At 71.7% G+C, this 112,579-nt stretch carries 108 protein-coding genes and 2 pseudogenes (2 of these 110 cut by a window edge); 37 read left to right on the top strand and 73 right to left on the bottom strand.

Annotated elements, in window-relative coordinates; translation table 11 throughout:
- The 9 genes from ACMCNK_RS35535 to ACMCNK_RS35495 all read right to left on the bottom strand — a co-directional run.
- Window positions 1-260: the 5' portion of a Uma2 family endonuclease gene (locus ACMCNK_RS35535; protein WP_412740714.1), read on the bottom strand. 307 nt of this gene lie to the left of the window's left edge; the window shows 260 of its 567 coding nt (coding positions 1-260); the start codon lies at window positions 258-260; the stop codon falls past the left edge of the window.
- Window positions 261-329: 69 nt separating this feature from the next.
- A complete protein-coding gene (locus tag ACMCNK_RS35530; protein WP_412740713.1) occupies window positions 330-2,072 on the bottom strand; it encodes a glycoside hydrolase family 15 protein in 1,743 nt (580 codons plus the stop codon).
- A 10-nt stretch (window positions 2,073-2,082) separates the two neighbouring features.
- Window positions 2,083-3,879: a complex I subunit 5 family protein gene (locus ACMCNK_RS35525; RefSeq protein ID WP_412740712.1), complete on the bottom strand. Its 1,797-nt coding sequence runs from the start codon at window positions 3,877-3,879 to the stop codon at window positions 2,083-2,085.
- A gap of 1 nt (window position 3,880) precedes the next feature.
- Complete coding sequence (locus ACMCNK_RS35520) at window positions 3,881-4,228, bottom strand: sodium:proton antiporter (RefSeq protein WP_412740711.1); 348 nt, start codon at window positions 4,226-4,228, stop codon at window positions 3,881-3,883.
- Window positions 4,228-4,938, bottom strand: a complete 711-nt coding sequence (locus tag ACMCNK_RS35515; RefSeq protein ID WP_412740710.1) for an MnhB domain-containing protein — start codon at window positions 4,936-4,938, stop codon at window positions 4,228-4,230. Before ACMCNK_RS35515 ends, ACMCNK_RS35520 begins: the two co-directional genes overlap by 1 nt.
- Window positions 4,935-5,174, bottom strand: coding sequence for a Na(+)/H(+) antiporter subunit B (locus ACMCNK_RS35510; RefSeq protein ID WP_412740709.1), 240 nt, complete (start codon window positions 5,172-5,174; stop codon window positions 4,935-4,937). Before ACMCNK_RS35510 ends, ACMCNK_RS35515 begins: the two co-directional genes overlap by 4 nt.
- Complete coding sequence (locus ACMCNK_RS35505; RefSeq protein WP_412740708.1) at window positions 5,171-5,452, bottom strand: monovalent cation/H(+) antiporter subunit G; 282 nt, start codon at window positions 5,450-5,452, stop codon at window positions 5,171-5,173. The genes ACMCNK_RS35510 and ACMCNK_RS35505 overlap by 4 nt, the downstream gene beginning before the upstream one ends.
- A gap of 3 nt (window positions 5,453-5,455) precedes the next feature.
- Entirely contained in the window at window positions 5,456-5,713 is a 258-nt protein-coding gene (locus tag ACMCNK_RS35500) for a monovalent cation/H+ antiporter complex subunit F (protein WP_412740707.1), read from the bottom strand.
- Window positions 5,710-6,189, bottom strand: coding sequence for a hypothetical protein (locus ACMCNK_RS35495; RefSeq protein WP_412740706.1), 480 nt, complete (start codon window positions 6,187-6,189; stop codon window positions 5,710-5,712). Before ACMCNK_RS35495 ends, ACMCNK_RS35500 begins: the two co-directional genes overlap by 4 nt.
- Before the next feature lie 154 nt (window positions 6,190-6,343).
- On the opposite strand from ACMCNK_RS35495, the gene ACMCNK_RS35490 reads away from it, so the two are divergent.
- Window positions 6,344-7,486 carry a glutathione-independent formaldehyde dehydrogenase gene (locus ACMCNK_RS35490; protein ID WP_412740705.1) on the top strand — a complete coding sequence of 381 codons (1,143 nt, stop codon included), beginning with the start codon at window positions 6,344-6,346 and terminating at the stop codon, window positions 7,484-7,486.
- Window positions 7,487-7,619: 133 nt separating this feature from the next.
- Here ACMCNK_RS35490 and ACMCNK_RS35485 read toward each other — a convergent pair whose 3' ends face one another.
- The 17 genes from ACMCNK_RS35485 to ACMCNK_RS35405 all read right to left on the bottom strand — a co-directional run bounded on the left by ACMCNK_RS35485 (window position 7,620) and on the right by ACMCNK_RS35405 (window position 24,089).
- Window positions 7,620-8,900, bottom strand: coding sequence for a hypothetical protein (locus tag ACMCNK_RS35485; protein ID WP_412740704.1), 1,281 nt, complete (start codon window positions 8,898-8,900; stop codon window positions 7,620-7,622).
- Window positions 8,900-9,184, bottom strand: a complete 285-nt coding sequence (locus ACMCNK_RS35480; RefSeq protein ID WP_412740703.1) for a hypothetical protein — start codon at window positions 9,182-9,184, stop codon at window positions 8,900-8,902. Before ACMCNK_RS35480 ends, ACMCNK_RS35485 begins: the two co-directional genes overlap by 1 nt.
- Before the next feature lie 23 nt (window positions 9,185-9,207).
- A complete protein-coding gene (locus ACMCNK_RS35475; protein ID WP_412740702.1) occupies window positions 9,208-9,840 on the bottom strand; it encodes a hypothetical protein in 633 nt (210 codons plus the stop codon).
- The gene (locus ACMCNK_RS35470) at window positions 9,834-10,088 is read right to left on the bottom strand and encodes a hypothetical protein (RefSeq protein ID WP_412740701.1); all 255 of its coding nucleotides are present in this window, start codon (window positions 10,086-10,088) and stop codon (window positions 9,834-9,836) included. Before ACMCNK_RS35470 ends, ACMCNK_RS35475 begins: the two co-directional genes overlap by 7 nt.
- Window positions 10,089-10,224: 136 nt before the next feature.
- A complete protein-coding gene (locus tag ACMCNK_RS35465; RefSeq protein ID WP_412740700.1) occupies window positions 10,225-11,061 on the bottom strand; it encodes a hypothetical protein in 837 nt (278 codons plus the stop codon).
- A 199-nt stretch (window positions 11,062-11,260) separates the two neighbouring features.
- Window positions 11,261-13,444 (bottom strand): discoidin domain-containing protein, encoded by a 2,184-nt coding sequence (locus ACMCNK_RS35460; protein WP_412740699.1) that lies wholly within the window; start codon window positions 13,442-13,444, stop codon window positions 11,261-11,263.
- Window positions 13,445-13,670: 226 nt separating this feature from the next.
- Window positions 13,671-14,684: an NADP-dependent oxidoreductase gene (locus ACMCNK_RS35455; protein WP_412740698.1), complete on the bottom strand. Its 1,014-nt coding sequence runs from the start codon at window positions 14,682-14,684 to the stop codon at window positions 13,671-13,673.
- Window positions 14,681-15,805 (bottom strand): phosphotransferase family protein, encoded by a 1,125-nt coding sequence (locus ACMCNK_RS35450; protein WP_412740697.1) that lies wholly within the window; start codon window positions 15,803-15,805, stop codon window positions 14,681-14,683. The genes ACMCNK_RS35455 and ACMCNK_RS35450 overlap by 4 nt, the downstream gene beginning before the upstream one ends.
- The gene (locus tag ACMCNK_RS35445) at window positions 15,802-16,548 is read right to left on the bottom strand and encodes an SDR family oxidoreductase (protein WP_412740696.1); all 747 of its coding nucleotides are present in this window, start codon (window positions 16,546-16,548) and stop codon (window positions 15,802-15,804) included. The genes ACMCNK_RS35450 and ACMCNK_RS35445 overlap by 4 nt, the downstream gene beginning before the upstream one ends.
- Window positions 16,545-17,357, bottom strand: coding sequence for an SDR family NAD(P)-dependent oxidoreductase (locus ACMCNK_RS35440; protein ID WP_412740695.1), 813 nt, complete (start codon window positions 17,355-17,357; stop codon window positions 16,545-16,547). The genes ACMCNK_RS35445 and ACMCNK_RS35440 overlap by 4 nt, the downstream gene beginning before the upstream one ends.
- The gene (locus ACMCNK_RS35435; protein WP_412740694.1) at window positions 17,354-18,619 is read right to left on the bottom strand and encodes an acyl-CoA dehydrogenase family protein; all 1,266 of its coding nucleotides are present in this window, start codon (window positions 18,617-18,619) and stop codon (window positions 17,354-17,356) included. Before ACMCNK_RS35435 ends, ACMCNK_RS35440 begins: the two co-directional genes overlap by 4 nt.
- A 71-nt stretch (window positions 18,620-18,690) precedes the next feature.
- Entirely contained in the window at window positions 18,691-19,701 is a 1,011-nt protein-coding gene (locus tag ACMCNK_RS35430) for an AraC family transcriptional regulator ligand-binding domain-containing protein (protein WP_412740693.1), read from the bottom strand.
- Between the two features lie 151 nt (window positions 19,702-19,852).
- Window positions 19,853-20,830, bottom strand: coding sequence for an undecaprenyl-diphosphate phosphatase (locus ACMCNK_RS35425; RefSeq protein ID WP_412740692.1), 978 nt, complete (start codon window positions 20,828-20,830; stop codon window positions 19,853-19,855).
- Window positions 20,831-20,980: 150 nt separating this feature from the next.
- Complete coding sequence (locus ACMCNK_RS35420; RefSeq protein ID WP_412740691.1) at window positions 20,981-21,586, bottom strand: dihydrofolate reductase family protein; 606 nt, start codon at window positions 21,584-21,586, stop codon at window positions 20,981-20,983.
- 96 nt (window positions 21,587-21,682) lie between these two features.
- A complete protein-coding gene (locus ACMCNK_RS35415) occupies window positions 21,683-21,910 on the bottom strand; it encodes a hypothetical protein (RefSeq protein WP_412740690.1) in 228 nt (75 codons plus the stop codon).
- Window positions 21,911-21,926: 16 nt separating this feature from the next.
- Entirely contained in the window at window positions 21,927-22,991 is a 1,065-nt protein-coding gene (locus ACMCNK_RS35410; protein WP_412740689.1) for an LLM class F420-dependent oxidoreductase, read from the bottom strand.
- A 6-nt stretch (window positions 22,992-22,997) separates the two neighbouring features.
- Window positions 22,998-24,089, bottom strand: a complete 1,092-nt coding sequence (locus tag ACMCNK_RS35405; RefSeq protein WP_412740688.1) for a Zn-dependent alcohol dehydrogenase — start codon at window positions 24,087-24,089, stop codon at window positions 22,998-23,000.
- A gap of 103 nt (window positions 24,090-24,192) precedes the next feature.
- On the opposite strand from ACMCNK_RS35405, the gene ACMCNK_RS35400 reads away from it, so the two are divergent.
- The 3 genes from ACMCNK_RS35400 to ACMCNK_RS35390 all read left to right on the top strand — a co-directional run bounded on the left by ACMCNK_RS35400 (window position 24,193) and on the right by ACMCNK_RS35390 (window position 26,416).
- Window positions 24,193-24,855: a TetR/AcrR family transcriptional regulator gene (locus tag ACMCNK_RS35400; RefSeq protein ID WP_412740687.1), complete on the top strand. Its 663-nt coding sequence runs from the start codon at window positions 24,193-24,195 to the stop codon at window positions 24,853-24,855.
- A gap of 179 nt (window positions 24,856-25,034) precedes the next feature.
- Window positions 25,035-25,952 carry an SDR family NAD(P)-dependent oxidoreductase gene (locus tag ACMCNK_RS35395; RefSeq protein WP_412740686.1) on the top strand — a complete coding sequence of 306 codons (918 nt, stop codon included), beginning with the start codon at window positions 25,035-25,037 and terminating at the stop codon, window positions 25,950-25,952.
- A complete protein-coding gene (locus tag ACMCNK_RS35390; protein WP_412740685.1) occupies window positions 25,949-26,416 on the top strand; it encodes a pyridoxamine 5'-phosphate oxidase family protein in 468 nt (155 codons plus the stop codon). Before ACMCNK_RS35395 ends, ACMCNK_RS35390 begins: the two co-directional genes overlap by 4 nt.
- Here the strand turns inward: ACMCNK_RS35390 and ACMCNK_RS35385 are convergent.
- Window positions 26,409-27,917 carry an aldehyde dehydrogenase family protein gene (locus ACMCNK_RS35385; protein ID WP_412740684.1) on the bottom strand — a complete coding sequence of 503 codons (1,509 nt, stop codon included), beginning with the start codon at window positions 27,915-27,917 and terminating at the stop codon, window positions 26,409-26,411. The two genes, ACMCNK_RS35390 and ACMCNK_RS35385, sit on opposite strands and share 8 nt — an antisense overlap.
- Before the next feature lie 36 nt (window positions 27,918-27,953).
- Entirely contained in the window at window positions 27,954-28,808 is an 855-nt protein-coding gene (locus tag ACMCNK_RS35380) for an SDR family oxidoreductase (RefSeq protein ID WP_412740683.1), read from the bottom strand.
- A 46-nt stretch (window positions 28,809-28,854) separates the two neighbouring features.
- Here ACMCNK_RS35380 and ACMCNK_RS35375 point away from each other — a divergent pair, with 46 nt between their 5' ends.
- Genes ACMCNK_RS35375 through ACMCNK_RS35360 form a run of 4 tightly spaced genes read left to right on the top strand, consistent with a single transcriptional unit; the run spans window position 28,855 to window position 32,220 of the window.
- Window positions 28,855-29,592, top strand: a complete 738-nt coding sequence (locus tag ACMCNK_RS35375) for an enoyl-CoA hydratase family protein (protein WP_412740682.1) — start codon at window positions 28,855-28,857, stop codon at window positions 29,590-29,592.
- 14 nt (window positions 29,593-29,606) lie between these two features.
- Entirely contained in the window at window positions 29,607-30,440 is an 834-nt protein-coding gene (locus ACMCNK_RS35370; RefSeq protein ID WP_412741085.1) for a CoA transferase subunit A, read from the top strand.
- Window positions 30,437-31,168 (top strand): CoA-transferase subunit beta, encoded by a 732-nt coding sequence (locus ACMCNK_RS35365; RefSeq protein ID WP_412740681.1) that lies wholly within the window; start codon window positions 30,437-30,439, stop codon window positions 31,166-31,168. Before ACMCNK_RS35370 ends, ACMCNK_RS35365 begins: the two co-directional genes overlap by 4 nt.
- The gene (locus ACMCNK_RS35360) at window positions 31,165-32,220 is read left to right on the top strand and encodes an NAD(P)H-dependent flavin oxidoreductase (protein WP_412740680.1); all 1,056 of its coding nucleotides are present in this window, start codon (window positions 31,165-31,167) and stop codon (window positions 32,218-32,220) included. The genes ACMCNK_RS35365 and ACMCNK_RS35360 overlap by 4 nt, the downstream gene beginning before the upstream one ends.
- Here the strand turns inward: ACMCNK_RS35360 and ACMCNK_RS35355 are convergent.
- Entirely contained in the window at window positions 32,198-33,328 is a 1,131-nt protein-coding gene (locus tag ACMCNK_RS35355; RefSeq protein ID WP_412740679.1) for an acetyl-CoA C-acetyltransferase, read from the bottom strand. The genes ACMCNK_RS35360 and ACMCNK_RS35355 overlap by 23 nt on opposite strands.
- A 66-nt stretch (window positions 33,329-33,394) precedes the next feature.
- Between ACMCNK_RS35355 and ACMCNK_RS35350 the strand changes: the two genes are divergently transcribed.
- Both ACMCNK_RS35350 and ACMCNK_RS35345 read left to right on the top strand, forming a co-directional pair.
- Window positions 33,395-34,570 (top strand): acyl-CoA dehydrogenase family protein, encoded by a 1,176-nt coding sequence (locus ACMCNK_RS35350; RefSeq protein ID WP_412740678.1) that lies wholly within the window; start codon window positions 33,395-33,397, stop codon window positions 34,568-34,570.
- Window positions 34,571-34,580: 10 nt separating this feature from the next.
- Window positions 34,581-35,639, top strand: coding sequence for an acyl-CoA dehydrogenase family protein (locus ACMCNK_RS35345; protein WP_412740677.1), 1,059 nt, complete (start codon window positions 34,581-34,583; stop codon window positions 35,637-35,639).
- 54 nt (window positions 35,640-35,693) lie between these two features.
- Here ACMCNK_RS35345 and ACMCNK_RS35340 read toward each other — a convergent pair whose 3' ends face one another.
- On the bottom strand, window positions 35,694-35,900 hold the full coding sequence (locus ACMCNK_RS35340) for a DUF4177 domain-containing protein (protein WP_412740676.1): 207 nt from the start codon (window positions 35,898-35,900) through the stop codon (window positions 35,694-35,696).
- Between the two features lie 237 nt (window positions 35,901-36,137).
- On the opposite strand from ACMCNK_RS35340, the gene ACMCNK_RS35335 reads away from it, so the two are divergent.
- On the top strand, window positions 36,138-36,581 hold the full coding sequence (locus tag ACMCNK_RS35335) for an N-acetyltransferase family protein (protein WP_412740675.1): 444 nt from the start codon (window positions 36,138-36,140) through the stop codon (window positions 36,579-36,581).
- 11 nt (window positions 36,582-36,592) lie between these two features.
- Here the strand turns inward: ACMCNK_RS35335 and ACMCNK_RS35330 are convergent, their stop codons facing one another.
- Together ACMCNK_RS35330 and ACMCNK_RS35325 are read right to left on the bottom strand one after the other, a co-directional pair.
- Entirely contained in the window at window positions 36,593-37,711 is a 1,119-nt protein-coding gene (locus ACMCNK_RS35330; protein ID WP_412740674.1) for an NAD(P)H-dependent flavin oxidoreductase, read from the bottom strand.
- Entirely contained in the window at window positions 37,701-39,314 is a 1,614-nt protein-coding gene (locus tag ACMCNK_RS35325) for an acyl-CoA synthetase (protein WP_412740673.1), read from the bottom strand. The genes ACMCNK_RS35330 and ACMCNK_RS35325 overlap by 11 nt, the downstream gene beginning before the upstream one ends.
- A 64-nt stretch (window positions 39,315-39,378) precedes the next feature.
- Between ACMCNK_RS35325 and ACMCNK_RS35320 the strand changes: the two genes are divergently transcribed.
- A complete protein-coding gene (locus tag ACMCNK_RS35320) occupies window positions 39,379-40,173 on the top strand; it encodes a crotonase/enoyl-CoA hydratase family protein (RefSeq protein WP_412740672.1) in 795 nt (264 codons plus the stop codon).
- A 4-nt stretch (window positions 40,174-40,177) separates the two neighbouring features.
- On the opposite strand, the gene ACMCNK_RS35315 is transcribed toward ACMCNK_RS35320, so the two are convergent.
- On the bottom strand, window positions 40,178-41,719 hold the full coding sequence (locus ACMCNK_RS35315; RefSeq protein WP_412740671.1) for an acyl-CoA synthetase: 1,542 nt from the start codon (window positions 41,717-41,719) through the stop codon (window positions 40,178-40,180).
- Window positions 41,720-41,808: 89 nt separating this feature from the next.
- On the opposite strand from ACMCNK_RS35315, the gene ACMCNK_RS35310 reads away from it, so the two are divergent.
- From ACMCNK_RS35310 to ACMCNK_RS35300, 3 genes are read left to right on the top strand one after another with little or no spacing between them, the layout of a single operon-like run.
- On the top strand, window positions 41,809-42,777 hold the full coding sequence (locus ACMCNK_RS35310; RefSeq protein WP_412740670.1) for an OB-fold domain-containing protein: 969 nt from the start codon (window positions 41,809-41,811) through the stop codon (window positions 42,775-42,777).
- Complete coding sequence (locus ACMCNK_RS35305; RefSeq protein ID WP_412740669.1) at window positions 42,774-43,838, top strand: thiolase domain-containing protein; 1,065 nt, start codon at window positions 42,774-42,776, stop codon at window positions 43,836-43,838. Before ACMCNK_RS35310 ends, ACMCNK_RS35305 begins: the two co-directional genes overlap by 4 nt.
- Window positions 43,835-44,995, top strand: coding sequence for a thiolase domain-containing protein (locus tag ACMCNK_RS35300; RefSeq protein ID WP_412740668.1), 1,161 nt, complete (start codon window positions 43,835-43,837; stop codon window positions 44,993-44,995). Before ACMCNK_RS35305 ends, ACMCNK_RS35300 begins: the two co-directional genes overlap by 4 nt.
- A 6-nt stretch (window positions 44,996-45,001) precedes the next feature.
- Here the strand turns inward: ACMCNK_RS35300 and ACMCNK_RS35295 are convergent, their stop codons facing one another.
- Window positions 45,002-46,240, bottom strand: a complete 1,239-nt coding sequence (locus tag ACMCNK_RS35295) for a cytochrome P450 (RefSeq protein ID WP_412740667.1) — start codon at window positions 46,238-46,240, stop codon at window positions 45,002-45,004.
- A gap of 113 nt (window positions 46,241-46,353) precedes the next feature.
- Here ACMCNK_RS35295 and ACMCNK_RS35290 point away from each other — a divergent pair, with 113 nt between their 5' ends.
- On the top strand, window positions 46,354-47,517 hold the full coding sequence (locus ACMCNK_RS35290; RefSeq protein ID WP_412740666.1) for a steroid 3-ketoacyl-CoA thiolase: 1,164 nt from the start codon (window positions 46,354-46,356) through the stop codon (window positions 47,515-47,517).
- A gap of 3 nt (window positions 47,518-47,520) precedes the next feature.
- On the opposite strand, the gene ACMCNK_RS35285 is transcribed toward ACMCNK_RS35290, so the two are convergent.
- Together ACMCNK_RS35285 and ACMCNK_RS35280 are read right to left on the bottom strand one after the other, a co-directional pair.
- Window positions 47,521-48,303: an SDR family oxidoreductase gene (locus ACMCNK_RS35285; RefSeq protein WP_412740665.1), complete on the bottom strand. Its 783-nt coding sequence runs from the start codon at window positions 48,301-48,303 to the stop codon at window positions 47,521-47,523.
- Complete coding sequence (locus ACMCNK_RS35280; protein WP_412740664.1) at window positions 48,300-49,457, bottom strand: acyl-CoA dehydrogenase family protein; 1,158 nt, start codon at window positions 49,455-49,457, stop codon at window positions 48,300-48,302. Before ACMCNK_RS35280 ends, ACMCNK_RS35285 begins: the two co-directional genes overlap by 4 nt.
- A 96-nt stretch (window positions 49,458-49,553) precedes the next feature.
- Here ACMCNK_RS35280 and ACMCNK_RS35275 point away from each other — a divergent pair, with 96 nt between their 5' ends.
- The 8 genes and pseudogenes from ACMCNK_RS35275 to ACMCNK_RS35240 all read left to right on the top strand — a co-directional run bounded on the left by ACMCNK_RS35275 (window position 49,554) and on the right by ACMCNK_RS35240 (window position 58,219).
- Window positions 49,554-51,107, top strand: coding sequence for a FadD3 family acyl-CoA ligase (locus ACMCNK_RS35275; RefSeq protein ID WP_412740663.1), 1,554 nt, complete (start codon window positions 49,554-49,556; stop codon window positions 51,105-51,107).
- Entirely contained in the window at window positions 51,104-51,940 is an 837-nt protein-coding gene (locus ACMCNK_RS35270; protein ID WP_412740662.1) for an enoyl-CoA hydratase, read from the top strand. Before ACMCNK_RS35275 ends, ACMCNK_RS35270 begins: the two co-directional genes overlap by 4 nt.
- Window positions 51,937-53,067 carry an acyl-CoA dehydrogenase family protein gene (locus tag ACMCNK_RS35265; RefSeq protein ID WP_412740661.1) on the top strand — a complete coding sequence of 377 codons (1,131 nt, stop codon included), beginning with the start codon at window positions 51,937-51,939 and terminating at the stop codon, window positions 53,065-53,067. Before ACMCNK_RS35270 ends, ACMCNK_RS35265 begins: the two co-directional genes overlap by 4 nt.
- A 115-nt stretch (window positions 53,068-53,182) precedes the next feature.
- Entirely contained in the window at window positions 53,183-54,253 is a 1,071-nt protein-coding gene (locus tag ACMCNK_RS35260) for an acyl-CoA dehydrogenase family protein (protein ID WP_412740660.1), read from the top strand.
- 50 nt (window positions 54,254-54,303) lie between these two features.
- Window positions 54,304-55,377 (top strand): acyl-CoA dehydrogenase family protein, encoded by a 1,074-nt coding sequence (locus ACMCNK_RS35255; RefSeq protein WP_412741084.1) that lies wholly within the window; start codon window positions 54,304-54,306, stop codon window positions 55,375-55,377.
- Window positions 55,378-55,578: 201 nt separating this feature from the next.
- The gene (locus ACMCNK_RS35250; RefSeq protein WP_412740659.1) at window positions 55,579-56,427 is read left to right on the top strand and encodes an RCC1 domain-containing protein; all 849 of its coding nucleotides are present in this window, start codon (window positions 55,579-55,581) and stop codon (window positions 56,425-56,427) included.
- Window positions 56,428-56,553: 126 nt separating this feature from the next.
- Window positions 56,554-57,315 carry a class I SAM-dependent methyltransferase gene (locus ACMCNK_RS35245; RefSeq protein WP_412740658.1) on the top strand — a complete coding sequence of 254 codons (762 nt, stop codon included), beginning with the start codon at window positions 56,554-56,556 and terminating at the stop codon, window positions 57,313-57,315.
- A 68-nt stretch (window positions 57,316-57,383) separates the two neighbouring features.
- Window positions 57,384-58,219, top strand: a pseudogene (locus ACMCNK_RS35240) (IS5 family transposase).
- Between the two features lie 59 nt (window positions 58,220-58,278).
- On the opposite strand, the gene hsaB reads toward ACMCNK_RS35240, so the two are convergent.
- The 4 genes from hsaB to hsaA are packed head-to-tail and all read right to left on the bottom strand — an operon-like array spanning window position 58,279 to window position 61,792.
- Window positions 58,279-58,839, bottom strand: coding sequence for a 3-hydroxy-9,10-secoandrosta-1,3,5(10)-triene-9,17-dione monooxygenase reductase subunit (gene hsaB, locus ACMCNK_RS35235; RefSeq protein ID WP_412740657.1), 561 nt, complete (start codon window positions 58,837-58,839; stop codon window positions 58,279-58,281).
- A 7-nt stretch (window positions 58,840-58,846) separates the two neighbouring features.
- Window positions 58,847-59,749 carry an iron-dependent extradiol dioxygenase HsaC gene (hsaC, locus tag ACMCNK_RS35230; RefSeq protein ID WP_412740656.1) on the bottom strand — a complete coding sequence of 301 codons (903 nt, stop codon included), beginning with the start codon at window positions 59,747-59,749 and terminating at the stop codon, window positions 58,847-58,849.
- A complete protein-coding gene (gene hsaD / locus ACMCNK_RS35225) occupies window positions 59,746-60,603 on the bottom strand; it encodes a 4,5:9,10-diseco-3-hydroxy-5,9,17-trioxoandrosta-1(10),2-diene-4-oate hydrolase (protein WP_412740655.1) in 858 nt (285 codons plus the stop codon). Before hsaD ends, hsaC begins: the two co-directional genes overlap by 4 nt.
- Window positions 60,604-60,610: 7 nt before the next feature.
- The gene (gene hsaA / locus ACMCNK_RS35220) at window positions 60,611-61,792 is read right to left on the bottom strand and encodes a 3-hydroxy-9,10-secoandrosta-1,3,5(10)-triene-9,17-dione monooxygenase oxygenase subunit (RefSeq protein WP_412740654.1); all 1,182 of its coding nucleotides are present in this window, start codon (window positions 61,790-61,792) and stop codon (window positions 60,611-60,613) included.
- Window positions 61,793-61,934: 142 nt separating this feature from the next.
- Between hsaA and ACMCNK_RS35215 the strand changes: the two genes are divergently transcribed.
- From ACMCNK_RS35215 to ACMCNK_RS35205, 3 genes are read left to right on the top strand one after another with little or no spacing between them, the layout of a single operon-like run.
- Complete coding sequence (locus ACMCNK_RS35215; protein ID WP_412740653.1) at window positions 61,935-63,074, top strand: Rieske 2Fe-2S domain-containing protein; 1,140 nt, start codon at window positions 61,935-61,937, stop codon at window positions 63,072-63,074.
- Complete coding sequence (locus ACMCNK_RS35210; protein ID WP_412740652.1) at window positions 63,071-63,343, top strand: hypothetical protein; 273 nt, start codon at window positions 63,071-63,073, stop codon at window positions 63,341-63,343. Before ACMCNK_RS35215 ends, ACMCNK_RS35210 begins: the two co-directional genes overlap by 4 nt.
- Window positions 63,343-64,359, top strand: a complete 1,017-nt coding sequence (locus ACMCNK_RS35205) for a 2Fe-2S iron-sulfur cluster-binding protein (RefSeq protein ID WP_412740651.1) — start codon at window positions 63,343-63,345, stop codon at window positions 64,357-64,359. The genes ACMCNK_RS35210 and ACMCNK_RS35205 overlap by 1 nt, the downstream gene beginning before the upstream one ends.
- 27 nt (window positions 64,360-64,386) lie before the next feature.
- Here ACMCNK_RS35205 and ACMCNK_RS35200 read toward each other — a convergent pair whose 3' ends face one another.
- The 5 genes from ACMCNK_RS35200 to ACMCNK_RS35180 are packed head-to-tail and all read right to left on the bottom strand — an operon-like array spanning window position 64,387 to window position 69,713.
- Window positions 64,387-65,292, bottom strand: coding sequence for a GNAT family N-acetyltransferase (locus tag ACMCNK_RS35200; RefSeq protein WP_412740650.1), 906 nt, complete (start codon window positions 65,290-65,292; stop codon window positions 64,387-64,389).
- A gap of 31 nt (window positions 65,293-65,323) precedes the next feature.
- Complete coding sequence (dmpG, locus tag ACMCNK_RS35195) at window positions 65,324-66,367, bottom strand: 4-hydroxy-2-oxovalerate aldolase (protein ID WP_412740649.1); 1,044 nt, start codon at window positions 66,365-66,367, stop codon at window positions 65,324-65,326.
- Between the two features lie 15 nt (window positions 66,368-66,382).
- On the bottom strand, window positions 66,383-67,279 hold the full coding sequence (locus ACMCNK_RS35190; protein ID WP_412740648.1) for an acetaldehyde dehydrogenase (acetylating): 897 nt from the start codon (window positions 67,277-67,279) through the stop codon (window positions 66,383-66,385).
- Complete coding sequence (locus ACMCNK_RS35185) at window positions 67,267-68,082, bottom strand: 2-keto-4-pentenoate hydratase (protein ID WP_412740647.1); 816 nt, start codon at window positions 68,080-68,082, stop codon at window positions 67,267-67,269. Before ACMCNK_RS35185 ends, ACMCNK_RS35190 begins: the two co-directional genes overlap by 13 nt.
- Window positions 68,076-69,713 carry an FAD-binding protein gene (locus ACMCNK_RS35180; protein WP_412740646.1) on the bottom strand — a complete coding sequence of 546 codons (1,638 nt, stop codon included), beginning with the start codon at window positions 69,711-69,713 and terminating at the stop codon, window positions 68,076-68,078. Before ACMCNK_RS35180 ends, ACMCNK_RS35185 begins: the two co-directional genes overlap by 7 nt.
- A gap of 87 nt (window positions 69,714-69,800) precedes the next feature.
- On the opposite strand from ACMCNK_RS35180, the gene kstD (ACMCNK_RS35175) reads away from it, so the two are divergent.
- Both kstD (ACMCNK_RS35175) and ACMCNK_RS35170 read left to right on the top strand, forming a co-directional pair.
- Complete coding sequence (kstD, locus tag ACMCNK_RS35175; RefSeq protein WP_412741083.1) at window positions 69,801-71,468, top strand: 3-oxosteroid 1-dehydrogenase; 1,668 nt, start codon at window positions 69,801-69,803, stop codon at window positions 71,466-71,468.
- Complete coding sequence (locus ACMCNK_RS35170; RefSeq protein ID WP_412740645.1) at window positions 71,468-72,298, top strand: MaoC/PaaZ C-terminal domain-containing protein; 831 nt, start codon at window positions 71,468-71,470, stop codon at window positions 72,296-72,298. Before kstD (ACMCNK_RS35175) ends, ACMCNK_RS35170 begins: the two co-directional genes overlap by 1 nt.
- A gap of 15 nt (window positions 72,299-72,313) precedes the next feature.
- Here ACMCNK_RS35170 and ACMCNK_RS35165 read toward each other — a convergent pair whose 3' ends face one another.
- The 5 genes and pseudogenes from ACMCNK_RS35165 to ACMCNK_RS35145 form a co-directional block, all read right to left on the bottom strand.
- Window positions 72,314-73,492 carry a lipid-transfer protein gene (locus ACMCNK_RS35165; protein WP_412740644.1) on the bottom strand — a complete coding sequence of 393 codons (1,179 nt, stop codon included), beginning with the start codon at window positions 73,490-73,492 and terminating at the stop codon, window positions 72,314-72,316.
- Window positions 73,489-73,887, bottom strand: coding sequence for a MaoC/PaaZ C-terminal domain-containing protein (locus tag ACMCNK_RS35160; protein ID WP_412741082.1), 399 nt, complete (start codon window positions 73,885-73,887; stop codon window positions 73,489-73,491). The genes ACMCNK_RS35165 and ACMCNK_RS35160 overlap by 4 nt, the downstream gene beginning before the upstream one ends.
- A pseudogene (locus ACMCNK_RS35155) lies at window positions 73,873-74,859 on the bottom strand (bifunctional MaoC family dehydratase N-terminal/OB-fold nucleic acid binding domain-containing protein); the annotation flags it as partial. The gene ACMCNK_RS35160 and the pseudogene ACMCNK_RS35155, both read right to left, overlap by 15 nt.
- A 158-nt stretch (window positions 74,860-75,017) precedes the next feature.
- Window positions 75,018-76,166 carry an acyl-CoA dehydrogenase family protein gene (locus tag ACMCNK_RS35150; RefSeq protein WP_412740643.1) on the bottom strand — a complete coding sequence of 383 codons (1,149 nt, stop codon included), beginning with the start codon at window positions 76,164-76,166 and terminating at the stop codon, window positions 75,018-75,020.
- The gene (locus tag ACMCNK_RS35145) at window positions 76,147-77,214 is read right to left on the bottom strand and encodes an acyl-CoA dehydrogenase family protein (protein WP_412740642.1); all 1,068 of its coding nucleotides are present in this window, start codon (window positions 77,212-77,214) and stop codon (window positions 76,147-76,149) included. The genes ACMCNK_RS35150 and ACMCNK_RS35145 overlap by 20 nt, the downstream gene beginning before the upstream one ends.
- 140 nt (window positions 77,215-77,354) lie before the next feature.
- Between ACMCNK_RS35145 and kstR the strand changes: the two genes are divergently transcribed.
- A complete protein-coding gene (gene kstR, locus ACMCNK_RS35140; RefSeq protein WP_412740641.1) occupies window positions 77,355-77,981 on the top strand; it encodes a cholesterol catabolism transcriptional regulator KstR in 627 nt (208 codons plus the stop codon).
- Between the two features lie 51 nt (window positions 77,982-78,032).
- On the opposite strand, the gene ACMCNK_RS35135 is transcribed toward kstR, so the two are convergent.
- The 4 genes from ACMCNK_RS35135 to ACMCNK_RS35120 form a co-directional block, all read right to left on the bottom strand.
- The gene (locus ACMCNK_RS35135) at window positions 78,033-78,464 is read right to left on the bottom strand and encodes an SRPBCC family protein (RefSeq protein WP_412740640.1); all 432 of its coding nucleotides are present in this window, start codon (window positions 78,462-78,464) and stop codon (window positions 78,033-78,035) included.
- 35 nt (window positions 78,465-78,499) lie between these two features.
- The gene (locus ACMCNK_RS35130) at window positions 78,500-80,137 is read right to left on the bottom strand and encodes a GMC oxidoreductase (RefSeq protein ID WP_412740639.1); all 1,638 of its coding nucleotides are present in this window, start codon (window positions 80,135-80,137) and stop codon (window positions 78,500-78,502) included.
- Window positions 80,138-80,170: 33 nt separating this feature from the next.
- Window positions 80,171-81,952, bottom strand: a complete 1,782-nt coding sequence (kstD, locus tag ACMCNK_RS35125) for a 3-oxosteroid 1-dehydrogenase (RefSeq protein ID WP_412740638.1) — start codon at window positions 81,950-81,952, stop codon at window positions 80,171-80,173.
- 140 nt (window positions 81,953-82,092) lie between these two features.
- Window positions 82,093-84,675 carry an AMP-binding protein gene (locus tag ACMCNK_RS35120; protein WP_412740637.1) on the bottom strand — a complete coding sequence of 861 codons (2,583 nt, stop codon included), beginning with the start codon at window positions 84,673-84,675 and terminating at the stop codon, window positions 82,093-82,095.
- Window positions 84,676-84,926: 251 nt separating this feature from the next.
- Here ACMCNK_RS35120 and ACMCNK_RS35115 point away from each other — a divergent pair, with 251 nt between their 5' ends.
- The 3 genes from ACMCNK_RS35115 to ACMCNK_RS35105 all read left to right on the top strand — a co-directional run bounded on the left by ACMCNK_RS35115 (window position 84,927) and on the right by ACMCNK_RS35105 (window position 88,476).
- Window positions 84,927-85,838, top strand: coding sequence for an iron ABC transporter substrate-binding protein (locus ACMCNK_RS35115; RefSeq protein WP_412740636.1), 912 nt, complete (start codon window positions 84,927-84,929; stop codon window positions 85,836-85,838).
- A 107-nt stretch (window positions 85,839-85,945) separates the two neighbouring features.
- Window positions 85,946-87,439: an ABC transporter permease gene (locus tag ACMCNK_RS35110; RefSeq protein ID WP_412740635.1), complete on the top strand. Its 1,494-nt coding sequence runs from the start codon at window positions 85,946-85,948 to the stop codon at window positions 87,437-87,439.
- Window positions 87,436-88,476 carry an ABC transporter ATP-binding protein gene (locus ACMCNK_RS35105; RefSeq protein ID WP_412740634.1) on the top strand — a complete coding sequence of 347 codons (1,041 nt, stop codon included), beginning with the start codon at window positions 87,436-87,438 and terminating at the stop codon, window positions 88,474-88,476. The genes ACMCNK_RS35110 and ACMCNK_RS35105 overlap by 4 nt, the downstream gene beginning before the upstream one ends.
- Before the next feature lie 84 nt (window positions 88,477-88,560).
- Here the strand turns inward: ACMCNK_RS35105 and ACMCNK_RS35100 are convergent, their stop codons facing one another.
- Window positions 88,561-89,400 (bottom strand): thioesterase II family protein, encoded by an 840-nt coding sequence (locus ACMCNK_RS35100; RefSeq protein WP_412740633.1) that lies wholly within the window; start codon window positions 89,398-89,400, stop codon window positions 88,561-88,563.
- Window positions 89,397-90,848, bottom strand: a complete 1,452-nt coding sequence (locus ACMCNK_RS35095; protein ID WP_412740632.1) for a lyase family protein — start codon at window positions 90,846-90,848, stop codon at window positions 89,397-89,399. The genes ACMCNK_RS35100 and ACMCNK_RS35095 overlap by 4 nt, the downstream gene beginning before the upstream one ends.
- Before the next feature lie 65 nt (window positions 90,849-90,913).
- Here ACMCNK_RS35095 and ACMCNK_RS35090 point away from each other — a divergent pair, with 65 nt between their 5' ends.
- Window positions 90,914-91,210, top strand: a complete 297-nt coding sequence (locus tag ACMCNK_RS35090; protein WP_412740631.1) for a chorismate mutase — start codon at window positions 90,914-90,916, stop codon at window positions 91,208-91,210.
- Window positions 91,211-91,214: 4 nt separating this feature from the next.
- Here the strand turns inward: ACMCNK_RS35090 and ACMCNK_RS35085 are convergent, their stop codons facing one another.
- The 12 genes from ACMCNK_RS35085 to ACMCNK_RS35030 all read right to left on the bottom strand — a co-directional run bounded on the left by ACMCNK_RS35085 (window position 91,215) and on the right by ACMCNK_RS35030 (window position 103,812).
- Window positions 91,215-92,393, bottom strand: a complete 1,179-nt coding sequence (locus ACMCNK_RS35085; RefSeq protein WP_412740630.1) for an MFS transporter — start codon at window positions 92,391-92,393, stop codon at window positions 91,215-91,217.
- A gap of 1 nt (window position 92,394) precedes the next feature.
- Window positions 92,395-93,678 carry an amidohydrolase family protein gene (locus ACMCNK_RS35080; RefSeq protein ID WP_412740629.1) on the bottom strand — a complete coding sequence of 428 codons (1,284 nt, stop codon included), beginning with the start codon at window positions 93,676-93,678 and terminating at the stop codon, window positions 92,395-92,397.
- Window positions 93,675-94,310 (bottom strand): prephenate dehydratase, encoded by a 636-nt coding sequence (locus ACMCNK_RS35075; RefSeq protein WP_412740628.1) that lies wholly within the window; start codon window positions 94,308-94,310, stop codon window positions 93,675-93,677. Before ACMCNK_RS35075 ends, ACMCNK_RS35080 begins: the two co-directional genes overlap by 4 nt.
- Window positions 94,307-95,728, bottom strand: coding sequence for a phenylacetate--CoA ligase family protein (locus ACMCNK_RS35070; protein ID WP_412740627.1), 1,422 nt, complete (start codon window positions 95,726-95,728; stop codon window positions 94,307-94,309). Before ACMCNK_RS35070 ends, ACMCNK_RS35075 begins: the two co-directional genes overlap by 4 nt.
- 26 nt (window positions 95,729-95,754) lie before the next feature.
- Window positions 95,755-96,513, bottom strand: a complete 759-nt coding sequence (locus ACMCNK_RS35065; protein WP_412740626.1) for an SDR family NAD(P)-dependent oxidoreductase — start codon at window positions 96,511-96,513, stop codon at window positions 95,755-95,757.
- On the bottom strand, window positions 96,510-97,151 hold the full coding sequence (locus ACMCNK_RS35060) for a flavodoxin family protein (RefSeq protein ID WP_412740625.1): 642 nt from the start codon (window positions 97,149-97,151) through the stop codon (window positions 96,510-96,512). Before ACMCNK_RS35060 ends, ACMCNK_RS35065 begins: the two co-directional genes overlap by 4 nt.
- A complete protein-coding gene (locus ACMCNK_RS35055; protein WP_412740624.1) occupies window positions 97,151-97,756 on the bottom strand; it encodes an anthranilate synthase component II in 606 nt (201 codons plus the stop codon). The genes ACMCNK_RS35060 and ACMCNK_RS35055 overlap by 1 nt, the downstream gene beginning before the upstream one ends.
- Window positions 97,753-99,210: an anthranilate synthase component I family protein gene (locus tag ACMCNK_RS35050; protein ID WP_412740623.1), complete on the bottom strand. Its 1,458-nt coding sequence runs from the start codon at window positions 99,208-99,210 to the stop codon at window positions 97,753-97,755. Before ACMCNK_RS35050 ends, ACMCNK_RS35055 begins: the two co-directional genes overlap by 4 nt.
- A 139-nt stretch (window positions 99,211-99,349) precedes the next feature.
- Entirely contained in the window at window positions 99,350-100,573 is a 1,224-nt protein-coding gene (locus ACMCNK_RS35045) for an MFS transporter (protein WP_412740622.1), read from the bottom strand.
- Complete coding sequence (locus ACMCNK_RS35040) at window positions 100,570-101,808, bottom strand: ATP-grasp domain-containing protein (protein ID WP_412740621.1); 1,239 nt, start codon at window positions 101,806-101,808, stop codon at window positions 100,570-100,572. The genes ACMCNK_RS35045 and ACMCNK_RS35040 overlap by 4 nt, the downstream gene beginning before the upstream one ends.
- Window positions 101,809-101,820: 12 nt before the next feature.
- Window positions 101,821-102,435 (bottom strand): hypothetical protein, encoded by a 615-nt coding sequence (locus ACMCNK_RS35035; protein WP_412740620.1) that lies wholly within the window; start codon window positions 102,433-102,435, stop codon window positions 101,821-101,823.
- Between the two features lie 81 nt (window positions 102,436-102,516).
- A complete protein-coding gene (locus ACMCNK_RS35030; protein ID WP_412740619.1) occupies window positions 102,517-103,812 on the bottom strand; it encodes a hypothetical protein in 1,296 nt (431 codons plus the stop codon).
- A 173-nt stretch (window positions 103,813-103,985) separates the two neighbouring features.
- Here ACMCNK_RS35030 and ACMCNK_RS35025 point away from each other — a divergent pair, with 173 nt between their 5' ends.
- The gene (locus ACMCNK_RS35025) at window positions 103,986-106,718 is read left to right on the top strand and encodes a tetratricopeptide repeat protein (RefSeq protein WP_412740618.1); all 2,733 of its coding nucleotides are present in this window, start codon (window positions 103,986-103,988) and stop codon (window positions 106,716-106,718) included.
- Here the strand turns inward: ACMCNK_RS35025 and ACMCNK_RS35020 are convergent.
- The 3 genes from ACMCNK_RS35020 to ACMCNK_RS35010 all read right to left on the bottom strand — a co-directional run bounded on the left by ACMCNK_RS35020 (window position 106,604) and on the right by ACMCNK_RS35010 (window position 109,350).
- On the bottom strand, window positions 106,604-107,896 hold the full coding sequence (locus ACMCNK_RS35020; RefSeq protein WP_412740617.1) for a hypothetical protein: 1,293 nt from the start codon (window positions 107,894-107,896) through the stop codon (window positions 106,604-106,606). The genes ACMCNK_RS35025 and ACMCNK_RS35020 overlap by 115 nt on opposite strands.
- A gap of 665 nt (window positions 107,897-108,561) precedes the next feature.
- Entirely contained in the window at window positions 108,562-109,062 is a 501-nt protein-coding gene (locus ACMCNK_RS35015) for a hemerythrin domain-containing protein (protein WP_412740616.1), read from the bottom strand.
- Window positions 109,063-109,200: 138 nt separating this feature from the next.
- Entirely contained in the window at window positions 109,201-109,350 is a 150-nt protein-coding gene (locus ACMCNK_RS35010; RefSeq protein WP_412740615.1) for a hypothetical protein, read from the bottom strand.
- A gap of 21 nt (window positions 109,351-109,371) precedes the next feature.
- Here ACMCNK_RS35010 and ACMCNK_RS35005 point away from each other — a divergent pair, with 21 nt between their 5' ends.
- Window positions 109,372-109,611 carry a hypothetical protein gene (locus ACMCNK_RS35005; protein ID WP_412740614.1) on the top strand — a complete coding sequence of 80 codons (240 nt, stop codon included), beginning with the start codon at window positions 109,372-109,374 and terminating at the stop codon, window positions 109,609-109,611.
- A 117-nt stretch (window positions 109,612-109,728) separates the two neighbouring features.
- On the opposite strand, the gene ACMCNK_RS35000 is transcribed toward ACMCNK_RS35005, so the two are convergent.
- Entirely contained in the window at window positions 109,729-109,884 is a 156-nt protein-coding gene (locus tag ACMCNK_RS35000) for a hypothetical protein (protein WP_412740613.1), read from the bottom strand.
- Between the two features lie 371 nt (window positions 109,885-110,255).
- Here ACMCNK_RS35000 and ACMCNK_RS34995 point away from each other — a divergent pair, with 371 nt between their 5' ends.
- On the top strand, window positions 110,256-110,636 hold the full coding sequence (locus tag ACMCNK_RS34995) for a response regulator (RefSeq protein WP_412740612.1): 381 nt from the start codon (window positions 110,256-110,258) through the stop codon (window positions 110,634-110,636).
- Between the two features lie 18 nt (window positions 110,637-110,654).
- Here the strand turns inward: ACMCNK_RS34995 and ACMCNK_RS34990 are convergent, their stop codons facing one another.
- Window positions 110,655-112,579, bottom strand: the 3' portion of a protein-coding gene (locus tag ACMCNK_RS34990; protein ID WP_412740611.1) for a PAS domain S-box protein. It continues 274 nt past the right edge of the window; 1,925 of the gene's 2,199 nt are visible here — the last part of the coding sequence; the start codon falls outside the window, past its right edge; the stop codon is at window positions 110,655-110,657.

Here is a 112,579-nt window from a genome sequence, read left to right as displayed (position 1 = left end):
GGACGACGGTTGTTCAGCGGCACGTCCTGGAGCCGGACATCGAAGTCGGTGTCAGCGTTCCAGTCCGGTCCCGCGGCAACATCCAAGGCGTTCGCCAGGAGCCTGGCCAGGCGGTTGTGCCGCTTGGACGCGCTCGGACTCACGAGGACCATCCCATCCACGATCTCGATGCCCGCACACTGCTCTGCTGTCCACGTCGCGTACTGCTCGGCCGTGACCTGCTCGTGCATCCAGGCCGGCGCGACCATCTCCACGGTCATACACACCTCCCGGACTGCGGATCGGCCAGCAGATTCAAGATACCGTGGCTCCCGCAGACAAACCGACGGCTACCCGGTACGGGGCTCGGCGAGCGCGACGGCGGCGCCGAGCAGCGCGGCGTGGACGAACGCCTGCGGGAGGTTCCCGCGCATCTGCCGCTCACCGACGTCGTACTCCTCGCTGAGGATGCCCGACGGGCCGCACGCGGCGCGGGAGCGTTCGAAGAGCCGGGCCGCGGTCACCGGGTCGCCGGTCAGGTGGGTGGCGTGCGCGGCGAGGAAGCCGCACAGCTGGAAGGCGCCCTCGGCCTCGCCGGGCGGCCGGTCGTCGGCCCGGTAGCGGTAGACGTAGCCGTCCTGCACGAGCTCGGCGTGGACCGCGGCGAGGGTTGCCGTACTGCGCAGGTCGGCGGTCGGCAGTGCGCCGCGGATCGCGGGTAGCAGCAGGGCGGCGTCGACGCGCGGGTCGTCGCGGGAGCGCTGCCAGCGGCCGGACGGGTGCAGGCCGTGCCGGTCGGTGTCGGTGAGGATCGTGTCGGCCAGGCCGTACCAGGCGGCGGCCTGCGCGGCCGGGACATGCCGGGCAGCGGCGCGCAGGCCGGCCACGCAGATCAGCTTGGAGTGGGTCCAGTGCCGGTCGTCCAGCTCCCAGATGCCCGCGTCCGGTTCGGTCCAGCGCGCGGCGGCGGTGTCGGCGGCGATCGTCATGGCCTTGCGGGCGTCCGGTTCGAGGCGGTCGTGGCGGGCTGCCGCCGCGTACAGCAGCAGTGCCTCGCCGAACATGTCCAGCTGGAACTGGCCGTGGACGTTGTTGCCGGTATGGACCGGGCCGCCCCCGGGGTAGCCGGGCAGCCGCGCGAGGCGGTGTTGCGCGGGTATCCGCTCGCCGGTGTCGACCGTGTACGCCGGAGCCAGGTCAGGTCCGTCGGCGAGCAGCCGCGCGGTGACGTACCGGACCGACGCGTCGAGCAGGTCGGACACGCCGGCCGCGGCGCAGGCCTGGCCGGTGAGGCACTGGTCGCGGATCCACGCGTACCGGTAGTCGTAGTCGCGGCCGGACTCGGCGCGCTCGGGCAACGAGGTGGTCGCGGCGGCGACCAGCCCGCCGTCCGGGTGGGTCATGCCGCGCAGCACGGTGACGGCGTGCCGGGCGTCGCGCGGCGCGATGCAGTGCCGTGGCCCGGTGCCGGCCGCGGCCCACGCCTGCCGGGTCGCCTGCCACGCGGCGGCCGGCTCGACCGGCGGCGGGTCCTCGCCCGTACCGATCACGAAGGTCAGGTCGTGATGCCGGCCGGCGGGTACCCGCAGCCTCGCGACCAGCCGCCCGGTGCCGTCCGGCCGGGCGCGGGGGACGCCGGTCCACTGCCAGCGCAGCCGGCCGGCGCGGCCGCTCCAGCCGTCCCGCTCCCGGCGCACAGCCGTTGCGGGGGTACGGCCGAACCCGGCGCGGACGTCGAGCACCACCTCCAGGACGGCGTCGCGGTCGATGGCCCGGACCCGGCGCAGCAGCACGGCGCGGCGGGCGTCGCCGGGGTAGGCCAGCGCCTCGTCGCACTCGATGACGCCGGAGGTGGTGACCCAGTGGCTGGTCCAGATCAGGCTGCCCGGCTCGTACTGGCCGCCCCAGACGAACCGGTCGTTCGCGGGGCGGATCGAATACGATCCGCGGCCCCCGACCAGCTCGGCGAAGACCGCCGAGGAGTGCCAGTCGGGTACGCAGAGGAACGTGATGTCGCCGCTGGGCCCGATCAGCGCACCGCGCCGGCCGTCGGCCAGGAACGCGTATTCGCGCAGCACGTGAGGAGCGAGCACGAGGGCTGTCTTACCCGCTCAGAGCCAGCGGCAAGCCGATCAGCGCGCCGAGTACGGCGACCCCGGCGAACAGCCATGCCACGTAGTCGCCGACGTGGCCGGAATGCAGCCGGCGCAGCCCGGACGGGACCGTCATCGACACCGGGGCACGCAGCTGCACGGCCGCGAACAGGCCGGCGGCGGCCGTGCAGAGCAGGCCGATCAAGACACCCGACCACGTCCACCCGACGGGTGGCACCGCGACGGGCGCCGCCGGGGCCGTCTCGTGCAGTACCTGGCTGAGGTAGCCGGCCCGGTCGAGGAACATGACCGCGCCGGTGCCGGCCCGCGCGGCCAGGGCGGGGACGACGCCGACCGCGGCGCTGCCGGCCAGGAGGAACGTGATCGCGGCGAGCATCGTCACCGGCGTACGCGGAAGGGGTTGCTCGGTCTCCGGCTGCTCGCCGCCGCCGTAGGTCTGATCGGCCCGTGGCGGCGGCAGCCGCCGGCCCGCGCCGAGGAAGATCCGCAGGCCCGCGCGCAGCACCGCGCCCGCGGTCACGACCGAGACGAGCACGAACACGACGGTCAGCCATGGGCCGCCGGCCTCCTCCGACACGGCCTTGCCCAGCCCGGGACCAAACGGGGGCAGCCCGGCCAGCAGCACCGCGGCCGTGAGGAACATCCAGCAGCCCGGTTCGCGCAGGCCGCCGCCGCGGCCGTGCAGCTCGCCCTCGTCGACGCTGCTGTGGCGGTCGAGCAGTAGGCCGGCGACGAGGAACAGCGCGCCCTTCACCCCGGCGTGACCGGCGACGTAGAGGGCGACGCCCGCCAGCGACTGCGGGGTGCCGAGGCCCGCCGCGATCAGGAACAGTCCGGAATGCGCGATGGTCGAGTAGGCCAGCAGCCGCTTGAGATGCCGCTGCCCGGCGCACATCACGCAGCCGACCAGCGCGGTGAGCAGGCCGAGCACTCCGAAGGCGCGGGTGGCCACGACGCTGGGGAGGACGTCGGCGAACACGACGTGGTAGACCCGGATCACCCCGTAGACGCCCATCTCGACCATGACGCCGGAGAGCAGCACGCAGACCGGGGCGGGCGCTACCGCGTGCGCGTCGGCCAGCCAGAAATGCATCGGCGCCACCGCCGCCTTGACCAGCAGCCCGATCGCGACCAGCACGAACGCGGCCACCACCAGGGCGTCCGCCCGATGTGCGAGCGCGGCGCCGGCCTGGGCCATGCCGAGCTCGCCGGTACGCGCGTACAGCAGGGCGATGCCGACCAGCGTGAGGTACGCGCCCAGCGAGTTGACCACCGCGAAGTTGAAGCCGCCCTGCACCGAGTCGGGCTCCTCGACGCGCATCCCGGTCAACGCGTACGCGACCGCGCCCATCAGCTCGAAGAAGACGAACATGTCGAACAGGTCGCCGGTGAGCGCGAACCCGGTCAGCCCGGCCAGGAACAGCAGCATCAGCACCTGGAAGTGGGCGTGCGCGTCCTCCAGGTAGCGGCGGCTGTAGAGCAACGCCCCGCACGTCAGCAGCGCGGCCAGGCAGGCCAGCCCGGCGCCGAGCGGGTCGGCGACCAGCACGATGCCGACCGAGTGGCCACCGTGCGGCCGCCACCCGCCGCCCCAGACGACCAGCCGTCCGCTTCCGGCGGCCGCCGCCAGGGCACCGCTCAGGGCGGCCACCACGACCGCCGTGGCCAGGGCGGCGTGGTCGACGACCGCCCGCGGCACGCGCCTCGCGACCACCAGCAGCACCGCGCCGGCCAGGATCGGCACCACGATGGCGAGCGGTGCGAGATCGCCTGCGCTGCGCGGCATCTCAGCCCTTGAGGCTCTGCAACTCGTCCGGGTCCAGCGTGTGCTGCGTCCGGTGGATCTGGATGGTCAGGGCCAGCAGCAGCGCGGTCACGGTCGCGGAGACCACGATGTCGGTGAACGCGAGCGATTGCACGACCGGGTCGACCACGGGCAGCGAGACCGGCGAGCCCGGCGCGAAGACCGGGGCGGGCGCGGCCCGCTGGTAGCCGATCGCCAGCAGCAGCACGTAGGTGCCGGACTGGGCGACCGACAGGCACACCGCGGTGTGCACCAGGTGGGTGCTGCGCACGATGCCGTACGCCCCGGCCAGCACCAGCCAGCCGGCCACCCCGTACGCGAGAACATGCATCACTGCTCCGCCTGGGTCAGGAACTGGGCGAGCAGCACCACGCAGCCCGCTCCGACGACGACACCGACGATCACGTTGAGCACCGGAACTGTGCCGGCCGAGATCAGCTGCTGCACCCGGCCGTGAGGCAGGAAGTTGGCGAGCACCCCGGTGCCGAACACCATTGCGGCGATCGCCAGGGCGGCGAACGCGGTGGTGGCCAGGCCCTCGGCCCACTCGTACCAGTCGACCGGGCGCAACCGGCGCAGCGCGTCCATGCCACCGGACAGGTAGAGCAGGTGCAGGCCGGTGGCGAGCACCACGCCGCCCTGGAAGCCGCCGCCCGGCGTCAGGTGCCCGTGCACCAGCAGGTCGAGGCCGAGCAGCAGGGTCACCGGCAGGAAGACGTACGAGAGGAACGCGACCGCGTCCAGCGGCTTGGGGGTTGCGGGGCCGCCGCCCGGCTCGTCGACGCGCAGCAGCGCGACCGCGCCGACCACGGAGCCGAGCAGAATCACCTCCTCGCCGAGCGTGTCGAAGCCACGCAGGTCGAACGTCAGTGAGGTGACCACGTTCGCGGTCGACTGCCGCAGTGCGGCGGCCACCGCGAGGTCCCGGTACGGATGCCGGTCCCCGCCGAACGGCGGCACGCCCGCCACGGCGAGGGCGTACAGCAGGGCCGCGCCGGCCGCGCCGACGCCGAACACCCAGGCGCGCAGGCGGGCACTCACCGGCGTCGGCCCGTCGTGCGTACGGTCAGCATCACCATCAGCGGGACCAGCGCGGTACCCACCGCGATCTGTGACAGGGCCACATCCGGCGCCTGCATGACCAGGAAGAACAGAGCGAGCAGTACACCGTAGACCGACAGCGAGACCGCCTGCCGCCGCGGATCCGGGGTGAACACCACCGCGGTACCGGCGAACGCGACCAGGAGCAGGGCGGCCGCGACCAGCGCGGTACTCACGGCGTGTCCCGCCCGGCGATGACCCGGCCGGTCGCCGACGCCAGGACCGGGCCGGCGACGAACACGACCGCCACACACAGCAGCAGCGTCGCCGTCGCCAGGTGCCAGCCGGTCGCGACCCCCAGGCCGGTACCGATCAGCGGGGTACCGGCCGAGGTCACCGGAGTCAGGAAGTGCAGCCGGTCGAGCGGCTCACGGACCACCAGTGCACCCGCCGCGGCCAGCACGCAGGTCAGCACGCCGGCGGCGACCAGGACATCAGCGATGACCGTACGCATCCCTCACCGCACCCTTTCGTCGTGGAGCAGACGCAGGAAGACCAGCGTTCCCGCGAACGTCAGCACCGCCAGCACCAGCGGCACGATCAGGTACGAGCTCTGCCCGTAACCGAACGTGAGCAGCAGCAGGACCGGAACCAGCAGCGCCCCGCACAGCTGCAGCCCGATCAGCCTCCGAAGCGGATCGCCGCGCAGGCCGAGCCAGGTGGCCGGCGCCACCGCCGCCACGATCAACACCAAGGCCGCGCCGAGCCAGATCACCGCATCACCACCCGGCCGAGATCGGGCCAGCCCGAGGCCAGCATGTGTACGCGCACCGGGGCCCCGTCGTCCGGCCAGTCCAGCACCACCGTGCCCGGCGACGCGGACAGCACGAACGTCCCCCAGGCCCGGCGGAACGCCGCCCGCTGCGGCTGCTCGCCGGACGGCTGCGGCAGCGTACGGACGCGCGACTTCGCCGCCGGGAAACGGGTCAGCAGGCGGAACGTGTCCGCGACGACCGCCACGGCGAGGGGTCCGGCCCAGGACAGCCACCGACCGGCCGGCGCCCACGCCAGCCGCGCCGCTCGACGGGCGGCCACCGCCGCCACCGCGCACGCCGCCCCGCAGCCGACGGCCACGAGCAGCTCGGGCAGCGTCGCCACCGACAGCGTCGACGCGTACGCCACCGTCAGCGCCACCCACCAGCAGGCCGCCTCGACGACGGCGGCCGGGCACCCGAAGCCGCGGCCGGTCACGGCCGGCTGTCCCAGGCGGCCGCTTGTACTCGAAATCATTTCTTCCCGCTTCCCACTACAGGGCCGGTGAAACCGCGGACCCGCGGTGTGCGCGGGCCGATTCCGGGTAGCGGTTCAGGGAAGACACATCCCGCAAACGGCAGGAGGTTCGCTCATGAAGGCAGTCGTGTACCGCGGTCCCCGGCGGGTGGCGGTGGAACAGGTGGCCGACCCGACGATCGAGACCGCGACCGACGCGGTCGTACGGATCACCACCACCAACATCTGCGGCTCGGACCTGCACATGTACGAGGGCCGGACGGCGGTCGAGGAAGGCACGGTGCTCGGCCACGAAAACCTCGGCGTCGTCGAGGCGGTCGGGGACGCGGTCGGCCGGATCACGGTCGGCGACCGGGTGTCCGTACCGTTCAACATCACCTGCGGCACCTGCCGCAACTGCGTGGCCGGCTGGACCAGCTACTGCACCCGCACCAACCCGACCGAAGGCGTTGACGGCGCCGCCTACGGGTACGCCAACATGGGTCCCTACCCCGGCGGGCAGGCCGAGTACCTACGCGTCCCGTACGCCGACTTCAACCTGCTCGAACTGCCGCCCGGCGACGCCCACGAGAACGACTTCACGATGCTGTCGGACATCTTCCCGACCGGCTGGCACGGCGTGCAGCTTTCCGGCATGCAGCCCGGCGACCGGGTCGCCGTGTTCGGCGCCGGGCCGGTCGGCCTGCTCGCCGCGCACAGCGCCATGATCCGCGGCGCGTCGCAGGTGTTCGTGGTGGACAAGGAACGCGACCGGCTCGACCTGGCCGTCAAGATCGGCGCGACGCCGGTCGACTTCAGCACCGCCGACCCGGTCGACCAGATCATGGACGCCACCGACGGCATCGGGGTCGACCGCGGTGTCGAGGCGGTCGGATACCAGGCACACGACCCGTCCGGCCAGGAACACCCCGAACTCGTTCTCGACAACCTGGTCAAGACCGTACGTTCGACCGGCGGGATCGGCGTGGTCGGCGTCTACGTTCCCCAGGACCCCGGGGCGGCCACCGACCAGGCCAAGCACGGCCGGATCGCATTCGACTACGGCACCTTCTTCACCAAAGGCCAGACCATGGGTACGGGCCAATGCCCGGTCAAGCGGTACAACCGGCAACTCCGGGATCTGATCATCACCGGTCACGCCACGCCGTCGTTCCTGGTGTCCCACGAGCTGCCCCTGGACGACGCGGCCACCGGATACGAGCGATTCGACAACCGCGACAGCGGCTGGACCAAGGTGCTGCTGCGCCCCGCCGCCTGACGTTTCACCGCCGCCGCCTGGCTGGACAACAGCCCAGTCATTGGGCCGTCGGCCTTCTCCCCCGCCGTCTGTTCGCACGTAAACCTGCACAGTTCGGTGGGGCCGTACCGGGTCGGCGCGTTGGTGCCGCCCGCTACGAGGCGACAGGTCCGGTTGATGGATTCGCGACCCATTGCTTGCCGTTGCCCCATTCGCCCGGCGAGCCTTTCGGGAAGGGCAGAGTGTCGTGGGCCAGGGTGCCAGGATCACCCTGTTCCTTACGGCGCTGCTCGTCGATGCCGATCAGCCCGATGGCCTGATCGTGGCGTTGGGACTGCTCGAGGTACAGCAGATCGAGGAAGCCGGTCAGGGCGCCGGTGAGGGCCTTGACGGGATCGCTCTTGCAGTTTCCGATGCCGCCGAGCTGGTCGGCGCCGTAATGGATGACGGCCTTGGCCAGCTCGATGATCTGTTTGGCCCGTTGGTGACCGAATTCGGCGAACTTGTTGCGCATGCCCTCCAGCAGGTTGGCAGCCTGGATGCCCTGATCGGCGGTCCAGGTCAACTCCGCGTTGATGTCGGTGAGGTACTGGTGGCGGGACATGGCCTGGCGGTACCAGGCCAGGGCAGCGCCAGGGGAGAACCACTGGTCGCGCACCCTGCCGATATCGGACTTCATGGCGTCCGCGCACTCCTTGTACGCCCTGGTGCAGGCGAACAGCAACTCGGCGCGGTTGCGGATGACACCGGGGGCGCAGCGCCACGCCGGCAGGATGAAATCGGTGAAAGGACGGGGCGCACCGGGAGATTTCTGCTCGGCGACGTACTCCGAGCACAGTAGGTCCTCGCCGTACTCGGCCACGAAGGCGTCGAGGTTGTCCCCGGACACGCCGCTGTGCAGATCGACCCCCGTGGGGTTGCTGGTCGTGCACGGGACGAAGTCGCGGCCCGGCAGCCGCTCGCCGACGAGCTTGCGAAACTCTTCGAGGTCCGTGGGCGGGCTGAACTGGATCGGACCGGACGCGAACAGCGGGGCAGAGCCGCCCACGCCGGGCCGGTACACCCCGGTGCTCGCCGGCAGGCCCGCGTAGGCCGACACGTACGGCCGCAGGTAGGGGTTGTCCAGGTCGAAGTTCAGCGCCACCTGAATGTCGGTCTCGGTGTAGTCAGCGGTGGCCTTGAGCATGGCCGCCGCGTGCTCGCCCGTGTGGTCGGCCATCAGGCGGGCCTCACGGATGCGGTGGTCCAGGCCCTTCTCCCACCGTTGCTGCCAGTACGCAGACCACGGCAGCTCGCCCCACGCGCCGGCCGGGATCTGCCCGTTGCGGCCGATGTAAATGGCCGCGGCGTGGTAGGTCGCGGCGTCTTCGTACTGTTCCCGCCCGTAGTTGACCATCGCGTCGGTAGCCACTTGGAGGGTGCCGTGGCCGGTCATCAGCGCTGCCCCCAGGCCACGAGCTCCGCTGGGAGGTCGCCTTGCGTACGGCGCATCTGCTCGCGATGTTGCGTGGTGTAGGCGCGGGACGCAGCCACCAAGGCGGATCTGATCCGTTCGGCCACCTCGTGCTCACTTCGACCGCGCAGCGCTCCCCGGCGGATCCGCACCGTTATCTCGCCGGTCCGCCCGTCCCGCGCAAAGCGCACTGATCCGTCGCTGGACTCGGCGGACACCCCGAACCCGTCCACGCCGTCGCCGGGTTGTCTCTTCCTGTCGGTCATGACCCCGTTCCCCCGTTCGTTCGTCATGCGGCCAGTCCCGCCTCGATCACCTCACGGGCGATGGCGTCCGCCGCGGCGCGGGCCTGCTTGCCGGTCACCGCAGTCTGGTGGGAGACGTCGACCTCCACACCGACCATGCGGCCCGGCTCGCTGACCGTGGCGCGGGAGGCGAACTCCGCCCGCGGTTGCGAGCGCTGGCATCCCACGGTGTAGCGGCTCTCTCCCGGGATCGCCTGGGGCGGGTCGTGGCACAGCCACTCCGCCCATTCGTCCGCTTTGCCCCGCAGAAACTTCCGTTTCACCTCATCGGTGTTCTCGACGGCGACGACGTCCTTCCACGCCACCTGCAGCCGGAACCGCACGTTGATCGTCAACGGGCCTCCGGGCGGCAGACCGGCCATGCAGAGCAGCGAGCTGCCGTCGACGCCGTCCGGCACCGAGTTGGCCTTCAATACCAGGTCAGCGGCTGGTCTGTGCGTCAGCCGACCGAATACGGCGGCGCAGTCGTGGGGCAACGCCACCTGCTGGAACTGCTCCGCCGTCGGGGACGGCGACGGGGTCCGGCTGGGTATCGGCTCCGGCGTGGCCCGGGCTTCGCATCCGGCAAGCAGCACGATGCCGGCCGCCACCGTCAGCAACCTCGGCACCTTCACCACGTGCCCGAATGATCGTCGGCCGCGACCTTGCTCAACGCCCGGTCGTACGCCTGGGCGCGGGCTGCGATGGCCAACCGCACGGTGATGCTCACCTGCCGCTCCAGCGACGCTTCGGTGTGGCGGGCGAGCGCGCGGTCGGCCAACGCGACCTGAATATCCCCGTCGGCGGACACACGCAGTGTGACCGTGCCATCCGGTGAGGTGACCTCGATCCGGGACTGGCGCAGTTCTTCGCTGTAGGCGCCCATCCTGTCGTTGCCCCTCCCCGTATCCGCTGAGCCGCCCACGCTACAAGATCAGATTCGGTGATGCTGTCCCATCGACGATCTCAAGTCCTTGACGCGACGATGGCAGCTGTGGCCGGTTCCCTTCCCGGGTGCTGGGTCAGCCCCGGCGGGGATCACCGAGGAACTCGGTCAGCCACGCCCGTCGGCGATGTGCGCGGCGGGAGCCGTAGCGGTGTCCGAGCAGCCACGCACCCGCGGCCGGACCGGCCGCCACCATCAGGCCCAGGGCGAACTGCAGGTGGTTGAGGCGGCCATCCTGCTCGCCGCGGGCGATCGCCCACCACACCAAGAGACTGGGCAGGGTCACCGCGAATGTCAGCAGTGGCACGAGGCCGTACGGGGCCAGCACGAGCACCATCCACCGCACGAGCATCGGACGCCATCGGCGCCGTTGTGACCACCGGTCCCGCAGGGGCAGAGGATGGTACGGAAACCGGATTCCGAGCCAGGCGGCGAAGCCGAGCGCACCCGCCGGGACGATCATGATCCATAACGCGGTCAGGGCGGCGCCCACCGAATCATGCTCGTGGACGCCGATGGCGGCGGCTGTCGCGACGCACAACGGCGTGACCAACAGCCACAGGACGATGTTCTTGGCGAACCACAGCCGCCGCAGCATGACCGGGTCGGCTAGCGCGGTCACGCTCCGCGCCGCGTCGCCGCCGAGCAGGTTCGTCGCGGGCACGTCGGAATACATCCAGCTGGCCAGGATCATCGCGAACGCCAGCGGCCCGTGAAAGCGGAAGAGCGCATCGACCAGACCGGCCGGGAGCAGCGTCCAGCAGGCCGTCATGAGCAGGCCGTTGCCGATGACCACGCTGGGCGTTTCGTACGGCGGGTGCAGTGCGCGGCGCAGCTCGGCCCGGACCGCCCGCCCCAGATTCACCGGTAGCGACGCGGCCGGCGCCGTCCGTGCCCGGGCCGACCCGTTCACGTCCCCTCCCGCCCGCCCCCGTCCCGCGTACGTCGGTCCTGCCGACGATCCTGGTCGGGAACGCGCCGGATGTCGGAGGGACCCATCGGATGCTAACTGGGCCTGACCCGTTTCGCCGGGACCGGTGATGTGTTGTTCTCATGCGTGGCGGCTGCTGGTGGTGCCGACGAAGCCCGGCGCCACCACCAGCAGCAGCTGCCTAGGGGAACGTGACCACGCTGACCGGTACGGTGTCGGTGCCTTGCGCGGGCCCTCCGGTGTTGTTGACGACGTGGTCGATGACCCCGACGCCACCCAGCGACACCGTGAAGACGTTGTGCAGCTTCACCCCGCTGTTGACGGGGACCTCGAAGCCACGGTCCGAATGCACCTGCGGGTTGACGTTGAAGTAGCAGTAGCTACCCATCGCCCAGGCTTCGTGGCTGGTCACGCCGTCCGCGACCTGGTACGCCGCGTACCCGTTGGCGCCGGAACGCCAGCTCGCGTTGTTCGGCGGGTCGTACGGCTGTTCGTTCTGCAGGAAGTACGTGCGGCCGCCGTTGCCGTTCCAGCGCACTTCGTACTTCTGGTAGTGCTCGACGAACAGGCCGTACGCGGTCACGTTCCGGCCGTTGACGATCAGGCCGGTGTCCGCGGTGTTGATCGTCCAGCCGTACGTGCCGGCGGTGCCGTGGTCGGCGCGCCACGCCCAGATGTGGTCGATGATGGTGTTGTTGCTGTTGACCAGCAGGCTGTTGGTGGCCTTGCCGGGCATCGAGCCGCCGATCCGGAAGAACACGTCCTGCACGGTCGTCGGGTTCGCGGCGTGGTCGGCCGAGGAGCCGTTCGGGCCGATCACGAGCAGGTTCGGCGAAGTGGTGGTGCCCGCGTCGAAGAGCAGGCCGGAGAGCTTCACACCGTCCACGTCGGCCACCTGCATGGCAGTGACACCGCCGTCCGGAATGATCGTGGCGTAGCCGAGGCCGAGCACCAGGGTGTTCGCCCGGGTCACGGTGATCGTCTGGTTGATGTGGTAGATGCCCGGTTGGAAGAGCAGGTTCAGGCCCTGCGCGAGGGCGTCGTTGATCGTCGCGGCACTGTCGCCGGGCTTGGCGACGTAGAACTGCGTCAGCGGGACGGAGGTGCCCGGGGTGTTGCCGTTCGCCCAGGTCACGCCAGCGGCGTTGGTCTGCAGGCCGGGGACGAACACCTGGTACGCGCCGGCGGCCTGGTAGAGGTACGGCTTCTCCCGGATGACCGGCGTGGTGCCGATCGTGGTGTACGGCGGGTTCGGGAAGCTTGACGCCGGCGCGCCCTTGACCCCGACGAACGCTTGGTTCCACACCGCGTTAAGGCTCGAACCGATGATGCTGTTGCGGGTGAGCCACTGCTGCTGCGAGTACTGCTGCTCGGCGCCGCTGATCCGGGAGTCGGCGATGTACCCGCCGGACGCCCAGCCGTAGCCGGCCGGGGCGAGGTTGAGGTCTCCGTGAATGTCCATCCGGCGGAACGGCGCGGCCTGCGCGACGGCCCAGCGGTCGGCGCCGGAGACCGGATAGAGCGAGAGGTTCTCCACCGAACGCCAGAAGTTCTGGGTGGCGTTGCCCTGGAACCATCCGGCGTCGACGGTGATGTCGCCGTTGATCCGGGTGTCCTGCGGGTTCTGGCCGAGACCCAGCACCGAGGTGTAGAAGCCGACCTGGATGTTCAAGCCGTTGTAGGTGCCCGGCTTGAACGCGAGCACGTACCGTTGCGGGCCGAACTGGTTCGACTCCTGCTGCCGGAAGATCGTGTCGGCCTGGCTCTGGATCGAGGCGGACGACATCGACGGGTCGAAGACGATGACGTTCGCGCCGAGGCTGCCGCCGCCCGGCAGCGCCGGCCCGGTGGTCGTGCCGAAGACCTTGAACTCCCAGAGGGAGTAGCCGTATCCGGTGGCGCGCTCGGTGCCGTACATGCGGACGTAGCGGGCCGTGGCCGCAACCGCAAGGCTCTGCACGCCGACGACGCCGGCGGTGGCCGCGGTGGCGTCGGTCCAGCCCACACCGTCCGCAGAGGTCTGAATCGTGAAAGACCTGGCGTACGCGGCCTCCCAGGTCAGTTCCACCCGGGTGATCTCTGCGCTGGCGCCCAGATCGACCTGCAACCATTGCGGGTCGGCGAACGCGGACGACCAGCGGGTGCCGGCGTCCCCGTCGACCGCGGCGGACGCGGCGTAGACTCCGGGGTTCTCCGACGACGAAGCGACCGCCGGTGCGCCCTGCGACAGCAGCGTCTCCGCGGCTGCAGCGCCGGGCGCGCCGATCGCGCCGACGCCGGTGACGACGGCGGCCACCATAACGCCGGCGGCAGCCAGGTGCCATCGGCTACGTGATCTTCTCGGGGGGACGGCGACGATGTTCATGGCGTCTCCTAGACATGGCGGTGCCGACGCGGGGGATGCGCGTGGGCGTGGGAGCCGGGGAATCTCCCATGGCGAATGTCCAGATAGAGCGCTCCATCAATGCCTGAATGTTAAGTTTGTTACGGCATTGTGTCAAAGCCTGACGACGTTCCGCTGTGGGCGAGCTTCGCGACACGCTGTAAAGGCGAGCAGGTAAGAGACACGCCCCGGCGTGGGCTGATCTTGTTCAGTCATCCGCCACCTTGAGCACGAGCTTGCCGGTGTTCTGGCCGTTGAACAGCCGCAGCAGGGCCTCAGGGAACGCCTTCACGCCGCCGTCCACCACGTCCTCGCGCGAACGCAGTTTCCCGGCCGCCAGCCACCCGGACATCTCGGCGGCGGCCTCGGCGTACCGGTCGGCGTAGTCGAAGACCACCATGCCGGTCATGGAGGCCCGGTTGACCAGCAGGGACATGTAGTTGGCCGGACCCTTGACCGGTTCTGTCGCGTTGTACTGGGAGATCGCGCCGCAGATGACGATGCGGGCGCCCCGGGCCAGCCGGGAAAGGACCGCGTCGAGGATGTCGCCGCCCACGTTGTCGAAGTAGACGTCCACCCCGTCGGGTGCCTCCTCACGCAACGCCGTGCGGACGTCGGAGGACTTGTAGTCGATGCAGGCGTCGAAGCCGAACTCCTCCACGACGAGGCGGCACTTGCGTTCGCCGCCGGCGATGCCGATCACCCGGCAACCCTGGAGTTTGGCGATCTGGCCGACCACGCTGCCGACCGCACCGGCCGCGCCGGACACCACGACGGTCTGCCCGGGCTGCGGGCGGCCGATGTCGAGCAGCCCGAAGTAGGCGGTCATGCCCGGCATGCCCAGCACGCCCAGGTACACCGGCAGGGGCGCCAGCGCCGGGTCGACCTTGGTCAGCCCCCGGCCGTCCGACAGGCAGTACTCCTGCACGCCGAGGGTTCCGTACACATGGTCGCCGACCGCGAAGCGGGGGTGGCGGGAGGCGACGACCCGTCCCACACCTCCGGCGCGCATGACCTCGCCGATCCCGACCGGGGGGATGTAGGACTTGCCTTCGTTCATCCAGCCGCGCATGGCCGGGTCCAGCGACAGGTAGATCGACTGGATCAGCAGTTCGCCATCGCCCGGCTCGGTGGCCGGTTCCTCGACGTACTCCCAGTCGGTGGGCTTCGGCAACCCGACGGGGCGGGCTGCCAGCCGGTACTGACTGTTGATGCGGCTCATCTGGAGGGCTCCTTGGTCGTCGAAATAAGGGTGGCAGCGGTTTGCGGGGACATCTTGCGGGCGCGGCGGATGATGCGGCGGCATCGCAGTTCGAGGACCACGACGGCGATCCCGAAGAACCGGAACTGTGTGTTCGTGGTCTGCCTGCGCAGATACCGCTGGTACACCTGCTGGGCGATGACGGCGACCCGGAACAGACCGAAGACCTGGTACCAGGCCCATTCGGCGCGGGTGACCGCGGCGCCGGTGCGCGCGCAGTAGTACGCGACGACCTGCTCGCGCGTCATCATCCCGGGCAGGTGTGTGGGCTGGCGGCGGAAGAGCCGCATCAGTGGTTCGTCGCCCGGCTCGACCCAGTACCCCAGCGAGTTGGCGAGGTCGAGGATCGGGTCACCGACGGTGGCGAGTTCCCAGTCGAGCAGGCCGATCGGGCGGGTCGGATCGGCCGGGTCGAGCACCACGTTGTCGAAGCGGAAGTCGTTGTGGACCAGTGTGTGCGGCCGGTCCTCGGGCTGATGCTCGTCGAGCCAGCGCATCACCGCCTCGAACGTGCCGACGTTGCGGGTCCGCGCCCTGCGGTAGCGCTCGGACCAGCCGGCGACCTGCCGGGCGACGTAACCGTCGCCCTTGCCGAGATCGCCGAGACCGGTGGCGGCGACGTCCACCGAGTGCAGATCGGCCAGCAGGTCGATGACGTTGCGGCACAGTGCGGCGGTCTGCTCGCGATCCAGGTGTACGCCCGCAGGAAGTTCCTTGCGCGGGATGAGTCCGCCGATCCGCTGCATGACGTAGAAGGGCGTACCGATGACCGAGGTGTCCTGGCACAGGGCCACGGTGCGGGGAACGTACGGCAGATGCCGGGCGAGCTGGGACTGGATCCGGTGCTCGCGGACCATGTCGTGCGCGGCGTTGACGTGGTTGCCCCTGGGCGGCCGGCGCAGCACGAGGTCACCGCCGGGGTAGCGCAGCAGGTAGGTCAGGTTCGACACGCCGCCGGAGAACTGCCGTACCTCGGGAACGGTGGTGAGGTCGATGTCGGTTCCGGTGGCGTTCGCGGCCAGCCAGGCGGCAACGGCGCGAGTGTCGAAGGCGTCCTCCGCGCGCACGTCCCGGTCGCTCATGTGAGCCTCCGGACGACGCGCAGTGGCAGCACCTTCATGGCGGCGCCCAAGGGCACCCAGGGCCACTGCGGAACGTACGCTCTGATGCGCCGCTGCTCGATGGCGCGGACCATCGCGCGCACCCCGGTCTCGGTGTCGACCATGAAGCGGGTCTTCTGCTCGACGTGGGCGTTCATCTCCGAGCGGATGTAGCCCGGATAGATCACCGACACGTCGAGGCCCTTGATGCGCTCCGCGCGCAGGCCCTCGGCGATCGCTGCCACGCCCGCCTTCGTCGCGGCGTACGTGGTCATCGAGCGGCGCATGCCGCGCAGCGCGGACATCGAGGAGATGAGCACGAGGTGGCCGCGCCCCTGTTCGCGGAAGATCTCCAGCGCGGCCTCGCATTGCGACAGGGCGCCGACGAAGTTGGTCATCGCGGTGGCGAGGTTCGCGTCGGCCCGGCCGGTGCCCAGCGGGGCGCCCTTGCCGAGGCCGGCGTTGACGATCACGCGATCGAGCCTGCCGTAAGTCACGGCGAAGGTGTGGAAGACCTTGGTGACCGCCCCGGCGTCGGTGACGTCCAGCGCGGCCGTCTCCACCCGCCGCCCGGTGTCGGTGCGGATCCGGTCGGCGAGCACGTCGAGCCGGTCTGTGCGCCGCGCGCACAGCGCCAGGTCGTAGCCGAGCGCGGCGAACTGGCGGGCCATCTCCTCGCCGAGTCCGGCGCTCGCACCGGTGATCAGGACGACGCCGCGCGTCACGGCGTCTCCCGGACGGTGGCGTCCTCGCCCAGTTCGATCTCGCGGATCCGGGCGCCTGCGGCGATCATGCGGCGGTCGTAGAGCGGACGGGCCAGGCGCTTGGTCCAGAACGCTCGCCGGGCGGGCCGGTCAGGCAGGACCAGGAAACGCCTGGCGTCGACGCCCCGCAGGACCCGGGCGGCCATCTCGTCGGCGTCGAGCGGCGCGCGGGCGATCAGCCGGGTGGCGATCCGTTCCATGAGCGGGTCGTCGCCGCCAAGGGAGGCGGCCAGATTGGTACGGAAGAACGACGGGCAGACGACGCTGACGTCGATGCCCCAGGGGCGCAGCTCGTGGCGCAGCCCTTCCGACAGCGCGACGACGGCCGCCTTGCTGGCGTCGTACGAGCTCATCGCGGCCGGGTGGGTGAGCCCGGCGATCGACGCGACGTTGACGATGTGGCCGCGTTGCTGTGCCTTGAACATCGGCGCGAACATGCGGCAGCCGTTGACCGTGCCGAGGACGTTGATCTCGAGGATCCGTCGCCAGTGCGCGTCGTCGAGCCGGTCGACCCGCCCGCCCGCGGCGATGCCCGCGTTGTTGACGAGCAGGTCCAAGCCGTCGAGGTCGCGTTCGACCCGGTCCAGGGCGGCTGCCCAGTCATCGAACGAGGTGATGTCCAGCCGCTGGTACAGGGCGCCGGCCGGTACCTCCAGGTCCGGCGCCAGGTCGGTGACGAGCACCCGTTCCCCGCGGGCCGCGAGCCGCTCGGCGAGGGCCCGGCCCAGGCCGGAGGCACCGCCGGTGATCAGGACGCGACGCCCGCTCACCGCAGCGCTCCGTGCTTGCCGAGTTCCGCACGGGCGACGATGCCCTTGTGTACCTCGTCCGGGCCGTCGGCCAGGCGCACGGCCCGGGCCGCGGTCCACGCGCCGGCCAGGGGGAAGTCGCTGGACAGCCCGGCACCGCCGTGGATCTGCATGGCGAAGTCGATGACCTGCTGGGCCACGTTCGGCGCGGCGACCTTGATGGCGCTGACCTCGCTGACCGCGCCGGTGGGACCGTAGGTGTCGAGTTTCCAGGCGGCGTGCAGGATCAGCAGCCGGGCGGAGTCGATGGCGATGCGGGCCTCCGCGATGCGTTCCCGATTGCCGCCGAGGTTCACCAGCGGCTTGCCGAACGCTTCGCGCGACAGGCCGCGCTCGCACGCCAGGTGCAGCGCCCGCTCGGCCAGGCCGATCATGCGCATCGCGTGGTGCACCCGGCCCGGCCCGAGCCGGCCCTGCGCAAGCTCGAATGCCCGGCCCGGTCCGCCGATGACATTCGCGGCGGGAACCCTGACGTCGGTGAACGACACCTCACCGTGCCCGAACGGTTCGTCGAGGAATCCCATGGTGTCGAGCATCCGCTCGACCTTCACGCCGGGGGTGTCGCGCGGGACGAGCACCATCGAGTGCCGGGAGTGCTTGGGGGCGTCCGGGGCGCTGAGACCCATGACGATCAGGACGTCGCAGTCCGGGTGGCCGATGCCGGTCGTCCACCACTTGCGGCCGTCGAGCACCACGTCGTCACCGTCGACCACCGCGGTCAGCTGCATGTTGGTGGCGTCCGAGGACGCAACGGCAGGTTCGGTCATGGCGAACGCCGACCGGATCCGCCCGTCGAGCAGCGGGTCGAGCCACCGCTCGCACTGCTCCGGCGAGCCGTACCGCAGCAGCAGCTCGGCGTTGCCGGTGTCCGGTGCGTTGCAGTTGAACACGTACGGGGCCAGCGCCGACCAACCCGTCGCCTCGGCGATCGGCGCGTATTCCACATTGGTCAAGCCCGCGCCACCGCGGGTTCCGAACCGCTCGGCGTACGGGCCCTCGTGCCCCGCCGGCAGAAACAGGTTCCACAGGCCCTGGGCGCGGGCCTTGGCCTGCAATTCGCGTACCTCGTCGGGCACGCGCCAGAGGTCGGCTCCGCCGCCGTGCCGGCGTGCCTCGCTCGCCCGGGCATTCAGGTCACGTTCGACCGGGGCGATCTCGGCCGCGACGAAAGCGCGGACGGACTCCGTCAGGTCGGCGGCGCGGGGGGACGGACTGAAATCCATGACCTCAGCGTAGGCGGCAATCCGGCAAAAACTTGATCGTACGCGACAACGACTTGATCGTACGCGACATCTCAGTCCCGGCTCCGGGCCTCGCGCCGCAGCTGCGAGGGCGTGCGCCCCCACCACCGCCTCGCGCACCGGGTCAGCACCGCCTGCTCGGCGAAACCCACCAGGTTGCTGACCTGAACGAAGGGCATCGTCGTGGTGGTGAGATACGAGCGCGCCCGATTCCGGCGCACCGAGTCGAGAACGGCACCGAACGACGTTCCCTCCACGGCGAGCTGCCGCTGCAGTGTCCGCGGATGCACCGTCAGCACGCGCGCGACGTCGGCGAGCTCGGTCGAGGCGGTACCCAGCGACTGCTCGAGCACCGCGCGCACCCGCGACGTCACGGCCTTGCCCACGCCCGGGGACTGCCGCGACAGGAAAGCCAGCGCCAGCCCGCGTACGGTCGCATCGACGCCGTCCAGTGTGCGCGACAGCAGGCTGGACGGCAGCCGCAGCACCGCCTCGGTACGCCCGAAACGCACGCGCGCGCCGAACGCCTCCTCGTACCGCTGCCGGGGTGCGACCGGATCGTGGGGCAGATCGACCGACTTCAGCCCGTATTTCCCGCCGGCCAGGAACATCACCGTCCGGTGCAGGAACAGCACCGTCATGTCGGTCGCCTGCGGCAGCGGCCGTACCCCGGGAAAGGTGTAGCGGAGCGCGACCACACCGCGGTCCCCTTCCGGGTCCTCGACCAACGAAACGCTCTGGTCGCGGGCGTGCACGAACATGTAGCGCGACGTGCATTCCAGAGCATCGGCCACCGACGGCGAATGCTGGATCGCGAGCGCCAACGGTCCCAGCAGGCCAAGCTCCTGGGCCTGACCCACCCGCAGCCCGAGATCGGGACAGCCGAGGTCGGCGGCCGCCACCTCGAGGACCGCCGCCAGCTTCGAGTCCTCGACCAGCAACTCGTCGGTGTCCAACGCCTCCACCGGCAGGCCCACCCGCCGCGCGCAGCCGACGGCGTCACCGCCGAGCGACTCGACGACCTGCCGGAACTTCTGCAAACCGGCGGAACGGACCAGAGACACCCCTACAGGCTATGTGCCGGCCCGGCGCGGGAACCGCCCGGTCAGCGTTGACCGACCAGCAGCCGCACGGCAGCGCCCGTCTGCAGCCGCACGGGCCCCGCTCGTCGGCACTGCCTGACCGGTGCCACGCTGAGGATGCCGGGTTAGGGCATCAGCTCAGGGCGAGCCAGGCGAGGCTGGCCACACCCGCGGCGACGCAATAGATGGCGAACGGCGTGAGGGTGCGGGTCTCGAAGTAGCGGGTCAGGAAGCGCAGCGACACGTAGGCGGCGACGCCGGCAGCCACGCTGCCGACGACGACCTGGCCGAGGATCCCGTGCCCGGCCGGGCCGGCCAGCTCGGGCAGTTTCAGCAGACCTGCCGCGGCAATGACCGGGGTGGCGAGCAGGAACGCGAAACGGGCGGCATCGTCATGGCGCAGACCGCGCACGAGCCCGGCGGTGATGGTGGCGCCGGAACGGGAGATCCCGGGCAGCAGTGCGAGGATCTGCGCCGCACCGACGCCGACCGCCTCACCCCAACCGAGGCGGCCCAGCCGGGCATCGGCCGCGGCGTCGTCCTGGCCGTGCAGGCCACCCTCCGAAGACCCGGCCGTGGTGTAGACCTGGACCCGGGCGGACCCGCGATACTCGACCACACCGACCGGTACGGCCGCGCTCGCGGCCGCGCCGGTGCGGCTGCGCAGCCTCTCCACCGCGAACAGCACACCGCCGTTGAGGATCAGGAACACCGCGGCGGGGACCGGTCGGCCCAGCACCGTACGGATGGTGTGCTCCAGGGCCAGGCCCACCACGCCGACGGGGATCGTGGCGGCGATCAGCAGCCAGGCCAGCCGTTCGTCGGGGCTGTCCACGCGGCGGTGGCGAATCGAGGTGATCAGCCCGCGGATGATGCGCTCCCAGTCACGGCGGTAGAACACCACCAGGGCGACGGCGGTGGCCACGTGCACCGCGACGAGGAACGCCAGGTACGGCGAGTCGGTCCCGGCCATGTCCAGGTTGCGGGCCCAGGTCCCGCCGATCAGCGCGGGAATGAGGATGCTGTGACCGAGGCTCGATACGGGAAACAGCTCGGTGACGCCCTGTAGCAGACCGATGACGATGGCCTGGACGTAGGTCAGGTGCGCCAACGCGACCTCCTTGGCGGCGACGGGACGGAGGCCACCACCATACGGGTCGGTCGGGCGTGCACCACGCCGGCTTCATCTGCCCTTCATGTCGCGCACCGGTCTGCGGACCAGGAGCGCGCGGCTACGTCACGTCGCACAGCGCCTGCGGAGTCAGCGGACGCGGCGATAGCGGATGTGGGTGGTCAGCGGCGAGTGAAGCACCTCGGCGGGTTCGAACCCGAACGACTCGACCCCGTCGAAGATGCGCTCGCCCGAACCGAGCAGCACCGGTGCGATGTCGAGGGTGAGCTCGTCGACCACTCCGGCGATCAATGCCTGCCGCACGGTCGAGGCCCCACCGGCGATGTCCACGCCCTTGTCCCCGGCGGCCTGGCACGCTGCGGCATAGGCCGCGTCGAAACCCTCGGTGACGAAGTGGAAGGTCGTCCCGCCCTCCATCTGGATCGGATCATGTCCGTAATGGGTCAGCACGAACACCGGCGCGTGATACGGCGGCTCGGGGCCCCACCACCCGGTCCATTCCTCATCCCAGTCCCCGCGGACCGGGCCGAACATGTTCCGGCCCATCACATACGCGCCCCGCGGGCGCATGAGCCACCCGTTCGCGATCTTGTCGGCATCGTTGGCTCGAGGGTCGCCGATGTGCCAGCCGTGCAACTCCCGCCCCCGCTTGCCCAAGGGATCGTCGCGGCTCTGGTCCGGCCCGGCGACGAAGCCGTCCAGCGAGATCGACATGTGGCAGGTGGTGTCCGGCACTGGCGAACCTCCTGAGTGATTACGACCCGCAAGCAGTCGGACGGTAGCAGGTGATGGCAGACCGCGGACGCTACACACGGGATGATGACGCGGAGGTCAGACCAAGATCACCCCCCACGGGTGCACGGCGACGGCCGCCTTGCCGGTAGGTGCTGGATCCGCCGACAAGACGGCCGAGGAGAGCCGGCCGGTCCGGCGCCGGCCGTCCCACATCGTCACCTCGACGCGGGTGCGCCACAGGCGGGCCAGGTAGGTCATGGTCAGGTAGCGCCGCTCCAGCAGCGCGCGCACCCGGTCCGAGGTGGTGAACTGGTTCGCCTCCACCCGGTCGGGACGACGCTCAGCGTTGCTCGCCGCACCGCTCGTCGAAGATGCGCCGAAGCTCGGCGACATCCTTGACCCGCTCGGCGCGGGTGGCGGCCAGCGGTGACACCACCATCGTCGTGACTCCGGCCGAGGCGAACTCGTCCAGGCGCCGCCGAATCCCACCCGCCGGGCCTACCATGGCGGTGGCATGCACCAGGTCATCGGGAACGACAGCGGCCGCCTCGGCCCGGCGGCCGTCCAGAAAAAGCTCCTGGATGCGTGCGGCTTCGGTGGGGTAGCCGTAGCGGCGGATCAGGTCATTGGAGAAGTTCCGGCCGCGTGCGCCCATCCCACCGATGTAGAGGGCGAGTTGCGCACGGTGTCGGCCGAGCAGCTCCCGGGTGGATTCGGCGATCGCGAACGGGACCGGCGCCATCACGTCCAACGGGCCCAGCTCCGGATCACGCCGGGCCAGACCCGCGGCGAGCGGCTCGGCGAAGACCCGGGACGCGGCCCGCGGATCCAGGAACAGGGCCTGCCAACCCTCGGCGATCTCGGCCGCGAGCGCGACGTTACGTGGGCCCATCGCGGCCAGCAGGATCGGGATACGCGCCCGCACCGGACGGTTGATGAGCTTGAGTGGTTTGCCGAGGCCCGTCCCCGAGTCCGGCGGCAACGGGATGCGGTACTTCGTTCCGTCGAAGGTCAGGGTTTCCCGGCGCCAGACGCGGCGGCAGATCTCCACGGCCTCGCGGGTGCGGGCGAGCGGCGCGTCGTAGGCGACCCCGTGGAAGCCCTCGATCACCTGCGGACCGGATGCCCCCAGGCCGAGCGAGAAGCGGCCGCCGGACACGTGGTCGAGTCCGGCCGCGGTCATCGCGGTGAGCGTCGGGGTCCGGGTGTAGAGCTGCATGACTCCGGAGGCGAGCTCCAGGCGTGTGGTCCGGGCCGCCAGGTAGCCGAGCTGACTGACCGCGTCGAAGCTGTACGCCTCCGGCACCACGACCAGTTCGGCGCCGGCCGCCTCGTACTCGACGATCTCCTCGGCGGCCTGCGCGAAACCCTCGCCGTCGTATCCGAGCTGAACACCGAGGCGCATGGCGGCTCAGGCACCGGTGTCGTGGACGATGACCTGGCGGATCACGTCGCCACGGCCGAGCGCGGCCAGTGCGTCGTCGAGCTGGTCGAGGCGCAGCCGGTGGCTCACCATGCCCTCGAGGTCGAGCCGGCCGGCCCGCCACAGCGCGACCAGGCGGCCGAAGTCGCGCGGAGGGTCGGCCGAGCCGTAGAGCGACGGGATGATCCGTTTGCCCTCGAAAAGGAGTTCGAACGGGCTGAACTCGACGTGGTGCTCGGCGCGCCCGGCGCCGACCACGACCACGGTGCCACCCCGGCGGACCGCGGTCCACGCCGTACGCAAGGTGGCGGGCACGGCCACGACGTCGAACGCGTAATCGACACCCTCGCCGTCGGTGAGCTCGGCGGTCAGGTCGCTGAGGCCGTTCGGGGTGACCGCGTGCGTCGCGCCGAACCGGCGCGCCACGTCGTGTTTGGCCGCCACGGTGTCCACCGCCACGATGACCGCCGCGCCGGCGAGCCGGGCGCCCTGGATCGCGGCGATGCCCACGCCGCCGCAGCCGATGACCGCCACGGTGTCCCCCGGCCGGACGGCGGCCGTGTTGACGACCGCGCCGACACCGGTCGTGACCCCGCAACCGAGCAGGGCGGCCACCTCGTACGGCACATCCGGGGCGATCTTCACCAGACCGGCGCGGTGGACGACCATCTCCTCGGCGAAGGCACCGCAGCCGACCATGCCGAAGGCGGGGGCGTCGCCGACCATGAAGCGGGGCATGGCGTAGCCCGACATCACGTGCGCCATGCACAGGTACGGCTCGCCGCGCCGGCAGGGCGCACATGCGCCGCAGGCCGGCAGCCAATTCACGGTCACCCGATCGCCGGGGGCAAGGTCCTCGACGCCGTCGCCGACCTCGAGCACGTCACCGGCCGCCTCGTGCCCGAGGACGGCCGGCACGGGCTGCGGCAGACCACCATCGCGGGCGGACAGGTCCGAATGGCAGACACCGGCAGCACGGACCCTGATCCGGACCTCGCCGGGACCCGGCCCGAGCACGGTCACATCGTCGCGGATTTCGAACTTCTGGTCACCGATCGCGTGGAGAACAGCCGCCCGCATTCTGACCACTCCTCGGAATTAGAACGTGTTCTACGTTAACCGGCCACGCCGTACCGAGCAAGCGATTGGTCACCACCACCTGCTTGCCGTCATAATGTGCCTGGTGACGACCGCAAAGAAGGCCGTACGGGCCAGCACAGTCGCGCCGGCCTCGGAGCGCCGCGCGCATCTGGTCCAGCTGGCCGGCGACCTGTTCGCCGAGAAGGGCTTCCGGGCCACCACCGTCCGCGAGATCGCCGACGCGGCGGGAATCCTCTCCGGCAGCCTCTACCACCACTTCGACTCCAAGGAATCGATCGGCGACGAGATCCTCAGCACGTTCCTGGACGACGTGCTCGCCGGCTATCGCGCCGCGGTGCACGACGCCGACGATCCGCGTGCCGCGATCGAACAGATCGTCCGGTCCAGCACCGCGACGCTGAGCCGGCACCGGGCCGCGCTCACGATGCTGCAGAACGATTGGACCTACTTCAGCGGACAGCCGCGCTTCGCGTACCTGCGCACGGCGATGAAGGAGATCGAACGGATCTGGGTGCAACAGCTCGAGCGAGGCAAGCAGTCCGGGCAGTTCCGGGACGACCTCGACGCTCGCCTGACCTACCGGCTGCTGCGCGACATCCTGTGGATCCCGACCTCGTGGCGGCAACGCCCGGCCAGAGCCTGGCGCACAGATCAGATCGTCGACGGCCTGCTCCGGCTGATCTTCGATGGGATCAGCGCGCCTGCTGCACCGGCGCCGCAGCGACGCAACGCGCGCAGCAGGTAGGCAGGCGGCGCGACGCATCGTGGGTCACACGGGTCCGGCAACCTGCTAGTGTCCCCAAGCAAGCGCTTGGTGGAATCCGTGTGACGAATCCGGGGAGGACGCGATGGGGCGGCTGGACTGCAGAACGACGCGCACCACCGGAGGCGCCCACGACGGCCAGCACCGCGGGGCGCGCTGACATGGGCGCGAAGCTGCTCGCCGGACGGGTCGCCGCAGTCACCGGCGCGGGAAACGGTCTCGGCGCGGCCGAAGCCGTCGCCCTCGCCGCCGCGGGCGCCCGGCTGGTGCTCAACGACCTGCCCGGCGCGGCGTTGGAAACGGTGGGCGAGACGATCCGCGCAGCCGGCGGTGAGGCGGTGCTCTGCCCCGGCGACGTCGCGGACTTCTCGACCGGCGAGGCCCTGGTGCGCCGGGCGGTCGAGGCGTTCGGCGGGCTCGACATCCTGGTCAACAACGCCGGCGTGCTGCGCGACCGGATGGTCTTCGCGATGTCCGAGCAGGAATGGGACTCGGTGATCCGGGTGCATCTACGCGGCCACTTCGTCACCACCCGGTTCGCCACGGCGTACTGGCGGGAGCGGAGCAAAACGACCGGCGCACCGGTGTACGCCCGGATCGTGAACACCTCGTCCGAGGCGTTCCTGCTCGGCTCCGCCGGTCAACCCAACTACGCCGCCGCCAAGGGCGGCATCGTCGCGCTGACCCTGACCACCGCGCGCGGCTGCGCCCGCCACGGCGTGCGCGCCAACGCCATCTGCCCGCGCGCTCGCACCGCGATGACCGGGGACCTGATGGGCCCGCCGCCGGACGGGCCGGATCCGCTTTCACCGCAGCGGGTCGCCCCTCTGGTGACCTACCTGGCCGGCCCGGCCGGCGCGCGGATCACCGGCGAGGTCTTCGTGGTGCACAGTGACGTGGTGGCGGTGCTCGGGCCGCCGACGGTGCGGGCGAGCTTCCGTGCCCAGGACGGGCAGTGGTCGGCGACCGAGCTGGACGCCGCTCTGGCGCCGGTGTTCACGGGCGATCCACCGCAGCCGGGCTTCGTCTGCGAGGAGACGCTGCCGCTGGCCGCGGCCACGTTCGGCGAGGATCGGTGAACCAGCGGGCCGCCGTGACGATGCCGGCCGACGAGACCGCCGCGATGCTGGCCGGCGCGCGCAAGATGCAGCTCGCCACCATCAACCCGGACGGCACGCCGCACCTCGTGACGATGTTCTACGGGCTGCAGGACGGCCAGGTGGCGTTCTGGACGTACCGCGCCTCGCGCAAGGCGCGCAATCTGGCCCGCGACCCCCGCGTGACCTGCCTGGTCGAGGACGGCGAGGACTACTTCGAGTTGCGCGGCGTCCAGGTGACCGGGACCGTGCGGCGGATCGACGACCCGGCCGGAGTGGCTGAGATCGGCCGGCTGGTGGCGGCCCGCCTGCCGGGCGCACCGGACAGCGGCTCGCTGCCCGGTGTGCTCGACGAGTACGTGGCGCGTGCCGCGGCGAAGCGTGTCGCCTTCCTGGTCGAGCCACGCCAGGTGGTCACCTGGGACCATCGCCGCCTGGTCACATGAGCTCGTCGGTGGTCGGCACCAGGACCGTCTTCACCTCGGTGTACGCCTCGATCGAGCCGCGCCCGCCCTCGCGCCCGAGCCCGGACCGGCCGAATCCGCCGAACGCCACGTGCGGCTCCAACTGATAGCCGTTCACGCCGATCGTGCCGGCGCGCACCGCGCGGGCCATCCGCATCGCACGTTTGAGGTCCGCGGTCCACACCATCCCGGCCAGCCCGTACGAGGTGTCGTTGGCCAGCCGGACGGCCTCGTCCTCGTCGGTGAACGGCACCACGGCCAGGACCGGCCCGAAGATCTCCTCCTGGGCGATGGCGGCGTCGTTGCGTACGTCGGCGAAGACCGTCGGGGCCACGAAGTTGCCGGCCGCCAGTTCGCCGTCGGCGCGGGTGCCGCCGCAGACCAGCCGGGCGCCGTCCTGCTGCCCGCGTGCGATGTAGTCCAATACGCGGGTGAGTTGCCGTTCGTTGATCAGCGCCGCAGCGGTGGTCTCGGGGTGGAACGGATCACCGTAGTTGACCAGGCCCGCCGTGCCTTCGGCCAGCGCCACGAACTGGTCGTACACGTCGCGGTGGACCAGTGCCCGGGTGTGGGCGACGCATGCCTGGCCGGACAGTCCCAGCGTGACCGTGCCCATCGTGGTGGTCGCTGCGGCGAACACGTCGGCGTCGGGAAACACGACCGACGGGCTCTTGCCGCCGAGTTCGAGGCTGACCCGCTTCACCCCGTCGGCCGCGGCGGCCAGCACCCGCCGGCCCACCGCACGGCTGCCGGTGAAGGAGACCTTGTCGACCAACGGGTGGTTGATCAGCGCGTCGCCGGTCGGCTCGCCGGGGCCGGTGACCACGTTGAGCACGCCGGGCGGCAGGCCCGCCTCCTCGATCAGCCGGGCCAGGCGCAGCACCGCGAACGTCGCGAATTCGGACGGCTTGAGCACCACGGTGCAGCCGGCGGCCAGTGCGGGCGCGAGCTTCTGCGCGGCGAGCAGCAGCGGCGCGTTCCAGGCGATCACCGCGGCCACCACGCCGAGCGGCTCGCGCAGGGTCAGTACGAGGTGTTCGCCGCCCTGGTAGCCCGGCAGGGTCTCGCCACCCAGCTTGTCCACCCAGCCGGCGTGGTGGTCGAAGACGTCGGCGACACACTCCATCGACATCGCGTAGGCCTCGCCGAAACTGATCGGCACACCGTTGTCCAGCGCCTGCAGGGCCAGCAGCTCAGCGCCGTGCGCACGCACCAGCTCGGCGATCCGGCGCAGCACCCGGATCCGTTCCTTGGCCCGGGAGCGGGGCCACGGCCCCTCGTCGAATGCGCGACGGGCGCTGCGGGCGGCCGCGTCGACGTCGACGGCCTCGGCCACCGCGAACTCGCCGACCTCCTCCGCGGTGGCCGGGTGCCGGTGTGTCCAGGTGCGATCGTGCGCGGCGGGCCGCCACCTGCCGTCGATGAGCAGTTCGCCGGTGGTCAGTCCGGCCGCGTCCCGCCTGGGCTTGATCGAGAGAACCATGCGACACCTCCGGCGAGCGACAATCTGGAACAGGTTCTATTTCTGCGGAGGGTACGCCAGAGCCCAGAGGTCCGCCAGATACCCCGGCCATTCGCCGCCGCCGTGCACGGCCAATGCGGCCCCGCTGACGTATCCGGCAAGCGGAGACGCGAGCAGCAGGCAGGCGGCGGCGACCTCGGCGGGCATCGCGGCCCGGCCCAGCGCGACAGTGCGGGCCACCGCCTCGGCGTCCACATTCGAGCCCGGCGCTGCGGTCGTCACGGGCCCGACGACCAGGCTGTTCACCCGGACTTTCGGCGCCCATTCCATGGCCAGGCTGGTCGCCAGGTGGTGCAACCCGGCCTTGGCCGCACCGTACGCGGCGGTGCCGGGCGACGGGCGTACCCCGCTGACGCTGCCCACCATGAGGATGACCCCGCCGCCGGGTTGATCCTGCATGACCGCGTTGGCCGCCTGGGACACGTGCAGCGGGGCGATCAGGTTGAGTTCGATGACCTTCGCGTGGAACCGGGGGGAGGCGGTGTCCGCCGCGGCGAAGGGCGCTCCCCCGGCGTTGTTCACCAGGACGTCGAGGCGTCCGAACCTGTCTACTGCCGCGTCCACCAGCGCGCGGGCCTGCTCGGGATCGCGGACATCGGCCTGGACGAACTCGGGCATCACACCGCCCGGCGGCGATCCGCGCATCGTGCCGCCCGTGGGCGATCCTGGCGTCGCGCCGCCCGCAGGCGGCTCCTGCGTCGCGCCGTCGGAAGACGCCCAGGCTGGCGCGTGCCGTCCGCAGACCAACACCCGGGCTCCGGCAGTGAGGAAGGCGTGGGCGATCGCGGCGCCGATCCCCCGCGTCCCGCCGGTGACCACGACACCGCGGCCGGAGAAGCCGATGGAGTCCATCGGCCAACGGTAGCCTCCCAAGCAAGCGCTAGGTTAGCCTGGCGACGTGGGCGTACACGTGCGTCAGGCTGCCGTCGCCGAAGTCGTCATCGACTTCCCGCCGGTCAATGCGGTGCCCGCGGAGGGCTGGCGGGAGCTGGCCGAGGCCCTGACCGCGGCCGGGTCCGACCGGGGCACGCGCGTGGTGGTGCTGGCGGCCGAGGGCCGCGGCTTCTGCGCCGGTGTGGACATCAAGGAGATGCAGCGCGCCCCCGGCCATGAGGCGCTGCTGGCCGCCAACCGCGGCTGCGCCGAGGCGTTCGCGGCGGTGTACGACTGCCCGGTTCCGGTGATCGCCGCGGTGCACGGCTTCTGCCTGGGCGGCGGAATCGGACTGGCCGGCAACGCCGACCTGGTCGTCGCGGCCGACGACGCCACGTTCGGTCTGCCCGAAGTGGACCGCGGAGCGCTCGGCGCGGCCACCCACCTGGCGCGCCTGGTGCCGCCGCAACTGATGCGCACGATGGTCTACACCTGCCGGACGGTCAGCGCCCCACAGTTGCACCGCTTCGGCACGGTGCTCGAAGTGGTCCCTGCCGCCCGGCTCCGCGCGGCGGCACGTGCGGTGGCCGAGCAGATCGCGGCGAAGGATCCGACGGTGATCCGGCGGGCCAAGGAATCGCTCAACGGGATCGACCCGGTCGACGTCAAACGGTCGTACCGGTTCGAGCAGGGCTTCACGTTCGAACTGAACCTCGATGGCGCGGGCGACTCCGCCCGGCAGCGATTCGTGGAGGGACGTTGACCTCGGACAAGCTGATGACGGTCGCCGAGGTGGTCGGCGAAGTGCGCAGCGGCATGACCATCGGGATCGGCGGTTGGGGGTCGCGGCGCAAACCGATGGCGCTGGTCCGCGCGATCGCCCGCGCCGGTCTGACCGGCCTGACCGTGGTCAGCTTCGGCGGTCCCGACGTCGGGCTGCTGGTCGCGGCGGGCTGCGTGCGGCGGCTGGTCACCGGTTTCGTCTCGTTGGACAGCATCGCGCTGGAGCCGCACTTCCGGCGGGCCCGGCACGAGGCGGCCCTGGAGCTGACCGAGCTGGACGAAGGAATGCTTTACTGGGGGCTTCTGGCGGCGGCGCACCGGCTGCCGTTCCTGCCGACCCGGGCGGGGCTGGGTTCCGACGTGCTGCGGGTCAATCCCGGCCTGCGTACGGTCCGTTCGCCGTATCCCGACCGCGAGGAGCTGGTCGCCGCGCCGGCGTGGCCGCTGGACGCCGCGCTGATCCACCTCAACCGGGCCGACGGCCGGGGCAACGGACGCTACCTTGGCCCCGACCCATACTTCGACGACCTGTTCTGCCTCGCCGCGCGGCGCTGCTTCGTGTCCTGCGAGCGACTGGTCGGCACCGACGACTTGGTGGCCGCCGGCCCCCCGCAGGGACTGCTGGTCAACCGCATGATGGTCGACGGCGTCGTGGTCACCCCGCACGGTGCGCACTTCACGAGCTGCGCCCCCGACTACGAGCGCGACGAGGCGTTCCAGCGCGAGTACGCGGAAGCGGCGGCCAGCCCGGCGGACTGGGACCGGTTCCGCGCCACCTACCTGGACGGGGACGAGGACGACTACCAGGCGGCGGTGCGGCGGCGATGACTGACGCGAGCCGGGCCGAGGTGTGTGTGGTGGCGTGCGCCGAGGCGTGGCGTGGCGACGGCGCGATCCTGGCCGGTCCGATGGCACCGATCCCCCGCCTGGGCGCCCGGCTGGCGCAGCTCACGTTCGCGCCCGATCTGGTGCTCAGCGACGGGGAAGCCACGCTCGTGAACAGCGACGGCGAGGGCGAGGGCTGGTTGCCGTACCGTGCCGTCTTCCAGGTGGTGGCGGCGGGCCGGCGGCACGTGATGATGGGGGCCAGCCAGCTCGACCGGTACGGCAATCAGAACATCTCCTGCATCGGCGACTGGGCCCGGCCCGACTCCCAGCTTCTCGGCGTGCGGGGCGCGCCGGGCAACACCATCAACCACGTCACCAGCTACTGGGTGCCGCGGCACTCGCCGCGGACGTTCGTCGAGCGGGTCGACATGGTGTGCGGTATCGGGTACGACCGGGCCGCGGCGCTCGGGGCGCCGGCCAACCGGTTCCACGAGATCCGGATCGTGGTCACCAACCTCGGGGTGCTGGACTTCGCGACCCCGGACCACTCCCTGCGGCTGCGCTCGGTCCACCCGGGTGTGACCGTGCCCGAGGTGGTGCGCGCCACCGGTTTCCCGCTGGCGATGGCGGACGAGGTGCCGCCGACCCGGTGGCCCACCGACGACGAGCTGGCGCTGATCCGGGACCGCCTGGATCCGCAGGGCCTGCGCGAGCGGGAGATCCGATGAGGACCCGGCTGACCGAGCTGCTCGGCTGCCCGTACCCGATCGTGCAGACCGGCATGGGTTACGTGGCCGGTGCCGCACTGGTCGCGGCCACCTCCGAGGCGGGCGGGTTCGGCATCGTCGCCTCGGCCACGATGAGTCTCGACCGGCTGGCCGCCACGATCCGGGAGGTTCGGCAGCGTACGGGCGCGCCGTTCGGGGTGAACCTGCGCGCGGACGCCCCGGACGCCGTGGACCGCGTCGACCTGCTGGTTCGTGAACGGGTAGGTCTTGCCTCATTCGCGTTGGCGCCCAGCCGCGACCTGGTCCGCCGGTGCGCCGACGGCGGGGTGCTCACGATGCCCTCGATCGGTGCCGTACGGCACGCCGTGAAGGTGGCCGGCTGGGGCGTGGACGCGGTGCTCGTGCAGGGTGGCGAGGGCGGCGGTCACACCGGGCAGGTGCCGACGTCGCTGCTGTTGCCGCAGGTGGCCGACGCGGTCGGCGTTCCGGTCGTGGCGGCCGGCGGATTCTTCGACGGCCGTGGGCTGGTGGCCGCTCTGGCGTACGGCGCGGCCGGGATCGCGATGGGCACCCGGTTCCTGCTCACCTCGGACAGCCCGGTCGGCGCGCAGGTCAAGCAGCGGTACCTGGCCGCCTCGGTAACGGACACGGTGGTCACCACACGGGTCGACGGGGTGCCGCACCGGGTGCTGCGTACCCCGCTGGTCGAGGACCTCGAACGCTCCGGGCGGCTCGCCGCACTGGTGCGGTCGGTGCGGCACGCCGGCGCGTACCGTCGGGAGGCCGGCCTGTCGTGGCCGGCCATGCTGCGGGCGGGCCGCGCCGCGCGGCACGGTCGTGAGCTGTCGTGGGCGCAGACCCTGATGGCGGCCAACACCCCGGCCCTGCTGCGCGTCTCGATGGTGGAGGGTCGCCCCGCCTCCGGCGTGATGCCGGCCGGTCAGGTGGTCGGGCTGATCGACGACCTGCCGTCCTGCGCCGCGCTCATCGAGCGGATCATGCGGGAGGCGGACGACCGCCTGGACGAGCTCAGCACCGTTCGATCACGGTGACGTTGGCCTGGCCGCCGCCCTCGCACATGGTCAGCAGGCCGTACCGGCCGCCGGTGCGTTCCAGTTCGTGCAGCAGCGTGGTGAGCAGCCGGGCCCCGGTGGCGCCGAGCGGGTGGCCGAGCGCGACGGCGCCGCCGTTGACGTTGACCCGCTGCGGGTCGGCGCCGGTGTCGCGCAGCCAGGCCAGCACGACGGCGGCGAACGCTTCGTTGACCTCGAACAGGTCGATGTCGGCGACGGTCAGCCCGGCGCGGGCGAGCGCGTGGGCGGTGGCCGCGATCGGCGCGGTGAGCATCAGTACGGGGTCGTCGCCGCGCGCGGACAGGTGCCGGATCCGGGCGCGGGGCCGCAGCCCGTACGTGAGCAGTGCCCGGCCGGACGCGACGAGCAGGGCGGCGGCGCCGTCGGCGAGCTGGCTGGACGTGGCCGCGGTCGTGGCGCCGCCGGGGCGCAGCGGGCCGAGGACGGCCATGCGTTCGGCGCAGGTGTCGCGGCGCGGGCACTCGTCCGTGTCGCATCCGGCCAGTGGCGCGATCTCGGCCCGGAACCGGCCCGCATCGATCGCGCGGACCGCCCGCCGGTGGCTGGCCAGCGCGTACTCCTCCAGGTCGGCGCGGGTCAGGCCCCACCGGGCGGCGATCTCGTCGGCGCTGCGGAACTGGGAGATCTCCTGCTCGCCGTAGCGGGCGTGCCAGCCGGCCGAGCCGGCGTACGGCCCGTGCGGGGCCATCGCGCTGCCGATCGGTACGTGGCTCATGCTCTGCACCCCGCCGGCCACCACGAGGTCGGCCGTGCCGCTCATGACGGCCTGCGCCGCGAAATGCACCGCCTGCTGGGCGGAGCCGCATTGCCGGTCGACCGTCACGCCCGGCACGTGCTCGGGCAGACCCGCGGCGAGCCAGCAGGTACGCGCGATGTCGCCGGACTGCGGGCCGAGCGTGTCCACGCAGCCGAGGATCACGTCGTCGATCGCGGCCGGGTCGGCGCCGGTGCGGGCCAGCAGTGTGGTGATCGCGTGCGCCCCGAGGTCCGCCGGATGCATCGTGGACAGGGCGCCTCCGCGGCGCCCGACCGGCGTACGGACCGCACCCACCAGATACGCCTCCACGGTTGACGCCTCCCACCCGGTGCCGTCTACTAGAACTTGTTCTAATTTACCGGGGCGGGGTGACCTATGCACGTGGGATACACACCGGAGCAGGAGCAGTTGCGTCACGAGTTGCGGGCGTACTTCGGTGATCTGATGACCCCCGCGCTGCGCGCCTCGCTCACCGGCAACGAAGGTGAGTACGGCGACGGCAGCGCGTACCGTGCAGTGGTCCGGCGGCTGGGCCGCGACGGCTGGCTCGCGCTGGGCTGGCCCACCGAGTTCGGCGGCGCCGGCCGCTCCCCCATGGACCAGCTCATCTTCGCCGACGAGGCGGCGATGGCCGGGGTGCCGGTGCCGTTCCTGACACTCTCCACGGTGGGCCCGGCCATCATGCGGCACGGTACGCCGCAGCAGCGCGCCGAGCTGCTGCCGCGGATCGCGTCCGGGCAGCTGCACTTCTCCATCGGCTACTCCGAGCCGGACGCCGGCACCGACCTCGCGGCACTGCGCACCAGGGCGGTCCGCGACGGCGACGAGTACGTCATCACCGGGCAGAAGATGTGGACCAGCCTCATCCAGTACGCCGACTACGTCTGGCTGGCCTGCCGCACGAGCGACGCGCCCCGGCACAAGGGCCTGTCCATCATCCTCGTGCCCACCGACGCGCCCGGCTTCTCCTGGACACCGGTCCGCACCGTCGCCGGGGTGACGACCAGCGCGACCTACTACGCCGAGGTGCGGGTGCCGACGTCTGCCCTGGTCGGCGTGGAGAACCAGGGCTGGGCGCTGATCACCGACCAGCTCAACCACGAGCGGGTGGCGCTGACCCCGACCGCCCCGCTGCGCCGGGCACTGCGCGAGGTCACCGGCTGGGCCGCGGAAACCCTGCTGCCGGACGGCCGGCCGGTGATCGATCAGGAGTGGGTTCGCCTGCATCTGGCCCGCGTGCACGCCCGGACCGAGGCGTTGAAGCTGTTCAACTGGCGGGTGGCGGCCGGCGCCGACGACTCGCCCGCCGCGGTGCGGGCCTCAGCCGGGAAGGTGTACGGCACCGAACTGTCGGTCGAGGCGTACCGGCTGCTCATGGAGGTGCTGGGACCTGCCGCAACGGTGCGGGACGGCTCGCCCGGCGCACTGCTGCACGGCCGGATCGAACGACTGCACCGGGCCTCGCTGATCCTCACGTTCGGCGGCGGCACCAACGAGGTGCAGCGCGACATCATCGCGGCCGGCACGCTCGGCCTGCCGGTCCACCGATAGGGAGTACGACGTGGACTTCTCGTTGAGCGCCGAGGCGCACGACCTGACCACTCTGACCCGGGACCTGACCGGCTCCGGCCGGCCGCTGTGGCGAGCCCTGGCGGAGGCCGGCGTGCTCGGTGCCGCGCTGCCCAAGCGGGCCGGCGGCGACGGATACGGCCTGCTGGAGCAGTGCGCGATCCTGACCGAGCTGGGCCGGGCCGCGGCCACCGTGCCGTACCTGCCGTCCATCGTGGTGGCTGCGGGCGCGCTGGCCCGCTTCGGCACCGAGCAGCAGGTGAGCGAGTGGGCCGTGCCCGCGAGCCGGGGCGAGGTGGTACTCACCGCCGCGGGCGCTCCCGCCCGCGCGCGCCGGGATCCCGGTGGCGGCTGGCGGCTGGACGGCACGATCCCGGCCGTCCCGGCGGCCCCCGACGCCGCCCTCATCCTCGTGCCGGCCGACGGGGCCGGGGTGTTTCTCATCGAGCCCGGCGACCCCGGCGTGCACGTCGAGGCGCAACATGTGGCGGGCGGGCCCGGCGCCGGCCTGGTGCGGCTCGCCGAGGTCGCCGTGCCCGACGAGCGGCGGCTCGGCGACGCTGCGGCCGGCGCGTGGCTGACCGCGTACACGACCGTCGGGGCCGCCGCGGCGCAGCTCGGCGTGGTCGAGCGTGCGTTGGAGATGACCGCGCAGTACGCCCGCTCCCGGGTCCAGTTCGGCCGGCCGATCGGCGCGTTCCAGGCCGTCGCCCAGCGGCTGGCCGACGCGTACATCGACGTCGAGGCGCTGCGGCTCACGCTGTGGCAGGCGGTGTGGCGGCTGACCGGGCAACACCCGGCAGCGGATCCGGCGGTCGCCACCGCCGGCTTCTGGGCCGCCGAGGCAGGCCACCGGGTGGTGCACACGGCCGTACACGTGCACGGCGGCGTCGGCATCGACCTGGAGTACCCGCTGCACCGCTACTTTCTCGCCGCCAAGTACCACGAGTTCCTGCTCGGGGGCGCGACCGCGCAGCTGCGAGCCTTGGCCGCGCACGGTCAGCCCGACGCGCACCCGGATGGGTCACCACCTGGTTGGTGGTCTCCCTGATCATGGAATACGTGATGCTCGTGCGGCGGCAGAACCGGGCGGCCCCGGGGGAAGCTAGGCGACGGGGCGCTCGAATGTCACGAGGAGTCCCTCGACGCCGCCGGGACCTATGCGGCCCTTGACCTCCGCCGACGTGATCGTCTTGAGACGCCAGCCTTGCGTGGCGTGCTCGTTCAGGGTCTCTTCGAGCTTCGCCCCGGACATCTTTCCGCCGATCATCTTTTCGCGAAGCTCGACGACCTTGTACGTGTAACGTTCCATACCGACATGATCACCCCACGTCGCCGTGGGAACGGGCCGAACCACGTCACCCTCGGAAAATCTCGACCTGCGCATCCGCCATCGCGATGTGTTCGCGGTCCCGCGGCGACTGTTCAGCCAAGTCCGACGCGCGTGGGTTCCGGCGGACGGGTGCGCCCGGTCATCGTCCCGCCTGGTTCACGGGCGCGGAGCACCACCCCAGGTCCAGGAAGTCTGCCGGACGGTAGGTTGTCGAGCATGGCGGACTGGAGGATCCGACCGGCGTCACCAGCCGACGTCGAGCCGGCGGCGGATTTGCGGGCGGTGGTGCTGCGGGCGGATCTGCAGCGGCTCGGACGCTATGACGAGCAGCGGGTACGGCAACGGCTGCGGGACGGGTTCGCGCCGGAACACACGTCGGTGATCGAGGTGGACGGCGCTTTCGCCGGCTGCGTGGCGCTTCGACCAGCCGCGAACGCCCATTGGTTGGAACATTTCTATCTGGCCCCGCACCTGCAGGGCAGCGGCATCGGCACGGCAGTGCTGCGTGGCCTGCTGGAGCAGTGCGATCGCGAGGGCACGCCGGTCCGGCTGAACGTGCTTCAGGGCAGCGCGGCGCGGCGGCTCTACGAGCGGCACGCGTTCACGGTCGAGACGGAGGATCCGGTGGACGTGTACATGGTGCGCACGCCCGCCCGATAGACGTCTCCCGTTCAATCCTGCCCGCCAGTCGCCGGCCGACCCAGGCTGCCCAGGCGGGACAGTGTGACGTCCGCCTCGGCGACGAGGTCGGCCAGCACGTCGGCGACCGGCCGGACCGCGTTCATCCGGCCCACGATCTGCCCGACCGGCATCGGCACCACGCTCGGATCGCCGGACTCCATCAGCCGGGTGTGCGCCTGCGCCACCAGCAGATTCTGCAACGGCATCGGCAGCGGCACCGGTGCGCCCGGCGCGTTCCAGGCATCGGTCCAGCGGTTGCGCAGCAGGCGGGCCGGTTTGCCGCTGTAGATCCGGCTGCGCACCGTGTCCCCGGAACCGGCCCGTAGCAGCGCTTCCCGTAACGCGGGAGTGCTGCGGTACTCCTCGGTGCCGAGCCAGATCGAGCCCAGCCACACGCCGCGCGCACCGAGCGCCAGCGCCGCCGCGATCTGCCGGCCGCTGCCGATCCCGCCGGCGGCCAGGACCGGCACCTGCGCGCCGACCGCATCGACGATCTCCGGGATCAGCACCATGCTGCCGATCTCACCGGTGTGGCCGCCGGCCTCGTAGCCCTGCGCCACGACCAGATCGACGCCGCCGGCCACGTGGCTGCGGGCGTGGTCCGCACGCCCCGCAAGGGCGGCCACCGGCACCCCGTGCGCGTGCGCCCGGTCGGTCACGTCGGGCGGTGGGGGGCCGAGCGCGTTGGCGATCAGCCGGATCGGGTGGGTGAGCGCCACCTCCACGTGCGAGCGCGCCACGGAATGGAGCCAGCCCAGCACTCCCGCCCGATCCGACTCGCCGTCGAGGGCCGGGGGCACGCCCAGGCGCAGCAGGGTGTGCTCGACGAAATCCCGGTGCCCGGCCGGGATCAGGACATCCAGGTCGGACGGGGCGCCGTCGGCCGGGGCGTGACTGGGCATCACGACGTCCACCCCGTACGGGCGGCCACCGGTCGCGTCGTCCAGCCAGGACAGCACCGCGTCGAGTTCGTCGGGGTCGTTGAAGCGTACGCAGCCCAGCACACCGAGCCCACCCGCCCGGCTGATCGCGGCCACCACGTGCTCCGACGGGCTGAAGCCGACCATCGGGTGGTCGATGCCGAGCCGGTCGCACAGGTCAGTCCGCACGGCACACCGCCTCGGCCGGGTGTTCCTGCGCGTACGCGTGGGCCCAGCCGTAGTCCGCCTTGCCGCTGAGCGTACGGGCGATCAGGTCCACCACCCACAGCGTGCGCGGCACCTTGTAGCCCGCGATCCGCCCGCGCAGGTGAGCGTCCAGGTCCGCCGGGTCGAGCGCAGCGTCGGGCCGGGGCTGGATCAGCGCCGCCACCCGCTGCCCGAGCCGTTCGTCGGGCACGCCGATGACCAGCGCGTCGAAGACGCCCGGGTGGGCCTTGAGCGCGGCCTCGACCTCCTCGGGGAAGACCTTCTCTCCGCCGGTGTTCACGCACGTGTTGCCGCGGCCGAGCAGCGTGATCGTGCCGTCCGATTCGAGGCGGGCCAGGTCACCGGGTACGGCGTAGAGCACGCCGTCCACCTCGGCCAGCAGCGCGGCGGTCCGCTGCGGATCCTTGTAGTAGCCGACCGGCACGTGCCCGCCACGGGCCAGGCGGCCGATCACGCCGGGCGGCGCCGGCCGGCCGCGCTCGTCGAGCACGATCGTGTGCGGGCCGGGCATGACCCGCGGCCCGTCGACAGCGCCGCCCTCGGTGACCACGCCGAGGCCCGCGAAGCCGGTCTCCGACGAGCCGATCGCGTCGGTGACCAGCACGTTCGGCAGCGCTTCGAGGAATTGGCGCTTGACCACGGGCGAGAACAGGGCGGCGCTGGAGGAGATGGCGACCAGTGATGATCCGTCGTGGCCGCCGGCCAGATACGCCTCGACGATCGGACGGGCCATCGCGTCGCCGATGAGCACGACCACGTTCACCCGGTGCCGGTCGATCGCCCGCCACACCTCGTCGGCGTCGAAGTGCGGCAGGACCACCACGGTGTCGCCGGCGAACAGGGCCGCCAGCGCCGCCCACTGGGCGTTGCCGTGGATCAGCGGGGCGAGGCAGAGGCGCACCATCCCGCCCGTCTCGGCGCCGCGCCGGCATTGCGCCCACTCGTCGTCGAGGGGGATCCCGGACATGAAGTCGATGCCGCCGCCGAGCACCCGCCACACGTCCTCGTGGCGCCAGATGACGCCCTTCGGGTAGCCGGTGGTGCCGCCGGTGTACAGCAGGTAGCGGTCGTCGCCGGAACGCGGCGCGAAGTCCCGGCGCGGATCGCCGGCGGCCTGGGCGGCGGCGTACGCGACGCCGCCGTACCGGCCGATGTCGGCGTCTGTGCCGTCCGGCAGGGCCACGACGGTACGCAGGTCCGGCACGGACGGCAGCACGGCGGCGACCCGGGACGCGTACCCGCGGTCGTGGATCAGCGCGGTCAGGTCGGCGTCCGCGAAGAGGAACTGCAACTCGTTCTCGACGTACCGGTAGTTGACGTTCACGACCGCGGCGCGCAGCTTGTACACCGCGAGCATGGCCGCCACGGCCTCGATCGAGTTGCCCGCGTAGAGACCGACGTGGTCGCCCGCCCCGACGCCGCGGTCCCGCAGGAAGTGGGCGAGCCGGTTCGCGCACTCCTCCAGCTCGGCGTACCGCACCGTGCGCGCGCCGCACGCCACCGCGACGCGGCCACCGAAGGCATCAACCGCATGCTCGAACAGGTCCGCAATATTGGCCGCCATCAACAGAAAGTAGAACGTGTTACCGTACGCAGGCAAGCCCCAACCAGGCGCCGGAGGTGGCCGCGTGGAAGCCCAGGAGCAGCACGCGCTCGTCGAGCAGCGTGGACCCGTCCTCATCGTGACGATGAACCGGCCGCACGTGCGCAACGCGCTGTCCCCCGAGATGCTCGCCATCATGCGCAGCGCCTGGGACCGGGTCGACGGCGATCCGGAGATCCGGGTGTGCGTGCTCACCGGGGCCGGTGGCGCGTTCTGCGCCGGCGCCGACCTGAAGGCGATGACCCGGGCTCATCCCGGCGACGGCTTCCGCGCCGGCGGCACCGACCTGTCGCGGATCGACGCGTTGCTCAAGGGACGGCGACTGACCAAGCCGCTGGTGGCCGCGGTGGAGGGTCCGGCGGTGGCGGGCGGCACCGAGATCCTTCAGGCCACCGACGTACGGGTGGCAGGCAGCAGCGCCCGGTTCGGTGTCTCCGAGGCCCGCTGGGGGCTGTTCCCGCTGGGCGGGTCGGCGGTCCGGCTGCCGCGGCAGATCCCGTACACCGTCGCGGCCGATCTGCTGCTCACCGGCCGACACCTGTCCGCGGCCGAGGCCCGCGAGATCGGCCTGATCGGGCACGTCGTCCCGGACGGTCAGGCTCTCGGAAAAGCGCTGGAACTGGCCGGGGCGATCGCGGCGAACGGCCCGCTCGCGGTCCAGGCCATTCTGCGCACCATGCGGGAGACCGAGGCCATGGCCGAGAACGACGCATTCACACTGGAGTCCCGTCTCGGGATGGCGGTCTTCATGAGCGCGGACGCGCAGGAGGGTCCGCGCGCGTTCGCCGAGAAGCGGACCCCGGACTTCCGGGGACGCTGACGCCTCAGATCAGCCGCTCCCGCCCCGCCCAGGAGGGATCTCGCAGAAGTCGCTTGTAGAGCTTGCCGTTCGGATCGCGCGGGAGCTCGTCGACGTACTCGATGATGCGCGGCAGCTTGAACCGGGCGACCCGGCCGGTCAGGAACTCCAGCAGCTGCGCGGTCAGCTCGGGCCCGCCGCGCACGCCCGGCTCCAGTTGCACGACCGCCTTGACCTGTTCGCCCCAGTCATCGTGGGGGACGCCGAAGACCGCGACGTCCGCGACGCCGGGGTGGGCAGCCAGCTCGCCCTCGATCTCGGCGGGGTACACGTTCACACCGCCCGAGATGATCACGTCACTGGCCCGGTCGCACAGGAACAGGTAACCGTCGTCGTCCAGGTAACCGACGTCACCGACCGTGAACATCCGGCCGCGCCGGGCGTTTCTGGTCTTCTCGGCGTCGCCGAGGTATTCGAAGCTCGCCTCCCCCATCTGGAGGTAGACCTGCCCCAGGCCGCCGGCCGGCGCGTCGTTGCCGTCGGGGTCCAGCACCCGCACCCGGGTGCCGGGCCACGCGCGCCCCACCGAGCCGGGCCGCCGCAACCACTCGTCCGCCGTGATCAGGGTGCCGCCGCCCTCGGAGGCCGCGTAATACTCCACCACCACCGGGCCCCACCAGTCGAGCATCTGCCGTTTGACGTGCCGCGGGCACGGCGCGGCGCCATGGATCATCACGCGCATCGAGGACAGGTCGTATCCGGTGCGGACCGGCTCGGGCAGGGCGAGCAGGCGGCGGAACTGCGTCGGCACCATGTGACTATGGGTAACCCGGTGACGCTCGACGAGGCGCAGCATCTCCTCCGGATCCCACCGGTCCATCACCACCACGGCATGCCCGAGCTGGAGCGAGATGGTGGCGAAGTTCAGCACGGCCGTGTGGTAGAGCGGCGAACAGCACAGGTGCACGTGACCGTCGAACGGCTCGAGCCCGAACAGGCCGAAGAACCACGTCGAGACCGACGGCACATCATCGGGATCGGTGCCGGTGAGCGGGCGGTGCACGCCCTTGGGCCGCCCCGACGTGCCCGAGGTATAGGCCATCAGCGCGCCCAGAGTACGGGCAACGGGGCGCCCGGACCCACCGGCGCCGAGCGTGTCGAGTGCGGCGAACCCGGGCACCTCGCCGACCGCGAAGCGACCCGGCGTTCCCGCCTGCTGCGCCGCCGCCGACGCCGCGTCGGCGAAACGCTCGTGCGCCACGAACGCCCGCGCGTCGCAGTCGCGCAGAATGTACGCGATCTCGGGAGCGGTCAGGTGCCAGTTGAGTGGTACGACGTGCAGCCCGGTCTGCAGTGCGGCGAAGTGGACGGTGAGCAGGTCCGCGCCGTTGGGCAGCAGCAACGCGATCCGGTCGCCGGCGGACAACCCTAGACCCTGTAGCCCGCGCCCGATCCGGTCGGCGCGAGCGGCCAGCTCCCCGTACGTGAGGGTGTGACCGCCGGGGTCCATCACTGCGGCACTGTGCGGAGACCGAGCCGCGATGGCCCACAGCCCGATGGCATCCATGTCGTCACTCTATAACGTGTTCTATCGGCGAAACAGTCGGTGGGGGAAGCTCTTGCCCGCATGAACGAGGACGTGTTTCACTCAGAATCGTGGACATCGCTTCGGCGCCCCCGCTCTCCGCGCCGATGGTCATCGGCTTCGACTACACCCGCTCGCTCGGCCCGGTCCTGGGACCGTTCATGACCGGCCTGCGCGAGCGCCGCGTGCTCGGCAGCCGGACCTCGGACGGACGGATCCACGTCCCCCCGCTGGAGTACGACCCGGTCACCCACGCGCCGGTGACCGATCTGGTGGGCGTGCTCCCGACCGGCACCGTGGTCACCTGGACCTGGACGCGCCGGCCACTGGAGGGGCAGCCGCTGGCGCACCCGTTCGGGTGGGCACTGATCCGGCTCGACGGGGCGGACACCGCCCTGCTGCACGCCGTGGACGCGGGCGAGCCCGGCCGGATGCGGACCGGGATGCGGGTGCGGGTGCGCTGGGCCGCGGACCCGGTCGGCCACATCCGCGACATCGAGTGCTTCGAGCCGATCGACGCCCCACCCGCCCCGCCCCGCGAGACCTCACCCGCCCAGGACGCGCCGGTGACGACCATCGTCACCCCGATCGTGCTGCGCTACCGGCACACCGCCTCGGAACAGGAGAGCCGGTACCTGCGGGCACTGGCCGAGGGTCGGCTGCTCGGCGGGCGGTGCCCCGCCTGCCGCAAGGTCTATCTGCCGCCGCGGGTCTGCCCCGCCGACGGGGTACCGACCGAGGAGGAGGTGGTCGTGGCCGACCGGGGCACGGTCACCACGTTCTGCGTGGTCAACGTCCCGTTCGCGGGGCAACGGCTCGACCCGCCGTACGTCGTCGCGCAGGTGCTGCTGGACGGCGCGGACATCCCGCTGTCCCATCTGATCCTCGGCTGCCCCGCCGATGAGGTGCGGATGGGCATGCGGGTGGCCGCGGTCTGGCGCGAGCGCGCGCAGTGGACGGTCACCCCGGAGAACATCGCGCACTTCGCGCCGACGGGTGAGCCGGACGCACCCTACGAGTCGTTCGCGGATCACCTGTGAACGCGCAGCGCGCGGTCGCGGTCGTCGGGTTCGCCCAGTCCCCGTGCCGGCCCGAGGCCGGCACGACCAGCGGGGTCGAGACCCTGGTGCCGGTCTTCCGACAGGCACTGGCCGATGCCGGGCTGACGCGGCGCGAGGTGGACTTCTGGTGCTCCGGCTCCTGCGACTACCTGGCCGGGCGGGCGTTCTCGTTCGTCAACGCGGTCGATGCCACCGGGGCGTACCCGCCGATCTGCGAGTCCCACGTAGAGATGGACGCGGCCTGGGCGTGCTACGAGGCGTACGTGAAGATCCTCGCCGGCGAGGCGGACACCGCGCTGGTGTACGGGTTCGGCAAGTCCTCGGCCGGTCAGCTGCGCCGGGTGCTGGCGCTGCAGCTCGACCCGTACGTGACGGCGCCGCTGTGGCCCGACTCGGTGAGCATCGCCGCACTGCAGGCCCGGCTCGCGTGCGACCGGGGCCTCCTCACCGAGCGGGACATGGCCGAGGTGGCGGTACGCAGCCGGGCGGACGCCGCCGCCAACCCGTGCGCCCAGGTGTCCGGAGCGGCCACGGTCGAGTCGCTGCTCGCCGGGCCGTACGTCGCCGACCCGCTACGGGCGCACGACTGCGCGCCGGTGTCCGACGGTGCCGCCGCGCTGGTTCTGGCCTCCGGCGATCGTGCCCGCGAGCTGTGTGACCGGCCCGCCTGGATCACCGGCATGGCCCATCGCATCGACCCGCAGGGCCTCGGTGAGCGGGATCTGACCGCGGTGCCGTCGGCGAGCGCCGCGGCCGAGGCCGCCGGTGTGACCGGTGACCTCGACGTGGCCGAGCTGCATGCACCGTTCACGCATCAGGAGCTGTTGCTGCGCGCGGCGTTGGGGCTCGGCGAGGCGGTGCGGATCAACCCGTCCGGCGGCGCGCTGTGCGGCAACCCCATGTTCTCCGCGGGTCTGGCCCGGATCGGGGCCGCGGCCGAGCAGGTCATGTCCGGGCGGGCGCGGCGGGCGGTCGGGCACGCCACCAGCGGCCCGGCACTGCAACAGAATCTGGTCTGTGTGCTGGAGGCGGAACAGTGAGACGGGCGGCCGTGCTCGGTACCGGGCAGACACACCATCGGACCCGGCGTACCGATGTGTCGATGGCGGGGTTGTGCCGCGAGGCGATCGACCGGGCGCTGGCCGATGCCGGCACCGACTGGTCGCAGATCGACGCGGTCGTGCTGGGCAAGGCGCCGGACCTGTTCGAGGGCGTGATGATGCCCGAGCTGTTCCTGGCGGACGCCATCGGCGCGGCCGGCCGGCCGCTGCTGCGGGTGCACACCGCCGGGTCGGTCGGCGGGGCTACCGCGGTCATGGCGACCAGCCTGGTGCGTGCCGGGGTGCACCGGCGAGTGCTGGCGGTCGCGTTCGAGAAGCAATCGGAGTCGAACGCGATGTGGGCACTGTCGATCCAGCCGCCGTTCACCGCGCCGATCGGTGCGGGCGCGGGCGGCTACTTCGCCCCCCATATCCGGGCGTACATCCGGCGTTTCGACGCACCGGAGCACATCGGCGCGATGGTCGCGGCCAAGGACCGCCGCAACGGCGCCCGCAATCCGTACGCCCATCTGCGGCAGCCCGACATCACGGTGGAGTCCGTGCAGGCGTCACGGATGTTGTGGGACCCGATCCGGTACGACGAGACCTGCCCCTCCTCCGACGGTGCGTGCGCGATCGTCATCGGCGATCAGGCCGCGGCCGAGGGCAGCGACCGGCAGGTGGCATGGATCCGCGCCACCGCCATGCGCACCGAGCCCACGTTCTTCGCGGGCAAGGACCATGTGAGCCCGCAGGCCGGTGCCGAGGCCGCCCAGGCGCTGTGGCATGCGGCCGGCATCAAGGAGCCGCTGGCCGAGGTGGACGTCGCCGAGTTGTATGTGCCGTTCTCCTGGTTCGAGCCGATGTGGCTGGAGAACCTCGGCTTCGTTGCGCCGGGGCACGGCTGGAAACTGACCGAGTCCGGCGAGACGCGGATCGGCGGCCGGCTGCCGGTCAACCCGTCCGGCGGGGTGTTGTGTTCCAACCCGATCGGCGCCTCCGGTCTGTTGCGTTTCGCGGAGGCGGCGATGCAGGTGATGGGCCGGGCCGGGCAGCATCAGGTGGCGGGTGCGCGCACGGCGGTCGGGCACGCGTACGGCGGGGGGTCGCAGTTCTTCTCCCTGTGGCTGGTCGCCACCCAGCCGGACGGCCGGTAGCCGGCGTCAGGGCCGCTGGTACCGGACGGGCAGGTGCTTGACACTGTTGAGCCAGCCGGAGCGCAGCCGCCGCACCGGGCCGGCCAGGTCGATGTCGGGCATGTGGTCGGCGATCGCGTTGAAGATGAGGTCGATCTCCAGCCGGGCCAGGTTGGCGCCGAGGCAGAAGTGCGCGCCGCTGCCACCGAAGCCGAGATGCGGGTTCGGGCTGCGGGTGATGTCGAAGCGCTGCGGGTCGTCGAAGACTTCCTCGTCGAAGTTGGCGGACCCGTAGAACAGCGCCACTCGCTGGCCGGCTGCGATGTGCTGGCCGCCGAGGACGGTGTCGCGCAGCGCGGTGCGCTGGAAGACGTTCACCGGGGTGCCCCATCGGACGATCTCGTCCACCGCGGTCCGCGGGCGCTGCGCCTTGAACAGCTTCCACTGGTCGGGGTGCTCCAGCATGGCCAGCATGCCGTGCGAGATCGCGTTGCGGGTCGTTTCGTTGCCGGCGACCGCGAGCATCAGCACGAAGAAGCCGAACTCGTCGGTGGACAGGTGCTCCCCGCCGATCTGCGCCTGGACCAGGGTGGTGACGATGTCGTCGCGAGGGCAGGCCTGCCGCTGCTCGGCCATCGTCATGGCGTAGGCGAGCAGTTCCGTGGCGGGCACCAACGGGTCGGCGCCGCCACCGTACTCCGCGTCGTCGTAGCCGATCATCGCGTTCGACCAGTCGAAGACGTTGCGCCGGTCGTCCTGCGGGACGCCGAGCAGCTCGGCTATCGCCTGCAGGGGCAGCTCGCACGCCACCTCGGTGACGAAGTCGCCGGTGTCCGACGCAGCCGCCGTACGGGCGATCTGCTCGGCGCGGGTGGCCAGCGCCGCGCGCAGGCTGGTGATCGCTCGCGGGGTGAAGCCGCGTGACACGATGGATCGCTGCTTGGTGTGCTGCGGCGGGTCCATGTTGATCAGTGCGCACCGTTGCATCTCGATGCGCTCGCGCGGCAGATCCGCCTGGAACCGGACGATCGCGGTGTTCTCCCAGCTGGAGAACGTGTCGGTGTCGCGCGACACGGTCATCACGTCAGCGTGCCGGGTGACCGCCCAGTACCCCTCGTCGTCGAAACCTGCGCTGCCCCGGGCCTGCGGGATCCACCACACCGGGGCGCTGCGCCGCATCTCGGCGAACTCGGCGTGCGGTATGCCGTGCAGGTAGATCTCCGGGTCGGTGAAGTCGAAACCCTCGGGGATGCATGGTGCGGACACGGCTCCTCCTTTGGCAACCCGTTCTATCAATTCAAGCATGTAAACGTGCCCACGGATACCGCTTCCGTGCTTCCATATAGGAACACGTTCTACTTTGCTTGCAGGAGGCGCTGGTGGGTGTTCCGACGATCGTCGACGCGGTCCGCACGCCGATCGGCCGGCGCCGCGGACGACTGGCCGGGCTGCACGCCGCCGAGTTGCTGGGCGCGGCGCAACGTGCGCTGCTCACGCGTGCCCGCCTCGACCCGGAACTGGTCGAGCAGGCCGTCGGCGGCTGCGTCACGCAGGGCGGCGAGCAGTCCAACAACATCACCCGTACGGCGTGGCTGCACGCCGGGCTGCCGTACCGGACCGGGTGCCTGACCATCGACGCACAGTGCGGTTCGGCGCAGCACGCCGTCCACCTGATGGCCGGGCTCATCGCCGCGGACGCGGTCGAGGTCGGCGTCGCCTGCGGCGTGGAGTCGATGAGCCGTGTCCCGTTGCGGGCCAACCTGGGCACGGACGCCGGCATGCCGCGGCCCGAGTCGTGGAGCATCGACCTGCCGAACCAGTTCGTCGCCGCCGAACGCATCGCGACCAGGCGCGGCCTCACCCGTGCCGAACTGGACCGGTTCGGTGCCCGTTCGCAGGCCAACGCGGCGCGGGCCTGGGCGCAGGACCGCTTCACCCGCGAGGTGGTGCCGGTCGACGCGCCGGTCGTGGACGAGACCGGCCGGCCCACGGGCAAGGTCTGTCCGGTCGAGCGCGACGAAGGCCTGCGGGAGACCACTGTGGAGGGCCTGGCCCGGCTCCGCCCGGTCCTGGACGGCGGCGTGCACACCGCGGGCACGTCGTCGCAGATCTCCGACGGGGCCGCCGCGGTGCTGCTGATGGACGCCCAGCGGGCGCGGACGCTGGGCCTGCGCCCGCGTGCGCGGATCCTCGCCCAGTGCCTGGTCGGCGCGGAACCGTACTACCACCTGGACGGGCCGATCGCGGCCACCCACCGGGTGCTGTCCCGGGCCGGGATGACGATTGACGACGTCGACCTGTTCGAGGTGAACGAGGCGTTCGCCAGTGTGGTGCTGTCCTGGCTGGGCGCGCACCGCGCGGATCCCGACCGGGTCAATGTGAACGGCGGAGCGATCGCGCTCGGGCATCCGGTCGGCAGCACCGGCTCCCGCCTCATCACGACCGCCCTGCACGAGCTGGAACGCGGTGACCGCAGCACCGCCCTGATCACGATGTGTGCGGGCGGCGCGATGTCCACGGCGACCATCATCGAGCGGATGTGATCGTCAGGGATGCTGGCTGCTCACCGAGATCACCTCACCGGTGAGGTACGAGGCGTAGTCGCTGGCCAGGAACGCCACGACGGTCGCCACCTCCCACGGCTGCGCGGCCCGCCCGAACGCTTCCCGCAGCGCGAGCCCGGCCAGCTCCCGCTCGTCGATCACCTTGGCCAGGAACGGGTGGCTCGCCAGGCTCGGCGCCACGGCGTTGACCCGGATGCCGTGTGCGGCCACGTCCAGTGCGGCGCACCGGGTGAACGCCATCACGCCGGCCTTGGCCGCCGCGTAGTGGGCCTGCCCGGGCTGGGCGCGCCAGCCCAGCACCGAGGCGTTGTTGACGACCGCCCCGCCGCCGCCCTGCGCGATCATCTGCCGCAGCGCCGCCCGGGTGCCGCGGAACGTCCCGGTCAGCGTGACGTCCAGGACGTGCCGCCACTCGTCGTCGGTCAGCTCGACCACCGGCCGGGTGCCGCCCAGGCCGGCGTTGTTCACCATCACGTCGATCCGCCCGCAGTGCCCGACCGCGCCGGCCACGAGCGCCTGGACGTCGGCCTCGTCGGTGACGTCGCACGGCACGGACCACACCCGGCCCGGGTACGTCATCGCCAATCGCTCCCAGGCCTCGGCGAGACGACGCCGGTGATGGTCGCTGAGCACGACCTCGGCGCCCTCGGCCAGGCACCGCGTGGCGATGGCGGAGCCGATCCCGGTGCCGGCAGCCGCGGTGACGACCACGACCTTGCCCGCGAGCAGCCCGTGCCCGGCGGGCGGCGGCCGGTCCTCGCTCACCCGCGGTCCTGCCGGGGCAGCCCGAGCACCCGCTCGGCCACGACGGTGCGCTGGATCTCGTCGGAGCCGCCGTAGATGGTGTCGGCCCGGCTGAACAGGAACAGCCGCCGCCACCGCTGGACCTCCTCATCGCCGGGATCCGCCGCGGCGCCGGCCGGGCCGAGCACCACCATGGCTAGCTCACCGAGGCCCCGCCGCCAACGCGACCAGAGCAGTTTGATCTCCGACGCGGTCCCCGCGGTGGGTGGCCCGGCGAGGGCGCGCAGGGTGTGCGCGCGCAGCACGGACAACTCGACCCAGGCGCGCGCGATCCGCTCGCGCAGCACCGGGTCGGTGAGGGCTCCGGTACGCCGGGCCAGCGCCGCCAGGTCGTCCAGGTCCCGCTGGAAACCGATCTGCTGGCCCACCGTGGCCGCGCCGCGCTCGAAGCCGAGCGTGGCCATCGCAACCCGCCAGCCCTGCCCCGGTTCGCCGACCACGAGGTGGTCTTCGGTGCGGGCGTCGTCGAAGAAGACCTCGTTGAACTCGCTGTCGCCGGTGAGCTGCCGGATCGGGCGTACGGTGACGCCGCGCTGGTGCATCGGCACCAGCAGATACGACAGGCCGGCGTGGCGGGGGGCGCCGTCCGGGACCGCCTCGGTGCGGGCCAGCACGAAACACCAGTCGGCCACATGGGCCAGCGACGTCCACACCTTCTGACCGCTGATCACCCAGTGGTCGCCGTCGCGCCGCGCGCGGGTGGTGACACCGGCCAGGTCGGAACCGGCGCCCGGCTCGGAGTAGCCCTGGCACCACAGCTCGTCGACCGCGGCGATGCGGGGCAGGAACCGGCGGCGCTGACGCTCGGTGCCGAGCGCGATCAGGGTCGGCCCGACCATCGTGGTGCCGATGTGGTCGACCCGGGAAGGTGCGCCGGATCGGGCGTACTCCTCGTGGAAGATGACCTGCCGCGCGAGTGAGGCACCGCGCCCGCCGTACGCGACGGGCCAGGCCAGACAGGTCCATCCCGCGGCCGCCAGCCGGCGGGTGAACGCCAGGCGCTGCGGATACGCCTCGTTCTCCCGGCCCGGGCCGCCGATGCCGCGCAGCCCGTCCGTCACGTTCGCGGCGAGCCAGTCCCGGACCTCGTGCCGGAACTGTTCGTCACCGTCCACTGGCGCCACCTCCCGCACTCCGGGTACCGTCACCCTACCAAGCACTTGCTTGGTCGGCTATCTGCCCGCCTGGCCCGGCCCGACTGGGAGGTCACCGTGGAATCCACCCTCCCGGCGGCCGTGGCCGACGCGGCCCGCACCTTCGGGGCGGCTCCGGCTCTGGTGGAGCCCGGCGGGCGGCAGTGGAGCTTCACGGACCTGCTGGAGCAGGTGCGCCTGGTCGCCCGCGCGTCGATCGCCGCCGGGCTGCGGCCGGGCGACCGGCTCGCCGTGTGGGCGCCGAACACGTCGCACTGGGTCCTGGCCGCGCTCGGCGCGAGCTACGCCGGTGCCACGCTGGTGCCGGTGAACACCCGTTTCACCGGCGTCGAGGCCCTCGAGGTGATCCATCGCAGCGGCGCCCGCGGCCTCGTCGTCGCGGGCCCGTTCCTGGGCGTGGACCGGCTCGCCACGTTGCGTGCCGCCGCAGCCCAGCGCGGCATCGCGCTTCCCGGTTTCCTCGTGCAGGTGCCGGCCGGTCCGTCCCCGCCGCAATCAGGAGCCCTCGACTGGGACGCCTTCCTGCGCCGCGCCGCGGACGTGCCGGTGTCCGAGGCGGACGCCCGCGCCCGGGCCGTCACCCCGGACGACGTGAGCGACATCCTGTTCACCTCAGGCACCACCGGGCGCAGCAAGGGCGCGATGAGCGCGCACCGGCAGGCACTCGGCGTGGCCGCCGCCTGGGCCGAGATCGGTGAGCTGGGCCCACACGACCGGTATCTGGTGGTCAACCCGTTCTTCCACAGCTTCGGGCTCAAGGCCGGCCTGCTGGCGTGCCTGCTCAGCGGCGCCACGGTGGTGCCGATGCCGGTCTTCGACCCGGCCCGGGCGCTTGCGCTGATCGCCGCGCATCGCATCACCGTCCTGCCCGGACCGCCCACGCTCTACCTCAGCCTGCTCGACCACCCCGAGCGGCCCCGGCACGACCTGTCCACACTGCGCCTCGCGGTGACCGGCGCGGCCACCGTGGCGCCCGCACTCGTCGAGCGGATCCAGGCCGATCTGGGCGTGCGCACCGTGCTCACCGCATACGGGCTGACCGAGGCGGTGGTGGCCACCATGTGCCGGCCCGGCGACGACCCGCAGACCGTGGCACACACCTGCGGGCGGCCCGCCGCGGGATTCGAGGTCCGGATCGGCCCGCCCACCGGTGAAGTGCTCCTGCGCGGCCCCCACGTGATGCTCGGCTACCTCGACGACCCGTCCGCCACCGCCGCCGCCATCGACGCCGACGGCTGGCTGCACACCGGCGACATCGGCCGCCTGGACGAACGGGGATACCTGCACCTCACCGACCGACTCAAGGACATGTACATCTGCGGCGGCTTCAACGTCTATCCGGCCGAGGTCGAACGGACGCTGGCCGGGCTGCCCGGGGTGGCCGAGTCGGCGGTGGTCGGGGTGAGCGATCCGCGCCTCGGCGAGGTGGGCAAGGCGTACGTCGTCGCACGGCCGGGGCACGACCTGTCCAGCGCGGACGTGATCGCGTACTGCCGGGAACGGCTGGCCGGCTACAAGGTTCCCCGTACGGTCGAGTGGCGCACCGAGTTGCCCCACAACGCCTCCGGCAAGGTCCTCAAGTACCTGCTCCGGAAGGAAGGCATCCCGTGACCGACCCGGTCCGCTACGAACGGCGCGGCCGCCTCGCCCTGGTGACCATGAACCGTCCGCGGTACCGCAACGCGCAGAACTCCGCGATGACCTACGCCCTGGACGCGGCGTTCACCCGCGCCGTGGACGACGACGAGGTCGCCGTGATCGTGCTGGCCGGGGCCGGCGACCACTTCTCGGCCGGACACGACATCGGCACCCCGGAACGGGACGCGGACACCCCGTTCCCCCGGCGCGCCCTCCTGTGGTGGGACCACACCGGCCGCGCCGGGGCGGACCGGCGCTACTCCCGGGAGGCGGAGGTCTACCTGGGGATGTGCCGGCGGTGGCGGGACATCCCCAAACCGGCGGTCGCGATGGTGCAGGGTGCGTGCATCGCGGGCGGGCTCATGCTGGCCTGGGTGTGTGACCTGATCGTGGCCGCCGACGACGCGTTCTTCGCCGATCCGGTGCTGCGGATGGGTGTCCCCGGCGTCGAGTACTTCGCCCACCCGTGGATGCTCGGTCCCCGCTTCGCCCGTGAGGTGCTGTTCACCGGTGACCGGTTCGACGCACAGCGGGCGTACCAGGTCGGCATGGTGAACCGGGTGGTGCCCCGCGCCGAACTGGAAACCGCGACCTTCGCCCTGGCCGAGCGGATCGCCGCGATGCCGGGGTTCGGCCTGAGCCTGGCCAAGCGTGCGATGAACCAGTGCGAGGACCTGATGGGCATGCGCGCCGGGATGGACGCTGCCTTCGGCCTGCACCACCTGGCCCACGCGTACAACGCCGAGGTCACCGGGAACCCGCTCGGCGGCCTGGACGCGGCCGCCATGAAACGGTCCGCGTCGTGAATCTCGACCTCGACCCGTCCGCGCGGTCGTTCCGGGACGAGGTCCGCGGCTGGCTCGCGGACAACGTCCCGGCCTCCGCGCTGCCGAGCGTGCACACCCCCGCCGGTGCTGCCGCACACCGGGCCTGGGAGCGCCGTCTCGCCGACGCGCGCCTCGCCGTCGTGCCCTGGCCGGAGAAGTACGGCGGGCGCGCCGCCCCGCCGCTGCACACGCTGCTGTTCGAGGAGGAGTACCACGCCGCCGCCGCGCCCGCCCGCATCGGCCAGAACGGCCTGTTCCTGCTCGCCCCGACGCTGTTCACGCACGGGACGCCGGAGCAGCGCGACCGGATCCTGCCCCGGATGGCCCGGGCCGACGACGTGTGGGCGCAGGCCTGGTCCGAGCCGGACGCGGGCAGCGACCTGGCCGCGATCCGCTCCCGCGCCCGGCGCACCGACGGCGGGTGGCTGCTGTCCGGGCAGAAAACCTGGAGCTCCCGGGCGGTCGTGGCAGACCGGGCGTTCGGGTTGTTCCGCACGGACCCACAGGCGCGGCGGCACCGCGGCCTCACCTGTGTGATGTTCGACCTGCGGGCGCCCGGGGTGACCGTACGCGGAATCCATCAGCTCGACGGCGAACCCGGCTTCGCGGAGATCTTCCTGGACGACGTGTTCGTCCCGGACGCGGACGTCATCGGCGCGCCGGGGGACGGGTGGCGGGTGGCGATGAGCACGGCCGGACACGAGCGTGGGCTGACGCTGCGCAGCCCGGGCCGGTTCGTGGCGGCCGCCGCGCGGCTGGTCGCGCTCTGGCGGGAGGCGGGCGACCCCGGCAACACCGGGCTGCGGGACCGGGTGGTGGACGCGTGGATCGGCGCGCAGGCGTACCGGATGCACGCGTTCGCCGCGTTGGACGTGCCACCCGGGCCGTTCGCGGCGAGCGTCACCAAGCTGTTCTGGTCCGAGCTGGACATCGCCCTGCACTCCACAGCGCTCGACGTGCTCGGCGCCCGCGCCGAGACCGACACCGGCTGGACCGGCGGATACCTGTTCGCGCTGGCCGGTCCGATCTACGCCGGCACCAACGAGATCCAGCGCGGCATCGTAGCCGAGCGGGTGCTCGGTCTGCCCCGCGAGCCGACGTCATGACCCGGGAGTACCGCGATGAGCGGGCGGCGGCGCGACACGAGCGCGTGCCGGAGTCCGTCGCGGCCCGCGACCCCGCCGCCGCTGATCGGCGGCATGCGGTGAGACGGGCAGCGCGATGAGACTGGCGCCCTCACCGGAGCAGGAAAGGTTCGCGGCTGTCCTGCACAAGCTGCTCTGCGGTGTGGACGTGGGCTCGCTCGCAGACCGCTGGGCGCTGGGCGACCTTGCCCCGGGCCGGGCGGTCTGGTCGCGGCTGGCCGAAGCCGGCGTCTGCGGGCTGGCCGTGCCGGCGCGCTGGGGCGGCCTGGACGGTGCACCGAGCGACCTGGTGCTCGCGGCCGAAGAGCTGGGCCACCACGCGCTGCCCGGGCCGGTTGCCGAGTCCATGGCCGCGGTACCCACGCTGCTCACGGCGGTCGGCGACGACCGGCTGCGCCGCACGTGGCTGCCCGAGCTGGCCGCCGGGCGGGCGGTTGCCACGCTGGCCGCGCCGCCGTGGCTTCCGTACGCCACCGACGCGCATGCCGCCGACCTCGTGTTGTTCGCCGAGCGCGACGCCGTGCGGCTGGCCCGCGTCGGTCCGGCGCGCACCTCGATGGACCCCGCCCGGCGACTGTTCGAGGTGTTCCCCGGCGAGACGCTCGCCGCCGGGCCGGAGTCCGCCGCAGCGGTGGCCCGTGCCCTAAACATGGGCGTGCTGTTCTGCGCCGCCCAGCTCCTCGGCGCCGGCCGTGCGCTGCTGGAGGCCGCGGCGACCTACGCGCAGACCCGACACCAGTTCGGCCGCGCGATCGGGCAGTTCCAGGCGGTCCAGCATCGGCTCGCCGACGTGGCGGTGGCCCTGGAGTTCGCCCGGCCGCTGCTGTACGCGGCCGCGGTCGCCCTCGCCGGCGACGAGCCGCACAACCCGCACGACCCGGACGCGGGCGTCTCCGCTGGCGACGACCCGCAAGACGCAGCCCGGGACGTCTCGGCTGCGAAGGTCGCCTGCGCGGACGCCGCCGACCGTGCCGCCCGCGCCGCGCTGCAGGTGCACGGAGCCATCGGCTACACCCGGGAGTACGGACTGGGCCGATGGCTCACCAAGGTCCGGGTGCTGACCCTGGCGTGGGGGACCCCGGCCGAGCACCGGGCCCGGGTGGCGGCGGCCCTGCGAACGACGCCGGTGCTGAGGAGGCCGCAATGACGACCGACGTTGGCGATCAGGAACAGCACACCGCCGGGCAGGCGGAAGACCTGACCGGGGAGCGTCAGGCGCTGCGCGACGCCGTACGCGGCCTGCTGTCCGGATACTCCACCCGCGACGCGACGGACACGCCGGCCGGCTTCGACCCGGCCCTGTGGACGCGGCTGTGCCGGGAGATCGGCGTCGCCGGCCTGGCCGTGCCGCCGGAGTACGGCGGGTCCGGCGCCACCCTCCGGGAGTCGTGCGTGGTGCTGGAGGAGCTGGGACGCACGCTGACCCCCGGCCCGATGCTCGGCTGTGCCGTGCTGGCCACGCAGACGCTGTTGCGCTCGGGCGACTCCGACGCCTGCGCGCGACTGCTGCCGGACCTGTGCGGCGGGGCGCGGATCGCCACGCTGGCCTGGGCGGGAGATCCGGATGATGTGCCCTGCACCGCCTCGGCCGCGGGTCGGCTCACCGGCGAGGTCTCCCACATCCTCGACCTCGCGTCCGCCGACATCCTGCTGGTCCCCGCCCGCACCGGCGACACGACGATCCTGTACGAAGTGGCGGGCGACGCGCCCGGAGTAGCCCGGCACGAGGCGAGCCTCTTGGATCCGACCCGGCGGCTCGGTGTGCTGCGCCTGACCGATGCGCCCGCGCGCCGGATCGGCGGCAGCGCCGACCTCGCCGGTATGCGCGACCTGGCCTGCGTCGCGCTCAGCGCCGACCAGATCGGCGCGGCGTCGCACGCACTGGCGGCCACGATCCGGTACGTGCAGATCCGGGTCCAGTTCGGCCGCCCGATCGGCAGCTTCCAGGCCTTGCAACACCGGCTGGCCGGGGCACACGTACGGATGGAGGCCGCCCGTTCGGCGTCGTACGCTGCCGCCGACGCCCTGGTTGCCGGTGCCCCCGACGCGCCAGCGCTGGCCGCCGTGGCCAAGATCTACTGCTCCGAGGCGTTGCAGGCGATCGCCGGCGAGATGGTCCAGATGCACGGCGGGATCGCGATCACCTGGGAACACGACGCCCACCTCTACCTGCGCCGCGCCTACGCCTCGGCACAGCTGTTCGGCTCCCCCGCCCACCACCTCGAACGCCTGGCGCGGTCGCTGTACGCAGTGACCGGTGAGTTGCCATGATCGCGTCCGCGGTTTGTCCCTCCGCTCGTGGGACACCCCAGCCCGTCATGCCTCCGTCGGTGCCGGCATCGACCCGGGCAAGCCTCAAGCAGGCCGATAAGCGAGTACTGGAGCTCCGTCGCGCGCGCCGCTCCGCAGTCCGGAGGGAGGTCCACCGGGGCCGAATCCGTCCGGCGTCGTGGAGCACGTAATGCTGTGCAGATGATTGCTTCCGTCATCGCCGCCGGACGGCGACACTCGGTGGGGGTGTGTGCCGACGGCACCGTGGTCGCGGCCGGTGGGGACGCATCCGGTGAGTGTCGAGTCGAGGACTGGGCCCAGGTGGTCGCCGTGGCGGCGGGCAACGTGCATACGGCGTCGAACACCGGGCGATCCCACAGCGTCGGACTGCGCGCTGACGGCACGGTGATGGCAACAGGCTGGAACGGTGACGGGCAGTGCGATGTCACGTCCTGGCGTGACGTGACCCTTGTCGCCGCGGGCTGGCGCCGCACCCTCGGGCTGACCGGTGACGGCACGGTGCTGGCGGCCGGACGCCTTCGCGAGGGCGCATGCGACGTGGGCCAGTGGCGTGAGGTGGTGGGGTTGGCTTGTGGCGACTGGCATTCGGTGGGGCTGCGAGCCGATGGGACCGCCGTTGCGGTGGGCAACGATCGCCGTGGGCAGTGCGCGGTTGCGGCGTGGCGCGACATCGCCAGCGTTGCCGCCGGCTACCTTCACACGGTCGGCGCCACCAACGACGGACGCGTACTCGCGGTGGGTGATCGATCAACGGGCGCCTGCAACGTCCATGCCTGGCGGGACGTCGTGGCAGTGGCGGCGGGGAGCTACCACACCGTCGGCGTCACCTCGGCCGGCCGAGTGGTGGCGGTGGGAAGCACGACGTTCGGCCAGTGCGAGGTGGCCGACTGGCGCGAGGTCGTTGCGGTGGCTGCCGGGTCCACCCACACTCTCGGACTACGCGCGGACGGAACAGTTCTCGCGGCCGGCAACAACCAGCACGGTCAATGCGACATCAGTGGCTGGGACTCGATCCGCTCGCCTGACTGAGATTGCCCGCAGGCACCCGCATCTGCCGCGCCGGGCACCGCGTCTGATGGAGGCAGATCGAGCGCCATCGGCTGCTGTGTGTGGAGCCGGACCCCGTGGAACGCGGCCGGCTGCGAGACTGATCCGATGGGTACAGGGCGGCCGATGTCGGCGGAGTATTTCGATGAGTGGTACACGGACATGGTGGCGTCGGCCGTCAAGGACGAGATCGTGCGACGTCATCTCGGTCTTCCCGCACACCTGTTGTCCACGAGTCTGCTGTCCTGGGAAGCGGTCGGCGAGGTCGCCGCGGCGTTGCGGTTGTCGCCAGGGCAGGTGCTGGTGGATCTCGCGTGTGGCCGTGGTGGCTACGGTCTGGAGGTGGCGTACCGGGGCGGGGCAGACCTGGTGGGCGTCGACTTCTCCGCCGAGGCGGTCCGGCAGGCGCATGAGTATGCCGAACGGCTGGGTCGGGTGGCGCGGTTCCACGTCGGTGAGCTGACCGCGACCGGGCTGGCCGACGCGTCGGTCGACGCCGTGATGTGTATCGACGCCGTGCAGTTCGCCGAGCCGGTGGACGCGGTCTACCGGGAGATTCGCCGTGTCCTGGCCCCGGCCGGGCGGGTGGTGCTGACCGGCTGGGAACCGGTCGACCGCCGCGACGAACGGGTGCCGGACCGGCTGCGGTCCGTCGACCTGCGCGCCGGGTTGACCGGGGCCGGGTTCGTCGATGTCGCCGTCGAGGAGCGGCCGCGCTGGCAGGCGGTCGAAGATGCCTTGTGGCAGGAGGCCGTGGCGCTGGACCCCGGCGCTGATCCCGCGCTGCGCGCCCTGCACGACGAGGGCGTGCGAGTGCTCGGGTTCGGCCACCGGATCCGGCGGGTCATCGCCTGCGCCACCGCGAACTAGGGTGCGTCTCTCGGATCAGGATCGTTCGTTGACCGTACGTGCCGGTTCGTCGATGGATCTCTGATGACATGTGGGCTCGGGTGGAGCCGTATCTGCCGGACCGGTCGCCGCAGCGCGGCGGCCGGTGGTCCGATCACCGTGAGGTGATCGAGGCGATCGCGTGGAAGTACCGCACCGGCTCGCCCTGGCGTGATCTGCCCGATGAGCTGGGTTCGTGGAAGGGCGCATACTCCAGGTTTCGCCGCTGGACCCTCGATGGCACCTGGCAGAAGGTGTTGACCGCGGTGCAGGCCGACGCCGACGCGGCCGGTGAGCTCGACTGGCTGGCGGTGGCGGTGGACTCGACCGTGGTGCGGGCGCATCAGCACGCTGCCGGGCTGCGACCGGGAAAAGACCACGACGGTACGAGCCGGCCGACCATTGCCTCGGCCGGTCCCGTGGCGGCCTGAGCACCAAGGTTCACCTCGCGGCGGAGTCGCGTTGCCGGCCGATGAGCCTGCTCGTCACCGCCGGGCAGGTCGGTGACGCACCCCAGTTCACCGCGGTCATGGACGCGATTGCGGTGCCCCGCCGCGGACCTGGCCGGCCTCGGCGACGCCCGGAGCGGGTACTCGCGGATAAGGCGTACTCGTCTCGGGCGATCCGCGCATGGCTGCGCCGGCGCGGGATTCGGGCCACGATCCCGCAGCCGTGCGATCAGAAGGCCCACCGCCTGCGGCGCGGCAGCCGTGGTGGCCGCCCACCCGCGTTCGACAAGCAGGGCTACCGGCAGCGCAACGTCGCGGAACGCTGCATCAACCGGCTCAAACAATGGCGTGGCCTGGCCATGCGCACCGACAAACTCGCCGTGCATTACCAGGCCGCGCTCACCCTTGCCGGGATCCTGCTCTGGACCAAACCATGATCCGAGAGACGCTTCCTAGCCGCGACACACGGATCCGCTGACAGGCGCTCGCTACGTCCTCAGATCCAGTCCGTGTGGCGCGGCCAGGCCAGCAGCGTGTCGACCACCTCGGGTGACTCGTGCGGCGAGGGCGGGGCCGTCGTGGTGTATCGGCCCTTGTAGAACAGCAGCGGTCCCTCGGCCCGGCATTCGCCGAGGGCGGTCACCCGGCCGACCACGATGGCGTGGTCGCCGCCCGGGTGCACCGCCTCCACCCGGCACTCGGCCCAGGTGAGTGCACCAGTCAGGATGGGCGCCCCGGCCGGCGACGGCGACCAGTCGGCGTCGGTGAACCGGTCCGGGCCCCGGGCGCCGAAGCGCCGGGAAACCTCCCGTTGCGCACCGGCCAGAACGTTGACACAGAACGTGCCGGAGTGGCGGATGCGCCGCCACGTGTCCGAGCCGGTCTGCGGGCAGAACAGCACCAGCGGCGGGTCCAGTGACAGCGGGGCGAACGCCTGGCACGCGAATCCGGCGGGGCCGTCCGCGTCAAGGGTGGTGATGACCGTGACGCCGGTACAGAAGTGGCCGAACACCCGGCGGAAATGCCGGGTGTCCGAGCCGGTACGGGCGGACGTCACCGCAGCCTCAGTGCGCGGCGCGCACGAAGCGGTGGCCCCACACGCTGTGCGCGGTGGTCTGCCGGGCCACCCAGGTACGGTCGTCGACGGTGCAGCCGCCGGTGCCGTACTCGATGTCGAAGCCGGCCGGGGTCCGCACGTAGAAGGAGATCATCTGGTCGTTGGCGTGCCGCCCCAGCGTCGAGATCGTCGGCACGGCGTGCCGGGCGCAGCGGTCCATGGCCCGGCCCACGTCGTCGATCGACTCGGTCTCGACCATGAGGTGGATGAGGCCGCTGGGCGCGGGTATCGGTGCCAGGGCGACGCTGTGGTGGCGCGGTCCGCAGCCGAGGAACCGCATCCACAGCGGGCGGTCGCCGGGCGGCAGGCCGACCGTTTCGGGAATGAGCCGCATCGTGTCGCGCAGCCGGAAGCCGAGCACATCGGTGTAGAAGTGCAGTGCCGCGGCGTCGTCGCCGGCGGGCAGCACCACGTGTCCCATGCCCTGCTCGGCGGTGACGAACCTGGTCCCGTAGCGGCCCTGGGCGGGGCGGGTGTCCAGCGCCGCGCCGCAGAAGAACTCGAGGCGGTTGCCGAACGGATCGTCCAAGCTGATCATCTGCGCCACCCGCCGCTCGGCGAGCTCATCGGCGCCGGCGCCCTTGACCGCGACGCCGGCCTCCTCGAGGGCGCGGGTGAGCCGGCCGAGGGCGGCCGGGTCGGCGACCTCCCAGCCGGTGGCGGCCAGCCGGTCCCGTTCCCCTGCCACCACCACGATCCGCGCGGGCAGGTCGTCCATCCGCAGGTAGACCGCCTCGGGGTCGGGCCCGCGCCCCAGCGCCATGTCGAGGACGGTGACGCCGAACTCGCGCCACGCCGCGACGTCGGTGGATTCGACGCGCAGGTAGCCGAGGGATCGGATGAGGCTCACGGTCGGTCCCCTCCCAGGAAGTCGAATGCCAGCCGGTTGAACTCGTCGAACTTCTCCAGGTGCGCCCAGTGTCCGCAGCCACCGAAGACGTGCAGCCGGGCGCGGCGGATCAGCTTGAGTGCGACCAGGGCGCCGTCGAGCGGGTTGACCCGGTCCTCCCGGCCCCACACGAGCAGCACCTCGTGGCGCAGCCGGTGCGCGTCGCGCCAGAGCAGGCCCTGCTCGTAGTGCTCCGGGTCGGTGAACGAGGCACCCATGTCGCGCATCGCACGCTGCGCCGCCGGGTCGGCGGCCGCCCGGAACCGCTCGTCGATCAGCTCCTCGGTGATCAGCGACTGGTCGAACACGAGCGTACGCAGGAAAGCGGCGACCTTGTCCCGGCTCGGTCCGGGCGGCGCGCCGACCGCGGCCAGCCGTTTGATCCCTTCGGTCGGATCCGCGGCGAAGACGTTGAGGCTCAGGCCGCCCGGGCCCATGAGCAGCAGCCGCCCCGCCCGCTGGGGGTGCAGCAGCGCGAACCGGACCGCGGTGCCGCCGCCCAGCGAGTTGCCGACCAGGTCGACCCGTTCGATGCCGAGTTCGTCGAGCAGCCTGATCAGCGCGTCGGCGGAATGGATGAAGTACTGCCCGGTGATCTTCCCGGTGGCGGAGCCGCCGTAGCCGGGCTGGTCGACGGCGATCGTGTCGAAGGCCCGCGCGAAAACCGGCACGGTACGCCCGAAGTTGCTCCACGCGGAGGCACCGGGACCGCCGCCGTGCAGGAGCACCACCGGGTGCCCTCCGGCCGGCCCGGCACGGTGGTAGTGCAGGCCGGCGGCGTACGAGCCCGTGGTGGGAATGCTGGTCGTGGTCATCTGATCCTCACACCATCGCGTCGCTGATCGGCAGGCCGAACTCGCCCCGGCCGAACATGGACAGTGCCCGCTCGGGGTCGTTGATCGCGTGTACGCGGCCCGCGTGCGCGTCGCGCCAGAACCGCTGGATGGGGGTCCCGGTGCGCAGCGCCCGGCCGCCGGAGTTCTCGAACAGCCGGTCGACCGCGCCGATTGCCAGCTCGGTGCCGCGCACCTGGTCGCGGCGGACCCGTAGGCGCAGCCGCATCGGCAGCCGCTGGCCCGCGGTGACCAGCTCCATCAGCTCGCCCATGTCGGATTCCAGGGCCAGCCACGCCGCGTCCAGGTCACCGGCCGCGGTGGCGGCCCGCACCTGGGAGTGCGGATCCTCGGCCGCGCGCACCCCGACGTAGGAGGCGCGCACCCGTTCCTTCAGGTAGCTCACGTGCGCGTCGTAGGCGCCGGTGGCCATGCCGATGATCGGCGTGGTGATCGCCCACGAGAAGATCGACGCGTACGGGATCCGGTAGAGCGGCGCGGTGTTGAACTCCTGCCCGGGGCAGACGCAGCGGGCGGTGTCGTTGAAGCTCAGTGACCGGTGCACCGGGACGAACGCGTCGGACACGACGATGTCGTTGCTGCCGGTGCCGCGCAGCCCGACGGTGTGCCACACGTCATCGATGGTGTAGTCGGTGGCGGGCAGCAGGAACGTACGGAAGTCGGCCGGGGTGCCGTCGTCGCCGGGCGGGACGATCCCGCCGAGCAGCACCCAGCCGGCGTGGTCGCAGCCGGACGAGAAGCTCCACCTGCCGTCGACCCGGTATCCCCCGTCGACGGCCCGGATAGTGCCGGTGGGTGCGTAGGACGACGACATCCGGGTGCCCGGGTCGTCGGCCCACACGTCCTGCTGCGCCTGGTCGGGGAAGAGGGCGAGCTGCCAGTTGTGCACCCCGATCACCGAGGCCACCCATCCGGTGGAGCCACATGCGCCGGCCAGCTCGCGTACGCCGCGCAGGAAGGTCAGCGGGTGGGCCTCGATTCCGCCGAACCGGGCGGGCTGCAACAGCCGGAAGAAACCCGTCTTGGCCAGCGACTTGACGGTCTCGACGGACAGTGCCCGGCGGTCCTCGGTCTCCTGCGCACGCTCCCGCAGGACCGGTAGCAGTTCGCGCACGCCGGTCAGGACCGCGACGCCACCGCTTGCCTCCATGAGATCCCCCCAACCAGGTTGGCCGGTGAACTCGACGGACCCTATACTAGAACACGTTCTACTCTGTGGGCCACACAGGATCGGGCCGCGCCTTTCTCGCGGGAGCGGCGGCGTGGAACGCGTTCCATGGACTGGGGGCGACATGAGCAACGGCGAGGCGGCACGGACGATCGACACCGGCGGTCCGCCCGCGCGGTTCGCCCGGGGATGGCACTGCCTGGGACTGGCCGAAGGGTTCCGGGACGGCCGCCCGCATGCCGTCGAGGCGTTCGGGACCAAGCTGGTGGTGTTCGCCGACACCGGCGGCGCGTTGCATGTGCTCGACGGATACTGCCGGCACATGGGCGGAGACCTCACCATGGGTACGGTCAAGGGCGACACCGTCGCCTGCCCGTTCCACGACTGGCGCTGGCGTGGCGACGGCCGATGCGTCTCCGTGCCGTACGCGCACCGGGTGCCGATGCGTGCCCGCACCCGCTCTTGGATCACGTGTGAACAGAACCGCCAGCTCTTCGTCTGGCACGACCCGCAGGGCGCCCCACCCCCGCCGGAGATCACCATTCCGCGCATCGAGGGTGCCTTCTCCTCCGAGTGGAGCTCCTGGACCTGGGACTCGATCCGGATCGACGGCGCGAACTGCCGCGAGGTGATCGACAACGTGGTCGACATGGCCCACTTCTTCTACATCCACTTCGCCTTCCCCACGTTCTTCAAGAACGTGCTCGAAGGTCACGTGGCCGCGCAGTTCCTGCACACCCGGCCACGGCCCGACGTGCCGTTGGCCGCGAGCCAGTCGGGCGACGCCACGCTGCGCTCCGAGGCCGCGTACTACGGACCCGCGTACATGATCGACTACCTGCACAACGACTATCGCGGCACCGATGTCGAGTCCGTGCTGATCAACTGCCACTACCCGGTCACCCCCGACTCGTTCGTGCTCCAATGGGGCGTGATCGTCAAACGCCTGCCCGGCCTCACCACCGCGCAGGCGGACAAGGCGGCGGCCCGGTTCGCCCGCAGCATCGGCGTGGGTTTCCAGCAGGACGTGGAGATCTGGAAACACAAGAGCCGCATCGACAACCCGCTACTGTGCGCCGAGGACGGCCCGGTCTACCAGCTCCGCCGCTGGTACGAGCAGTTCTATGTGGACGTCGACGACATCACCGAGGACATGGTGGCGCGATACGAGTTCGAGGTCGACACCAGCCGTGCCACGCAGACCTGGGAGGCCGAGGTCGCCGAGAACCTCCAGCGCCAGGCGTCTGCGACGCCGCCGTCATGACCCGGGCGGACACGCTGGCCGAGCGGCGGGCGTACCTGGAGGGCGGGCTCGCCGAGGTCCGCTGTGGCCGCTGCGGCGCCGCCGTCCGGGCGCGGAAACTCAGCCCGGGACAGACCAGCGTGCAGTGGAGCACCCAGGCCGAGCGCGCCTGTGCCGTGCTCGCCGCGGCAGCCGCCGCCGGTGGCGTCACCGCGCTGGTGCCGACCTGCCCGGACCTGCGAGACAGCATCGATCGCGCGGCGGCCGAGGGCCGCCTCGGGGCGGCCTGATGGCCGGCACCCGGGTCACCGGCGCCGTCGCCTGCTTTCACCGGCTCCGCGTCGCCGACGTCATCACCGAGACGGCCGACGCGCACTCGCTGGTGCTTCCGGTGCCACCGGCGCTGACCGCCGCGTTCACCTACCGGCCCGGGCAGTACCTGACGGTCCGGATGCCGGACGGCACGCTGGCCCGGTGCTATTCGCTGTCCAGTTCGCCGCACACCGACGCGGACCTGAAGATCACGGTGAAGCGGGTGCCCGGCGGGCGGGCGTCGAACTGGATCTGCGATCACGTCCGGGCCGGCACCACACTGGAGTTCACGCCACCGGCCGGGTCGTTCACCCCCGCGTCGCTCGACGACGACCTGCTGCTGCTCGCGGGCGGCAGCGGCATCACACCGGTGATCGCCATCATCAAGTCCGTGCTCGCCCGCGGGTCCGGACGGCTCGCCGTGGTGTACGCGAACCGGGACGCCCGGTCGGTCATCTTCGCCGCGGAGCTGGCCGCGCTCGGCGAGCGCCACGGCGGGCGGCTCGCGGTGACGCACTGGCTGGACAGCGAGCGCGGGGCGCCCACCGGGGACGCCCTGGCACCGCTGCTGCGCGCGTACGCACAGCGCGAAGCGTTCGTCTGCGGGCCGGACCCGTTCGTCGCGGTCGCCCGGCAGGCATTGCACCGCGCCGGCGTCCCGGCGGACCGGGTGCGCGTGGAGAGCTTCGACTCCGACACGACAGTCCCCGCAGCGGCGCGGGACGCGACCGCAGAGGTCACCCTGGACGGGCAGACCCATCACCTGCCGTGGCCCGCCGGCGCACGCCTGCTCGACGTGATCATCTCGGCGGGGCTGAACCCGCCGTTCTCCTGCCGGCAGGGCAACTGCGGCACGTGCGCGTGCCGGCTGCTCCACGGCCAGGTCGAGCTGGTGCACAACGAGGTGCTCGAGGACGAGGACTTCGCCGAGGGCTACATCCTCGCCTGCCAGGCAATCGCCCGCAGTGACACAGTCGCGGTCACCTACGAATGAGACCGGAGGGCCAGCGGCGGGTAGCCGTCACTGGTGGAGCAGGTATCGGGCGCGGCGGCCGGCGTCGCGGAAGCCGAGGCGCCGGTACAGAGCGGCCGCCGGGTTGTTGTCGTTGACGCAGAGCCAGGTCTCGTGGGCGCCGTCGGCGGACAGTGACCGCAGTGCCGCAGCCACCAGGGACGCCCCGATCCGGCGCCCACGCCAGCCGGGCACGACACCGACCTGGTCGATCCAGTTGTCGATGATGTTGACGAAGCCGACGGGGGTGCCGTCCGCCGCGTGGGCAATCAAGGACAGCTCCGGCCGATATCCCTCGTCGTCCCGTAACTCGGCCAGCCACTGCTCGGCCGTCGATGCCACGAAGCCGGGCCGGTCCGCAAACGACGCTCGGTACGTGGCGAAAAGCTCGGGACCATCTGCCCAGGTCACCGGTTCTGTGTGGATCTCGTCCGGTGGCGTCACATCGGGAAGCTCGTCAAGGTCGTGCCGCAGCACCCATTCGAGGAACGTCCGCGCGAAGCCACGCGCGGTGATGAGGTTCTCGCCGTCCAGGCTCCAGGACTCCGTCGTCATCAGCAGGCCGCCGGTGCTGGCCTGCTCGCTCGCCCAGTCCAGGAGCCGGCTGCCGAGACCTCGCCCCCGCCAGTCCGGATGCACCACCCCGGTGCCGGTGGCCGGCACGTGACCGGCGTCGACCCCTACAGCCGCGACCAGACTGCCCGCGTGCCAGGCGCCCAGCGTGTGCGCTTGGAGCAGCCGTGCCTGCAGCAGCGGCGGCCGCGCGAACAACGGCAGCCCACCATCGACGGCGAGGCACGCCCCCGCCAGTTCCGCCAGAGCGGTGAGGTGCTCCTCACCGAAAGCACTCCAGGTCAGGGACTCCACCGTCATGCCCTTCTCCTCCGCAGCCGCACCGACAGTACCGTCGGCCATGTCGGCCGAACCCTCGGCGGCCGGGTGATCCTCAGACCGGCTCGAGACCGGCGGCTTCCTGGCGGAGTTGCACCGCGATGTCGATGAGCTGATCCTCCTGACCGCCGACCAGGCGCCGCTGCCCGGCCCGGACCAGGATCTCCGCGCCGGACACGTCGTATCGGCGGGCCAGCGCGTACGCGTGGGTGAGGAAGCTGGAGTACACCCCGGCGTACCCCATGATCAGGGCGAGCCGGTCCAGCCGGCAGTCGTCCGGCATGGCCGGGCGGACCACGTCCTCGGCGGCGTCCACGATCGCGAAGAAGTCGACACCGGTACGGATGCCGAGCTTGTCGCAGACCCCCACGAACGCCTCGACCGGCGTGTTCCCGGCGCCCGCCCCGAAACGCCGGGTGCTGCCGTCGATCTGGGTGGCGCCCGCCCGCACGGCCAGCACGGAGTTCGCCACGCCCAGGGCCAGGTTCTCGTGCCCGTGGAAGCCCACCTGTGCGTCGTCGCCCAGCTCCGCCACGAGCGCGGCGACCCGTTCACCGGTCTGGTCGAGGACCAGCGCCCCGGCCGAATCCACCACGTACACGCATTGGCAGCCCGCGTCGGCCATGATGCGGGCCTGCCGGGCCAGCACCTCGGGCGGCTGGGAGTGGGCCATCATCAGGAAGCCGACCGTCTCCAGCCCGCGTTCGCGGGCCAGCCCGAAATGCTGCACCGCGATGTCCGCCTCGGTGCAGTGGGTGGCGATCCGGCAGACGCTCGCACCGTTGTCCGCCGCGGCGCGGATGTCGTCGATCACGCCGACGCCGGGCAGCATCAGGAACGCGATCCGCGCCCGGGTCGCGGTGCGCACCGCCACCGTGATGAGCTCCTGTTCCGGCGTACGGCTCAGCCCGTACGTGAAAGACGAGCCACCCAGGCCGTCGCCGTGCGTCACCTCGATCACCGGGACGCCCGCCGCGTCCAGCGCGGCGACGACCGCCGCCACCTCGGCCGCGGTGAACTGATGGCGCTTGGCGTGCGAGCCGTCCCGCAGCGACGAGTCGGTGATCCGCACGTCGAGGTCAGCGGAGAAGCTTTGCATGCGGCCCTCCCACGGCTACGCGGGCACCGTGGAGCGGGCGAGTTCCTCGCCCACCCGGGTCGCCGCGGCGGTCATGATGTCGAGGTTTCCGGCGTACCGCGGCAGGAAGTCACCGGCACCGGCGATCTCCACGAAGATCGCGACGCGGGTGCGCCCGCCGGTGGCCGCGGACGGCGGGTCGAACTGTGGCGCGTTGAGCAGCCGGTAGCCGGGCACGTACCGGGCCACCTCCGCGGCCATCGCCACGATGGACTCGGTGACGTCCGCGGTGTCCGCCGAGGGGTCGATCGCGCAGAACACCGTGTCCCGCATGACCAGCGGCGGCTCGGCCGGGTTGAGCACGATGATCGCCTTGCCCCGGTCCGCTCCCCCGACCAGTTCGAGCGCCCGGCTGGTCGTACGGGTGAACTCGTCGATGTTGGCCCGGGTGCCCGGCCCGGCCGAGCGGGACGCCACGGTCGCCACGATCTCGGCGTAGCTCACCGGGGTCACGCGGGTCACCGCGTACACCATCGGGATGGTGGCCTGCCCGCCGCAGGTGATCAGGTTGAGGTTCGGCGCGTCCAGGTGGGCGCGCAGGTTGACCTCCGGCACCACGAGCGGCCCGACCGCCGCCGGGGTGAGGTCGACCGCGCGGATGCCGGCCTGCGCGTAGCGCGGCGCGTTGGCCCGGTGCACTGCCGCCGACGTGGCCTCGAAGACCAGGTCGGGCAGCGGGTCCTGGGCCAGCAGCCAGTCGGCGCCGCCCGCGCTGACGGCCATGCCTGCCTCGGCGGCACGGCGCAGGCCCGGGCTGTCCGGGTCGACGCCGGCCATCCAGCGCGGCTCGATCAGCGGCGAACGCAGCAGCTTGCACAGCAGATCCGTGCCGATGTTGCCGGACCCGACGATCGCGGCGGTCAGCTTCGCCATGGACGGCGCTCCCCCGTGTCTGGTGCGGTCTGGAAGGACAGGCCGACCTCGCCGAGGCCGGTGAAGACCGCCCGGAACGTCTCGCCCGGGTGGACGTCGACCGCCCGGGCGCACGCGCCCGGCAGCACCACGTGCCCCGCGCGCAGCCGCACCCCGAAGCCGGCGACCGTACGGGCCAGCCAGGCCACCGCGGTCACCGGGTTGCCGAGTACCGCATCGGAGCGGCCCCGGGCCACCGGTTCGCCGCCCCGGTAGAGCACGGCGTCGATGGCGCGCAGGTCCACCTCGTCCGGCGCCACCCGGGCCGCACCGACCACGAAACCCGCCGAGGACGCGTTGTCGGCGATCGTGTCGGCGAGGCTGATCCGCCAGTCCACGACGCGGCTGTCGATGAGTTCGATGGCCGGGGCCAGCGCCTCGGTGGCCGCCAGGACGTCGGCCTCGGTGCAGCGGTGGCCGGGCAGGTCCGCGCCGAGCAGGAACGCGACCTCGATCTCGACGCGCGGGAAGCAGTAGCGTGCGGCGTCCGCCGGTGCCGTCTCGGACAGGCGCATGTCGGCCAGCAGGTGACCGTAGTCCGGCTCGTCGACGCCCATCATCTGCTGCATCGCGGCCGACGACAGCCCGACCTTGTGGCCCACCACCGCCTGCTGGCGGCGGCGCACATTGTGGAGCTGGATAGCGTACGCGTCGGCCGCGGTCAGGTCCGGGTGCTGCAGCACCAGGGGTGGGATCGGGGCGCGGTCGCGTTCCGCGACGTACAGCCGGTCGGCCAGTGTCCGGCGGTCAGTCTCGGTCAGCATGGGTCCCTCCCCGCTCGGGGCTCCGACGCGCCGGGGAACGCCGACCCGGTCCGGTTCGCCGCGCTGCGGCCCGCCCGGCGGCCGGAGAAAACGCAGTCGGCCAGCGACAGCCCGCTCACGTAGCTGTGCGAGCAGATGCCGACCGCGGTGCGGCCCGCCGCGTACAGGCCCGGCACCTCGCGTCCGTCCACGCGAAGCACCTGCCCGGTCTGTTCGTCGACCCGCAGGCCGCCGAGCGTCAGCACCGGTGCCGGCGCGGCGGGCCGCGCCCGCACCGAAAAGTCGATCAACGAGTACGGCGGCCGGGTCAGCGGCCGGACCAGCCCGGCGGGCTTTCCCGCGGGATCGGACCGGCCGCCCGCAGCGGCGTCGTGGTACGCCGCCACGGTGGCGGCCAGGCCCGCGGGATCCACCCCGGCGCGCCGCGCGACCCGTTCCACCGTCGGCGCACCGACCCGGTCGACGTGGAGCAACCACCGCGCCTGCACCCGCTGGAACCACAGTGTCTGCTCGCGGAGTTGCTGGTGTGCCTCGGCGAGGAGGGCCGCGTCGACGAGCAGCCACGCCCGCCGCTGCGGACAGCGCACGACGGCGTCGCCGATCGCGGCGCCGTACCGGGACTCGTCGCAGACGCGCCGCCCGTCGCGGTCCACCAGCAGCCCGCCGACGAGTGCGGACGGCGGGGCGAGGAAGCGCCACACGCTGACCCGGTCCAAGTTTCCGGTTGCGGCGCCGACCTCGGTGCCCATCCGGATGCCCGAGCCGTCGTCGCCCGCCGTGCCCAGCGGCAGCGTGCCCCGGCAGTCCGGGGCGTGGTGGCGCAGCATCTCGGCGTCGTGGACGAACCCGCCGGCGGCGAGGACGACGCCCGTACGGGCGCCGATCCGCACCGGGCGGGAGTAGCGACGTTCCAGCCAGGCCACGGGCCGGTGCAGTGCGCGACCGAGCGCGGGCACGTACATGCCGGGTTTGACCGACCACCGGTGCAGGACGCGGTGGCCGAACCGGACCCAGGCGGGTGCGCCGCGCAGGGTCCGGCAGGCGACGCCGGTCACCCGGCCGTCATCGCCGGTGATGAGCCGGTGGGCGCGGGTCTGGAGCAGGACGTCGGCCCCGGCCGCGCGAGCGGCCTCGGCAAGCGGGGCGTACAGCGCCCGGCCGGATGTCCCCCGGGCGTACGCCCGGTGGCCGCGCGGCGCGGGCGCGGCGACGTGGGCGAAGCTGTGCTCGCTGCCGGAGCGGTACAGGTAGTGCCGGTTCGTGGGGTAGCTCGTCTCGTACGGGCACAGCCGCGCGTCGAACGGCACCCCGCGCTCCTCCAGCCAGGTCAGCATGTCGGCGCTCTGCGTGCAGAAGCGGCGCAGGGTCTGCGGGGCGACGGCATCGCCCACCTCCTGGCTCAGGTAGTCGGCCATCGCCTGTGCGCTGTCCTCGATACCGGCCTCGCGTTGCTGGCGGGTGCCGCCGCCGGCGTAGACGACCCCGCCCGAGACGGCGGTGGCGCCGCCGCCGGCGAAGCGGTCCAGCACCAGCACGCGGGCGCCCGCGGCCGCCTCGATCGCCGCGCAGGCACCGGCCGCGCCGAAACCCACCACGACAACGTCGGCCGACTCGTCCCACGGCTCGGTCACGACACCTCCGAATCTGCAACACGTAGCAGAACGGTTTTCCGGCCCGCGATGGCGCCGGAACGGCAATAACTATAACCTGTTCTAGTGATGGTGGACGATGGCGAGTTCGACGTCGTCGTGGTCGGCAGCGGCGCCGCCGGGATGACCGCGGCGCTCACCGCGGCGCACCACGGCCTGCGCGTGGCGCTGGTGGAGAAGGCAGCCGTGTACGGCGGCTCCACCGCCCGTTCCGGCGGAGGTCTGTGGCTGCCCGGCAACGACGTGCTCCGGCGGGCCGGGGTCACCGGCGACGCCGCGTCCGCCCGCACCTACCTGGCCCATGTCGCCGGGTCCGAGGTGCCGGCGGCACGCCGGGAGGCGTTCCTGGCCGCCGGTCCGGCCATGCTCGCGTTCGTCCGGGCGCACACGCCGCTCGACTTCGCGTGGGTGCCCGGCTATCCGGACTATCACCCCGAGGCGCCCGGCGGGCTGCCCGGCGGCCGTAGCGTCGAGCCGCGGCCGCTGGACGCCCGCCTGATCGGGCCGGACCTGGGCACGCTCGCCCCGCCGTACCGGGCCGCGCCGGACGGCGTCGCGGTGACCGCGGCGGACTACCGGTGGCTGTCGTTGGGCATCCGCCACCCGCGGGCGCTGACCACCGCGGCCCGGCTCGCCGCGGGCGGCGTGACCGCTCGGCTGCGGCACCGGCGGCGGCTCACCATGGGACAGGCGCTCGCCGCCGGGCTGCGCGCCGGGCTGCGCGCGGCCGGGGTCGAGGTCCGGCTGGACACACCCATGACCGGTCTGCTCGTCGAGGGCGACCGGGTCACCGGGATCGATGCCGAGACCGGCGGGCGGCCGGTGCGGCTGCGCGCGCACCAGGGCGTACTGCTGGCCAGCGGTGGATTCGAGCACAACGAGCAGATGCGGCGCCGGTACCAGCAGGTCGGTGCCGCGTGGACGGTCGGCGCGCCGGGCAACACCGGCGACGGCATCGAGGCGGGCCGGCGTCTGGGCGCCGCGCTGGACCTGATGGACGAGGCGTGGTGGGGCCCGGTGCTGCCGCTCACCGGCGGGCCGTACTTCTGCCTCGCCGAACGCAACCTGCCCGGCTGCCTGATCGTGGACGCCACGGGCCGGCGTTTCGTCAACGAGTCGGCGCCGTACGTCGACGCCATGCACGCCATGCTCGCCGCGCCGGAGCGGGTGCCGGCCTGGCTGGTGACCGACCAGCGGTACCGGAACCGCTACCTGTTCGCCGGGTACGCCCCGCGCGCACGGCTGCCGCGCCGCTGGTTCGACGCCGGGGTGGCGTGCCGCGCGGACACCCTGGACGCGCTGGCCGGGCAGATCGGCGTCGCCGCCGAACAGTTGCGGGCGACCGTGGAACGGTTCAACGCGTTCGCCGCCCGCGGCCACGACGACGACCTGAAGCGCGGCGACTCCGTCTACGACCGCTACTACGGCGACCCCCGCAACCGGCCGAACCCTTGCCTGGGCCCGGTCACCAAGCCTCCGTTCTCCGCGTTCCGGGTGGTCCCCGGCGACCTGGGCACCAAGGGCGGGTTGCGCACCGACGAACGGGCCCGGGTGCTGCGCGGCGACGGCACACCGATCCCCGGCCTGTACGCGGCGGGCAACGTGAGCGCCTCGGTGATGGGACGCGGCTACGCCGGGGCGGGCGCGACATTGGGCCCCGCCATGGCGTTCGGCCATCTCGCCGCGCTGGACCTGGCCGGGGTCACACCCGCCACCGCACCCGCTCAGGAGGACTGATGCCCATCGACCCCGCGATCGCCGTCGGCGCCGCCCTGCCGGCCCGGGAACTGCAATGGGAGAGCACCGACGTGCTGCTCTACCACCTCGCCGTGGGCGCCGGCCCGGACGAGCTGTCGTACGTGTACGAGGGCGCCCTGCGCGGCGTGCTGCCCACGTTCGCCACGGTCGCCACCACGCTGGGCACCACCGAGCCGCCCGCGCTGAGAATGCCGGGAGTCGACGTCGACCTGGCCCGGGTCGTGCACGGCCGCCAGGAGCTGGTCCTGCACCAGCCCATCCCGCGGGCCGGGCGGGCGCACGCGACCTCGCGCGTCGCCGCCGTCCACGACAAGGGCAACGCCGCGGTCATCGTCATCGAGACCACCACCGCGCTGTTCACGATCCGGATGAGTGTCTTCGCCCGCGACGAAGGCGGCTTCGGCGGCGACCGCGGACCGTCCACCCGCATACCCGTACCCGACCGCAAGCCCGACGTCGAAACGCTCTGCCCCACCGATCCCCGGCAGGCGCTGTGGTACAGGCTGTGCGGCGACCGCAACCCGCTGCACGTCGACCCCGCGTTCGCCGCTGCGGCGGGCTTCCCGCGACCGATCCTGCACGGCCTCTGCACGTACGGGATCGTGGCGAAGGCGGCCGTGGACACCGTGCTGGACGGTGAGCCGGACCGGGTGGCCGGCTACGACGCCAGGTTCGCCGGCGTGGTGTTCCCCGGCGAGACGCTGCGCACCCGGATCTGGCGGGAGGACGGCCGCCTGCTGGTCAGCGCCACGGTCGCCGACCGCGACGACGCCCCCGCACTGTCCGACGCGGCCATCACGCTCCGCTGAATCGCGGGCCCGGGATCAACCCGGTGGGCTGAGGTCCGGGCCGAGGATCAACCCGCTGGTCGGTACGCCGGTGCCCGCGGTGACCAGCACGGGGCCGTCGCCGGGCACCTGGTTGACCGCGGTGCCGCGTACCTGACGGACCGCCTCGGCGATGCCGTTCATGCCGTGGATGTACGCCTCCCCGAGCTGCCCGCCGTGCGGGTTGACCGGCAGCCGCCCGCCCAGTTCGATGCCGCCGTCGGCGATCAGGTGCCGCGCCTCCCCCCGGCCGCAGAAGCCCAGTTCTTCGAGCTGCATCAACACGTACGGGGTGAAGTGGTCGTAGAGCACCGCGGTTCGCACGTCCGACGGCGTGTACCCGGACTGCCGCCAGAGCTGGCGGGCCACCACGCCCATCTCCGGCAGCGCACCCACCTCCGGGCGGTAGTAGCTGGTCATCACGTACTGGTCGGGGCCGCTGCCCTGGGCGGCCGCGCACACCACCGCGGGTGGTTGCCGCAGGTCACGGGCTCGGCGCGCCGACGTCACCACCAGCGCGACCGCCCCGTCGCTCTCCTGGCAGCAGTCCAGCAGCCGCAACGGCTCCGCGATCGGCTTCGACGTCCGGTGGTCGTCCAGGGTGATCGGGCGGCCGTGGAACCAGGCGTGCGGGTTCGTGGCGGCGTGCCGGCGCGCCGCCACCGCGACCCGGCCGAAGTCGTCCGTGGTGGCGCCGGTGTCGTGCAGGTAGCGCCGGGCCACCATGGCGACCATCGCGGCCGGAGTGGCCAGCCCCATCGGGTGGTGCCAGCTCGCGTCGACGCCCGCGGAGGTGGGCGCCAGCAGTTCGGCCGACACCTGCCCGAAGCGGCGGCCGGAGCGTTCGTTGAGCGCCCGGTAGCAGACCACCACGTCGGCCAGCCCGGCCGCGACGGCGAGCACGGCCTGCTGCACGACCGCGCACGCCGCTCCCCCGCCGTACGCGATCCGGCTGAGGAACGTCAGCTCGCCGATCCCCAGTTCCCGGGCGAGGGCGACCTCGGCGGTGTTGTCCATCGTGAACGTCGCCAGGCCCTGGACGTCGCCGGGGGCCAGGCCGGCGTCGTCGAGCGCCGCGCGGACCGCCTCGACCGCGAGCCGCAGTTCGCTGCGGCCGGAGTCCTTGGAGAACTCGGTGGCCCCGATCCCAGCGACGGCCGCGGTCCCCGCGATCATGACGACACCCGGACCGTGGCGGCGACGTGCTCGCCCCGCGCGGTGCGGCCGCTCACGGTGACCACCCGTTCGCCGCGGGCGTCCGGCGCCGCCCGCCCGGTGAAGGTGAGCGTGTCGTTGGCGTAGCACGGTGTGCCGAGGCGGACCGCGACGCCGCGTACGCGCGCCTCGGGACCGGCCCAGTCGGTGACGTAGCGCTGCACCAGGCCCGTGGTGGCGAGGATGTTGAGGAAGATGTCCCGGCCGCCACGCCGTACGGCCGCGTCGCGGTCGTGGTGGACGTCCTGGAAGTCGCGGGTGGCGAGGGCGGTGCTGATCACGACCGTGGGGGTCACCGCCAGCTCCCATGTCGGCAGGATGCCCCCGGGCTGGTCGGCGGGGCGCCACGCCGGCAGCGTCAGCTCGTCGTCGACGCGGACGAACTCGACTCGCACCGGCATGCCGATGTGTACGTCGTCCGGGTCCACGTCGCGCAGCTCGCCGGTCATGCGTACCCCTTCGTCCAGGTCGATGAGCGCCACGACGACGGGCAGCCGGCGGCCGGGCAGCGGCGGGTGGCGGTGCACGACGTAACTGTGGATGCGGCCGGTGCCGGCGGCCGGCACGTACCCGGGTTTGGTGGCGCCGCAGCACGGGCAGGCCGGGCCGGGCGGGTGGCGCAGCGCGCCACACTCGCCGCAGCGCTGGATCCGCAACTCACCCACGGCAGTCCCGGCCCAGAAGTACGCGGTGTCCGCGCTGATCACCGGCCGCAACGCGGCACCCGCCCCGAAAGCAGCACCGGTCCGGGAAGCGGGCCCCGCCTCGAAGGCAGCACCGGTCCCGGAAGCGGCACCGGCCTGGGAAGTAGCGCCGTGGGCGGGATCCGTCGACGTGACGCCGCTTCCCGGGTCCGGGCGCGCGGTGCCGGGCCGGAACTTCAAGACCCGGAACTGCATCGCCGCGACCGGTTCGGCGCCCGCGCGCCAGGTGCTCTCGGTCGTGATGAACCAGCCCTCCCCCAGCGTGGTCCGTTTGGGCCCGGTCACCTCGGTGAGCCGGCTACGCACGGACACCTGCTCGCCGACGTGCAGGTACCGGTGGTACGTCTGCGTGCTGTCCGTCGCTACCACGGAGGTGAACCCGGCCTGGTCGAGCACCGCCGACATGGCCCGCAGCGGGTCGGCCGGGTCCGGTGCGTCCGGGCGCAGCCCTGGCATGGTCCACACCTGCGCCATCGCGGGCGGGGCCAGCCCGTCGCTCTCGTAGACCGGACTGGTGTCGCCGATCGCCCCGAGCCAGTCGCGGATCGCCGGGAGGTTGACCGGGTCCCGGGCCGGCCGGGCCGGCGACTCGCCCGCCGCGCGGATACGCCGCGCGGCCGCCATGATCGTCTCACCCGCCGCAGTGGCGCCGTCCCCAACCGCCGGCGTCGCGGTACTCCGGGCGGTGGCGGCCTCGGCGGCCTCCGTGCTCGGCTTGTCCATTCGGCACGCTCCTGTCCTGCCGTCGCGCGGCACGGTCGGCCCTGCCGGGCGGGCCGCTGCTATCTGGGCACGCGGGGCAGGCCCACGCCCGCGGACGCGATCAGTTCCCGCTGAATCTCGTTGACGCCGCCGCCGAACGTCAGCACCAGGTTGCGTTTGGCCTGCAGGTCCAGCCAGGACAGCAGGTCGGCGGTCGCGGGGTCGGTGGGGTCGCCGTACCGGCCGACGAGCTCCTCGAGGTCCTGGCCGAGCCGCAGCAGCCGTTCCGAGGCGAAGACCTTGGTCGCCGACGCGTCCGCCACCGAGGGCGGGTCGGTGCCGGCCACCTGCCAGTTGAGCAGCTCGTTGACGCGCAGGCAGGCGTGAGTGCGTGCGAGTGTGCGGCGTACGTCGGGGTGGTCCGGCAGCGGCGGGTTCGCGGACACCCACGTCCGCACGCGGTCGTACAGGGCGCCAAGACGCCCGGCCGGTCCCAGCATCACCCGCTCGTGGTTGAGCTGGGTGGTCAGCAGCCGCCAGCCACCGTTCTCCTCACCGACCCGCATCGACACCGGCACGCGTACGTCGGTGAGGTAGACCGCGTTGACGTGGTGTGCGCCGTCGGAGGTGATGATCGGGGTCCACGCGTACCCGGGGTCGCGGGTGTCCACGATGAGAATGGACAGGCCGTGGTGGCGCGGCGCGTCCGGATCGGTGCGGGCGGCGAGCCACAGGTAGTCGGCGTCGTGCGCGCCGGTGGTGAACGTCTTCTGGCCGTTGACCACGTACGCGTCGCCGTCGCGCACCGCGCGGGTGCGCAGCGCGGCGAGGTCCGTGCCGGCCTCGGGTTCGGTGTACCCGATGGCGAAGTGGAGAACGCCTGCCAGGATGCGCGGGAGGAAGAAGTCGCGCTGTTCCGGCGTACCGTGCGCGAGCAGGGTCGGCGCCACGGTCTGCAGGGTGACCGACGGCAGCGGCACGTCGGCGCGGGCCGCCTCGTTCACGAAGATCTGCTGCTCCACCGGGCCGAGCCCGCCGCCGCCGTAGCTGGTGGGGAACCCGAGGCCGAGCCAGCCGTCACGGCCCAGCCGCGAGACCACCTCGCGGTGGGCCGGGCCGTGCCGATCGTGGCGCAGCGCGGCCCGCTGCCGCGGTGAGACCAGATCGGTCAGGTACGCCCGCAGCCGCTGCCGCAGCGCATGCTGCTCGTCAGTCAGGTCGATGAGCAAGACACCCTCCCAGCCGGTGCAGGCAGTACTCGCTGCCGCCGAGGTGGCGGACCAGGTCGCGCAGCTGCGCGCTGTAGGAGTGCAGTGGATAGTCGGCGGCCAGGCCGAGCCCGCCGTGCAGGTGGTGGCAGAGGCGCAGGGCCGGTGGTGTCTCGCTGGTCAGCCAGTACGCGGCCACCCACAGGTCGTCGTCCGCCGGCCGGTCCGCGTCCAGCCGCCAGGAGGCGGCGAGCGCGGCCAGGCGCAGGGTGCGCGCGGTGACGTAGACGTCGGCGATCTGCTGGGCGACGGCCTGGAACGCGGCGAGCGGGCGGCCGAACTGGTGCCGGGTACGGACGTGGTCGGCGGTCAGCCGCAGCGCCCCGGCAAGCAGCCCGTCGGCGACCGCGCAGGCACCGGCGACCGCGAACCGGTGCAGGTCGGCGACGCTGCGGCCGTCGGTGTCGTCGCCGAGCGGCTGTGCGGCCACCCCGTCCAGCGTGAGGGTGTACTCCGGGGTGCCCGCCGAGGTGGGCGTGCGCCGCAGTGCGACGCCGGGAGCCGCCGGGTCGACGACGGCGACCGCGACTCCGCCGGCCGCCAGGCTCACCGGGACGAGGATCCGGTACGCCTGCTCGGCGTCGCGCACGCCGGTCTTCGTACCGTGGAGCCTCCAGCCGGTGGTGGCCGTGGTACGCGGCCGGTCCGGGAACGGTTCGCCCGGCTCGGCCGGCGCTGCGGTGAGGACCTGTCCCTGGCGCACCGCATCCAGCAGGTCGCGTTGCTGGCCCGGGCCGCCCCACCGGGTCACCGGCAGCACGCCGAGGGCCAGGGTGGACAGCGCCGGGACTCCGGCCGCCCGGCGCCCGATCTCGGTGAGAACCAGCGCGGTTTCCAGTACGCCCAGGCCCGCGCCGCCGAGCCGGGCCGGAACCGAAAGGGTGAGCAGGCCCGCCTGCCCGAGCGCCTTCCACAGGCGTTCCGGGGTGTCCGCGTTGTCGTCCAGCACGTCACCGGCGAGGCGGACGACGGCCCGCTGCGCCTCGTCCAGTTCGAAGTCCATCGCCACCCTCCGGACCAAATGAGAACACGTTTCAGTTTACTGGCGGCTCCGGCGGCTGTCACGGGCTCACCGCCGGACGTTGCTACCCTTGGGGGGAGCGAATGACCTGGTCACCGATCGTGGTCGAACCGCCGCGAAGGGCAATCATGGCAGCGAGAACGAATACCAGAAATGGCACCGGGCGCCGGGTGCTCGCCGGCACGGACGCCGAGCACGGCTCTGCCGCCCAGCGGGACCGGCACCGCCGGATCCTGGAGGCCACACTGCGTCTGGCCGCGAAGGGCGGCTACGAGGCGGTACAGATGCGCGCGGTCGCCGAGCTGGCCGAGGTCGCACTGGGCACGCTGTACCGGTACTTCCCCTCCAAGATCCATCTGCTGGTGTCGGCCCTGGCAGTGGAGCTGGAGCGGATCCAGGAGAAACTGCACCGCAGGCCCGTGCCCGGCGATACCCCGTACGAGCGGGTCCAGTTCGTGCTCGACCGGGTGACCCGGGCGATGCAGCGTGAACCGCTGGTCACCGAGGCCATGACCCGTGCGTTCATGTTCGCCGACCCGTCCGCGAGCGCCGAGGTCAACGCGGTGGCGCGGCTGATGGAGGAGATTTTCACCAGGGCGATGCACGACGGCGAGCCGGACGCGGACGACCGGGCGAAGGCCCGGGTGATCGGCGACGTATGGCTGTCCAATCTGGTGGCCTGGGTGACGCGCCGGGCCTCCGCCGACGACGTGATCAACCACCTGGAGCTGGCCAGCCGCCTGCTGCTGCGCTGACCCGGACGCGGCGACGCCGCCGGTGGCGCGACGGCGTCGCCGCGTCCGGATTCAGCCGAGCAGGGCGGTCAGCTTGGCCAACGACTGCTGAGTCGCCGCGCCCGCCTGCTTCTCCAGCATCCCGGCCATCGGTCCGGCCAGCGCCGGACCGGTGAACTCCATCTCGTACGTGATCTGTGAGCCCTCCCCGGACGGCTCGATCACGAAACGACTCTTGGCCTTCACGCCCATCGGACCGTCACCGGACTGTTCGAGACGCTGCGCCGCGACCGCGTCGGTCACCCGCCACGCCATCTCCGCGGGCATCCCCATCAGCTTCACCCGCTGCCGGTAGGTCGCGCCGGTGCCGAGGCTCGCCGGTACCTCACCGGTGAAGCCCTCGTGCATCGTGTTCCACTCGGCGACCCGGGACAGGTCCACGACCAGCTGCCAGACCCGCTGCGGTTCGGCCGTCGCATCGGCGGAGACACTGACCTTGGGCATCACGTTCCTCCTTGAACTGCACGGTCCGACCTGACCTACGGCAGATCGGTGCTGATGATCTTTTCGATGTTGCGTTCCGCCAGGGCGGTGATCGTGACGAACGGGTTGACGCCGGTGCTGCCGGGGATCAATGAACCGTCCATGACGTACAGGCCGGGATGTCCGGGCAGCCGGCCGTAGTTGTCGGTCGCCTGATCGAGGACGCAACCGCCGAGCGGGTGGTACGTGAGGTCGTCGCCCCAGATCTTGCACACGCCGAACAGGTCGCTGCGGTAGATGGTGGCCTGTCTCCGGTTGATGGTGTCGAAGACCCGGCTGGCCGCGTCGATCGACGGCTGGTTCTGTTCCGTACGCCAGGTCAGATCGACCGCGCCGGTACCGGTGTCGTAGACGAAACTGCCGCGGTGGGGATTCTTGGTGATCGCCAGGTACAGGCTGATCCACGTCTCGTTCCCCGACGGGAACGGCGCGATCTCCGCGAACACCGGCCCGGCTGGATCGGCCCAGTTGTCGATGCCCACCGCCGGCATGGCCGACTGCAGCGAGCCGGTCGGCTGCCAGACGTGGTTGGCACGGGCGACCATGACGTTGCCGTTGTTTCCCCATCCCTGCCCCACCGCGTCGCCCAGGCCGGGCAGCTTGCCCAGCGCCTTCATCGCGACGAGCAGTTTGCTGGTGCCGACGCTGCCGGCCGCGAGGAAGACCCGGTCGGCCCGGACGGTCTTGGTGGTCACCGGATCGCCGGTCGTACCGACCTGGGTCAGCGTCACGACATAGCCGCCACCATTGGCCGGCGCAACGGCCGTGACGACGTGCTGGGTCGTGACGGTCAGCCGTCCGGTCGCCGCGGCGGCCGCCAGGTAGGTCTTGTCCAGTGACCGCTTGCCGTGGTTGTTGCCGTAGATGACCTCGCTGCCCAGCGCGGAGCGCGCCACGGTACCCGCCTGTTCGTTCGCCATGTACGCGAAGTCGTACACGCTGGGGATGAACGTGGTCCGGTAGCCGGAGGCATGGGCCTCGTCCCGGCTGAGGCGGGCGTACTGGTAGCACGCCGCGGACTCGAACCAGGCCGGGTCGACGTTGTTGACCCCGAGCGTGGCCATGGCGCGGGGGAAATAGGTGCGGTACATCGCATCGGCGTCGACCGACGGCAGGATCTCCTCGAAGTAGTCACGCTTGGGCAGCACGGCCATGGCGCCGTTGACGAGGGATCCGCCGCCGAGACCCCGGCCCTGGTAGACGCGGATGCCGGAGAAGCTTTCGGAGTCCAGCACGCCGGTGTACCGGCCGATCGGCTTGTTGACCGGGATGCCGAAGAAGTAGCCGAGCGGCTGGTCGGTCGAGGTCCGCAGCCAGAACGAGCGCTGGTCCGGCTTGACCATGTCGCAGAAGACGTTGCCGTCGGATCCGGGGGTGTTCCAGGCCATCCCCATCTCGACGATGCTGGTCGCGATCCCGGCCTGGGTCAGCCGCAGCGCGGTGACCGCGCCGCCGTAGCCGCTGCCGACGACGAGGGCGGGCACGTGGTCGCCGTCGGACAGGACGGCGTTCGCCGCGGACGCCCGGGCCAGCAGCGCGCCCGCCGACGCACCGAACGCCGCCACGGCGGCGCCGGCCCGCAGCAGTCCTCGGCGGGAGATTTCCGGTGACGGGGGTCGGGGATGACTGGGCATGGGCGGCCCTTCGAGCGTCTCGGGCAGGTGTGGTCAGGAGTGGTCGGCGATGTCGTTGGCGGCGATGTACCCGAACGTCATCGCCGGCCCGATCGTGGCGCCCGCACCGGCGTAGCTGTGCCCCATCACAGCGGCGCTCGAATTGCCTGCCGCATAGAGGCCGGCCACGACCGTGCCGTCGGCGCGCAGCACCCGGGAGCGGGCGTCGGTACGCAGCCCGCCCTTGGTACCGAGGTCACCCGGCACGATCTTGCAGGCGTAGAACGGTGGCAGCCAGAGCGGGGCCAGGCACGAGTTCGGGTGCACCGAGGGGTCCGTGTAGTAGTGGTCGTACGCGCTGTCACCGCGATGGAAGTCGGGATCCGAACCGGCCAGGGCGTACCGGTTGAACCGGGCGACCGTGGCACACAACGCATCCGCGGGGACGCCGATCTCGCGGGCGAGGCCATCGAGCGTCGGGTTCCGGAACACGGCTCCGGCGTCGTACCAGGAGTCGGGGAACGGCAGCACCGGCGGCACGTCCCGGAACAGGTAGCGGTTGCGGTAGTTCTGGTCGAACACGAGCCAGGCCGGGATGTCCGGCGTGGCGCCGTTCTTGTCGTACATGACATGCACGACGTCGCTGTACGGCGCCGCCTCGTTGACGAACCGCGACCCGGCACTGTTGACCAGGATGCAGCCGGGCAGCGTGCGCTCGGCCAGGCAGAAGTACGGCTCGCCGGGCAGCGGGATGGCCGGTCCCCACCACGCGTCGTCCAGGAAGTCCGTGGCCGCACCCGCGCGCAGGCCGGCCTGGATACCGTCGCCCATGTTCGCGGCGGCACCGACCGTCCAGTCAGTACCGATCGGCTTGCGTTGGTACGCCAGCCGCATCGCGAGGTTGTGTTCGAACCCGCCCGCGGCCACGATGACGCCACGGCTCGCCTGGATCACGGTCGGGGATCCGTCGCGGTTGACGACGACACCGGTGACCCGTCCTTGCCCGTCGAACTGGAAGTCCTGGAACGGCGTGTTCAGCCAGACCGGCACGCCGGCCGTCGCCAGCCCGGCGCGCAGCGCGCCCGCGAGCGCCTGCCCCATGGTGAGCGGCGCGCGTCCGTGCAGGACGGCGGAGGCGTACCGGGCGGCGCACTCGGCCGCGACGGCGGTGCCGTGCACATTGACCAGAGCGAGGACCAGCCACCGGTAGTCGGTGGTGAACACCGTCATCCCCGGAGGGGTAGGCATGTACGCCGGGTTCAGGTTGGCCAGCTCCGGGCCGAGCAGGTTGCCGTCGAACAGGTCCGGCTCGATCGAGCGGCCCTGCGGCATGCCGCCGGGCAGTTCGGGATAGTAGTCGGGATAGTCCGCCATGTACCTGAAACGAAGCGGGCTGTTCGCCTGCACGAACGAGATCATCTGCGGGCCGTTGTCGAGGAACGCCTGCTGTTTGGCGGTGGGCACGTCGCCGCCGACCACCGCAGCCAGGTAGGCCGACGCCGACGCCGGCGTGTCGGGTACCCCTGCGGCGAGGATGACCTCGTTGTTCGGAATCCAGATCCCGGCACCCGAGCGGGCCGCGGAACCGCCGAACGTCGACGCCTTCTCCACCACGAGGACGCTGACACCGCGCCTGGCCAGGCGCAGGGCCGCGGTCATCCCGGCGGCGCCGCACCCGACCACGACCGCGTCGAACTGCTGCTCGGCGGCAAGTGCCGCGCGCTGCTGCTCGGCGGCGAGAGCCTGGCGACCGGGCGAGGTCGACCCGACCGCCAGGCCCGCACCGATGGCTGCGGCACCCGCGAGGACCGTACGCCGGCTGAGGGTTGGGGGCATCGGAGCTCCTTAGGGCAGGGAGCGGTACGTGCCTCGGGGTCGCTGCGGGCGCCTTCGCAACGACTGCGACAAGGACTGTAACGTGTTCTACTATTGGCGAGATGAGCCCTGCTGTCAAAGGGGTCTGGCGCGAGCCGCGGTCAGAGCGACGCCGCCACGGATCCAGAATCGACTGCCCGCTCGGGCGCCGGGCGGTGCAACCTCGGCAACCTGGCCGTCAGGCGCCGCACGACGCCGCCGTAAAGCACCCCGACGACCAGCGATGCGACCAGGGCGACGTATCGGGAATAGCCGTCAAGAAGCGGGTAGACGTGCCAGTGGGTCACGTAGATCGACAGCGATGCGCCGGCCAGGGCGCCGGCGAACCGGCGCAGCATCACCGAGCTGGGTAGCTTCGGTGCCCAGACGAGCAGGAGGACGCCCACCCCCACGATGACCACCTGGAGCCGCTCGTCGTCGTAGTTGGCGACCGCGGCCACGGTGATCGCGGTGACCAGCCAGCGTTGCCACTCCGGACCGGCCTTGCCGGCCGCCCAGCCGAGCGCGAAGAGCCAGAGCAGTTGGACCGGCGTGGCCATGTGGTGCCAGGGCGAGACCGGGATCAGGCCGAACCGGACCGTGAGGGCAAGGCCGAGCACCGTCATGGGCACGGCGAACGGGAACCGCCGCACGCACCGGTCGATCACGGGTACGGCCATCATGAGCGCCAGGGCCAGCAGGATGTAGACGTAGGTCTCGATGAACCACAGGTTCCGCTCGTCTCCGAAGCGGGGGCCGATCGCCTCGGTGAGCAGCGCGACGTTCTTCCAGGTGTAGGAGTAGTCGGTGAACACGACCACCGCGGCGACGAAGATCGATGTCGGCACGGCTACGCGCGCCACGGTGGCCGCGATGTGCCGGATGCGTTCGCGTCGATCGCCGGACGCAAGGTGGAAGCGCGCGAAGTTGAAACCGGCCACCGCCAGCAGCAGATGGGCACCGCCGTGGATCGTGAAGGCATGGATGTGGGAGCCGACGATCAGGACGATCGAGATCGCGCGCAGCAGGACCGTGGTGTCGATCATCAGTCGCCGTACCGGCGGCGGGTCGGGTCTGGCCGTCAGTTCCCGGATCGGCATCGCCTCCCAGCCCGCCGGGAGGCCACCCAGCATCTCCTCCAGTCGCACGGACATCTCGACGTACGACAGCGAGTCGCCGCCGAGGCTGACGAAGCTGTCGTCGTCGCTGACCTCGGGCCGATCGAGGATCTCGGCATAGACGGCGCGCAGAGCCGTGGGCGCGGAGGCGTCGCCTCGCGCGGTCCCGGTCGCGCCGTCGCGCGGTTGCGTGGCCTCACCGAGTGCGCCGACTGCCTGGTGGTCGGGCTTGCCCGACGCCAGCCGGGGTAGTTCCGAAACCATGACCAGCCGCACACCATGCACCGGCAGTCCGCAGCGCGCGGCGACCTGCCGGTCGATCTCACCGCGGTGATGGCCCTCCTGGACAACCACGATGAGCTGATCGTCGCGTACGGTGCAGCACGCGGTCACGCCATCGGCCTCGAGTCCCGCCTCGATTCGCTCCAGGTCGATGCGCAGCCCGAACACCTTCGCGAACCTGCTGCGGCGACCGACGATCTCGTACATCCCGTCGGCGGTGCGCCGGGCCAGATCTCCGGTACGCAACTCGTGCACGGTCCGTCCCAGCGCAAGGTCCGCGGGTTGTTCCGCGTAGCCGAGCATCACGTTGGCGCCGGTGTAGACGAGTTCGCCGCCGTCCGGACCGGGGATGTCGTCCACCGGCTCCAACCGCAGCGAACCGCCGGGGATGGGTACGCCGATCGCCCCGGGATGCGCGCCGGCCAGACTGGGCGGCAGGTACGCCATCCGTGCGGTCGCTTCGGTCTGCCCGTACATGACGTACAGGTCCCAGCCGTGCTCGAGGCCCAACCCGGCGTAGCGCCGTACCTGCTCCGGTGCCAGCCGGCCGCCGGCCTGGGTGACATACCGCAGATGCGGAAGTCGCTTGGTCTCGAACCGGATCCGGTCGAGCAGCGTGAACGTGTACGGCACGCCGGCGAACGTGGTGCCCTCGGCGCGGCCGAACAACTCCCAGAAGGACGGATCGGCGACCGACCGGTCCGTCAGGATCACTCCGGCGCCCTTGACCAGATGGCTGTTGATGACCGACAGCCCGTAGCAGTAATGCATGGGCAGCGTCGTTGCCGCCCGGTCGGTCGCGCGAATGTCCAGATAGGTGGCGATCGCCTCGGCGTTCGACCGCAGATTGTGGTGTGACAGCCGGACCAGCTTCGGCGAACCGGTGGATCCGGAGGTGCTCAGCAGCAACGCCAGGTCCGGGTGCAGGACATGCGCCGATCCCGCGCGGCGCTGCTCGTAACGCCAGCGGCGGCCCACCCGCCGAACCACCACGTCCGGGTCGTAGGTCGACGTCAACGTCTCGACGGCGACCGGGTTGTCGCCCGGCGCCAGCAGCACCGGATGCCCGGCGGCCAGCGCACCCAGGTACGCCACGACGGCTTCCACGTCGTTCGCACCGACGATGAGGACCAGGCGCCTCCCGCTGCCGAGCTTGCGAGCCGCCCGCGCCACTCGCCGCGCCAACTCACCGTACGAGATCTGCCCGCGCTCGGTGATCAACGCGATCCGGTCCGCGTACGCCAGCAGATCACACCCCAGAGGGCGGGGGCCGACGTCGGAGCGAGTGGGTCGGGACGATTTCACGGCTCGTGACAGTAAGGTAAGGAAAACCTAACTGTCCACCCGGGTGACCAGGCATTAGCTCGCCAGAGGCCCGAGACATCCGTCACTTACCGCTGACGAATCCCTCGTCTAAGGTATCCCTAACCTAATTGACTGCTGGGTGAAGGGCGACGGTCGGCATGCGTCAGTGGAGGCGGCTCCTGGCCGTTCTGTTGTGTCTGGGTTTGACCGCTTGCGGGAGCGGGTCAGGCGCCGACAAGAACGCACTCATCGTGTACGGGGCACCGCATGGCGAGCTGCTGTCCGCGATGGTCGACAAGTTCACCCAGGAGACCGGGATCAAGGTCAAGATCCGGCCCGGCGCCGACTCGGAACTGGCCAACCAGATCGTGCAGGAGGGCAAGGCGTCGCCGGCGGACGTGTTCATGACCGAGAATTCGCCGGCCATGGGCCTCGTGGCAGGCAAGGGCCTGTTCGCCCGCGTCGACGACCCGACGGTGGCTCAGGTGCCGGCCGGGTTCGTACCGTCGAACCACAGCTGGATCGGCTATGCCGCCCGCTCCACGGTGCTGGTCCACAACACCACGGCGCTGCCGCACGACCAGCTCCCGAAATCGATCATGGATCTCGCGCAGCCGTCCTGGCAGAGCAGGTTCGGTATCGCACCCTCCGGGGCGGACTTCCAGGCCATCGTCAGCGCGGTGCTCGCGCTGAAGGGCACAGCGGCCACTCAGCAGTGGCTGGACGGGCTCAAGCGGAACGCGAAAATCTACACGAACAACATCGCGATCCTCAAAGCGGTCAACTCCGGCGAGGTTCCCGCCGGGATCAGTTACCACTACTACTGGTACAAGGACCGGGCCTCCGGTGGTACCGGCAGCGGCAACGCGGAGCTCCACTTCTTCGGCCACGCCGATCCCGGAGCATTTCTCAGCGTCTCGGGCGCGGGGGTGCTCGCTTCGAGTACCAAGCAGGCACAGGCCCAGCGGTTCCTGGCATTCCTGACGAGCACGACCGGCCAGCAGGTGCTTGCCGCCAGCAAGGCGATGGAGTACCCCATCGTCGACGGGGTGAGCAATCCGCAGCTCAAGCCGATGAGTGAGCTCGATCCCCCCAAGGTCGATCCCGCCACCCTGAACGGGCCCGAGGTCATCCAGCTGATGCAGAAGGCAGGTCTGCTCTGACCGGTTCCGCCCCGGCCACCGCCGCCACTGCGGACGCGCCACCACCCGGGCCGGCGCGGCAGCCTCCGCGGGGCCTCGCCCGCCGCCGCCATCCGGCCGCAACGCCGGTGCTCGGAGTCTTCGTCGCTCTGCTGGTGCTGCTGCCGTTGGCGTTCGTGGTGTTCTACGTGGCAACGTCGAGCTGGGCCGACATCGAACAGTTGGTGCTGCGACCGCGCACGGCCGAACTGCTGGTCAACACCGCATGGCTGCTCGGCGGCGGCGTGCTCACCTGCGCCGTGCTCGGCACCGGGGCGGCATGGCTGGTGGAACGCACCACCGTGCCGGGGCGCCGCCTGTGGCGTGTGCTGCTGGTAGCGCCGCTGGCGGTCCCGGCCTTCGTCAACAGCTACGCCTGGGTGTCGCTGCTGCCGGGCGCCACCGGCTACGGCGGCGCGCTACTCATCGTCACCCTTTCCTACTTCCCACTGGTGTACCTGCCGGTGGCGGCGGCGTTGCGCGGGCTCGACCCCGCACTCGAGGAAGCCGCCTGCGCACTGGGCCGGGGTCCGCTGAGAGTGTTCTGTTCCGTGGTGCTCCCGCAGCTGCGCCCCGCCGTGGCCGGCGGATGCCTACTGGTCGGGCTGCACCTGCTGGCAGAGTTCGGCGCGTTGCAGATGCTGCGCTTTCCGACCTTCACCGTCGCCATCTACGAGCAGTACCAGTCCTCATTCAACGGTTCCGCGGCCAACATGCTCGCCGCCGTGCTGCTGCTGTGCTGCCTGCTGCTGCTACTCGCCGAGTCGCGGCTGCGCGGCCGGGCGCGGTACGCACGGGTCGGTGCGGGCTCCGCCCGCCCCGCGCCACGGGCGCGCCTGCGCGCCGTCACGGTGCCGGCCACCGCTGGCCTGGGGCTGTTGACCGTGCTGGCGCTCGGCGTGCCCCTGGGTAGTCTCACCTACTGGCTGTTCCAGGGCCCATCGGTCATCGTGGCGGTGGGACCGCTCGGCGCGGCAGCGGCCACCTCGCTGGGGCTCGGCGCCACCGCCGCCGTGGCGACCGTGGCACTGGCACTGCCCCTCGCGTGGCTCGACGTGCGCCGCCCCGGCCGGCTGACCACGCTCATCGAGCGGAGCACCTACTTCGGCAACGCGCTGCCGGGCATCGTGGTGGCTCTGGCGTTGGTGACCGTCAGCATCCGCATCGTCCCGGACCTGTACCAGACGATCCCGCTGGTGGTGGCCGCCTACGCGATCCTGTTCCTCCCCCGCGCCGTGGTCAGCGTGCGCGCGGCCCTCGCCCAGGCGCCGCCGCTCCTCGACGATGTCGCACACAGCCTCGGCCTGTCTCCGATCGCCAGACTGCGGCGGGTCACGCTCCCGCTGATCGCCCCGGGCCTGGGCGCCGGCGCCGCACTGGTGTTCGTCGCGGCGGTCACCGAGCTCACCGCCACGCTGCTGCTCGCACCCACCGGCACCCAGACGCTCGCCACCCAGTTCTGGGCCTACAGCGACGGCCTGGCCTACGGCCAGGCCGCTCCGTACGCGGCCGTCATGGTGATGTTGTCCGCGCCGGCCACCTACCTGCTCACCCGCGACCCGGAAAGGACGGCCGCCGCATGACCGCGTTGACCGTGCAGGGCCTGACCAAGTCGTACGGCGCCGTCCCCGTGCTCGCCGGGGTCGACCTGCACGTGCCCGCCCGCACGTTCACCGCACTGCTCGGCCCCTCCGGCTGCGGCAAGTCCACCCTGCTGCGTCTCATCGCCGGCTTCGCCGACCCGGACGCCGGCACCATCAAGCTCGGCGAGCAGATCGCATTCAGCGACGGTCGCTCGGTCCCCCCGCAGCGGCGGCGGATCGGCTACGTACCGCAGGAAGGCGCCCTGTTCCCGCATCGCACGGTGGCCGCCAACATCACCTTCGGCCTGCCCCGCCACCACCGGCGGACCGGGCACCGCCTCGACGAACTGCTCGATCTCGTGGGGCTCGACCGGACCATCGCGGGCCGCTTCCCGCACGAGCTGTCCGGTGGCCAGCAACAGCGTGTCGCCCTGGCCCGGGCACTCGCCCCGGGGCCCGAACTCGTGCTGCTCGACGAGCCGTTCAGCGCCCTCGACACCGGCCTGCGGGAGGACACCCGCCGTGCGGTCGCGGCCGCCCTGCGCGCCGCCGACGCGACGGCACTGCTGGTCACTCACGACCAGGCCGAGGCGCTGTCACTCGCCGACCAGGTCGGCATCATGCGCAACGGACGCCTGGCCCAGCTCGACCCGCCCGCCACCATCTACCGCCAGCCACGCGACGCCCACATCGCGCGCTTCCTCGGCGACGCCGTGCTCCTGCCCGCCGAAGTCACCGACGGCACCGCGACCTGCGCGCTGGGCACCCTGCCGGTTCGCACGTCCGACCTCGCCGGCCCGGCCGAGGTGCTGATCCGCCCGGAGCAACTCCACCTGCACCGCACCGGCGTCGGGCCTACCGCCACGGTGCAAGAGATCAGCTACTACGGCCATGACGCCACTGTGCGTCTCTGCGTACAGCCGGAGGGCGTCGGTGTCACGGCCCGGCTGTCCGGCATCGAACTGCCCGAACCTGGAAGCACCGTCCGGGTCAGCGTGAGCGGCGACGTCCTCGCGTTTCCCCGCGACCGCGCCTGAGCGGCCCGGCCCCACCCCGACTGCCGTCGAGTCCGGACCCGAGCACGAGATCGTCATCAACGTCGGCGACGTACGTCGGACCGGTCAGGCGCAGGCCCGCGGCCTCACCCCGAACTGCCAGTCCGGAGCCGGCCGCAGTGCGGCCAGGTCCCGCTCGATCGCCTCGGCCAGCAGACCGGTACGGGTCAGGTGCAGGTAGTGGCCGCCGTGCTCGGCGACCACCAGGCGCCGTTGCGGCACGAAGAGGTCCCAGTTGCCGACCGCGGCCGGGTAGCCGGCCATCTGCGCGTCGTCGCGGGCCAGCACGATGGTCGCCGGCGCAGCCACCCGGTGCCCGGCGACCGCGGCCAGAGCCCGGCGCAGGGCGTAGATGGCCTGCGCGGTGTCGTACCGGAACGCCTCGGCCAGCTCGGCCCGCTCCCGCGGGCCCAGGCCGGCGCCACCGGCCGGACCGGTGTCCGCCTCCAGCCGGCCGAGGATCGCCGCGTCGTCCGCGGTGGGGCCGGCCTGATCGGCGGAGCGCAGCAGGTTCGCCACGATGATGAGCCGGTCCACCGGCACGTTGCGCGCCTCCAGCGCCCGCGTCAGACGCAGCGCGGCCAGGGCGCCGGCGCCGTGGCCGAGGACCAGGACCGGCGCGTCGGCGGCCCGCTCGGCGACCTCGTCGGCCAGCTGGCGCACCAGCCGATCCAGCGGCAGCGGCGGCCGGGGATCACGCCCGGTACGTCCCGGCAGCGCCACCCCGAACACCCGGATCGGTACGCCGTGGATGTCCAGGTCGCGGGCCAACGGCGTGTAGTCGGCCGCCTCGCCGCCGGCGAACGGGATGCACACCAGCAGCGGGTCGGTGCCGCGGGCGCCGGGCGCGTTGCCGAGGTCGACCAGCAAAGGCCCAGGGGGAACGGCGGCCGGATCGTTGCTCATCTGATCTCGCACGGGTCAGCTAGCGCCGTCAGGTGACCGAGCCCGAGCAGCCGGTCGGTCTCCGCGGACCCGGCGCGGCGGGACCGGGCGCGTTCGGCCCACGCCTGGCTGATCTCGCCGAGTTCGACGAACTGGTGGCGGAGCAGCGCCCGGACCGCGTCGGGATGGGCGGATCCGCCGGTCAGCGTGCGATGCAGGTTACGGTCCACGTCGTACGCCTCGGCCAGTAACGACTCCGGTGCCGGCACGTCGAAGCCGCGCTCGGCACAGACCCGCGTCAGGACGGCCGCGGCGTCGGCGACGTTCCCGCCGGCGGCGGCCGTGGCGAAGGTACCGGCGACCGCCTCCGCCTCCCGCCAGGGCAGACCGGCGCGCAGCGTGAGCAGGTTGGCCAGCGCGGGCTTCCCGACCATCGCGCGTTCGCACGCGTCGCGCATGCGGTCGGGCCGGAACTCCAGCCGGTCCAGTACCGCGGTCAGGAGCCGGATCAGGCTGTCGAAGGAATCGAACAGTTCCAGCAGGCGGGCGCTCGGCCCGGTGGGAACCTGCGCGACAGCCCCGAACGGGGCACCGCGCTGGCTGAGCGCCAGCTCGCTCGACATGGTGATCAGCTGCGCCGTCCGGCCGCGGATCTGTTCCAGCACCGGCAGGGACCGGGCGAGGGAGACCCCGGCTATCTCGGCGGGCAGGTCCAGGTACCCGTGCTCGGCGTCGCCCCAGGTGATCAGGTCGGCGACGAACCGGCTGAACGCCACCGCGAGCGTGGTCAGCTCACCGGACGACTCCAGGATCCAGGAGCCGGAGGCCACCGCGGTGAGCGCGTGCGGGGTGGCCGCTGCGCAGCCGAGCAGGCGGGCCATCCGGTCCCGGTCCCACGCCAGCTCCTGGCCGTTCATCGGGCCGGCGCCCAGCGCCGCGGTGTTGCTCAGGTCGTAGGTGTACAGCAGCCGTCGTCCCGAGCGCAGGGCCTGGTCGGCGACCGCGGCGAAGTAGAAGCCGGGTGTGATCACCCGGGCGGGCTGCCCGGTGACGTGACCGGGCATGGGCAGGTGGGCGGTCCGCCGGGCCAGCGCTACGGCGGACCGGCCGAACGCGACCAGCTGATCACCGGTGCGGGCCAGGCGGTCTCTGGCGAACAGCCACTCGGCGCACGCCCGTGCCTCGTTGCCGTTTCCCTCGACGTGCCAGCGGGCCGGTGTCATCGGCAGCCGATCCTGGACGTAGGCCTCCACGGCGGACGCTACGTCCGGCGCCGGCCCCGGGAGCGTCGGGGACAGGCCGGCTTCGTGCAGCAGCCGGCCTATGTGGACGGCCTCGTCCTTGCTGAGCTGGCGCATCCGCTGGTACTCCAGCAGCCGTACCTTCTCCACGACGATGTACCAGCGCAGCAGATGCTCGCCATCGGGGCGGGCCGGCGCCGGCCGGGTGAGCTCGGTCGTGGGGGTCATCGGCCCCTCCTCCCTCGGGCTGACGACGGTCCGGGTGACCGGTCCGTCGTGCGAAGATTTCCGGCATGACAGACACTGCGTCGGCGCTGGCCGACATCCGTGCCAGGATCGACGAGCTGGACGGTGAGCTCGTCGCGCTGCTGGCCCGGCGCGAGCAGCTGGTCCGGCGCGCCGCCCCGCTCAAGAGCGACGGGCAGGCGGTGCGAGCGCCGGACCGGGTGGCGCAGGTGGTGGCCCGGGTCCGCGCCCTGGCGGGTGAGGCGGGCGCGGACCCGGACCTGATGGAGCAGATCTACCGCGGCATGATCCAGGCGTTCATCAACGTGGAGAGCGCCGAGCACCACCGGCTCAGCGGCGGCTGACCGCTCAGACGCGCACCGCCGGCTCGGCCGCCCCTGCGGCCGCGGAGCGCCGGCTCGTGACCGTCTGCAGCGCCACCACGCCCAGCGCGGCCAGCACCAGCACGCCGCCGAGGTAACCCAGCTCGGCCGCCCCCATCCGGGTCAGCGCGACGCCACCCACGATGCCGGACAGCCCGATCCCGAGGAACGTGGCCGAGCTGTTCAGCCCCACCGCCACGGCCGGGGCGCTGGGCGCGAACGCCATCAGCCGGTGCTGCTGCGGCACGGTGAGCGCCCATGCCGACACGCCCCACACCGCGAGGGCCGCGACGGTACCCGCGACCGACCGCGAAGCGAGCGGGAACAGCAGCAGGGCGGCCGCGAAGGCGACGAGCCCTCCGGCCAGCACCGGCACGGGGCCGATCCGATCGGTGAGCCGCCCGCCGAGCGCGTTGCCGGCCAGTCCGGCGACGCCGAAGACGAGCAGGAACCCGGCAATCTTCGAGGCGGACACCGCGCCGCCACCGGACAGCGCCGGCGCCAGGTACGTGTAGAGCGCGAAGCCTCCCACGTAGTAGAGCACCGTGGTGACGATCGCAAGCAGCACCTGCCGGTCGCCCAGGACGCCGATCCTCACCCGCAGCCCGACCGGCGGTGGCGCGGGCACGGCCGGCAGGACCAGCGCCAGCGCGGCGAGCGCGAGCACCGCGAGGCCCGCCACCACCAGGAAGGTCACGCGCCAGTCCAGCTGCATGCCGACGTACGCGGTGATCGGCACACCCAGGACCGTGGCCGCGGTGACACCACCGAGGACGACCGCCAGGGCCCGGCCCCGCCGCTCGGGCTCCACCAGGGCCGCGCCGCCCGCGGCAGCGGTCGGCGTGTACGCGGCCGCACCCGCGGCGGCCAGTACCCGGCTCAGCAGCAGCACCCAGAACGCGGGCGCCACCGCGGACAGGAGGTTGGCGGCGGCGAACAGCGCCAAGGCGCTGAGCAGCAGCGTACGCCGCGGCGCCCCGGCCAGCAGAGCTGCGGCGACCGGCGCGAACACGGCGAACGCCACCGCGAACACGGTGACCAGCTGTCCGGTCGCGGCGACCGGTACGTGCAGGTCCGCGGAGATGGCCGGCAGCACACCCGCGGTGACGAAGGTGTCGGTGCCGATCGCGAACGAACCGAGCGCGAGCAGATAGACCTTGCGCATGTCAGACCTCCTCGAACTGACGGACCTGGTGGTGCTTGACGGCGCCACCGAGCAGGACCATCTCGATCCGGTCGGGGTCGCCGAGCACAGTGATGTCGGCGGCCGGGTCGCCGGCGGTGACCACGAGGTCGGCCAGCCGGCCGGCCGCCACGACGCCGGCGTCGTCACCGCGGCCGGCCAGCGCGGCGCCGTTGGCGGTGGCCCAGCTCAGTACGGTCGGCGCCGGGATCCCGGCCACCTCGACGTAGACGCGCAGCTCGTCGTTGTAGGTGCCGTGCGGCGTCCAGGCGAAGCCGAAGTCGTCGCCGGGGACCAGCCGGATACCCAGTTCCTGGGCCCGGGGCAGCAACCACAGGGTGTTGTCGATCTCGTCCTGGAATTCCAGCTTCTCCAGGTACTCCGGGGTCTTGCCGTACTGCTCGCCGTACATCAGCAGCTGACGCGGCTGGTAGAGGCTCGGCACCACGAAGATGCCGCGCTCGGCGATCTGCTCCAGGCACTCCTCGTCGGCGTACGAGGCGTGGTCGATCACGTCGACGCCCGCCTTGATCGCGTTGCGGATGCCGTCGATGCCCCGCGAGTGGGCCCGGACCCGGACGCCGCGGGCGTGCGCCTTCTCCACGACGGCACTCAGCTCGTCGAGGGTGTAGAGCAGCTCCTTGCTTTTGGCGTTCGGGTAGGTGTCGTCGCCCGAGGAGAACGTCTTGATGATCTCGGCGCCCTCGTCGATCTCCTTGTCCGTACGCTCGACCATCTCGGCGGCGGAGTCCACGATCGGCATCAGCTCGACCGGGATGCGGCGGCCGACCTCCGGGTTGCGGCGGTCCGGCGGCGCCGACACCATCAGGTCCCGGCTGCAGGCGGTGACCCGGGGACCGGTGATGCGTCCCAGCTCGATCGACCGCTTGAGCGCCATGTCGATGCCGCCCACCGAGCCGGCCCCGACCATCGCGGTGTAGCCGAGCCGGAGCATCCGCTCGGCGTTGGCGGCGGCGATCAGGGTGACCTCGGGCAGCGAGTACTTGAACATGGTGTCCCGGGCGGTGACCACGTCGTGGTAGGCGACGTGGGTGTGGCCCAGGGTCATGCCCGGCATCACGGTACGGCCGGTCAGCACCCGTACATCGATGTCGGGCGACGAGACCGGCGCCTCGCCGGCGGGCAGTACCGCCTCGATCCGGTCGTCGCGGATCAGTACCGACCGGCCGGGCACTGAGGCGCGGCCCAGTCCCTCCTGGACGGTGACGTCATGCAACAGCAGTGGGCGTGGGACAGGGGTGGTCATCGTTCGTCGTCCTCTAGCGGAAGGTTGGTGAACAGGAGCCAGACGATCTGCGCGCCTGGCCGGTGGGAGAGCCAGTACAGGTTGTGGGCGTCGCGTCCGTGGTCGTTCGTGAGGGCCAGGTCCGCCTCGCCGTGCGCCAGCGCCCGGGCGGCGTCCATCGTCGAGCGGGCCGGCACCCAGTCGACGTCCCGGTCCCGCAACGCCGGCGGGCACAGCTCCGGGTAGAGCACCGACACCTCGGACATGGTGGAGATGCGCAGCGGCGTACGCTCCGGCACCTCGGCCTGCCGGGCGGCCAGCCCGTACGTCGGGGTGGGGTGCACGAAGTGGAAGAACAGCCGCAGCTTGGGGTGCCAGTGGAACGCGGTGGCGTCCCGGTACGCACTCGGTACCAGCGCCACCGTCGAGGTCCCGCCGGCGACACTGTCCATGACGGCGTCGAACGTGGGATGCAGCTCGATCCGCAGCCCGGCGTGTCCCGTACCGATGAGCCGGTCGTGCAGGTGCCGCGCGGCATGGTCGCTGCTCGTCCCGGCCGGCCCGAGCGTGCTCAGCGTCAGGATCTCGTGGTCCCGGACCACCGCGCCGAGCCGGTCCAGGGAGCGGGTGTAGGCGTCGCCGAAGGTCTTCACGTCGTGTACCGGCGTCCGGCCGCCATGGCCATCGCGACCTCGGTCTCGTGGTCCGGGGCGGTACGCCGGTCCTGGATGCGGGCGGCCTTCCAGCTGACGAACGCACCGGTGCTGACGATCTGGTCGAGCTCTTCGACGATCTCCACGGTGGCCGGCACGCCGAACCGCTCGGCGAAGCGCCGCGGGACGCCGGCCTCGATGTCGGCCCGGCTCCCGGCTCCGCCGTCGATCAGGTCGAGCCGGACGGTGACCCGGTCGGCGCCGGCCTCGTCGGCGTCGATGACGATCTGGAAGCCGAGGCAGTTGCGGACGCCCTCCAGGACCGCCTCCTCGAGCTCGGCGGCGAGGAACCGGCCGCGGCCGAGCTCGATCCGGTCGAGGACCCGGCCCACGACGTCGAGGCGAGGGCCCTTCAGCTCGCAGTCGCAGCTCTCCTCGCCGAGCCGGACCAGGTCGCCGGTGCGGTAGCGGACCAGTGGCTTGAGGCCGTCGATCAGGGTGGTGACACAGAGCTCCCCGGTGCCGGTGCTGCCGGCGACCGCGCCGGTGTCCGGCTCGATCAGCTCCGCCACGTAGTTGGGCGCGGAGAGGTGCATGTTCTTGTTCTTGCAGGTCGTCCCGATGACGAAGGCTTCCTGCGAGCCGTACAGGATGTTGTAGGTGTCGACGCCCCAGACCGAGTCGATGTTCGCGGCCAGCGCCGGGGTGCACATCTCGCCGGTCAGGAAGAACAGCTTGACGTTGAAGTCCTTGGCGAGGTCGTAGCCGTAGTGCCGGGCCGCCTTGGCCAGGTTCAGGCAGACGCCCGGGGTGCAGCAGATGACCTCCAGCCGCAGGTCCCGCATCAGCTGCAGCGCCTTCTGGAAGCCGATCACCGGGGAGTACGGCCAGATCTTGGCGTTGCACGACCCGACGTTACGGGCGACGTCGCCGAGGGTGTCGCCGAACGAGTGCACCTCCGTCGGGCCCATCAGGCCGATGGCCGGACGCCGGTCGCCGAAGTGGTGCCGGAAGATGCTGCGCCAGCTCTCCGTGACGTGCGTGTTGCTGGCGATCACCTCCTTGGCGTCGCGGGGGCACGGTGTGGCCCGGCCGGTGGTCCCGGTGGTTTCGTAGAAGAAGGTGCCCTCGCTGATGTCGCCGCTGAGCACGTCGAACATCTCCCGGCGCAGGTCGGCCTTGGTGGTGAAGGGCAGGTTCCGCAGGGTCTCGGTGGTCACCCCGGCCGCGTCGACACCGGCCAGGTGCCGCTGGTAGAAGGGAGACTTGGCCTGCGTGTGGGCAACGACGACGGCGAGCCGCCGGTCGTACCAGTCGGTCCAGTCGGCCGCGGTCATCTCGCCGGCGTAGTACCGGTCGCAGACGGCGAGGTACTCCTGGAGGAAGTCCTGGTATCGGGCGTCGGTGGGCAGCCACATGGTCGGCGCCTTTCTCGGTGAAGTGTTCAATGGAGGCCGCCGTTGACGTAGACGACCGCGCCGGTCATGTAGCCGGCGGTCGCGGAGGCGAGCATGGTGATGACGGCGGCGATCTCGCCGGGCCGGCCGAACCGGCCCAACGGAATGCCGTCCAGGTAGTGCGCCTGCCGGTCCGCGGGGATGCGGTCCGCCATGGCGCTGTGCACGATCCCCGGGGCGACCGCGTTCACCCGGATCCGGTACGGCGCGAGCACCCCGGCCAGGCTGCGGGTGAGGGCGATGACCGCACCCTTCGAGGCCCCGTACGCGGCGTCCGGGCTGCCGGTCTGTCCGCTGACCGAGGCGACGTTGACGATCGCCGCCGGTTCGTCGCCCCCGGCCGCGACCACCTGCCGGGCGAACGCCTGGGCACACCAGAACGCGCCCTTGACGTTCACCGCGAGCACCCGGTCCAGCTCCTCGGCGGTGGTGTCGAGGAAATCGCGGGCCAGGTAGACACCGGCGTTGTTGACCAGCACGGCGGGACGGCCGAGTTCGGCGGCCACCTCGTCGAACGCCTCGGTCACGGCGCGCGGATCGGCGAGGTCGACGGTCAGATGCCGGTGTCCCGGGCCGGCGGCGGGTGGCCGTGATTCCGGGCCGGCGGCGGGTGGCCGCGGATCCGGGCCCGCGGCGGGTGGCCGCACGTCCAAGCCGACGACCGTGTACCCGGCCTCGGCCAGGTGGGCGCAGGTGGCCGCGCCGATGGCCCCGGAGGATCCGGTCACCACCGCGACCCGGCTCACCGGAGCACCCGCTCGTTGGTGACCGGGACCGGCAGTCCGTGGCCGGTGATGCGGCGGTGCTCGCGGAGCAGCTGGATCAGGTCGGTCATCCGGTCGACCAGGCGGGCGACCGCGTCGACGCCCTCCCGGTCGGCCAGCGCCTCGCCCCGCTCGCCGGCGTGGATGACCGCCGGGAATCCGCTGCCGGCGAGCAGCATCCGGTTCAGCATGACGTTGTGCAGCAGCTGCGCGTGCACGTCGACGTGCGAGTACCGGCGGCCGACCACCACCACGCCGGCCACCTTGTTGGTGAGCGGCCGTTCGAAGCGCAGGTATCCGACCCCGGCCCGCTCGATGAACTGCTGCATGAGGCTGGCCGTGCCGAAACCGTGCACCGGCGTGGCGTAGACGATGCCGTCGGCCTCGACCATCCGCCGCACGATTCCCGGCATGTCGTCACGCAGGACGCACGTCTCGGTACGGGTGTTGCACTCGCCGCACGGCCCGCAGGCGGTGAAGGCGCTGCGGGCCAGCTCCACCACGTCGAGCCGGACACCGCGGGCGGCGAACCGCCCGGACGCGTACTCCAGGACCTCGGCGGTGTTGCCGCCGACCCGCTCGGAACCGTTGATCGCGACGACCGTCGGAGTGCCGGCCATCAGTGTTGCTCCGTCTGCCGGTTCCGCGCACCCGGCAGCTGACGGTCGATGAAGGAGCGGAAGATGTTCAGCCCGCTGGTGGTGCAGATGCTCTCCGGATGGAACTGCACCGACTCGATCGGCAGCGTCCGGTGCCGCAGGCCCATGATGTACCCGTCGTCCTCGGCACGGGCGCTGATCTCCAGAGCGTCCGGGACCGTGTCCTCCTCGACGATCAGCGAGTGGTATCGCGTGGCGGAGAACAGCTGGGGCTGGGCGGCGAAGCAGCCACGCCCGTCGTGCACGATCCGGCTGGTCTTGCCGTGCATGAGGTGCTTCGCCGGGCGGACCACCGCGCCGAAGGCGGTGCCGATCGCCTGGTGTCCCAGGCACACGCCGAACAGCGGGATGCGACCGGCGAACGTCTCGACCAGCTCCACGTGGCCGGACTCGGTCGGGTGTCCCGGGCCCGGTCCGAGCACCAGCAGGTCCGGGGCCTCGTCGGCGATCCGCTGCGGCCCGGCCTCGGCGCTGCGCAGCACCATCGGCTCGGCACCGAGGCTGCGCAGGTACTGGTTAATGATGTAGACGAAGCTGTCGTACGCGTCCACGACGATGGTCTTCACAGCAGCTCCTCGCCCGTGACGGCCCAGACCGTCGCGCTCATCTTGGCCAGCGTCTCGCGCCATTCCCGGCTCGGAACGGAGTCGGCGACCACTCCGGCGGACGCCCGGGTGCGATAGGCGCCGCTGTCGTCGCCGAAGACCGTCCGGATGGACAGTGCCGTCACCATCTCGCCGGTGAAGTCGATGAGCCCGAACGCGCCCGCGTAGAGCCCGCGGCGGCTCGACTCGGTGTCCTCGATGATCTCCATGGCTCGGATCTTCGGGGCGCCGGTCATGGTCCCCGCCGGGAAGGTCGCGGTGACCACGTCGTACGCGTCGGTGCCCGGTTCGAGCCGGCCGGTCACGTTGGAGACGAGGTGGAAGACGTGGGAGAAGTCCTCGACGACCATCATCTCGTCGACCTCGACCGTGTCGGTGCGGCAGATCCGCCCGAGGTCGTTGCGGCAGAGGTCGACGAGCATGACGTGCTCGGCGATCTCCTTCTCGTCGGCGCGCAGCACGGCCACCCGGGCTTCGTTCTCGGCCTGGTCGGCGCCGCGGGGTGTGGTGCCGGCAATCGGCCGCATGGTGATCGTGTCGCCCTCGACCCGGACGAAGAGTTCGGGGCTGGAGCCGATCACCGTACGCCCGGCGATGGGCAGCAGGCACATGTACGGCGAGGCGTTGCGCTGCCGCAGCCGCCGGTACACCGTCAGCTCGTCGACGTCGCTCTCGATCCGCAGCTCGTGGCCGATCTGCACCTGGTAGATGTCGCCCATCGCGATGTGTTCGAGGCACTTGGCGATGTCGGCCACGTACTGTTCCTCGGTGGTGCTGTCCGTGATCGACCGGGCCGCCGGTACCGCCGGGAGCTCCGGCGCGGTCTCCGGCGCTGCCGCCAGTGCGGCGGTCACCGTTTCCGGGTCGAGGGCGGGCCACGCGTCCGACTCGTGCACCAGCACGCGCACGCTGCCGTCCTGCAGGTCGAACTGGACCTGACCCTGGTAGAGGACCAGGGTGACGTCCGGCGGGCAGTCGGTGTCCTCGATGCGGTACGGCAGCTTCTCGATGTAGCGGACCGTCTCGTAGCCGAAGAAGGCGAGGAAGCCCAGCCCGGGCTGCGGCGTGCCGCCGGTGTCGAAGCGGTTCTGCACGGCCCGGATGAACGTCCACAGGGCCGAGTCGTCGGGCAGACGCAGGCCGTCGGCGGTGGCGACGAGCGCATCCGCATCGGTGCCGGCGGCGACGGCGAGGTCGCGCAGCGCCGGCTCGCCGCCGATCCGGACGGCTCCCCGGTACACGGAGATCTCCAGCAGCGGCCGGAACCCCACGGACGCCGAGCGCCGGTCCGAGGCCGGTCCGGACAGCGACTCGAGCAGGTAGACGTTGGACGCCCCGAACATCGGGCGCAGGGCGAGGTAGGCCGCGAGCGGGTCCGCGCAGGATGCGGCGTGCTGGCGGGTCCGCACGCTCACCCGGGACGCACCCGGTGGATCGGAAAATGACATAAGGGGTCCTTGGGTTATTTTCGGAAATTGGTGAAGTGAATGCCTCGGGTGCCGTACCGCGCCGTTGCGGTGACCTCCGTCGAGAGCGGAGCCGAAATGGTCGAGGTCACCCCGCAGGTATCACGCCGGCACGGTCCGGTCCGGGCAAGGCCTGCCGGGCAGCGACCGCGGCCAGCACGGCGACCAGCCCGCACAGCGGCCAGAACCACGCGCCCATCAGGGCCCAGACCGCGACCCCGAGGGGCGGGCCGACCGCAGCGCCGAGACCGAACATCGCCTGCGCCGCACCCAGGTAGCGGCTGCGGAACTCGACCGGCCCGGCCTGCGCCGGATAGGCGGTCAGGGTCGGCGAGCCGACGACCTCACCGAGCGACCAGACCAGCGTGGCGGTGACCAGCCCGGCGACGCCCAGCGGCAGGGCGTACGCACTCAGTCCCGCGCCGACCAGCAGGATCCCGCCGGCCGCCGCCAGCCGGGCGGGCCAGCGCTGCACCCAGCGCGTGACCACCAGCTCGAGGAGGATGACCACGGCCGCGTTGACCGCCACGCACGCGCTGTAGACCGCGGTGGGGAAGCCCGACTCGCGCACCGTCAGCGGCAGCGTGGCGAGGTACTGGTTGTAGACCGCGGCGAAGCCCAGGATCGCCAGCAGGAACAGCAGGAACCGGCGGTCGCCGAGCAGCGCCCGGTACCCCGTGGACGGCGCCGCCTTCGTGCCGGCCGCCGAGGCCGCCGGCCGGTCCCGCGGCAGGGACAGCCCGATCGCCACCACGCTCAGCGCCGCGAGGGCCTCCACCCAGAACAGGGCGGAGTACGACACCGCCACCAGCGCCGCCCCGAGCAGCGGCGCCACCGTGGTCCCCAGGTTGGTGGCCAGCCGGTACATGGCGAACACCAGTACCTGCCGCTCGGCGGGCGTGTACCGGCTGATCACCTCCGCCGCGGCCGGGCGGTAGAGCTGGCTGGCCCCGCCGACCGCCGCCACCACGGCCACCAGCGCCGGATAGCCCGGCACATAGAGCGCCGCCACCGTGCAGACCGCGGTCGCCGACATGCTGGTCACGATGGCCAGCCGGCATCCCACGGCGGCGGTCAGCCAGCCACCGCCCAGCGTGCCGAGCACCGCGCCGGCACCCAGCGCCCCCAGCGCCGTGCCGGCCTGCACCGCGCTGAATCCGCGTTCGGTCAGGTACAGCACCAAGAAGACCTGCAGGAAGCCGCCGAAACGGTTGACCAGGATCCCGGCGATCACGGCCTTGACGGGCCGCGGCGACGCCCGCCAGGTGACCTGGATACCGTCGGCCGGTGCGGTGGCGCTGCGCGAGCTCATCGCGGTGCGGCCAGGGCGCGCTCGGCCGGTGTCAGCCGCACGGCCTGCTCGGCGCGGTCGAGGATCCGCTCGCAGGCGGCGGTGCTGTCCGCGGCCGCGACCAGGACGGCGTACCGGCCGGTGTGCGAGGCGGGCGGGAGTTCCAGTAGGTGTCCCGGACCGGCCAGCGCCCGGGCCAGCACGATGCCGGCCGGCAGCGCCTGCTCGTCGATGGTGACCGCGCCCACCACGGTCTCCTCCGGCGGGTAGAGGAAACGCACCGCCGCCGAGGTGGCCGGACCGGCCGGGCCCGGGACCGGGCGTCGGCCGAGGGCCAGCTCGGCGGCGGCCAGCCCGGCGTCCGCACCGGTGACCAGGCGCCCGAGGTACGAGATGAGGTCGCCGCCGCTGCGGGCGTTGACCTCGACGAGCCGGGGGCCGGACGTGGTCAGCCGCCACTCCGAATGGGTCCAGCCGTGCGTGATGCCGACCGCGGCATGCACCAGGCCGAGCACCCGGCGCAGTTCCGGGTCGCGTACGAGCGGGTCGTCGCGCTCGACGCTGTGCCCCACCTCCTCGAAGTTGGGCAGCGGGCTGAGCTGCTTGCGGGCCACGTAGAGCGGGGTGGCGACGCCGTCCCACACCAGGGTGTCGACGCTGATCTCCGGACCGTCCAGGTACTCCTCGACCAGTACCGCCGACGCGAACCGTTCGCGGACCTCGGGCATGGTGATCCCCCGGGTGACCGGGAAGATGCCGGTCAGCTCGTGCTCGTCGCGAGCCAGCCGGGTGCCGGTGCTGCCGACCAGTGCCCGCGGCTTGATGACGACCGGGTAGCCGATGTCTCGCGCCGCCGCGACCGCCTCCGGGAGCGTGTCCACCAGCGCGGAAACCGGCTGCGGGCCGCCGGCCTCGGCGAACGCCTGCCGGGTGGTGTGCTTGTCGCGGCAGGCCCGCACGGCGGCTGGGGACAGACCGGGCAGGTCCAGGCTGCGGGCAACGCTGGCCGCGGCGAGGATGCGGGTCTCGTCCCAGCACACGATCGCGTCGGCACCGATCCGCCGGGCCGCCTCGGTCATCGCGTCGGCGTCGAGCGTGTCGACCACGGTGTACCCGGCGGCGTGGGCGAGCTCCCAGGTCGGTTCGTGGTCGATGAAGAGCCACACCCGGTGCCGGGCACCGACGGACTCCAGCATGTGCCCCCGGGTCTCGAGGTCCATCGGGCAGATCACGACCAGCAGCGGTGACGTCGACATGGTGGTGCCCTTTCAGCCGTGGGTGACGGCGCTGCCGGCCGGGAAGAGCGCGCGGACGGCGGCGATCGCCGCGTCGAACCGCCCCTCCCCCAGACCGGGCACGCCGAAGGCGAAGAAGATCGGCAGCGTGGTGCCGGACTCGACCCGGGTGCGCTGGTCGGGGCCCTGGAAGAGCGACGCGACGATGCCGGTGGCGTCGCGGACCACCGGTTCACCGGCCCGGCAGACCACTGTGTCCCGCATGCCCGGGAAGGACTCCCCCTGCTCCGCCAGGTCGAACACGAGGTCGCCGTCCACCCGCGCGCCGTCCTGCACGCCGAGCAGGACGCCGGTGGTCATCTCGGCGTAGAGCAGCGCGCGCACCAGCGGCGGCACCGGCGGCAGGCCCTTCTTGCGGGTGCTCGCGAACTGGCCGGGCAGGGGACAGCGGAACCCCTCGGCCCGGAAGAACGCGTCCGTGGCCGCGATGTTCGACTCGATGCCGTCCCGCCCGGCCTCGATCGCGGACGCTACGCTCAGTGCGCCGGCCCGTTCGGCGAACTGCTCGTCCGGTACGACGTCGTGAACCACGGCGAACTGCAGGCCGGGGAACCGCTCACGCAGCGCCGCGCTTCGTTCCACCTTCATGTTCTGTTCCGTTCCATTGACTGAGATGGCGGTGCAGCATTTCCGAGGCCACTCGCCACGCCCCTATAAGGTCGACCGGTGTCAACGTGAACCTGTCCTGGTGTTGCCGGAGGTCGGCCAGTGGTCCGAATCCTTCACCGATCCTTTGACCAGTGCCGAGGCGCGTGGCGGCCGGTGCGAGGCCAGATAGGGGAAACCGGCCGTACCACCCGAGCCGTTCGCGTTCTCGGGAATGTAGCCAGGATTGCGCCGGCCGGCGAGCTGTCTGGTGTGGAAGGCCCGCCAGGCGCGTACCCGCTGGTCCAGCGTCACGATCTCGTCGCGCAGGACGCGCTCCTCGGGCGTCTCGCCGAGTTCGGCGACCAGCGGGACCAGCGGCACGAAGTCCGGCCGATCCAGGCTCAGCACGTGGCGTACCTCCGGCGTGTTGTGCAGTGCTGCTACCTTCTCCGGCAGCACGCCGTAGAGGTGGGCGTCGAGCATCTGCCAGCTCGCGCACTGCACCGCGCTGGCGTTGCCGGTCTCTTCGCGGAAGTTGAGGAAGTGCTCGGGCGGCATGGCCCGTACCGAATGGAAGATCTTGATCAGCGGATCGGCGAACTGCGCGGCCGCCTGGACGTGCGCGGTGGCCGTCGCCAGATCCCCCGCCGCCACCGCGGTCAGCGCCTGGCGCACGCACAGCAGCGCACCCCAGAAGAGACACTCGCCGAGCTGGATCTGGCTGAGGAACGCGACCTCGTCGTGGCAGGCGGTCTGCGGGAACAGCAGCAACCGCTCGACCGCGGCGGTGCCGGAGCGGTCCCAGGCCACCTGGCTGAGGGTGCGGTCGCCGGCCGGCATGGTCAGCCAGCGGGAGCCGACCACCCGGCTACCCGGCCGGCCGGGAATGAGGTCGCGCATCTTGGCCATCAGGAGGTAGCGGTTACGCGCCACCTCCGGGGAGAAGTCGCGCTTGCCCAGGTCGGTGATGCCGGCCAGCGCGGCCAGCTCGAACTCCAGCTGGGCCTCCAGGATCCGGCGGAAGACCAGCCAGATGTGGGCGCATTCGGCACGCGAGGCGGTGTTGCCGTCCACTCGCAGCAGGTGGCGCAGCAGCCCCACCGACGCGTACGGCTCGTAGCGGGGCTTGTCGTGCGTGAGCAGGTAGTCCTGGGCGTCCAGGAACAGGCCCGCGGTCTCCACGGATCGCCGGGCGCCGCGGCCGAGCCGGGCGGGGTCCTTCCGGACCGCCGCCGTGGCCTGCGCCAGCGTACGGATCTGGTCGACCAGCGCGCCGTCGCCCCGCAGGGCGTCGCGTCCCTCCCGGTGCGCCCGGTCGGTGTAGCCGGTCAGGTCGAACGTGTCGAGCAGGGTCCACAGTCGCTTCGTGTCGGTCATCCGCATACCCCCGTTGGCCTGTGTGCGGACGGCATTGCGATGCGCGCATCCGGCAGCGTTGCCGGCGCGGAGATCGCCAAGGAATGTCGAGGCAACTCTGCCGGTGTCCGGACCGGCGGAGTTAGTTGTCCGTACGAATCCGGACGGCTACCACCACCACGGGGAAGTGCACGATGAACAGCGACGACCAGACCCGACAGCCACCCGCCCCGGGCCGGCCACACTCCGTCGACGAGTTCGCGGGCGCGCTCAAGGCACTGTGGGCCTGGGCGGACATGCCGTCCTACCGGGTCCTCGCCAAGCGCATATCGGCCGATGCGGAAGGCACCGCGGTGTCGCACAGCACGGTCGCGGACATCTTCAAGCCGGGCCGCCGCCGCCTCGACATCGACCTGGTGGTCCGCCTGGTCCGGGCGCTGGGCCTGACGCCCGCCCAGGTCATCGTCTGGCGCGACGCATGCGTCACCGCGCATGCCGCCACCCAGCGCGCCGAGTCGGTGGAGGCGCTACGCCAGCTGCCGCACGAGCTCGCCGCGTTCGTCGGCCGGGACCGCGAGCTGGCCGAGCTGCGGCGCGCGATCGCCGAGAGCGGCGACACCGCCGGCCCGTGCGTCGTCGCGGTCGAGGGCATGGCCGGCATCGGCAAGACCCAGTTCGCGATCCACGCCGCCCACGAGTTGGTCCGCGCCGGCCACTACGCGGACGTGCAGCTCTTCACCAACCTGCGCGGATTCGACCGGCAACGCGCCCCGATCGACCCGAGCGAGGTGCTCGACTCGTTCCTGCGCCGGCTCGGCGTGCCGGGTTCGCGGATCCCGGCCGATCTCGACGGCCGGGCCGCGATGTACCGCGACCGGCTGGACGGCCGCGCGGCGATCGTCGTACTGGACAATGTGGTCGACGAGGACCAGGTACGCGACCTGCTCCCGACCGGCCCGCGCAGCCTGACCATCATGACGAGCCGGCGGAGCCTGGCCGGCCTCGCGCACGTACGGCAGCTCGTCCTGCCCGCGTTCAGTCCCGACGAGGCGCTCGAGCTGCTGCACGCCGCCGCCAGCGCCGACAAGGTGAACGCCGACCGGCGGGCCACCATCGAGATCGCGGAGCTCTGCGGCCACCTGCCGATCGCGGTCGCCCTGGCTTCGCAGCGGTTGCGGGCCCGCAGTTCGTGGACCGTGCGGAACCTGGCGGACTACCTGCGCACGCACGGCCTGGACGGGCTGTCGGCGGGCGGCAGCACGGTACGGGCCGTGTTCGAGCTGTCCTACCGTGAGCTCGACGCCGAGCAGGGGCGGCACTACCGGCTGCTCGCCCTGCACCCCGGCGACGCGCTCACACCCGGGTCGGTGGCCGCCATCACCGGGCTGGCCCCCGCCGCCGCGCAGGCCTTCCTCGAGTCCATGTTGGACCAGAACCTGCTGCAGCAGCGCGGATCGAACGCCTACGAGTTCCACGATCTGCTCAGGGCGTTCGCCCGCGGGCTGGTGCTGGAGGAGGAGGACGAGGCGACCCGTCAGGCGGCACTGCGCCGCGTCTTCGACCACTATCTCGCCACGGCAACCGCGGCCATCCGCGAGCTGTACCCGTACCGGGGAATCCCGGACCGGGCGACCGGCCGGGCGGAGTATTTCCCGCACCCGGACGCCCGCACCTGGCTGACCGAGGAGAGCCCCAGCCTGCTGGCCGTGGCCCGCAGCGCGGGGCCCCGGTACACCGTCGAGATGGCCGGCATTCTCAGCCAGCACCTGCAGGCCGGCGGCCACTTCGGGGTCAACGAGCAACTGCAGCTGGCGGCCGCCGCCGCGGCCGGGGAACTGGGCGACCTGGCCGGGCGCTACACGGCCCTGCTCAACCTGGGCACGAACTATGCCTGGACGAGCCTGCACGCCGACGCGTTGCGCTGCCTGGCCGAGGCACTCGACGGGTTCCGCGCCCTGGGCGACCGGCGGGCCGAGGCGGAGGTGCTCAGCACGATCGGGCTCTCCTACGACATGTCCAGCGAGCTGCTGGCCGGCGTGAGCCACTACACCGCCGCCCTGGCCATCCTGGACGACGACGCCGGCGCGGGCCGGGTGATGGGCAACCTCGGCTTCGCCTGTGAGCGGCTGGGCCGGTACGAGGAGTCGCTGGTCTGGTCGCAGCGTGCCGTGCAGCGGCTGGAGGCGATCAACGCGCAGGTCGCCGTCGGCCGGGTGCTCACCAACCTGGGCCGCACCCTCGCCTGGACGGGCCGGATCGAGGAGGCGACCGGCAAGCTGGAGCAGGCGCTGACGCTGAGCCGCTCGACCGGCGACCGCACCGGCGAGGGTGCCGCGTTGATGGGTCTGGCGTTCGTGCACGCGCGGGCCGGCCGCCCGTCTCGCGGGATCCCGCTGTGCCAGCAGGCCTTGGAGATCTTCGACAGCACCGGCAACCGCGCCGACGAGTGCCGGGCGATGAGCCGGATCGGCACCTGCCTGCTGGAGCTCGGCGAGATCACTGAAGCGCTCGCCGTGCTCACCCAGGCGCTGGACAACAGCCGGGTGATCGCCGACCGGGTGCTGCAGGCGCAGGTACTCAACAGCATGGGGGCGGCGCTGCTGCGGTCCGGCGATCCGGAGCCGGCGCTGGAGTGCCACCGGGAGGCGGCCGAGCTCACCGCGATGACCGGCGACCGTTACGAGGCGGCGCGGGCGCAGCGGTATCTCGGCGAGACCTTCACCGACCTCGGCGACCTCGTCACCGCACGGGAGCACCTGGAACGCGCGGTGCAGGAATTCCAGGCGCTGGGGCAGCCGGAGGCGGCCATCGCTCAGGCGGCGCTGGGCCGGCTCGGTCCGGCGCTGCCCGGCCGCCCGGTGCGCCTGCCGGGCAGGCCCGGTCTGGTGCCGGCGTCACCCTGGGGCGGTGACCCGGACCGCCCCTGACCAGTCGCGACGGGTGAGACCGGAGCCGGGTCGGCGCTCCGGCGTTCGCTCCAGGCGAGTCCGAGGTGGTGGAGGTCCGCGTGCTGCCGGGCGATGAGCGCCCGCACGGCGTCGGGGTGGGTGGTTCCCAGGGAGCCACTGAAGTGCAGGCTGCGCTGCACGTCGTACGCCTCGGCAAGCAGTCGTTCCGCATCCGCGACGGCGAAGCCGTGCCGTTCGGCCACGGTGTGCAGCAGCGAGGCGGGCACACCCACCGGCGGCACCCCATCGGCGAGTGCACTGGAGACGAATTCACCGGCGATGACCAGCGCCTGCCGCCGGGGCACACCAGCGTGCAGGGTCAGCAGGTTCGCGAGCGTGAAGCTGCCCAGCAACTCGTTCTGGCAGACCGCGTACACCCGCTGCGCACGGAACTCGAGTCCCATCACGACCGCGCTGAGCAGCCGAAGGGCGAGTTCCAGCGCATCGAACGGGTTCGACAACTGGGCGCCGGCCTCCTCGAACACCTCGACCATGTCGCCGGCGGGCGCGTCGCGCCGACCCAGAACCAGGTCGAGGTGGATGGCGCTCAAGCGGCCGGCCTCGCTGCGGATCCGTTCGAGGACCGGGAGGTTCCGCTGCCGCGGCGTCGCCGTTGAGCTGCCCGGCTCCTCGTCCGGCAGGTCGATGAACCCGTACTCGCTGCTGCCCCACGTCATGAGGTCGGTCCCGAAGCGGCTGAGCGTGACACCGATCGAGGAGATGTCCGCGGCCGCGTCCAGGGCCCAGGAGCGGGACGCCGCGGCCGGCAGCGTTCCGGGGGCTGCCGTGGTGCTCAGATCGTGGGTGTGCAGCAAGCGGCGGACGCCCCGCAGGATCTGGTCCACCACGGCGGTGAAGTAGAAACCCGGTGTGATGATCTGCCCGGGAGGGAGATGCGCGAATCCCGGCATCGGCATCTCGACGGCACGTTCGGCCAGGGCGATCACGGCCTGCCCGAACGCGACCAGTTGCGCACCTGCGCGAGCGATTCGCCCCCGGCCGTACCGCCATTGGGCACAGGACTGGAGGGTCGCATGCCTCATGGACAACTCGCCGATGGCGGCGTCCGACATGGCACCGATCCGGTCGGCCCCGTCGACACGGCACGTGATCTCGTGCAGCCGGCGGCCGATCGTCGCACTGCGTGCCTCGGTCACGGCGCCGGATCTTCCGACACCTGGGACGCGAGGGCGGTCTGGGCGCTTCGGCGTGCACCGGCCGGGCCTGGCCGCCATGGACACGTGTGCCCCACCAGAAGGTCTTTCATGTCTCGTTCCCCCGCGTAATCCCACGTGCCTTGCGACCGTCACCGTGCCATGACGAAGACGCTCCACCTTTGCGACAGAAGGTTGAACGGGTGACAGAAGAATGAAGGGATCGAGCGCTGTTGTCCACCGGGATCACGTCGCCCGCCAAGCGCCCTTCCGCAACCCTCTCGCCGACCCGGTGGCCACCGACCGGCGTACGGAAAGCCGTGGGAGCAACACAATCCCATTGCCGCCTTGACCCCGCATCCGGCGGCGTCTGGGACTATACCGAACAAGATCAATGTCACCTGCCCTTCTCCCTCGGCCCAACCTCCAAGGCGAAGTTTCTGCAGGTCCGCTCCTATGTGATCTGATTCACCAGGACCACAGCGGTGATCCACAGTCGGCGCAGGGCGCGTTTCCACAGTGGCCGGCCGCGACTTCGGGCACGATCAAGGAACCAAACCGCGTGAAGCGGACACCGACGTCAGATAAGGATTGTTGAGGATCAATAGCCATAGAGTCCCGAAAGTCAACCTTGCACCACATAGGTGAGGTATTCACGAGTGTCGTCGTCAGGCGATGACGGCTTCGATCGCCTTCTTCAGCGCGGACGGCTGCGCCGGGGTGCGCGGGGCCGTGGCCCGCATCTGCTGCATCCGTTCCCCGAGATCCTGAAGCTGCTTGCGGCCCAGCCCTTCGCGGACCTTCGGGAACCAGTCGCCCTCCTCTTCCGCCATGTGGTGGGTGACGTTCTCGATCAGCACCGTCGTCTTGGCCTCGAACCGTTCGTCGTCAGGTTCCATCGCGTACAGCTCCGCGCAGAGCAGATCGGCGACGTGATGCTCCTCGTACGACTCGAGCACGTCGTCCTCGAGATCCGGCAACAGTTTGCGCACCTCGGGATACATCACCTCATTCTCGAGATAGGTGTGCACGGTCAGCGCCTCGATGATCTTCCTGACCAGATCCCCTTTACGTACGTGGGCCTTGTCGCCGGCGCCCTGGAAATCCTGGAACAGCCTGCGCATGTCCTTGTGATCGTCTTTGAGCAGCACGATGGCATCGGTGGACATCCCGGTCCTCTCTGATCGTGGGAGCACCTCGGCCGAGGCGGCCGGTCTGCCCCGCTTGAGCCGCTGATACCCGCTGCCGAACTGAGCAATCCCGAATCGGGCAGAACGCCCGCGTCGCACCGGTCGTGCCCCGAGGTGTCAGAAGCCGCGCAGAGCCGGCACCAGCTCGCGTTCGGCGAAGTCGAGGAATGCCACGCACCCGCCGGCGACCGTTGCACGCCTGTCGATGCTCGGCACGATGTCGATCCAGTGCCGGATGGTCGTGTCACGGCGGGGTTCTGGATGCACGTCCCGGGTATGTCAGCAGCCATGGCCGGTCACGCGCGCGCCGCGGTGCTGTTCGACATCGACGGCACCCTGGTCGACACCACCTACCTGCACACGGTCGCCTGGTGGCGGACTTGCTGCGGGCCGTGGCCGGGCTCGGCCTCGCAGTGGTGCTCGCCGCATCGGCCAAGGAACGCCGGAGCGGTCGCCACGTACCGGGATCCGGCCGACCTGCACGCGGCATTGGGAGACAGCGCCATCGCCCGGCTCGGTCACCGTTGAGCGTGTGCCTCGCATGTTCGGTCTTGTCCGGCGTCCGGCACGGAAACAGGGGCACCAGCCGGCCGGCGGGCGCCCCTGTTGCCGTGAAGGTCCGGCATCACGTACGGACAGGTGTGATCAGTACCAATACCTGCGACCGGCGATCGGGCGGCCGACCGAGCCCAGGATCCAGAAGGCTGCGCCGACGATCAGCAGGATGATGCCGATGGTGTACAGGATCGACACATGCAGGAATATGCCGAGCAACAGGAGAATGAGGCCCAGGATCAGCATGGTTAGCTCCGTTCTCGCTGCGGTGTCTCCGAGCTTGGACGCCAGATACCCCGTGCCGTCCCTTCTCAATCACGGACGTCGCGCAGTGCTATGTCCATCCATGGTGGATGGCCGGGCGCGCACCACTTCGCCTTGCGGACCCTCGTCGGGTGCAAACTCCTTGATCAGACTTGCACCGTTGTTCCAGACCCCCACCGGTCGGTGGACTGCCAGGTCCGCGTAGGCGTGGGCAACGACCCAGTCCGAGCCCGTCCTGGATCTGAGTTACCGACCGGTATTCGCTGGATGGGGTTTCGGCGCGTCAAGATCGTCCCAACCGTCACCCGTGTAACTCTTGGGGGTCCTTACTTGGCTGGACATGGAGGGCCTGGATGGCGGTTATCGTTGCCGCGGACGACGAGCCGGCGGTGCGCGAGCTGATCTCGCGGATCTTGGAGGGTGCCGGGCATACGGTGATCACCGTGCACGACGGCGGGGCCGCGATCGTGCGCGTACGTGAACTGCGCCCGGACCTGATTCTGCTGGACGGATTGATGCCCCCCGGCATGAGTGGGTTCGACGCGTTCGCCGTGCTGCACGATGACGACGAGTTGTCGGCCATTCCGGTGATGATCGTGACCGGCTCCGTGACCCCTGACGAGGTTCGCCGGCAGCTTCCGGATGTCTGTGACGTGGTGACCAAGCCATTCACGCCCGACGAGCTGCTGCATTGTGTTCGCCGGATGCTCGGCCTGCCCGGGCCGTCTACGTAGGCCCGCGTGTGCCGGAGTCTAGTCTCGGCGCCCGGCTGTGCCGGCGAGTGTCTTGCCGACGTTGCTGAGCAATTCGGCAGCGGTGAACGGCTTGTTCACGACGCACGTCGCGTCGTTCGTGCCGGATGCGGGCCAGACGGGGGCCTCACCGGAGCCGGTCATGAACAGCACAGGCATGTCCGGGTACCTGGCGTGCAACTCGTCGGCGATCGCCACGCCTGAGCGGTCCGGCAACATCATGTCGGTGATGAGCAGTGCAACGTCGTGGAGGTCCGTACGCAGCGCGGAGTCGGCGTCCCCGACGGCGGTGGTGCGGTAACCGTTGCGGTTGAGGATGCGGACCACGACCTCGCGCACGGCCTCCTCGTCCTCGACCACCAGCACTCGTTCGCCGTGCCCGGGGGTGGGCGCGACGGGGGACTCCGTGGATGCGTCGTCCTGCCACGCGGCGATGGGGAGAAGCACCCGGAAGGTGGTGCCGACGCCGGGTGCGGAATCCACCTCGATGGTGCCCCGGGCGTCGGTGACGATGCCGTAAACGGTGGCGAGTCCGAGGCCGGTGCCCTGGTGCGACGGCTTCGTGGTGAAGAACGGTTCGAAGAGGCGGTCTTTGACTTCCGCGCTCATCCCCGTCCCGTTGTCGCTGACGCTCAGTTGAGCGTAGTACCCCGGCGGCAACAACTGAGACGGCCCTTCGGGCCGTTCACTGGTGTCGCTTTCGATGTTGACGACGCCTCCGTGGGGCATGGCGTCCCGGGCGTTGATGACGAGATTCAGCAGGATCTGGTCGAGCCGGCCTCGGTTGGCGCGCACCAGGACCGCGGTCGGCGCGGTGTGGCAGCGCAGCGTGATGTTGGCCCCGATGGTCCTGACCAGCAGGGCATGCGCGTCCGCCACGACCAGATTAAGGTCAACGATCTCCACCTGGGTCGGTTCTCTCTTGGCGAACAAGAGCAGCTGGCTGGTCAGATCCCGGGCCCGTTCAGCAGCGCCGCGGATTCGCGCCAGATCCTTCGCCACCTCCTCGGTCTCGTCGGGAATGAACTCGGCGGAGCTGAGGATGATGGCGAGCAGGTTGTTGAAGTCATGGGCCACGCCACCGGCGAGATGGCCCAGGCTTTCCAACCGGGCCGCCCGCGCCGCCTGCTCGTCGGCGAGTTTCTGCTCGGCTTCCTGCTGCTTGCGGACAGTGATGTCGCGTTCGGTCGCCGCGCCGCCGATGACCACCCCGTTCTCGTTGCGAATCGGCCACAGTGCGGTCGACACGATGACCTCGCTGCCGTCCTTGCGGCGCCGGCTCGCCCCATCGATGTGGTACTCATGGCCCGCGGCCAGGGCGGCGAGAACGTTGGCGGCCCTTTCGTCGCGGTGGGGTGGCAGCAGCATCGTCACATGGTGACCAATGACTTCGTCGGGCCGGTAGCCGTAGATCCGTTGAGCGCCGCTGTTCCAGGCCGTGATCGTCCCGTCGAGGTTGACAGCGACCGTGGCGTCGGCGGACTGTTCCACGATCGCGGCCAGCACCGCCTTGTGCCGCGCGGTGGCAGCGACCGTACGGGTGGCCAGCAGCGCCAGCACGACGGCGAGCAGAAGGCACGCGATACCGACGGCGATCAGCACCGTCAACGCTCTGGAGTTCGTGCTGCGCGCCACCACGTCGTCCGCGTCGGCGGTGGCACCTGCCTGCGCGGCAAGCTGGTCGACCGCTTCGATGGTCTGGACGAACCATTGCAGTGCCTCACCCGCGACCAGGTTGTTGGCCTCCGCGATCTTCGCAGGCACGCCGGAGCGGTACCCGGACACGATCCGCGCGTCCAGATCCATGAAGTGGGTGAATGCGTCCTCGGCGGTGATCAGTTGGCGCCGCTCCTCCGCGGTGAGCGGGAGGGCCGCGAGCCGGGCGAGATCTTGCCGGAACGCCGCCGCCGAGGCCAGGAAGGCCC

Source organism: Krasilnikovia sp. MM14-A1259, assembly GCF_047159535.1.
Taxonomy (GTDB): Bacteria; Actinomycetota; Actinomycetes; order Mycobacteriales; family Micromonosporaceae; genus Actinoplanes.
Note: the sequence above shows the minus strand (reverse complement) of the source record. Positions and strands in the feature narration are given on the sequence as shown.

Bases quoted from the DNA above. Each gene is read 5' to 3' on its own strand.
- ACMCNK_RS35525 (WP_412740712.1), bottom strand. From the start codon at position 3,879: ATGCCGCGCAGCGCAGGCGATCTCGCACCGCTCGCCATCGTGGTGCCG.
- ACMCNK_RS35520 (WP_412740711.1), bottom strand. From the start codon at position 4,228: ATGCATGTTCTCGCGTACGGGGTGGCCGGCTGGCTGGTGCTGGCCGGG.
- ACMCNK_RS35505 (WP_412740708.1), bottom strand. From the start codon at position 5,452: ATGCGTACGGTCATCGCTGATGTCCTGGTCGCCGCCGGCGTGCTGACC.
- ACMCNK_RS35490 (WP_412740705.1), top strand. From the start codon at position 6,344: ATGAAGGCAGTCGTGTACCGCGGTCCCCGGCGGGTGGCGGTGGAACAG.
- ACMCNK_RS35485 (WP_412740704.1), bottom strand. From the start codon at position 8,900: ATGACCGGCCACGGCACCCTCCAAGTGGCTACCGACGCGATGGTCAAC.
- ACMCNK_RS35480 (WP_412740703.1), bottom strand. From the start codon at position 9,184: ATGACCGACAGGAAGAGACAACCCGGCGACGGCGTGGACGGGTTCGGG.
- ACMCNK_RS35470 (WP_412740701.1), bottom strand. From the start codon at position 10,088: ATGGGCGCCTACAGCGAAGAACTGCGCCAGTCCCGGATCGAGGTCACC.
- ACMCNK_RS35460 (WP_412740699.1), bottom strand. From the start codon at position 13,444: ATGAACATCGTCGCCGTCCCCCCGAGAAGATCACGTAGCCGATGGCAC.
- ACMCNK_RS35455 (WP_412740698.1), bottom strand. From the start codon at position 14,684: ATGAGCCGCATCAACAGTCAGTACCGGCTGGCAGCCCGCCCCGTCGGG.
- ACMCNK_RS35450 (WP_412740697.1), bottom strand. From the start codon at position 15,805: ATGAGCGACCGGGACGTGCGCGCGGAGGACGCCTTCGACACTCGCGCC.
- ACMCNK_RS35435 (WP_412740694.1), bottom strand. From the start codon at position 18,619: ATGGATTTCAGTCCGTCCCCCCGCGCCGCCGACCTGACGGAGTCCGTC.
- ACMCNK_RS35410 (WP_412740689.1), bottom strand. From the start codon at position 22,991: ATGCGCCTCGGTGTTCAGCTCGGATACGACGGCGAGGGTTTCGCGCAG.
- ACMCNK_RS35405 (WP_412740688.1), bottom strand. From the start codon at position 24,089: ATGCGGGCGGCTGTTCTCCACGCGATCGGTGACCAGAAGTTCGAAATC.
- ACMCNK_RS35395 (WP_412740686.1), top strand. From the start codon at position 25,035: ATGGGCGCGAAGCTGCTCGCCGGACGGGTCGCCGCAGTCACCGGCGCG.
- ACMCNK_RS35385 (WP_412740684.1), bottom strand. From the start codon at position 27,917: ATGGTTCTCTCGATCAAGCCCAGGCGGGACGCGGCCGGACTGACCACC.
- ACMCNK_RS35380 (WP_412740683.1), bottom strand. From the start codon at position 28,808: ATGGACTCCATCGGCTTCTCCGGCCGCGGTGTCGTGGTCACCGGCGGG.
- ACMCNK_RS35370 (WP_412741085.1), top strand. From the start codon at position 29,607: ATGACGGTCGCCGAGGTGGTCGGCGAAGTGCGCAGCGGCATGACCATC.
- ACMCNK_RS35365 (WP_412740681.1), top strand. From the start codon at position 30,437: ATGACTGACGCGAGCCGGGCCGAGGTGTGTGTGGTGGCGTGCGCCGAG.
- ACMCNK_RS35360 (WP_412740680.1), top strand. From the start codon at position 31,165: ATGAGGACCCGGCTGACCGAGCTGCTCGGCTGCCCGTACCCGATCGTG.
- ACMCNK_RS35350 (WP_412740678.1), top strand. From the start codon at position 33,395: ATGCACGTGGGATACACACCGGAGCAGGAGCAGTTGCGTCACGAGTTG.
- ACMCNK_RS35340 (WP_412740676.1), bottom strand. From the start codon at position 35,900: ATGGAACGTTACACGTACAAGGTCGTCGAGCTTCGCGAAAAGATGATC.
- ACMCNK_RS35335 (WP_412740675.1), top strand. From the start codon at position 36,138: ATGGCGGACTGGAGGATCCGACCGGCGTCACCAGCCGACGTCGAGCCG.
- ACMCNK_RS35325 (WP_412740673.1), bottom strand. From the start codon at position 39,314: ATGGCGGCCAATATTGCGGACCTGTTCGAGCATGCGGTTGATGCCTTC.
- ACMCNK_RS35315 (WP_412740671.1), bottom strand. From the start codon at position 41,719: ATGGATGCCATCGGGCTGTGGGCCATCGCGGCTCGGTCTCCGCACAGT.
- ACMCNK_RS35260 (WP_412740660.1), top strand. From the start codon at position 53,183: ATGAGACTGGCGCCCTCACCGGAGCAGGAAAGGTTCGCGGCTGTCCTG.
- ACMCNK_RS35250 (WP_412740659.1), top strand. From the start codon at position 55,579: ATGATTGCTTCCGTCATCGCCGCCGGACGGCGACACTCGGTGGGGGTG.
- ACMCNK_RS35245 (WP_412740658.1), top strand. From the start codon at position 56,554: ATGGGTACAGGGCGGCCGATGTCGGCGGAGTATTTCGATGAGTGGTAC.
- hsaD (WP_412740655.1), bottom strand. From the start codon at position 60,603: ATGACCACGACCAGCATTCCCACCACGGGCTCGTACGCCGCCGGCCTG.
- hsaA (WP_412740654.1), bottom strand. From the start codon at position 61,792: ATGGAGGCAAGCGGTGGCGTCGCGGTCCTGACCGGCGTGCGCGAACTG.
- ACMCNK_RS35215 (WP_412740653.1), top strand. From the start codon at position 61,935: ATGAGCAACGGCGAGGCGGCACGGACGATCGACACCGGCGGTCCGCCC.
- ACMCNK_RS35210 (WP_412740652.1), top strand. From the start codon at position 63,071: ATGACCCGGGCGGACACGCTGGCCGAGCGGCGGGCGTACCTGGAGGGC.
- ACMCNK_RS35205 (WP_412740651.1), top strand. From the start codon at position 63,343: ATGGCCGGCACCCGGGTCACCGGCGCCGTCGCCTGCTTTCACCGGCTC.
- ACMCNK_RS35200 (WP_412740650.1), bottom strand. From the start codon at position 65,292: ATGGCCGACGGTACTGTCGGTGCGGCTGCGGAGGAGAAGGGCATGACG.
- dmpG (WP_412740649.1), bottom strand. From the start codon at position 66,367: ATGCAAAGCTTCTCCGCTGACCTCGACGTGCGGATCACCGACTCGTCG.
- ACMCNK_RS35190 (WP_412740648.1), bottom strand. From the start codon at position 67,279: ATGGCGAAGCTGACCGCCGCGATCGTCGGGTCCGGCAACATCGGCACG.
- ACMCNK_RS35185 (WP_412740647.1), bottom strand. From the start codon at position 68,082: ATGCTGACCGAGACTGACCGCCGGACACTGGCCGACCGGCTGTACGTC.
- kstD (WP_412741083.1), top strand. From the start codon at position 69,801: ATGGTGGACGATGGCGAGTTCGACGTCGTCGTGGTCGGCAGCGGCGCC.
- ACMCNK_RS35170 (WP_412740645.1), top strand. From the start codon at position 71,468: ATGCCCATCGACCCCGCGATCGCCGTCGGCGCCGCCCTGCCGGCCCGG.
- ACMCNK_RS35165 (WP_412740644.1), bottom strand. From the start codon at position 73,492: ATGATCGCGGGGACCGCGGCCGTCGCTGGGATCGGGGCCACCGAGTTC.
- kstR (WP_412740641.1), top strand. From the start codon at position 77,355: ATGGCAGCGAGAACGAATACCAGAAATGGCACCGGGCGCCGGGTGCTC.
- ACMCNK_RS35135 (WP_412740640.1), bottom strand. From the start codon at position 78,464: ATGCCCAAGGTCAGTGTCTCCGCCGATGCGACGGCCGAACCGCAGCGG.
- ACMCNK_RS35130 (WP_412740639.1), bottom strand. From the start codon at position 80,137: ATGCCCAGTCATCCCCGACCCCCGTCACCGGAAATCTCCCGCCGAGGA.
- kstD (WP_412740638.1), bottom strand. From the start codon at position 81,952: ATGCCCCCAACCCTCAGCCGGCGTACGGTCCTCGCGGGTGCCGCAGCC.
- ACMCNK_RS35105 (WP_412740634.1), top strand. From the start codon at position 87,436: ATGACCGCGTTGACCGTGCAGGGCCTGACCAAGTCGTACGGCGCCGTC.
- ACMCNK_RS35100 (WP_412740633.1), bottom strand. From the start codon at position 89,400: ATGAGCAACGATCCGGCCGCCGTTCCCCCTGGGCCTTTGCTGGTCGAC.
- ACMCNK_RS35095 (WP_412740632.1), bottom strand. From the start codon at position 90,848: ATGACCCCCACGACCGAGCTCACCCGGCCGGCGCCGGCCCGCCCCGAT.
- ACMCNK_RS35090 (WP_412740631.1), top strand. From the start codon at position 90,914: ATGACAGACACTGCGTCGGCGCTGGCCGACATCCGTGCCAGGATCGAC.
- ACMCNK_RS35085 (WP_412740630.1), bottom strand. From the start codon at position 92,393: ATGCGCAAGGTCTATCTGCTCGCGCTCGGTTCGTTCGCGATCGGCACC.
- ACMCNK_RS35080 (WP_412740629.1), bottom strand. From the start codon at position 93,678: ATGACCACCCCTGTCCCACGCCCACTGCTGTTGCATGACGTCACCGTC.
- ACMCNK_RS35070 (WP_412740627.1), bottom strand. From the start codon at position 95,728: ATGTGGCTGCCCACCGACGCCCGATACCAGGACTTCCTCCAGGAGTAC.
- ACMCNK_RS35060 (WP_412740625.1), bottom strand. From the start codon at position 97,151: ATGGCCGGCACTCCGACGGTCGTCGCGATCAACGGTTCCGAGCGGGTC.
- ACMCNK_RS35045 (WP_412740622.1), bottom strand. From the start codon at position 100,573: ATGAGCTCGCGCAGCGCCACCGCACCGGCCGACGGTATCCAGGTCACC.
- ACMCNK_RS35040 (WP_412740621.1), bottom strand. From the start codon at position 101,808: ATGTCGACGTCACCGCTGCTGGTCGTGATCTGCCCGATGGACCTCGAG.
- ACMCNK_RS35035 (WP_412740620.1), bottom strand. From the start codon at position 102,435: ATGAAGGTGGAACGAAGCGCGGCGCTGCGTGAGCGGTTCCCCGGCCTG.
- ACMCNK_RS35030 (WP_412740619.1), bottom strand. From the start codon at position 103,812: ATGACCGACACGAAGCGACTGTGGACCCTGCTCGACACGTTCGACCTG.
- ACMCNK_RS35025 (WP_412740618.1), top strand. From the start codon at position 103,986: ATGAACAGCGACGACCAGACCCGACAGCCACCCGCCCCGGGCCGGCCA.
- ACMCNK_RS35015 (WP_412740616.1), bottom strand. From the start codon at position 109,062: ATGTCCACCGATGCCATCGTGCTGCTCAAAGACGATCACAAGGACATG.
- ACMCNK_RS35005 (WP_412740614.1), top strand. From the start codon at position 109,372: ATGGCCGGTCACGCGCGCGCCGCGGTGCTGTTCGACATCGACGGCACC.
- ACMCNK_RS35000 (WP_412740613.1), bottom strand. From the start codon at position 109,884: ATGCTGATCCTGGGCCTCATTCTCCTGTTGCTCGGCATATTCCTGCAT.
- ACMCNK_RS34995 (WP_412740612.1), top strand. From the start codon at position 110,256: ATGGCGGTTATCGTTGCCGCGGACGACGAGCCGGCGGTGCGCGAGCTG.